Here is a 94,135-nt window from a genome sequence, read left to right on the forward strand (position 1 = left end):
CCGCTGCGCGCGATCGGTAAAGAACTGTGAAGCCGGGGCATGGCCTCCTCGGCGCCATGTTCACAGCGCCAGCCAGGTGGCGATCTCCTCCGCATGCTCCTGTTCGTCGTTCAGGATCTGCTCGACCAGGCGGCGCGTGGTCGGGTCCTTGTCCCCGATCAGGTCGACCATCTGGCTGTAGGCCTCGATGGCGACGCGCTCGGCGATCAGGTTGGCGCGCAGCATGTCCTTGAGTTCGCTCGAGGCGTCGTAGTCGGCGTGGCTGCGCTCCAGCAGCGTGGCCGGGTTGAAGTCAGGCTCGCCACCGAGTTGGACGATGCGCGCCGCGATGCTGTCGGCATGCGCCTGCTCTTCCTGCGCGTGCACCAGCAACTCGGCGGCGATCGCCGGCGACGCCAGCCCGTCGGCCATGTAGTGGTGCCGCTTGTAGCGCAGCACGCAGACCAGTTCGGTGGCCAGCGAATCGTTCAGCAACTGGATGATGTCCTGCACCCAGGGGCCGTTGTTGTGCGGCGTGACGGCGCCGTCGTCGAGGCTCGACCTGGCCGCCTTCAGCGCCTTCTTGTCGAGCATCAGACGGCCGGTGTCGGCGGCCGCGCCGCGCTCTTCTGTGCTTGCTTTCCTGTTCGCCATGCGTGGGCTCCTGCGTCGTTTGTTTGCCGGCAGCCCAGCCGCCACTACGGAGCGGCGGGGCTGATGGCATCCGACTCTAGGGGGCCCTGCTGGACCGGGCTGTCGGACAACTGCTCGTCCGGTCCGCCGACGCGGGCGCGCTTGTACGCGACCCTGGCGCTGGCCGCGGCGGCGGCCGGCTCAGCGCGTCATGTTGTTCTTCATGCGTGCCAGCGCAATCATCAGCGCGCCCGCACCCAGCGTCTTCACCAGTTCCGGGTGCTCGGCGTAGAAGTTGCTCATGCGCTCGAACACGCCCGGCTCGTCGGCGTTGCGGGCGGTGGTGACCACGTCCTGCACCTGCTCGGGCGTGATGCGTTCGGCCTTTTCCACCGGCACCAGCGGCGTGTCGTGGCCCTCGTGCCCGGCCAGCGCGCCGCCGGCGACACCGGCCAGCGCGCCCGGGCCGAGCTTCTCGACCAGCGTGTTGAGGATGTCGGCGCGCTCCTGCGGCGAGGCCTTCTCGAACAGGTCGGCGACGATGCGCGACAGCTGCGGCGTCTCCTTGGAGCGCAGCGCCTCCGACACACCGCTGCGCAGGGTGTCGCGCGGGGCTTCGCGGGAGATCTGGTCGATCTGGTGCGGCTCGGGCGTCGAGGCGCTGTTGATGATCTGCTGCAGTACGTCGATCAGGGCCATGTTCGGTTCTCCTTGCGGTTTCAGGTCGGCGGAACTGGACATGCTAGCCGCGCGGGGTGACAGAACCGCGCAGTGCGGCTGAAGAAGCGCTCTTGTCCGACACGAATGCTTCACAGGATCGGGGGCAAGCTGCCTGCGACGAGCCCGATCGACCGCCGTGGCGCGGTCTTGCCGCACGGCTATCGACGCGCTAGAAAGAATCAATTGGATAAGTTAAATGAGAACCATTATCATTTAAGTCAATCAGGAGAAAATGCATGCCCCGCTTTGTCCACAAACACTGGTTCACGCTGAAGAAGACCGCCAGCTACTACGTGATGCACATCACTGTGGCGGCGGCGGTCGCTTATGCCGTCACCGGCGACGCGCTGATGGCCTTGACGCTCAGCCTGCTGGAGCCGACCGTGCAGGCATTCGCCTTCTTCCTGCACGAGCAGCTCTGGTCGCGTGCCGCGCGGGCACAGGCGCGCACCGAGCTGCAGGCACAGGCCGAGCTGGTGGCGCGCAGCGGCTGAGCCAAGGGGCGGCTGTCTACAATCGTTCGACCGTTTCGACAGCCAAGCAACAAGCGCCGCCGCCGCGCCAGGAGACCCATCATGATCAGCCCTCTGCACGTATCCAGCGAGGAACAACGTGCCGAACTGCGCCGCGCCGCACTGCACTACCACGAGCACCCGGTGCCGGGCAAGATCGCGGTCGAGGCCACCAAGCAGCTGGTCAACCAGCACGAGCTGGCGCTGGCCTATTCGCCCGGGGTGGCGGCGCCGTGCGAGGAGATCGTCAAGGATCCGGCGGCCGCCTTCAAGTACACCGCGCGCGGCAACCTGGTGGGCGTGATCACCAACGGCACCGCCGTGCTCGGCCTGGGCGACATCGGCGCGCTGGCCGGGAAGCCGGTGATGGAAGGCAAGGCGGTGCTGTTCAAGAAGTTCTCGGGCATCGACGTGTTCGACATCGAGATCAACGAGAAGGACCCGGACAAGTTGGTCGAGATCATCGCCGCGCTGGAGCCGACCTTCGGCGGCATCAACCTGGAGGACATCAAGGCGCCGGAGTGCTTCATCGTCGAGCGCAAGCTGCGCGAGCGCATGAAGATCCCGGTGTTCCACGACGACCAGCACGGCACCGCGATCGTGGTGGCGGCGGCGGTGGTCAACGGCCTCAAGGTGGTCGGCAAGCAGATCGACCAAGTCAAGCTGGTGGTCTCCGGCGCCGGCGCCGCGGCGCTGGCCTGCACCGGGTTGCTCGTCAAGCTGGGCGTGCCGCGCGAGAACGTCTGGGTGACCGACATCGAGGGCCTGGTCTACCAGGGCCGCACCAAGCTGATGGACGCCGACAAGGCGCAGTACGCGCAGCCGACCGACAAGCGCACGCTGGGCGAGGTGATCGACGGCGCCGACATCTTCCTTGGCCTGTCGGCCGGCGGCGTGCTGAAACCCGACATGGTGACGCGCATGGCGCCGAAACCGCTGATCCTGGCGCTGGCCAATCCCAACCCCGAGATCCTGCCCGAGGACGTCAAGGCGGTGCGCCCCGACGCCCTGATCGCCACCGGCCGCACCGACTACCCGAACCAGGTCAACAACGTCCTGTGCTTTCCCTACATCTTTCGTGGCGCGCTGGACAGCGGCGCCACCAGCATCACCCATGAGATGCAGGTGGCCGCCGTGCACGCCATCGCCGAGCTGGCGCAGGCCGAGCAGAGCGAGGTGGTGGCGCGCGCCTACGTCGGACATTCGCTGTCGTTCGGGTCCGAATACCTGATCCCGAAGCCGTTCGACCCGCGCCTGATGATCAAGATCGCGCCGGCGGTGGCCGAGGCCGCCGCGGCCAGCGGCGTGGCGCAGCGCCCGATCGCCGACATGGACGCCTACCGCGACCAGTTGCAGAGCTTCGTCTACGCCTCCGGCACCATGATGAAGCCGATCATCGATGCTGCCCGCGCCGCCAGGCACAAACGCATCGCCTATTCCGAGGGCGAAGAGGAGCGCGTGCTGCGCGCGGCCCAGATCGTGGTCGACGAGGGCATCGCCCGGCCGACGCTGGTCGGCCGTCCGGCCATCATCGCCCGCCGCATCGAGCAGTTCGGCCTGCGCCTGCGGGAGAACGTCGACTACGACGTCGTCAACGTCGAGAGCGACGAGCGCTACCGGGGCTTCTGGCAGCAGTACTACGAGCTGACCAAGCGCAAGGGCATCACGGTGCCGATCGCCAAGATCGAGATGCGGCGGCGCCTGTCGCTGATCGCCTGCATGCTGCTGCGCGCAGGCGACGTCGACGGCATGATCTGCGGCACCTGGGGCAGCACCCAGCACCACCTGAACTACATCGACCAGGTGATCGGTAAGAAGCCCGGCGCACGCACCTACGCCGCCATGAACGGCCTGCTGTTGCCGGGCCGCCAGGTGTTCCTGGTCGACACCCACATCAACTACGACCCCAGCGCCGAGCAGCTGGCGGACATCACCATCATGGCGGCCGAGGAGATGAAGCGCTTCGGCTTCAAGCCCAAGGCGGCGCTGCTGTCGCACTCCAACTTCGGCTCCTCGAACGAACCCAGCGCGCTCAAGATGCGCGAGACGCTGGCGCTGGTGCAGGCGCAGGCGCCCTGGCTGGAGGTCGACGGCGAGATGCACGGCGACGTGGCGCTCGACGCCGCCCAGCGCCGCGCGCTGATGCCCGACAGCACCCTGATCGGCGATGCCACCTTGCTGGTGATGCCCGGCATCGACGCCGCCAACATCGCCTACAACCTGCTGAAAGTGGCCGCCGGCGGCAACATCGCCATCGGCCCGATCCTGCTGGGCGCGGCCAAGCCAGTGCACATCCTGACGCCCAGCACCACGGTGCGGCGCCTGGTCAACATGACGGCCCTGGCCGTGGCCGACGCCAACGTGCCCTGACGGGCGGTCGGGCGAAACGACGACACCGTGATCAATGTCCTGCTTGACAGCAGGGCGACTGCCTGTTTTTTGTGCAATCGCTTGCTTTTTCGGAGCACTTGCGTCACACTAGCGCCTTGAAATTTTCGGGTTAACCCGGAGGTTTCCGGAAGGTGTATTTCATGTTGCGAACAGCGGCATCGCATGCTGCCCGGTCGCTCTTGGCAGTAGCGTTGCTGGCAACAGCCGCGTCTGGCGTGGGCGTGGCTCATGCACGAGGACTGTCCTGGGGCACCAGCGAAGCCACCGTTGCGGTGACGGATCTGCCCCGGCAGGGTCGGCAAACCTATCAGCTGATCCTGGACGGCGGTCCATTTCCCTACGGCAAGGACGGCTCGGTGTTCGGCAACCGGGAACGCCTGTTGCCGCGTGAGCGGCGCGGCTACTACCGCGAATACACCGTGGAAACCCCCGGTGCGCGTGACCGCGGCGCCCGGCGCATCGTGTGTGGCGGCAAGCGTCCCACGACGCCCGATGCCTGCTGGTACACGAGCGACCACTATGCGAGTTTCAAGAGGATCGTTCAATGAAGGCATTTGAACAGTTTCAACCGGCCGCCTCGATGGCATCGACGCCGGACCAGCCACCGACTACCGAGAAAGCAGCGGAGATGGATCAAGCCCAACGCCCGCCCCAGGAAATACCGCTCAAAGGCGTGCGCACCAACATAGTGCAGTCCATCCGTGCGTTTCACGTGCACGAACTGCAGGAAGCCGCGGCGGAACTGGGCCACCACTTCCTGTACGCGAATCTGGCGCAGGCGCAGAGCAAGCAGGAACTGCTGGAGATGATTGCCCAGCAGTTCACGTTCCCGGCCCATTTCGGCAAGAACTTCGACGCCTTGTACGACTGCATGACCGACCCGCTGCACAAGTCGGGGCCGCAGCCGGGCTTCGTCGTGGTGCTGGAGCAGATCCCCGCCAACGCCAAGTTCGACAAGGAAGCGCGCGAGCAGCTGCTCGACATCTTCCGCGACGCCGCCGACTACTGGAGCGACCGCAAGATACCGTTCAGGTGTTTCTATTCTTTTCTGTAGCCCGTTCTGCACAAGCTGGCCAAGCAGAACGGGCGAACGAGGCCCAGGGCGAGGTTGCCCAGGTGAATGGCGATGCAGGCGAGAAGCTGCCGACCGACAAGCTGGTCGACATCTCGCCACTGGCGCTGCGCATGAGCAGCCCGTTCAACGCGGGGTACTGGCTGAGCGCGGCCTGAGCCGGCTTTCGGCACGTCACCAGGAAGAAAGCCCGCTGACCAGTCAGCGGGCTTTTTTGCGTCTGCCTTTCAGATCGGGCGACGGCCGCAGCGGGCGCCAGGCCGATCGATCAGTTCTCGCCCGCCGCCGGCAGGCGCGACGAGGCGGACTTGACCGTGCTCGTCACCTGATCGACCGCGGCCGCCGGCGCCACGGTCGGCGGTGGCGGGCGCTTCGGCAGTTCGTCCGAACGCATCGCCAGCGCCTGCCGCACGCAATCGCGCTGCGCCTGCTGGCGTGCGGCGCCGGCCTGGCCCGCCTGCCGGCGGCAGTCGCGCTCCACGATGCGCTCACCCTCCAGGCGCCGCGTCAGGCAGCGACGCATCAACTGCTTGCGATCGCCCTGCATGTGGCGGACTTCACGCTGGCACATGCCAAAACGCGTCGGCAAGGCCTCTCCCGGTTGCACCAGCGCGGGTGCCGGTACGGACGTCTGCGCCATGGCGGCGCAGCCCGCCAGGCTCCACAGCACAGCCAGCACGAAACGGTCACCGACAGCAAACAAAGCACGCATTCCTACCGCACGGCAACGGCGCCGATCCGATCGATCCGGCGCACCCACCGACTCCCTGCAATGACAGACATTCGATTTTCGCCAAGCTATCCGGCAACCGCGTGACAGCGTGGGCACCCGGTGCGAATGACCTATAGTGTCCGCACGCCGCCGCGCCACTGAAGCCCCATGTCCACCAGCACCATCGAATCAACGCCTGCCACTGTTTCTCAGCTATCACATCAGGAGCTGCAAGGCACGGTGGTGAAGGCCTTGCAGTCGGTCATGCCGGGCGAGAACCTGCTGTGGACGGCCGAGCAGACGACCCCCTACGAATGCGATGGCCTGACCGCCTACCGGCAGCGGCCGCTGGTGGTGGCGCTGCCGTCCAGTTACGAACAGATTCAGTCGGTGTTGCGAACCTGCCACCGTCTGGGTGTGCCGGTGGTGGCACGCGGCGCCGGCACCGGCCTGTCGGGCGGCGCCATGCCGCACGAGCGCGGCGTCACGCTGTCGCTCGCCCGCTTCAACCGGATCCTCGAGATCGACCCGCTGGCGCGCACCGCGCAGGTGCAGTGCGGCGTGCGCAACCTGGCGATCAGCGAGGCTGCCGCCGTGCACGGGCTGTACTACGCGCCCGATCCGTCGAGCCAGATCGCCTGCACCATCGGCGGCAACGTGGCGGAGAACTCGGGCGGCGTGCACTGCCTGAAGTACGGCCTGACGGTGCACAACGTGCTCAAGGTGAAGGGCTTCACCATCGAGGGCGATCCGGTCGAGTTCGGCAGCGAGGCGCTGGACGCGCCCGGCTACGACCTGCTGGCACTGATCAACGGCAGCGAGGGCATGCTGGCCGTCACCACCGAGGTCACCGTCAGGCTGCTGCCCAGGCCACGCCTTGCGCGCTGCATCATGGCCAGCTTCGCCGACGTGCGGCAGGCCGGCGACGCGGTGGCGGCGGTGATCGCGGCCGGCATCATCCCGGCCGGTCTGGAGATGATGGACAAGCCGATGACGGCGGCGGTGGAGGATTTCGTCCACGCCGGCTACGACCTGGATGCCGCGGCGATCCTGCTGTGCGAGAGCGACGGCACGCCGGAAGAGGTGGAAGAGGAGATCGGCCGCATGTCGGCGGTGCTGAGCGCCGCCGGCGCGACCCAGATCGCCGTCAGCCGCGACGAGGCCGAGCGCCTGAAGTTCTGGAGCGGGCGCAAGAACGCCTTTCCCGCCAGCGGGCGCATCAGCCCCGACTACATGTGCATGGATTCGACCATCCCGCGCAAGCGCCTGGCCGACATCCTGCTGGCGATCCAGGAAATGGAGAAGAAGTACCAGCTGCGCTGCTGCAACGTGTTCCACGCCGGCGATGGCAACCTACACCCGCTGATCCTGTTCGACGCCAACGACCCCGACCAGCTGCGCCGCTGCGAGCTGTTCGGCGCCGAGATCCTGGAAACCAGCGTCGCCATGGGCGGCACTATCACCGGCGAGCACGGCGTCGGCGTCGAGAAGCTCAACTCGATGTGCGCGCAGTTCTCGGCCGAGGAGAACGAGCAGATGTTCGGCCTCAAGCGCGCCTTCGATCCGCAGGGCCTGCTGAACCCCGGCAAGCTGATCCCGACACTGAACCGCTGCGCCGAGTACGGTCGGATGCTGGTGCGCGGCGGGCGGCTGCCGTTCCCCGAGCTCGAACGCTTCTAGGCGATGCAGCATCTCCAGGGCCTGGCCGTCCTGCTGGTCCTGCAATCGATCGGCGAGGTGCTGGCGCGCCTGCTCAAGCTGCCGTTTCCAGGGCCGGTGGTCGGGCTGGTGCTGCTGCTGGCCGCGCTGCGCGTCGACTGGGTGCGCGAGCGGGTCGGCGCGGTGGCACAGTTCCTGCTGACCCATCTGTCGTTGCTGTTCGTGCCGATCGGCGTCGGCGTAATGACGCACCTGAACGTGCTGTCGGAATACGGGCTGCGGCTGGCGGTGGTGGTGGTGCTGTCGACCTGGATCTGCCTGGCCGTGACGGCGCTGGTGCTGCGCGCGCTGATGCGCGGCCTGCCGCAGCGGGACAACGCCGATGGATGAGTTCGTCGAGCTGTGGATCTACCTGTCGTCGACGCCGCTGTTCGGCCTGACGGCGACGCTGGTGGTCTACGTCGGCACGCAGGCGATCTATGACCGGCTGAACCACAACCCGCTGGCCAACCCGGTGCTGTGGTCGATCATCGCCATCGCCGTGTTCCTGCTGGCCACCGGTACGCCGTACCCGGTGTATTTCTCCGGCGCCCAGTTCATCCACTTCCTGCTCGGGCCGGCGGTGGTGGCCATGGCCTGGCCGCTGTGGGAGCGGCGCGCGGCGCTGCGGCGCGGCTGGCTGCGTTTCGTGCTGGCCGCGCTGGCCGGCGGCGGCGCCGCCGCACTGTCGGCCGCCGGCCTGGCCTGGGCGTTCGGGATGCCGGTCGACGTGCTGCTGTCGCTGGTGCCGAAGTCGATCACGGCACCGGTGGCCATGGGCGTGGCCGACAAGATCGGCGGCGTGCCGGCGCTGGCGGCGGTGTTCGCGGTGCTGACCGGACTCGCCGGCGCGCTGTCGGGCAAGAGCCTGTTCGCGCTGCTGCGCATCGGCACCGACGAGATCGGCTGGATGGCGCGCGGCTTCGCGCTCGGCACCGCCGCCCACGGGCTCGGCGCCGCGCGCTCAACCCAGGTCAACGCGACGGCCGGCGCCTACGCGGGGCTGGCGCTCAGCCTGCAGGCGGTGCTGGCGTCGCTGATCATTCCGCTGCTGATCTAGGATTGGCGCTCGACGGCACCACCGCCTCGCATTCCTGCGCCACCCAGGCCGCGAACCCGGGTTCGGCCCCGGCGCACGCGAGGGCCACGATGGCCGGCAGCGTGTACGGGTGCTCGCGCCGCAGCGCCGCCTCAAGCGCGGGATAGGTGGCATCGGTGGTCTTCAACAGCAGGCGCAGTTCGGCCTCCTGCTGCAACTGGCCGTCCCAGCAGTAGACGCTGTCGATGGCCTCGATGTGCACGCAGGCGGCCAGCCGCTGCTCGACCATCGAGCGCGCCAGCCGGTCGGCGTCGGCCCGGTTGCCGACCGTGGTCAGCACCAGCAGCGGCGCCGGCGCGGTCGGCACAGACGTCAGGCGGTGGCGGGCTCTTGCGCCTTGACGCCGAGGCGGTCCAGCGCGGCGGCCAGGTGGCCGACGCTGCGGTCGACGTCGGCCCATTTATCGAGCCCGAACAGACCGACACGGAAGGTGCGGAAATCCGCCGGCTCGTCGCACATCAGCGGCACGCCGCTGGCGGTCTGCAGGCCTTCGTCGATGAACTTCTTGCCGCTCTGGATGCCCGGATCGGTGGTGTAGCTGACCACCACACCCGGCGCCTTGAAGCCCTCGGCGGCGACGCTGGGCAGACCGCGCGATTCGAACAGCTGGCGCACCTTGCGGCCAAGCTCGAGCTGCTGCTCGCGCACCTTGGCAAAACCGCGCGCGCGCGTTTCCTGCATGGTGTCGCGCAGCTTGAGCAGCGCCATGGTCGGCACGGTGGCGTGGTAGGCGTGGCTGCCGGTTTCGTAGGCCTGCATGATCTGATACCACTTCTTCAGGTCGCAGGCGAAGCTGCTGCTGGTCGTGCCTTCCATCACCTGCAGGGCGCGCGCCGACAGGCCAATCATGGCGCAGGCAGGCGATGAACTCCAGCCCTTCTGCGGCGCACTGACCAGCACGTCGACACCGATCGCCTTCATGTCGACCCACATGGCGCCGGAGGCGATGCAGTCGAGCACGAACAGGCCGCCAGCCGCGTGCGTGGCGGTGGCGAGCTGCTGCATGTAGTCGTCGGGCAGCATGATGCCGCTGGCGGTCTCGACATGCGGCACGAACACCACCGCCGGCCGCTCGCGCGCGATTGCTGCCGTCACCTCGTCGATCGGCGCCGGTGCCCAGGGCGCCTGCGGACCGTCGCCGGTGCGGCGCGCCTTCAGCACGCTGATGTTCCCGGGCGCGGTGATCCTGCCCATCTCCAGGATCTGGCTCCAGCGGTAGCTGAAGAAGCCATTGCGCAGGATCAGCACCTTCTGGTCATTGGCGAACTGGCGCGCCACCGACTCCATGCCGAAGGTGCCGCTGCCCGGCACCAGCGCGGTGGCATCGGCGTTGTAGACCTCCTTGAGCATGGCCGAGATGTCCTTGATCACGCCCTGGAAGCGCTTGGACATGTGGTTGAGCGCGCGGTCGGTGTAGACGACCGAGAATTCGAGCAGGCCGTCGGGATCGATGTGGGGCAGCAGTCCGGGCATGGAAATCTCCTGAAAACAAGGCCGCCGCAGCGTTCCTTGCGAAGCGCCGCGTGCGAATGCAAATCAGCTTAGCACGCGCCTGAGTACATTTGCAGTCCATGGACATTGCACCCCTCGCCGCCTCGTTCGGCAAAGCCTTCCTGTTCGTGCTGGCGGCGGTGCTGCCGATCCTCAATCCGCCCGCGTCGGCGCCGGTGTTCGTCGACCTGACGCGCGGCCTGGACCGTGGCTCGCGCGCCGGACTGGCGCGGCGCATCGGGCTGAACGTGGTCCTGATGCTGGCCGGTGCCATGCTGGTCGGCTCCTACGTGCTGGACTTCTTCGGCGTCTCGCTGCCGATCGTGCGCGTCAGCGGCGGCCTGATCGTCGCCACCACCGCCTGGGGCCTGCTGCACGCCCAGCATCTGACGAGCGAGAACAAGGCCCGGATGGCTCAGTCGCTCACCGCCGACAACGTGCGCATCCAGGGCTTCTACCCGATGACCTTCCCGCTCACCTGCGGGCCGGGCTCGATTGCCGCCGCCATCACGGTGGGCGCCAGCCTGCACGAGGGCAGCAATCTGCCGGTTTCGCTGGCGAGCTTCTCGGGCGGCCTGGCCGCCACCGCGCTGACCGGACTGCTGGTGACGCTGACCTACCGCTACGCCGGACGCCTGCTGCGCCCGCTGGGCGAGGTCGGGCTGGTGGTGTTCCTGCGCCTGTCGGCCTTCATCCTGCTGTGCGTGGGCGTGCAGATCATGTGGACCGGCGTCACCGAACTGGTGCGCGGGCTGGCAGCCTGAGGCCTGGTCGGGTCGACGCCACGCACCCGACGAAAAAGCCGCGGCCATTGGGCGCGCGGCTTGCCTGAACGGCGGATGCGGGCCGGTCGGCGGCATGCCGGCCGGCACCGCACCGCCTGCCTTACTGTTTCGGCGTCACCGGCTGGGCGCTAACACGATCGGAGGCGGCGTCGACTGGAGCAGGCTGGTTCGACGCGCCAGGGGGCAACGCCGGCTGGAGATCGGTCGGCAGGCGCTCATCCTTGGCAGCCGGCGTTGCCGCCGCTGCCTTGGCGCCGTCGCGGGCAGCGGGGACACCGGCGCCGGACGGCGCCTTTTGCGCCGGACCGGCGCTGACCGCCGGTGGTGGACTGGCGATTGCTTGCGCCGCGGCCGGCAGGTTCCAGGCCAGGGCCGTGGTCATCAGCACGGCCATGGGGACGGTGCGCAGAATGCGTTGACTCATGTGTGAATACCTTTCGGTGGTTGAACACGAGCCGCAGTCTGCCGCTGGATCCACGTTACATGCCGGCCGGAGATGTTGGTGTCGTAACGGTGTGAACGCACACTCACATTACAAATTGAGGGGCAACTTCCGCCCCGCGCTTGCACCCCGGTGCACCGGGGATTCACGCCATCGTCATCAGGCTGGCGTTGCCGCCGGTCGCCGCCGTGTTGACGCTGACCGAGCGCTCGGTCAGCAGGCGCTCCAGCGGTACCTCGGTGTCGCCGGGCCGCAGCGCCGTCAGGCCGACCAGCGGGCCCGGGCGCGCGGCCAGCACCTGCTGCACCGCCAGCGCTTCCTCGGCATCGCCATGCAGCAGCACGGCGCCGAAGTCGGCCTGCGGCGCGCGCCAGTCGGGCGCGATGGCGATGCGCGTCAGCAGCTCGACCGGCAGGCGCGCCCAGTCGGCCGCCGCCTCGGCCGGCCAGACGGCCAGCGCATCGACCGCCAGCACGGCGGCCAGTTGCAGCAGCCGATCCTCGCTGCGCCGCGCCAGGCACAGCACGCGACGGCGCGGCAGCAACTGGTAGCTGTTGCGCTCGCCAGTGGGGCCGGTGAGCACACAAGGCGCCAGCGAAGGGGCCGATGCAAACAGGCGATCGGCGGCGTCGGCCAGCTCCGGCCAGCCTTCGCGCCGCATGCATTGCTGCAGCTGCGCGCGCAGCGGCGACAGGTACGCGGACGGCGGCAGCGCCTCGGCCCCGCCCAGCGCCTGCACCGCCCGCTTCGCCGCATCCAGGGGCTTGCGCGCCAGCAGCCGCAGCAGGTAGAGCGGCCCGCCCGCCTTGGGCCCGGTACCCGACAAGCCGTCGCCGCCGAAGGGCTGCACCCCGACCACGGCGCCGACCATGTTGCGGTTGACGTAGAGGTTGCCGGCCTGCACGCGAGCGGCGACGCAGTCGATGGTCTCGTCGATGCGGCTGTGCACGCCGCCCGTCAGGCCGTATCCGGTGGCGTTGATCTGCGCCAACAGTGCATCGAGTTGCTCGCGCCGCCAGCGCAGCACGTGCAGCACCGGGCCGAACACCTCGCGGCCGATCTGGTCGATGCGCTCGATCTCGATCAGTGTCGGCGGCACGAAGCTGCCGCGCGCCAGCGCCACCGGATCGACCCGCGCCGCCTGGTGCACCGCATGGCCTGCGGCGCGCAGGCGCTCGATGTGGCGCTGGATGCCGGCCTGCGCCTCGGTGTCGATCACCGGGCCGACGTCGACGCTCAACGCACGCGGATCACCGAGCGCGCTTTCCGCCAGCGCGCCCTTGAGCATCGCCATCACCCGGTCCGCCACCTCATCCTGCAGGCACAGCGCGCGCAGCGCCGAGCAGCGCTGGCCGGCCGAGTCAAAGGCGGACTGCATCACGTCCTGCACCACCTGCTCGGGCAGGGCAGAGGAATCGACCACCATGGCGTTCTGGCCACCGGTCTCGGCGATCAGCGGCACCGGCCGGCCGTCGGGGTTCAGGCGCCGGGCCAGCTGCGCGTGGATCAGGCGCGCGACCTCGGTCGAGCCGGTGAACAGCACGCCGCGCACACGCGCATCGGCGACCAGGGCAGCGCCCACCGTCTCGCCGTCGCCAGCCAGCAGTTGCAGGACGGCGGGCGGCACGCCCGCATCGTGCAGCGCGCGCACCGCGTCGCGCGCGATCAGCGGCGTCTGCTCGGCCGGCTTGGCCAGCACTGCATTGCCGGCCGCCAGCGCGGTGGCGACCTGGCCGCTGAAGATGGCGAGCGGGAAATTCCACGGGCTGATGCAGGCCACCGGCCCCAGCGGCAGGTGGGTGGCGTTGTCGAACTGCACTCGCACCTGGGCGGCGTAGAAGCGCAGGAAGTCGACCGCCTCGCGCACTTCGGCGATGGCATTGGGCCAGCTCTTGCCTGCCTCGCGCACCAATAAACCCATGAGGCGCGGCATGTCGGCCTGCAGCGTGTCGGCCGCGCGCTCCAGGCAGGCGGCGCGATCGGCCGGCGGCGTGGCGGCCCAGGCCGGGGCGGCGGCTTCGGCGGCCGCCAGTGCACGGTCGACGTCGGCTGTGGTCGCTTCGCAAAGGCGGCCCACCACATCGCCGTGGTCTGCGGGGTTGCGGATGGCGGTTGCTCCCTCCCCCGCCAGCGGGAGAGGGGGTGAATGAGTCAATGGATCGACCGACAGGGAATGCGCCGCCCGCAATGCGTTCGACAGCGCCGCGAGCTGCGCTTCGTCCGCCAGGTCCATGCCGCCCGAGTTGCGCCGCGCCGCGCCGTACAGCTCGCCCGGCAACGGGATGCGCGGGTGCGGCGCGCCCACGGGTTGCTCGCGCTCGACCTGCGCGACCGGGTCCTCGACCAGCTCGTCGATCGGCAGCCCGGCATCGGCGATGCGGTTGACGAAGGAGGTGTTGGCGCCGTTCTCCAGCAGGCGCCGCACCAGGTAGGCCAACAGCGTCTCGTGCGTGCCGACCGGGGCGTAGATGCGGCAGGGCCGCTGCACGCCGGCCTCGCCGCTGACCAGCTGCTCGTATAGGGGCTCGCCCATGCCGTGCAGGCACTGGAACTCGTACTGCCCATCGGTGTAGCGCTGCGGCCCCGCCATCTGCACGATGGCGGCCACGCTGTGCGCATTGTGGGTGGCGAACTGCGGGTAGATGGCATCGGGCGCGGCCAGCAGCTTGCGCGCGCAGGCCAGGTAGCTGACGTCGGTATGCGCCTTGCGCGTGTAGACCGGGTAGTCGCTCTGTCCTTCCACCTGCGCGCGCTTGATCTCGCTGTCCCAGTAGGCGCCCTTGACCAGCCGCAGCATCAGGCGATGGCCGCTCGCGCGCGCCAGCTCGATCAGCCAGTCGATCACCGCCGGGCAGCGCTTCTGGTAGGCCTGGACGACGAAACCGATGCCGTCCCAGCCGGCCAGCGCGGGCTCGTGGCACAGTTTTTCCAGCAGGTCGAGCGACAGCTCCAGCCGGTCGGCCTCCTCGGCGTCGATGTTGAGGCCGATGTCGTGCTGGCACGCCAGCGTCGCCAGCTGCAACAGGCGCGGGTACAGCTCGGCCATCACGCGCCCACGCTGCGCGCGGGCGTAGCGCGGGTGCAGCGCCGACAGCTTGACCGAGATGCCCGGCCCGCCGATCACGCCGCGTCCGTCCGCCACGCCGCCGATGGCACGGATGGCGGCCTCGTAGCTGGCCAGGTAGCGCGCTGCATCATCGGCTGTCAGCGCCGCTTCGCCCAGCATGTCGTAGGAATAGCGGAAGCCCTCGGCCTCGCGCTGGCGGGCGCGCCGCAGCGCCTCGGCGATGGTTTCTCCCGTCACGAACTGCTCGCCCATCAGCCGCATGGCGCGATCCACCCCGGCGCGGATCAGCGGCTCGCCGCTCTTGCCGATGATGCGGGCGAGCGATGCGCCCAGGCCGGCCTCGCTGTGCGTGGCCACCAGCTTGCCGGTCAGCAGCAGGCCCCAGGCCGCCGCGTTGACGAACATCGATGGACTGCTGCCCAGGTGCGCGCGCCAGTCGCCATGCGCCACCTTGTCGCGGATCAGCGCGTCGCGCGTGGCGGCATCGGGAATGCGCAGCAGCGCCTCGGCCAGGCACATCAGCGCCACGCCTTCCTGCGACGACAGCGCGAACTCCTGCAGCAAGCCCTGCACGATGCCGGCGCGGCCACCCTGCGGCTTGCGCCGGCGCAGCGTGTCGGCCAGTCGATGCGCCAGTGCATGCGTGGCGCGCGCCTGCTCGGCCGATGGGCGCGCGGCGTCGAGCAGCGGCGCCAGCGCCTGGCCTTCAGGCCGGCGCGTGGCGGCGGTGATGGCGGCGCGCAGCGGTGGCTGTCCGGTCACTTCCGCGTGCAGCGCGGCGAACGGCAAGGACGCGGGTGCGTTGGTGACGGCAAGGTCGGGGTGGGTCATGGCGATCATCGTGCGATATCGAAGGACATTTCATTGTTCCGCTTTTGAATCCGAATGTTCTTCGGTTGTCGAATACGAACACCATGGAAAATACGGTCACGCCGCACGACAACCTCGACCGCATCGACCTGCGCCTGCTCCAGTTGCTGCAGCAGGATGGCCGCACCAGCAACCAGAAGCTGGCCGACACCGTGGGCCTGTCGCCCCCGGCTGTGCTGGCGCGCGTGCAGCGCCTGACGCGCGATGGCTTCATCCTGGGCACGCACGCGCGGCTGAACCCGGCCAGGCTCGGCCTGGGCCTGGTGGTGTTCATCGAGGTGCTGCTGGACCGCACGACGCAGAATGTGTTCGACGAGTTCAAGGCCGCCGTGCAGGTGTACGACGAGATCCTCGAATGCCATCTGGTCGCCGGCGGCTTCGACTACCTGCTCAAGACCCGCATGGCCGACATGGCCGCCTACCGCGCGTTTGCCGGCGAGGTGCTGTGGCGGCTGCCGGGCGTGCGCGAGACGCGCACCTATGCGGTGATGGAGGAGGTCAAGAGCACCAGCGCCTTGCCATTGCGCGCCGTCTGATCGCTTAGATGGTCTGGCGCATCAGCGTGCTCTTGCCGAACAGGCTTTCCACCAGATCCACCGCCAGTTCCGCCGTGCGGTTGCGGATGTCGCAAGCGGGGTTGAGTTCGACGATGTCGAGCGAGGCCAGCCGGCCGGTGTCGGCGATCATCTCCATGCACAGTTGCGCCTCGCGGTAAGTGGGGCCGCCGCGCACCGTGGTGGCGACGCCGGGAGCGATCTCGGGGTCGAGGAAATCGACGTCCAGGCTGACGTGCAGGTGCGTGTCCGCGTCGACGCCAGCCAGCGCACGCTCCATCGCGGCGCGCATGCCGTGCTCGTCGATGAAGCGCATGTCGAACACCTCGATGCCCGCCTGGTGCACGAGGCGCTTTTCACCGGCATCGACGCTGCGGATGCCGAGCTGGCGCAGCTCGCTGGCGCGCAGCGCCGGCCGCTCGGCCGAGAAGCCGCCGAGGCCGACCAGCTCCGGCGGGCCGTCGCCAAACAGGCTGGCCACCGGCATGCCGTGCAGATTGCCGCTGGGCGTGAGCGCGGCGGTGTTGAAGTCGGCGTGGGCATCGAGCCACAGCACGCGCAGGCGCCGAGCGCTGGCCTGACAGTGGCGCGCGACGGCGCTGATGGAACCCATCGCCAGGCTGTGGTCGCCGCCGAGCAGGATCGGCAGGCGGCCGATATCGAGCACGGCGAGCACCGCCTCGTGCACGGCACGGCACCAGGCTGTCACCTCGGGTAGGTGGCGAAAGCCGTCCCGTGGCGCTTGCCAGGGATTGGCCGGGCCGTTCAGGTTGCCGGCGTCGTGCACCGCCACGCCCTGGGCCTGCAAGGCCTCGGCAAGGCCGGCGACGCGCAGCGCCTCCGGCCCCATGCTGGCGCCGCGCGCGCCGGCGCCAACGTCGGTCGGTGCGCCGATCAGGGTGAGCTTGGTTGAAGTACGCATGGCCGGAAAAGACTGGGGTGGGCTTGACCGGAGCATGCCGCACATCCGGCGCTTGCGCACACATGACATGCTCATCCGCTAGGATGACGCCGCATTTCGGCAACAGGCATGCCAGCGAGGAGACCAGCATGAACCAGATGACCCGATCGCTACGCACCCTGTCCGCCAAGCCCAGCGACGAGCCGCTGGAGAGCCGCCTGAAGAAGTAGGCGCGCCGCGGCCCCACCCGAACCAATGGAAGCACCCTCATGACCCTGCTCATCCTCGGCCTGATCCTGTTTCTGGGCGTGCATTCCGTGCGCATCTTCGCCGACGACTGGCGCACGCGCCAGGTGGCGCGCCTGGGCCTGATGTCGTGGAAGGGCCTGTATTCGGTTGTTTCGCTGCTCGGCTTTGCCCTGATCGTCTGGGGCTATGGGCTGGCGCGCCAGCAGCCGGTCGTGCTGTGGACACCGCCGGTGTTCACCAGGCACCTGAACTCGCTGTTCACGCTGCTGGCCTTCATCCTGATCGTGGCCGCCTACGTGCCGCGCAACCATCTCAAGGCGGGGCTGCACCATCCGATGGTGCTGGGCGTCAAGCTGTGGGCCTTCGGTCACCTGCTGGCAACGGCCAAGCTGGCCGACCTGCTGCTGTTCGGCACCTTCCTGCTGTGGGCCATCCTGAGCTACCGCGCGGCGCGCCAGCGTGACCGCGTCCAGGGCACGGTCTACCCTACCGGCACGGCGCTCGGCACGCTGGTCACGCTGATCGTCGGCGTGCTGGTCTGGGCGGCCTTCGCATTCTGGCTGCACGCGGCCTGGATCGGGCTGGCGCCGTTCGGCCGGACGCTGTGAGCAGGGCCTTCAATCAGACCGTCGGCCGCTGCTCGAAGCCGTTCGGCGGCTCCGCCACGGCGGTCGTCACCTCGACCGACTCGACACGTGCCGTGCTCGGGCCGCGGTGCGCCCAGTCGATCAGTTGCGCCACCGCATCGGCCGGCCCGTGCAGCACGGCCTCGACGCTGCCGTCGCGCCGGTTGCGCACCCAGCCCGCCACATCCAGGCGCGCGGCCTGGGCGGCCATGCTGGCGCGGTAATACACGCCCTGCACCTGGCCACGAATCAGCAGGTGGCGCGTGATGGCGGGTTGCGTGGTGTTCATCGTTCTCAGGGCGGCCCTATAGTAGCGTCCTGATACGTCCCCGAGGAATCGACATGCTGCGTTGGCTGTGGCGCGCCGTGCTTGCGCTGGTGGTGCTGGGTCTGGTGGCCGCCGGCGTGGCCAGCTGGCGCTTTGCCGGTTACGCGGCGGCCGATCCGGCAGTCGCGCCCGACAGCCAGGCGCTGGCCTACTTCGTCGACGACTATGCCGGCGCCCGCGCCGCCTTCCTGGCGGACGGCGATACCCTGGCGCAGCGCTTCGCGAATGCCGAGCGCTTCGCGATCCCGGTCGGCAGCCGCCAGGGCACGCGCGAGTTGTTCGTCGACGGCCTGTACGTGCCGGCGCAGCAGAGCCCGAAACGCCTGCTGATCCTGTCCTCGGCGGTGCATGGCGTCGAGGGGCCGACCGGCAGCGCGGTCACGCGGCTGTTCATGCAGGAATTCATGAACGACGCCCTGCTGGCCGACACCGGCGTGCTGCTGCTGCATGCGCTCAATCCCTGGGGTTTCGCCGAGCAGCGGCGCTTCACCGAGAACAACGTCGACCTGAACCGCAACGCCGCCACCACCGAGGCGCTGTACCAGACCCAGAACGCCGGCTACCCGGTGGTCGATCCGCTGATCAATCCGGGTGGGCCGGCCGACCTGGGTGCCTGGCAGCACCGGCTGTTCCTGCTGCGCTCGGTGGCGCAGATCGCCCGCCACGGCATGCCGGTGCTGCGCCAGGCGGTGCTGCAGGGTCAGTACGAGGTGCCCCGGGGCATCTACTACGGCGGCAAGGCGCTGGAGCCGCAACTGGCCGCGCTGGCGCCGCGCCTGGCCACGATCCTGGAGCAGTACCCGCTGTCGATGGGCATCGACCTGCACACCGGCTACGGCGCTCGCGGCCAGCTGCACGTGTTCCTGAACCCGCCCGAGAACCCGCGCGTGCGCGAAGGCCTGGAAGCGGTGTTCGCGGGCCAAAACATCGACTGGGGCAGCGGCGCCGACTTCTACACCGTCACCGGCGACGTCGCCGGCTGGATCGGCGCGCTGCGCAAGAGCGGCGCGCACCTGCCGGCGGTGTTCGAGTACGGCACCATGGACAGCCAGGCCACGCTGGGCGCGGTCAAGTCGCTGCACATCACGGTGCTGGAGAATCAGGGCGCGCAGCACGGCTACGCCAGCGCCACCGACGAGGCGCGCATCAAGCACGACTACCGCGAGATGTTCAACCCCAGTTCGGCCGCGTGGCGCACCAAGGTGATCCACGACAGCCGCGCGATGCTGGGTCAGGTGCTGGCGCAGTTGCCGCAGGTCAGTGTCGGGCCCTGATATCGCCCTGATATCAATTTGATAGCTGCACCGCGCCGATAATCCGGCCATGCCCGACACCGCCAGCACCTCCACCCTCGACACCACCCGCATCGACGACACGCGCATCCGCGCGGTGCGGCCGCTGATCACGCCGGCGCTGCTGCAGGAATGGCTGCCGGCACCCGAGGCGACGCAGGACCTGGTCGAAGGCAGCCGCGCGGCGATCTCGCGCGTGCTGCATGGCCAGGATGACCGGCTGGTGGTGGTGGTCGGGCCGTGCTCGATCCACGACCACGATGAGGCGCTCGACTACGCGCGCCGACTCAAGACCGAGGCCGACCGGCACACCGACGAGCTGCTGCTGGTGATGCGCGTGTACTTCGAGAAGCCGCGCACCACGGTGGGCTGGAAGGGCTACATCAACGACCCGCGCCGCGACGGCAGCTACGCCATCAACGACGGCCTGCAGATGGCCCGGCGCCTGCTGCTTGAGGTACTGGCGCTCGGCCTGCCGGTAGGCTGCGAATTTCTCGACCTGCTCAGCCCGCAGTTCATCAGCGACCTGGTGAGCTGGGGCGCCATCGGCGCGCGCACCACCGAGAGCCAGAGTCATCGCCAGCTGGCCAGCGGCCTGAGCTGCCCGGTCGGCTTCAAGAACGGCACCGACGGCGGCGTCAGGGTGGCGCTTGATGCCATCGTCGCGGCGCAATCGCCGCATGCCTTCCTGGGTCTGACCAAGATGGGCCAGGCCGCCGTGTTCGAAACGCGCGGCAACCAGGATTGCCACATCATCCTGCGCGGCGGCAAGGCGCCGAACTACGCCAGGACCGACGTCGACGCCGCCTGCGCGCTGCTGGCGAGCGCCGGCCTGCGCGAGCAGCTGATGATCGACGTCTCGCACGCCAATTCGAGCAAGCAGCATGCGCGCCAGATCACGGTGGCGCAGGCAGTCGCCGAGCAGGTGGCGGCGGGCGACGCGCGCATCATGGGCGTGATGATCGAGAGCCACCTGGAGGAAGGCCGCCAGGACATCGTGCCGGGCCAGCCCTTGAAGCGGGGCGTGTCCGTGACCGACGCCTGCATCAGTTTCGAGCAGACGGTGCCGGTGCTGGCGGGATTGGCCGAGGCGGTGCGGGCGCGGCGGCAGTTGCGCCGCAACTGACGCGGGAGTTTCAGCGCAGCGGCACGAAGCGGTAGCCGCCGTGGCGCGTGATATCGGTCTGCTCGCCGCGCCGCACCACGCGCAACATCTCGCCGGCGACCGGGATCACCATGATGCCGCCGTCGCGCAACTGGTCGACCAGCGCCTGCGGCAGTTCGTCGGGTTCGGCCGACACCAGGATGCGGTCGAACAGGCCCTGCTCGGGCAGGCCCAGCACGCCGGGCCTCGCCTGCACGATGCTGGCCCAGGGTTGCCTGGTGGCGGCAAGGTTGTCGGCGCCCCATTGGGTCAGTTCGGGAATCAACTCGACGCCCAGCACCTGGCCGTCGGCGCCGACCAGGTGCGCCAGCAAGGCGGTGGTCCAGCCGGAGCCGGCGCCGACATCGAGCACGCGCATGCCCCAGCCGACATCAAGCAAGCGCAGCATGGCGGCGACCGTGCGCGGTTGTGAATTGGTCTGGTCGTGGCCGATCGGCAAGGGGCCGTCGTAGTCGGCTCGATGGCGCTGGTCCGGCGGCAGGAAGCCGACGCGCGGATGCGCTGTGAAGGCGGCAGCCACGGCGTCAGGCGTTTGGCTGCTCATGCCGTCTGGTTTCAATACTGGCTGGGCGTGTCGGGTGACAGGCCGACGGCGAGGCTCAGCGTCGGTGCTGCGGCCGCGCGCCGGTCGAAGGCATGCGCCGCTCGAGGTGGCGGAAGCTGATGCGGCCCTTGCTCAGGTCGTAGGGCGACAGTTCCAGCGACACGCGGTCACCCGCCAGGATGCGGATGCGGTGCTTCTTCATCTTGCCGGCCGAGTACGCCACCAGCTCGTGGCCGTTGTCCAGCGTGACGCGAAAACGCGTGTCGGGCAGCACCTCGTTGACGATGCCTTGCATCTCGATCAGTTCTTCCTTGGCCATGCGTTTTCTCCTTGTGTCAATGGGAACGAATGCGGAGCCTGGCCATCCGCCGGGACGGCGCGGCGCGCGGGATCGTTGACGACGGGCGGCGGCGGACGCGCGAGTGCTCTGAACTGGCCACACTCAGTGTGTGGCAGCGGCTGGCGGGGCACCGGCTATCGGGTGCGACGCCGCCGGCGAGCAAGGAAGCGATGGGAAAACGGCGTGTGCGGGATGCGGATCCGGCCAGCCATGCGCCTCGCGACCGATGGTCAGTCAATCGGCCATTTTAGCGCACATCCCATGATCGTGCTGCGCTGCAGCACGGAGGCGCTTCCAGGCACGGGTGCCGCCATGCCCGCACGCCTCAATCGCCCGCCTTCTCGTCCACCACCTTGCGCGCCGGCCGCTTGCCGGCGGCGGCCGGTTTGGCCGCAGCGGGCCTGGCCACCGGCGCACACTCGGCGGCCTGGCTTTGCGCGCGCAAGGTGTTCAGGCGGCTGGAGATGTGGTCGAGCACTGGCGGCGGCAAGGGTTGCCGGAACTCGAAATCCAGCCGTTCCAGTTCGGCTGCCAGATGGCGGCAGACAGCATCCAGGTGGCCCGGATCACTGCCGCTCGCCAGCGCCACCGGCCGCGCCACCACCGCGGGCACGCCGTCGCCGATGGAACCCGTGACACCGTTCGCATCCATGCCAGCTGCAGCCGCCGGCTGCGCGCTGCCTTCGGGGCAGGGCTCGTTGGTGTAGGTGACATGGCCGTCCCGCACGCATTTGTTGACTCCACCGGCCACCACGGCCGGCGCCTGCGGATCACGCGCTGGCGTGGGCGCCGGCGCAGGCCTGCTGACCGCCGGGACTGCGGCCAGATCGGGCTTCGCCGCCGGCTCGCCAGAAACAACCGGCTGCTCCGGCGCGGGTGCCCGGCCTTCCGCCACCGCCCGGCGCTGCGACACGTCGTTGACCAGCCATTCGTAGGCGTGGTAGGCGCCCACCATCAGCGTCAGCACGGCGGCCGCGGCGACCACCCAGCGCAGCATGCCGCCTTCCGATTCGGGCTCGGGCGGCGCCAGCGGCCGGTCCTTGTCGTCGGCGCTGCGCGGGTTCATGGTCATGCCGCCGGACGCCTGCGGGCGCTCAGGCTGCCGCCTTCTCCGGCAGCTCGATCTTGACTTCCAGCACTTCCAGGTCGTCCTGCCGTTCCAGGTTGACCTTGATGTCCTTCGGGTCGATCTTGACGTACTTGCTGATCACCGCGATCAGGTCGCGCTGCAGGTCGGGCAGGTAGTCGGGCTCGGCCGGGCTGCGGCCTGAGCGCTCGTGCGCCAGGATGATCTGCAGGCGCTCCTTGGCAACGCTGGCGGTCTTCTTCTTCTCGCCCAGGAAGAATGAGAGGAAGGACATGGCTCACCGACCTCCGAACAGGCGCTTGAAGAAACCCGGCTTCTCGGCCTCGACGTAGCGCATCGGCTTGTCGGCACCGAGGAAGCGCTCCACCACGTCGCTGTAGGCACCCGCCACGTCGGTGCCGGTCAAGTACACCGCCGGCAGGCCCTGGTTGGAGGCCTGCAGCACCGCCTCGCTTTCCGGGATCACGCCGATCAGCTTGATGCGCAGAATGTCCTGGATGTCCTCCAGGCTCAACATCTGGCCGTCGGCGACACGGTTCGGGTTGTAGCGCGTGATCAGCAGGTGTTCCTTGATCGGCTCCTTGCCGTCGATGGCGCGCTGCGTCTTGCTGCCCAGCATGCCCAGGATGCGGTCGGAGTCGCGCACGCTGGAGACCTCGGGGTTGGTCACGATCAGCGCCTCGTCGGCGTAGTACATGGCGTAGATGGCGCCGGTCTCGATGCCGGCCGGCGAATCGCAGACGATGTAGTCGAAATCCATCGCCACCAGGTCGTCGAGCACCTTCTTCACGCCTTCCTGCGTCAGTGCCTCCTTGTCGCGCGTCTGGCTGGCGGCCAGCACGTACAGCTTGTCGCACTGCTTGTCGCGGATCAGCGCCTGGGTCAGGTTGGCCTCGCCCTGGATCACGTTGACGAAGTCGTACACCACGCGGCGCTCGCAGCCCATGATGAGGTCCAGGTTGCGCAGGCCGACGTCGAAGTCGATCACCGCCGTCTTGTGGCCCTTGAGCGCCAGGCCGGATGCGAACGCCGCGCTGGTGGTGGTCTTGCCGACGCCGCCCTTGCCGGAAGTCACCACAACGATTCTTGCCATGTCAGTTCACCTTGCTTTAGCTGTAGCTTGATACGGGTTGCGCGCCACGCTCTCAATCACCCATGGGCTCGAACACCAGGCTGTCGCCGGCTTCGCCCGAAACCAGTTGCACGACCGCGGCGCGGCCCCAGATCTCGGGCCCGAGCGAGGCGTCGCTGGTGCGGTAGACGCCGGCGATCGACACCAGGTCGGGTTGCATGTCGAGCGCGAAGATGCGCGCCTGCGGCCAGCCCCGTGCGCCGGCGATGGCGCGCCCGCGCAGCGGCGCGTAGACGTGCACGTGGCCGTCGGCGATCACCTCGGCACCATGGTTGACCATGGCCAGCAGCACCAGGTCGCGGCCGCGCGCGTACACCTGCTGGCCCGAGCGCAGGGGCCGGTCGATCACCAGCGCGCCCGGCGCCACGGCCTCGACCGGCGGCGCCGGCGTTTCAGTGGTTCGCTCGCTGCGCTGCACCGGGACGTCGGGTGCCAGCAGCAGACCCAGCTGCGCCGCCGCCGCGCGCTGCTCCTCGCTGCCGCCGCGCACCGCCATGAAGCGCAGGCGGCGCGTGTGCAGCAACTCGCCCAGTTGCTCGAAATCGATGCTGGCCTCGGCATGCTCCGGCGCCAGCGCCGACAAATCGACCACCACCGGATCGTGCTCGAAGAAATCCGGCATCTCGCCGTACTGCGCTTCCAGTTCGTCCTGCAGCAGCGCCAGATCAGGCGACTTCAGACGCAATGCCAGCAATGGCAGCGTCGCGCTCTTGATCTCGAAAGTGCTGGGACTGCGGCCGGCCAGGGCAACGGACATGGAGGTGCGGATGTCGGACGAGGAAAGGCGGATCAGTGCGGATATCGACCGCTGATCTTACCAGTCGCCACCAGGGCATTTGCGGCCGGCGTTGGCCGGAATGTAACCAATGCCGGTGCCTCGACGCGACCCGGCCGGACTACGAAGCGGCAGCGGCGAAACGCTCTGCTGCTTGTCCTGTCTTGACTCTTGATAGTTATGAAAAAGAATAGTTGTCGTAGTAGAGCTCCTGCACTTTTGTGAGCAAGTCGGTTTTTACCAAACGCCATCGCCACTTAGGGTCTGGCCGGTGCTGTGGACAAGCAGCCGTGGCCGGGCGGCACTGGTGGGGACAAGATGAACGCCGGGCGACATGCTGTGGACAAGCCGCGACTTGCCAGCTGACTGTCCACAGGTTTTTCCGACCGCTATTTCTCGATCACCCACTGGATGATGGTCTTGGCGATGAAGCCCACCATGCCGAAGGCCAGCGCCAGGAACAGCACGAAGGTGCCGAACTTGCCGGCCTTGGATTCCCAGGCCAGTTGCCCGACGATGAACAGCATGTAGAGCATGAACGCGCTGACGCCGACGGTGAGGCCGAACCAGGCGATCTGTTCCTCGTTGAAGCCGAACATCAGGTGCTTCCCTCCGGCGGCAGGCGTTCCGGCAGCGCGGATTCGTCGACCAGCGCCCGGTAGGCGTGCCAGCTGGCGTGGCCGAGCCAGGGCAGGATGACGATCAGGCCGAGCAGCGCGGTGGCCATGCCCAGCAGCGTCAGGGCCATGATCAGGCCCGCCCACAGCGCCAGCGCGCCCGGGTTGCTCAGCACCGCCTGCCAGCTGGTCAGTACGGCTTTCAGCACGTCGACCCGGCGGTCGAGCAGCAAGGGCATCGACACCACGCTGGAGGCGAACAAGGGCGCCGCCATCAGCGCGCCCATGGTCAGCCACAGCTCGAACAGGTAGCCGCGCGGAGCCAGCACCACGTGGCGCACGAAATCCAGCGGTGCGTGGACTGGCGCCGGAGCCAGTGCGGTGATCAGCGCGGCGGAAGTCAGCACCCAGCCGGTGCCGGCCAGCGACAGCAGCAGGCCGAAGCGCACCAGGCTCCAGTAGCCGCCGTGCACGGCGTAGCGCGAGTACTGCCAGCGGGTCCAGGTCTTGGTCACCGTCTGCAGGTCGGCCGGTTCGCCGCGCTCGAGCGCACGGCTGAGCGCGTACAGGCTGGTGGCCAGCACCGGCGCCACCACCAGAAAACCGGAAAAGGCGCCAGCCAGCAGCCAGAAGCGGTCGCGCGCGATCAGCAGCAGCAATGCGCCGAACGCTGCCAGGACCAGCCCGTGCAGCAGACTCGGCAGGCCGATGCGCCACAGATCGCGCCAGCCCAGCGCCAGCCAGTCGAACGGGGCGGCTAGCGCGATGCGGCGGATCGGCGGCAGGCGCAGCGTGCCGGGCGGGCGCGCCGGCGGCAACGGCGGTGGTGGCGGAGCGGTATGGGGCACGGTGGGCGCAGCTTGGCGTGGGCGGATCGGCAGGATAACGCCATCAGTACCTGGTTGCCGGTGCCGGCGTTCAGGTGACGTCCGCAGTCGCCGCACACGCGTGGCGCGGCGGCGCGACCATCAGCGCCCCAGCGCCTGGATCGTGACGGAATCCAGGCGGCCGGTCGCCATCAGGCCCTGGTCGCGCTGGAACTGGCGCAGTGCACTGGCGGTTCGTGGACCGGCAACGCCGTCCACGGTGCCGGGGTCGTAGCCCTTGTCGAGCAGGCGCTGCTGGGCGTCGCGCACGCTCATGTTGAGCGGTGCCGGAGCGCGCGGCGCCGGGGCGGGTGCGGTGACGACCGCCGGTGGCGGTGCCGTAGGGGGTGCGGTGACCGGGGCCGGCGTAGGTGGCGCGGCAGCGGGTGTGGCTTGGGTGCTGGCGGGTTCGGTCGCGCAGGCGGCCAGCAAGGCCAGTGGCGCGGCCAGAACCAGCGCACGGGTCAGGCGTGAATGCATGGGTGGCTTCCTCTGAATCGATCGGTGCCCTGCAGCGCCAGCGGTGGCGGCAAGGCCCAGAGCGAAGTCCTACCTTAGCGCATGACGGGCCAGCGATCCAGCGCGGTCGCGTCGTGCGCCTGCCCGGGAACAAGAAAAGCCGGTGGCCATGCGAGTGGCCGCCGGCTTGTCGATGAGCGCCTGCGGATCAGCGCATGCCGCGGTGGCCAGGGCCGCCCATGCCGCCCATTCCACCCATGCCGCCGCCCTTGCCGCCGCGCATGGCGCGCTCGTCGTACACCTTCTGCTGCTCCGGCGTGAGTTGGGCGTAGAAGGCCTTGACCGCCTCGCCGCGTTGCTGCATGCGGGTCTGGCGTTCGGTTGCCAGCTGTTGCATGCGGTCGATGCGCTGCGGGGTGTTCAGCTGGCTCAGTTCGTCGCGGTTCATGCGCGGCCATGCGGCATCGGCGGGCGGCTGCATGGCGGCGGCATAGGCGGTCCAGGCGCCTTCCTGTGCCGGCGTGAGTTTCAGCTGCGCCTTCAGGTCGGCCATGCGCTGCGCATGCCATTCGGCCCGGCGCTGTTCACGCTGCGCCGAATCCATGCGCGCGCCGCGATCGCGCATCATGGGGCGGGCGGTTTGCTCGCCGGCGGCAGGGCCGGCCTGCGCCACGGTCAAGGGGCTTTGCGCGACGGCGATGGCACCGGTGGCGGCCAGCACGGTGGCGATGAAGAGGCGTTTCGGGTGGGTCATGACTGCTTCCTTTCAGGATCGGTATTCGTAACGGGATCAAGCACCTGGCCGGGGCGGCCGTGAAGGCTCGATGACCGGCTTGAAAGCAAGTCTGCGCCGCGCCGGTATCGGCGTCATCACTGGCGCATGTCGGTTTGTAAAGATTGGCAAACAGGGGAAGAATGCGCGGCCGCCGCACCAGGCTTCAGCGCGCCTTGTGGCGGCCGCTGAGGTCGTCGAGGATCGGGCATTCGGGCCGCTCGTCGCCATGGCAATGGCGCAGCAGATCCTGCAGCGTGCGCCGCATGTCCTGCAGGGCGGCGATGCGCTGCTCCAGCTCGCCGACATGCCGCTGGGCAATGCGCTTGACATCGGCGCTGGCGCGTTCGCGGTCGTGCCACAGGCCGACCAGCTCGGCGATCTCGGCCATCGAGAAACCCAGTTCGCGCGAGCGCTTGATGAAGCGCAGGGTGTGGATGTCGGCCGGCGTGTACTGGCGGTAGCCGCTGTCGGTGCGCGCCACCGCGCCGAGCAGGCCGAGCGCTTCGTAGTGACGCACCATCTTGGCCGACACGCCCGAGGCGCGCGCGGCGGCGCCGATGTTGACCGGGCCGATGCCCTGGCCGGGGTTCATTCGGTCACCGTGTAGCCTTCCTCGCGGATCGCGGCGGCGATCGCCTCGCGCGGCTGCGTGGTGTCGACCTCGACCAGGTTCTGGGCACGGTCGATCTTCACCTGGGCGCTGCCGTCGAGCTGCTTGATGGCGCGCGTGACGGCGGCCTCGCAGTGGCCGCAGGTCATGCCGGTGACGGTGAATTGCTGGTTCATGAGAATCTCCTGAAGAACGATGGAACGGCGATGGCACCCATCATGAAGCTTGACATGGTGGCAATGTCAAGCGGTTCAACAGGTTTCCCAGCCGGCTTGACATTCCCATCATGGGAAGCCTGATACTGCCGGCATGACCGATTCCACCACCACCCTGGATCTCGGCGTTGGCGGCATGACCTGCGCCTCCTGCGTGTCACGCGTCGAGCGCGCGCTGAAGAAAGTGCCGGGCGTGCAGTCCGCCGCCGTCAACCTGGCGACCGAGTCGGCGCGCGTCACCTTCAGCGGCGGCGAGGACATGAGCGCCGTGCTGCGGCGCGCGGTGCGCGATGCCGGCTACGAGCCGCGCGCTGCCGCGGCCGCCATCGACGCCGCTGACGTCTCGCCCTGGGCCGGCTTCGGCCCGGTGGCGCTGGGCCTGCTGCTGTCGGCGCCGATGGTGCTGCCGATGCTGGGCCTGCCCTTCGGCATCCACTGGATGCCGCCGGCCTGGCTGCAGTTCCTGCTGGCGACGCCGGTGCAGTTCTGGCTCGGCGCACGCTTCTACAGGGCCGGCTGGCACGCGCTCAAGGCCGGCAGCGGCAACATGGACCTGCTGGTCGCGGTCGGCACCACGGCGGCCTGGGCGCTGTCGGTGTGGATGTGGCTGTTTTCCGAACACGGCGGCCACGCGGCCCACCTGTACTTCGAGAGCTCGGCGGTGGTGGTGACCCTGGTGCTGCTGGGCAAGTGGCTGGAGTCGCGCGCCAAGCGCCAGACCACGGCGGCGATCCGCGCGCTGCACGCGCTGCGCCCCGAGATGGCGCACCTGATCGACTGGGACGGCAGCGAGAAGGACATCCCGATCGACGAGTTGCGCGTCGGCGACCAGCTCGCGGTGCGCCCCGGCGAGCGCGTGCCGGCCGACGGCGTGCTGCGCGAGGGCGCGACCCAGGTCGACGAATCGATGCTGACCGGCGAGCCGCTGCCGGTGGCCAAGGGCGTGGGCGACCAGCTCACCGGCGGCTCGATCAACGGCGACGGCCGCGTGCTGCTGCAGGTCACGGCGGCCGGCAGCGAGAGCGTGCTGGCCCACATCATCCGTCTGGTCGAGGACGCCCAGGCCGGCAAGGCGCCGGTGCAGCGACTGGTCGACAAGGTATCGGCGGTGTTCGTGCCGACGGTGATGCTGATCGGGCTGCTGACCTTTCTCGGCTGGTGGTTCAGCGGGCTCGACACCGAGCTGGCCATCATGCGCGCGGTGGCGGTGCTGGTGATCGCCTGCCCCTGCGCGCTCGGGCTGGCGACACCGACCGCGATCATGGCCGGCACCGGCGTGGCAGCCAAGTTCGGCATCCTGATCAAGGACGCCGAGGCGCTGGAGGTGGCGCACCGGGTCGACACCGTCGCCTTCGACAAGACCGGCACGCTGACACGGGGCCGGCCGCGCCTGCTGGCGCTGGCGACGGCGCCGGGTGTCGACGAGGCGGCGGCGCTGCGCAGCGCGGCCAGCCTGCAGAGCGGCAGCGAGCACCCGCTGGCGCGTGCCGTCACGGAGGCTGCCGAGGCGCGGGAGCTGGCCTGGGACGCACCACAGGACGTGCAGGCAGTGCCGGGCCGCGGCACCGTCGGCCAGGTGGCTGGGCACGAGGTGCTGATCGGCAGCCTGCGCTGGATGGACGAACTGGGCGTCGATCTGCAGGCGCTGGGCGAGCGTGCCGCCGCGCTGCAGGCCGAAGGCGCCACCGTTTCGGCGCTGGCCGTGCGCAGTGCGCCCGATGCCGTGCCGCGGGCCATGGCCTTGCTGGCCTTCGGCGACGAACCGAAGCCGGGCGCCGCGGCGGCGCTGGCCGAACTGCACGCGCGCGGCGTGCGTGCGGTGATGATCTCGGGCGACAACCGCGGCGCCGCCGAGGCCATGGCGCGCCGCCTCGGCCTCAAGCCCGAGGACGGCGAGGTGATGGCCGAGGTGCTGCCGGGCGACAAGGCCGAGGCCGTCATGCAATTGCGCGGGCAGGCCAATGCCACCCACCCGGCCGCCGGGCCGCTCCCGAGGCCGGGTGCGGCCCCCTCGGGGGGCAGCGCAACAGGCGCAGCCGTGGAGCGTGGGGGCCGTCATGTCGTCGCCATGGTCGGCGATGGCGTCAACGACGCGCCGGCGCTGGCGGCGGCCGACGTCGGCATGGCCATGGGCAGCGGCACCGACGTCGCCATGCACGCGGCCGGCATCACGCTGATGCGCGGCGACGTCGGCCTGGTGCCGGCGGCGCTGGACGTGTCGCGCCGTACCGTGGCCAAGATCCGCCAGAACCTGTTCTGGGCCTTCATCTACAACGTCGCCGGCATCCCGCTGGCGGCGATGGGCTACCTGAGTCCGGTGGTGGCCGGCGCGGCGATGGCGCTGTCCTCTGTCAGCGTGATGAGCAATGCGCTGCTGCTGCGGCGCTGGCAGCCGGCTGCACCGGCGGCGACAGTCAACGACAGCGGTGCGGTCAATGAACCGGCCGCAGCGGGTGAATACCAGGGCGCCAGATAATCGATCCAGCGCCGCAACGGGCGCGATTCGAACCCCTTTCAGGGACAGCAGATCGGGCCTCGCGGCACCGATCGACGACAGAACAGACTGAACACGATGAAACCACGGACCCTCGAAATCATCCGCGACGAACACTCTTCCATGGCCGCCATGCTGCAGTCCCTGCGGCTGATGGTGAAGCAAGGCCCCGGCGACGATCCGAAGGGCTTTTTCGAGGTGCTGCGGGCGATGCTGTTCTACATCGATGAGTTCCCCGAGCGCCTGCACCATCCCAAGGAGACCGAACTGCTGTTTCCGCGCGTGGTGAAGGCGGTGCCCGAGTTGGGCGTCGCGGTGGCGCGCCTCGACCGCGACCACGAGTACACCGAGCAGGCGGTGCGCGACGTGCACCAGATGCTGGTGGCCTGGGAGATGCTGGGCGACTCGCGGCGACAGGAGTTCCAGGAAACGCTGACGCGCTACATCAACGTGTACCTGGCGCACATGCAGCTGGAGGAGCAGGAGATCCTGCCCGCGGCGCAGAAGCATCTGACCGAGGCCGACTGGGAGGAACTCGATGCCGCATTCGAGGAAAACCGCGACCCGCTGACCGGCAAGTACCAACCCGATCCGGTGTTCGAGCAACTGTTCACCCGCATCGTGCGCGACGCACCGGCGCCGATCGGGCTTGGTGGCGGTTGAGCCGTCCCTCGTCTTGGCTACCAAAAGGGTCGCATCAGCGACCCTTTTTTTGACTTGTCCTTTCTTTTGGTATGGTTTATAAACTACCCCACAGTATTGGGAGGGTGCCGCCATGCCCCATTCGCCGCAAGACAGGAAACGCGCCATCACCCGTTTGCGCCGCATCCGTGGCCAGGCCGAGGCGCTCGAGCGCAGCATTGCCCAAGGTGCCTGCTGCGGTCCGGTGCTGCAGCAGCTGGCTGCCATGCGCGGCGCCGTCAACGGCCTGATGGCCGACGTGCTGGAAGGCCACATGCGCGAATCCCTCGGCCACGCCGATTGCGACCCGGACGGCTTGCAGGATCCGGCGCACGCACGCATCCACACGACCATCGACGAGCTGACGTCGCTGGTCCGTGCCTACCTCAAGTAAATCCGCATCAGGAGAACCGCCCATGAAATCCCGCGCCGCCGTCGCCTTCGAACCCGGCAAGCCGCTGCAGATCGTCGAGATCGACGTCGCCCCGCCGAAAAAGGGCGAGGTGCTGATCCGGATCACCCACACCGGCGTCTGCCACACCGACGCCTTCACCCTGAGCGGCGACGATCCGGAGGGCGTGTTCCCGGCGGTGTTGGGGCACGAGGGCGCCGGCACCGTGGTCGAGGTCGGCGAAGGCGTCAGCAGCGTGAAGCGGGGCGACCACGTGATTCCGCTCTACACCGCCGAGTGCGGCGAATGCCTGTTCTGCAAGAGCGGCAAGACCAACCTGTGCGTGGCCGTGCGCGCCACCCAGGGCAAGGGCCTGATGCCTGACGGCACCACGCGCTTTTCCTACCAGGGCAAGCCGATCTACCACTACATGGGCTGCTCCACCTTCAGCGAATACACCGTGGTGGCCGAGGTGTCGCTGGCCAAGGTCAACCCTGAGGCCAACCCCGAGCAGGTCTGCCTGCTGGGCTGCGGCGTCACCACCGGTCTGGGCGCGGTGAAGAACACCGCCAAGGTGCAGCCGGGCGACAGCGTCGCGGTGTTCGGCCTTGGCGGCATCGGCCTGGCGGTGATCCAGGGCGCCAAGCTGGCGGGTGCCGGCCGCATCATCGCCATCGACACCAACCCGGCCAAGTTCGAGCTGGCGAAGACCTTCGGCGCCACCGACTGCGTGAACCCCAAGGACCACGACAAGCCGATCCAGCAGGTCATCGTGGACATGACCACATGGGGCGTGGACCACAGCTTCGAGTGCATCGGCAACGTCCATGTCATGCGTGCAGCGCTCGAATGCGCGCACCGCGGCTGGGGCCAGAGCGTAATCATTGGTGTCGCCGGCGCCGGGCAGGAGATCTCGACGCGGCCGTTCCAGCTCGTCACCGGCCGGCGCTGGCTCGGCACGGCCTTCGGCGGCGTCAAGGGCCGCAGCGAGCTGCCCGGCATGGTCGAGGACGCGATGGCCGGCCGGATCCAGCTCGCGCCCTTCGTCACCCACACCATGCCGCTGACGGAGATCAACGAGGCCTTCGATCTGATGCACGCCGGCAAGTCGATCCGCAGCGTGGTGCATTACTGATCAGCCGTTGCCACCGACGACGCCCCCATGTTGTCCCGCTACCGCATGCAGCGCGGCCTGCCGGCTGCGCAGTTGCCGCAAGGCATCCGCCAGGACACCCGCAAGCACACGCGGCACATCCTGCGGCCCGAAGCGGAGTTCGTGCGCGAGTTCTTCGCCGACCCGAGCGATGCGGTCTGGCGCCAGTCGATGGACCGGTACCGCGCCGAGCTGGAACGCCGGTTCGCGCAGGATCGCGGGCCCTTCGACGCGCTGGCCGATCTGGCGCGGCGCGAGAACGTGTTCATCGGCTGCAGCTGCCCGACCCGGCTGGTTCCCGACGTGCGCAAGTGCCACACCTGGACCGCGCTGGAATTCATGCACGAGAAGTACCCCAACCTGGAGGTCCGGATGCCCGAAGTCGAGACGCCGGGTGACCCCGGCCGTCCTCGCCGGAACCCGATGGAGAAGTAAGACAGTGGAACGCATCGAACAGCACGCCAGCTTCGGCGGTCGCCAGGAAGTCTGGAAACACGCCAGCCGCAGCACCGGCACGCCGATGACGCTCGGCGTCTACCTGCCGCCGACGGCGCTGCAAGGCGAGCGCTGCCCGGTGCTGTATTGGCTGTCGGGCCTGACCTGCACCGAGCAGAACTTCATCACCAAGGCGGGCGCGCAGCAGTTCGCGGCCGAACACGGCCTGATCGTGGTGGCGCCCGACACCAGCCCGCGTGGTGAAGGGGTGGCCAACGACGAGGCCTACGACCTCGGTCAGGGCGCGGGCTTCTACCTGAACGCCACGCAGCCGCCGTGGGCGCCGCATTTCCGCATGGAGGACTATGTGGTGGATGAGTTGCCGGCGCTGATCGAGCAGCACTTCCCGGCCACCGGTGCGCGCGGCATCAGCGGCCACAGCATGGGCGGGCATGGCGCGCTGACACTGGCGCTGCGGCATCCTGGGCGATACCGGAGCGTGAGCGCGTTCTCGCCCATCGTCGCGCCGACCCGGGTGCCTTGGGGTCGGAAGGCGTTCAAGGCCTACCTGGGTGAAGACGAAGCCGCGTGGAAGCAGCACGACGCGGTCGAACTCATCGCCAGCGCGACCGAACGTCTGCCGCTGCTGGTGGATCAGGGCGACGCGGACGACTTCCTGACCGGCCAGCTCCGGCCCGACCTGCTGCAAGCCGCCTGCGAGCAGGCCGGCCACCCCTTGACGCTGCGCCTGCAGCCAGGCTACGACCACAGCTACTACTTCATCGCCAGCTTCATCGGCGAGCACCTGGCGCACCACGCGCGCGCCTTGCGCTGACCGGCCCTAATCGCGCCCGGATCGCTCCGTGCGCGCCGTTGCCAGCACGCGCAGCACGCTGCAGACGCCCGAGGCCAGCGCGAACAGCGCGCTCAGCGCCAGCGCCAGATCGGTGCCGAACTGGCTCTCGTGCGGCGTCCAGAGGCTGAACAGCAGCGCGGCCAGCACCGCGCCCAGCGTCTGGCCGGTGAGACGCGCAGTGCCCAGCATGCCGCTGGCGGCGCCGCTGCGCTGCGGCGGTGGCGTGGTCAGGATGGTGTGGTTGTTGGGTGACTGGAACAGGCCGAAGCCGAGTCCGCACAGCGCCAGCCGCCAGGCCAGCTCGATGTCGGCGGGCCGCTCCGGCAGCGCCGCCAGCAGGGCCAGGCCGGCGGCCAGCAGCAGCATGCCGAGGCCACCCAGCAGGCCGGCCGGCACGCGGTCGATCAAGCGTCCAGCCAGCGGCGCCACCACCATGATGGCCAGCGGCCAGGCGGCGATCAGCAGCCCGGCCTTCAGCGGTGTCAGGCCCAGGGCTTCCAGCAGCAGGAAGGGCAGCGCCACGTAGGCCAGCATCTGGGCGCAGAAGGCGCCGACCGAGGCGCCCATCGACAGCGCGAACACCGGCAGCTGCAGCAGATCGACCGGGAACAGCGGCGCCACCCGGGTGCGCTGCCGACGGATGTAGAAGAAGCCGACGGCCAGCCCGGCCAGCAGCATCAGCACGGCGTCCGGTGGCAGTTCGCCACCACCGCCGCGCACGCCCAGGCGGTCGGCGCCGATGAACACCAGCGAAAACGTCAGCACGTTCAGCAGCACGTCCATCGGCGCGATGCGGGTGCCGGCGGTTGCCGCGGCGGTGTTGGCCGGCAGTGCGCGCCAGCCCAGCCAGAACACCAGCGCGCCCAGCAGCAGGTTGAGCGTGAACAGCCAGCGCCAGGACGCCACCGACAGCACCACGGCCGCCAGCGCCGGCCCGGCCACGGCGGCGGTGGCCACTACCATCGAATTCAGTGCGATGCCGCGGCCCAGCAGCGCGCGCGGATAGACGCGCCGCACCAGCGCCGCATTGACGCTCATGATGCCGGCCGCGCCCAGGCCCTGCAACGCGCGCGCACCGGTCAGCGTGCCCAGGTTGGGCGCCAGCATGGCCACCGCCGACGCCAGCACGAACAGCGCCATGCCGCCCAGGTACACGCGCCGGTAGCCGAGCAGGTCGCCCAGGCTGGCCAGCGGCAGCAGCAGCGCCAGGATCGCGATCTGGTAGGCGTTGACCACCCACACCGATTGCGCGGCACTGGCCTGCAGGTCGCGCGCGATGCTGGGCAGGGCCAGGTTCATGATGGTGCCGTCGAGCACCGACACCGCAATGCCGAGCAGGATCACCAGCACCGCGCGCCGGCGCTGCGGCGCGGGCAGGCCGTCGTCGCTCATGCGGCTCCCGCTACCGCAGATCGGTCGCTGCGGCGCGACGCTCCGGTCGCCGGTGCCGGCCGGTCGTGGAGCGGATCAGGACGCCAGCGCCGGGTAATCCGTGTACCCCTTGGCGCCGCCGCCGTACATGGTGCTCTTGTCGAGCTCGGCCCAGGGCCCGCCGCGCCGGATGCGCTCGGCCAGGTCGGGCATGCAGATGAAGGACTTGCCGAAGGCCACCAGGTCGGCGCGGCCGCTGGCGATGGCGTCTTCGGCCAGCGCCGCGTCGTAGCCGTTGTTGACCATCCAGGCGCCGTGCCCGCCGGCGCTGCGGTAGGCGGCTTTCATGGCGGCGTAGTCGAATGGCCGGCCCTCGACTTCGCGTGGGCCGCCGGTGGCGCCCTCGATGACGTGCACGTAGGCCAGGCCGAGCGGCGCCAGTTGGCGCATCAGGTATTCGAACAGCGGCTGCGGATCGGCGTCCACGATGTCGTTGGCCGGCGTCACCGGCGACAGGCGGATGCCGACGCGGTCGTGGCCGACGGCGTCGGCCACCGCGCGCGCCACTTCCAGCGTCAGCCGGGCGCGGTTCTCGATGCTGCCGCCGTAGTCGTCGCCGCGTTGGTTGGCGCCGGTCTTGAGGAACTGGTCGAGCAGGTAGCCGTTGGCGCCGTGCAACTCGACGCCATCGAAGCCGGCCGACTGCACCGCGTTGCGCGCCGCCACGGCGTAGTCGTGCACGATGCCCGGGATCTCATCGCGCTCCAGCGCGCGTGGCTCGCTGGTGGGGGTGAAATGGCCCTCGCCCTGTTCGTTGAAGACGTAGGTCTTGGCGTTGGCGCGGACCGCCGACGGCGCCACCGGCGCGGCTTTGCCCGGCAGCAGCACCTGGTGCGACACCCGGCCCACGTGCCACAGCTGGCACACGATCTTGCCGCCGGCCGCATGCACCGCCTGCGTGACCTGCTTCCAGCCGTCAAGCTGCTCGGTGCCGTACAGGCCCGGCACGTCGGCGTAGCCCTGGGCCTGTGGGCTGATGGCGGTGCCTTCGCTGACGATCAGGCCGGCGCCGGTGCGTGGATCGGCGCGCTGGGCGTAGTAGGTCGCCATCAGCGGCGTTGGTACGGCGCCGGGCGCGCGGTTGCGTGTCAGCGGCGCCATGACGAGGCGGCTGGCGACCTCGATGGCGCCGACGCGGGTGGGTGAGAATAGGTGCTGGGACATGTCTCGGATTCGGGGCTGGGGCGGCGCGGCATGCGCGCCAGCTGGGCATTTTGCGCCAGTTCCGCGCGTCGCGACGGCGGCCAGCCGAGCATGCCGCATCCGGCTGCGCGGGCTTGTCCCGCAGGTGCCAGGGTGGTGCCGCGCCCGGTCCCGGCTCGCGCACAATGCGCGCATGTCGACGCCCGAGCCGCCCAGCCTGCGCCAGCTGATCCTGATTGCGCTGGCGCTGTCGCTGGGTGCCGCGGTGTCGCTCGGCATCACGCGCTTCGCCTACGGGTTGCTGCTGCCGGTGATGCGCGACGACCTCGACTGGAGCTACACCCTGGCCGGCGCCATGAACACCGCCAACGCCGGCGGCTACCTGCTGGGCGCGCTGGCGACGCCGTGGCTGATGCGGCGCTTCGGTGCCGTGCCGGTGTTCCTGGTCGGCAGCGTGCTGGCGAGCGTGTTCATGGCCGCCTCGGGCTTCTTCATCGACGCCTGGCCGCTGCTGCTGCAGCGCCTGCTGGCGGGCGTCGCCAGTGCCTTCGTGTTCGTTGCCGGCGGGCTGCTGGCGGCACGCATGGGCGCCCACGCGCCGGCGCATGCGGGCCTGCTGCTGGGCCTGTACTACGGCGGCACCGGCTGGGGCATCACGGCCTCGGCGCTGGGCGTGCCGGCCCTGCTGCACGCCGCGCGAGACGTGCAGCACGGCTGGGCCTGGGCCTGGTGGGGCATGGCGCTGCTGTGCCTGCTGGCCACCGTGGTGCTGGTCTGGCCGGCCCGGGCGCTGCGCCAGAGCGAACGGGCCGCGCCGACGAGCGCGACATCCGCCGCGGAGGCACCGCGCATCGGGCCGACCATCCGGCGCATGCTGCCGGCACTGATCGGCTACACGCTGTTCGGCGTCGGCTACATCGGCTACATGACCTTCGTGATCGCCCTGCTGCGCGAGCAGGGCGTGAGTGCCGGCGCCATCACCTGGTTCTATGCGCTGCTGGGTCTGGCGGTGGTCGCTTCGGCGCGCATCTGGGCCGGCCTGCTGAACCGCGCCAGGGGTGGCGGCGCGCTGGCGTTCCTCAACGCGCTGCTGGGCGTGGCCACCATTCTGCCGGCGCTGACCGGCGCCTGGCCGGTGGTGCTGGCCTCGGGCCTGCTGTTCGGCGCGGTGTTCCTGTCGCTGGTGGCATCGACCACCGCCTTCGTGCGCCACAACCTGCCGCAGTCCCTGTGGCCGGCGGGCATCAGCGCCTTCACCATCCTGTTCGCGTTCGGCCAGATCGCCGGGCCCACGGTGGTCGGCTGGATCGCCGACGGCCCGGGGGGGTTGGCGCGCGGGCTGGTCTATTCAGCGGCGGCGCTGTGGCTGGGCGCGCTGTTCGCGTGGCGGCAGCGGCCGCTTGCCGCGCCGGCGTGAACGCTCAGATCAGGCCTTCGGCCTTCATCGCGGCCTGCACCGCCGGGCGCGCGGCAACCCGCTCGCGGTAGGCAACTAGGTTCTTGAAGCCCGACAGGTCGATCTGCATCGGCTGGGCCCAGTTGGTAACGGTGAACAGGTAGCCGTCGGCGACCGTGAAGTCGTCGCCCATCAGGTACTGCTTGCCGGCCAGCTCGCCATCCACCCATTGCAGGCGCTCGCGCAGCTTGTCCTTGTTGAGCTGCTTGGCCTCTTCCGGCATGGCCGGGTTGAACAGCGGCGAGAAGGTCTTGTGGATCTCGGTGCCGATGAAGTTCAGCCAGCTCTGCAACTGGTAGCGCGCCAGCGTGCCGTTGGCGGGCGCCAGCTTCCGGTCCGGCGCCTGGTCGGCGATGTACTGCACGATGGCCGGGCCTTCGCGCAGGCCGGTGCCGTCATCCAGCACTAGGTACGGCACGTAACCGAGTGGATTGATCCTGCGGTAGTCGCTGCCGTCGGGCAACCGCTTGGTCTTGGTCGGTGCGGGGACGGCCTCGTACGGCAGGCCGGATTCTTCCAGCGCGATGTGCGGCGACAGCGAGCAGGCGCCGGCGGAGTAATAGAGTTTCATGGAAGTATTGAAAAATAACGGAAAAACGAATCGTGTTGAGAGACGATGACGGTTGATGGTGACACAATGATTTGTATCGCCCGCAGCGGAACTAGCCTGACGGAACGCTGCTGACGCAGCGTAGCAAAAGGCGGGCACGGCTGCACGCCAGTCGATCGTCACCGTCCTGACTCTTGCGCATGATCCGGTGCCGTGGCGCGCTCGAGCTGCGTCAGGTGGTGCATGGCGTGGCGTCCGCCGTCATCGACCGGTCCGCACATCTCGATCGAAGGCATGAGTTGCCGACACACGGCGGGCCGCTCGGGGCGACCGAACAGCTTGCAGCGGCCGTGCTGATCCAGTTGTACGCAGCGCACGCCTGCAGGCTTGCCGTCGAGTAGGTAATGGAACTGGGCACGAGCCCAGTTTTCAGTACGGGGTTCCATGGGCTCCCGCAAGGCTACGGCATTGGGGGAGCCAATGGCTAAAACTGGTGCGGTTACTGGGTTCCACAACTTCGGAGCCCAACATGCGCAACGCCGTCAGCGAGGTGGCACGTACCGACCGGCTCGCCGCCCTGCGGGACCAGCTTGACACCAAGGAGGCGGAGCACCGGGAGGCCACAGCGGCGGCCGAGCGCATCCTCACGCTGCTGCAGAGCAAGTCGAGCCCCCTGCTGGGGCGCCGCTTCCGAGAGCTGGACGGCAAGGCCACCGCTGCGGCTGCCGAGGCGACAGCCATCCGCGCCGAGCTGTACTCCAGCGAGGGGCCGCTTTGCGATGAGGACGTGGCGTTGGCGATGGACGCCGCCATGGCTGCGGTGCTGGACGTTACCGACCGCCTGGCGACCGAGCGCGCAGCGCTGCGCGACCGGCTGGCACGCGCCTACTCGGCCGTCTGGGTCTGGCCCGACAAGAAGCTGGCCGCAACCCTGGCCCAGGGGCGTCCGGAGGTCTTGTGGTTGCCCCTGGCACCCGAGGCGTCCATCATCGAGGCGCTGACCGGCCAGCTCGCGCTGCCGCCCTTGCCCAAGCACCTGCAGTCCAGCCAGGCCGGCGCCTGACCGATGACGTGGAACATCACCGTCGGGTGCGACCGTCTTGCAGACCGTCGCCAGGAGGCAGACGGTAGAAGCAGACGCTTCAACCGCAAGTCCACGGGGCGCGGCAGCTCTGCGGTCGCTAGGGCGACACGCTGCCTCTCGGGCTGGACGCCCTCGTCCCCTCCTAATACCGCGCCCCCAGCCCCCTTACACCGCACAGCGGTTCCAACGGGCGGGCAACCCGCGCAGTGCTTGCCGTTGTTGCCGCTGTTCGCGTCCCCTGCCTGCTCCGGCTGGACGCCGGACACCGCCCAGGTTGCCCGCCCGCTTTCAGCGTGCTGGGGGCGGGGCTTTGCCCCCGCTGCGCCACCGGGCCGTGGGCGGCCCTTTTTTCGCTGGGGCGAAAAATGACTTGCGGCTCCCCCGGCAGCACATCGACCCAGTGGGCTGGGTGCGCTTTGCTGGGCGGCGGCTGGACGCCTTGCCCCACTCCAGCGGCGTGGCCCCCAATCCGGGCTGCCGCCCGGTCATACCCGCGCCCTATGATTGAGCGCATGGATACACAAACAACAGCAGCGCAGGCATTCATTGCCAGGTGGCAGGGAGTCACGGCCAGTGAGCTGGCGACCGCTCAAACCTTCGTCATGGACCTGTGCGAGCTGTTGGATGTGCACAAACCGCAGGCGGATAGCGCGCTCGTCCTTGCCGGTCAGCTTGGCGAGGTAGGGGCCGGCGTAGGTCGTGTTGCCCTCGTAGTGGCGGGATGCCAACGCCACGTAGACGTACATGGTGGCGTTGTCGATGCAGTCCACGACGGTGAACAGCAGCTTGCGCGGCAAGCAGAGTAAGCGTGGCCTCACCACCCTCTTGAACTGAGCGCGAGGCTGGGCGAGCAGTGTTTGACCGCGAGCTGAACCATGCTCGCCGCATCGCCCTGGCCGCCGCGTCGCTGTGGGGCAACCGTTCGCAAGCGGAACGCGTTGCCCTTGAGAAGAGGGTCAAGCTGGTGGCGGTGGAGTTGCGGGACCCTCTCGTCTGGGTCAGTTCCAGCACCGTCACGCTGCACGAATGGCGACATCGCGGGATTTAAAACAGGTGCCTATACCTGGCAGACCCGCATAAGTTTGGCCAGGTCATCGGGGAATTTCTTGATTAGGTGCGCACCCCGCGCGCCCGTTCGCGGGTAACGCCGCGTTCGGAAAATGCACTGCAGCCCCGCGAGGGGGAGAGAGGCGCCTTCGGGTGCCTCTCTTTTTGGCATGACCGGCTCAACCCCCTGGGCTTGTCAGTTGCTCAAGCTGCTGGAGCCACAGCATTGCGTGCTCGCGCGAGTTGCCGCACATCTCTGAGCTCGGCTGCAACCCGCCGCACACCGCTGGCCGTTCCGGTCGGCCGAACAACTCGCAGGCCAGGTCTGGTGTGAGGTGCGCGCACCGCTCCCCGGCCCGCTTGCCTTGGGGCATTTTCGGCATGGGCGTGGAGATGGATGGTGCGATGCAGCAGGCGCCGCAACGCGCCCGGCATTCGGGCTCTTGGTAGGATGTCAATTCCGGTTCCATTGATTCCCGAAAGGCTTGCCTTGTGGCATGCCGGGAATCGGCGAGCTGATCGAGGGGGCGATGCAGCAGGCGGCGCAGTGGGGGCGGCATTCCATGGGCTGTATCCCGATGCCGGCGTGCCCGGCGCGTATCGGCGCATTCATGGTCGTGTCACCACCGGCAGCGCCGCTGGCAGGCAGCAGACCTCGAGCCAGCGCGCCTGGCCGATGAAGTTGCCGTCGGCGCCGAGCGGCAAGGGTTTGTCGCAATGCATGGTGAGTCGGGTGAAGCGGTGCTGTCGCACCTCGGGTTCGCCCAGGTGGCGCCCGCGCAGCATCTTGTGCAGCAGCCGGAGCAGGCGTGGCCGCGTGGTCTGACACAGGCGCAGGAGCTGCAGCTGCCCGTCGTCGATGCGCGCGGTGGGCGCGACCGGCATGCCGCCGCCGTAGCTGGCGGTGTTGAGCACCGACGCCAGGTGCAGCGCTTGCGGTGCGGCTGCATCCTGATCCGGCAGCGCCGGCGTGGTCGTCAACCGGATCGGCCAGGCATTCAGCACGCGCAGTTCGGCCAGGGTTGCCCAGAGGTAGTGCAGTTGGCCCGGCAGGCGATGGCGGCTGGTTTCGGCGCGGTAGGCGACGACCGAGTCGAAGCCCACCGTCAGGCTGGAGGCGAACAGGACGGTCTGGGGTGCGGGGTCGGTTGGCGCAGGCTTGTCGATTGGCACGAACTCGTCGGGCGGCGCAGCCGTCAGCGACCAGCGCACCTGGCCGAGGTCGATCGGGCGCGCCGGTCCACGCACCGCATGTTGCAGCGCCGACTCCAGGCCTTGCCCCAGCAGGCCCAGCGCGCGCGCGAAATCGTTGCCGGTGCCGGCGGGTATCAGGCCCAGCGTGTGGCCGCCGGCCAGCAGCGTCGGCAGCAAGGGGCCGACACTGCCGTCGCCGCCGACCAGCACCACGCGGCGACCCGGCCGCGCGGCCAGCCAATGGCAACTGTCGTCGACGGAAGCGCTGACGTGCACTTCCGCGACAGCGCCCAGCGCGAGCAGGGCCGCCTCGATGCGCGGACGCCAGCGCAGCGCCACCCCGCCCGACGCCAGGGGGTTGAGCAGCACCAGGATCGGGCCGCCGCCGCCGCGCGAGGTCACGTCACGGATACAGTCCGCGCAGATCACGCGCCGCCAGGATGCGCGTGCAGGCGACGATGTAGGCGGCGGTGCGCAGGCTGACCTGGTGCTGCTGCGCGGTGTGCCAGACGCCGGAGAAGGCGTCCTTCATGATCTTGATCAGGCGCTGGTTGATCTCCTCCTCGCTCCAGAAGAAGCTGGAGAAGTCCTGCACCCATTCGAAGTAGCTCACCGTCACGCCGCCGGCGTTGGCGACCACGTCGGGCACCACCAGCACGCCCTTGTCGTGCAGGATGTCGTCGGCCTCGGGTGTGGTCGGGCCGTTGGCGCCCTCGATGAGCATCTTGGCCTTGATTTTGCCGGCGTTCTGCCTGGTGACCTGCCCTTCCAGCGCGGCCGGAATCATGATGTCGCACTTGGCGGCCCAGAACTCGTTGGCGCTGGTCGCCTCGCCGCCCTTGAAGCCGAGCACGCCGCCGGTGCTGGCCACGTGTTCCAGCAGCTTCGGCACGTTCAGCCCCTTGTCGTTGGCGATGCTGCCGGTGTGGTCCTGCACCGCCACCACCAGCGCGCCAGCCTCGGCGAACAGCTTGCCGGCGGTGCCGCCGACGTTGCCGAAGCCCTGGATGGCGACGCGTGCGCCTTCGATGTCCAGGCCGATGTGGAACGCCGCCTCGCAGGCGATGGTGAAGACGCCGCGTCCGGTCGCTTCGCGTCGGCCGAGCGAGCCGCCGACGGCGATCGGCTTGCCCGTGACGACGCCGGTTGCGGTCTCGCCCACGTTCATCGAGTAGGTGTCCATCATCCAGGCCATCACCTTCTCGTTGGTGTTGACGTCGGGCGCCGGGATGTCCTTGGATGGCCCGATGATGATGCCGATCTCGGAGGTGTAGCGCCGGGTCAGCCGCTCGAGTTCCTTCAGCGACAGCGTGCGCGGATCGACCCGGACCCCGCCCTTGGCGCCGCCGTAGGGCACGTTGACGGCGGCGTTCTTGATCGACATCCAGGCCGACAGCGCCATCACCTCGGACAGGGTCACGTCCTGGTGGAAGCGCACGCCGCCCTTGCCGGGGCCGCGGCTGGTGTTGTGCTGCACGCGGTAGCCCTCGAAGTGGGCAATGGTGCCGTTGTCGAGTTCGATCGGCACATCGACGATCAGCGCGCGCTTGGGGCGCTTGAGTGTCTCGACCCAGCGCGCCAGCGAACCCAGGTAGGGCGTGACGCGGTCGATCTGCTGCAGGTAGATGCTCCAGGGACCGAGGTGCTTCTGGTCCAGATAGGAAGGCAGGGAATGGGTGATGGGCGCCGTGGCGGCCGTGCCGGGCTTGGTGTTGGTGCTTGCCATGGAGTTGTTCGCGTTGGTGTTCTGTGGGATGCGGCGACTGAGGGCAGGCGCCGCCAGGGCGCAGCATAGCACCGGCAATTGGTCCCTGCTGGCGTGGCAACAAGCCTGAATGCTATTTGATTGATAGCATCAACTCCAGTGCAGGCGCTGACAAAAAGATGAATCGATCGTAAAATTTCAGGTTTTCCTGAATCTCCCGTCCGTGCCCTCACCGATCTACACCCATCCCCAGCACTTCGATGTCATCGTCGTCGGCGGCGGTCATGCCGGCACCGAGGCTGCGCTGGCCGCCGCGCGCATGGGTGCGCAGACGCTGCTGTTGACGCACAACCTGGAAACGCTGGGTGCGATGAGCTGCAACCCCAGCATCGGCGGCATCGGCAAGGGGCACCTGGTCAAGGAAGTCGATGCGCTGGGCGGCGTCATGGCGCTGGCGACCGACAAGGCCGGCATCCAGTTCCGCATCCTCAACTCGAGCAAGGGACCGGCCGTACGCGCGACGCGCGCGCAGGCCGATCGCGTGCTGTACAAGGCCGCGATCCGGCACCGGCTGGAGAACCAGCCGAACCTGTGGCTGTTCCAGCAGGCGGTCGACGACCTGATGCTGGCAGGCGGGCGCGTGGTCGGCGCCGTGACCCAGCTCGGGGTCGCCTTCCGTGGTCGTACCGTGGTGCTGACGGCCGGCACCTTCCTGGACGGGCGCATCCACGTCGGGCTGCAGAACTACCAGGCCGGTCGCGCGGGCGATCCGCCGGCGCTGTCACTCTCAAGCAGGCTGAAGGAGCTGAAGCTGCCGCAAGGCCGCCTGAAGACCGGCACGCCGCCACGTCTGGATGGCCGCACGATCGACTTCAGCGCCTGCGAGGAGCAACCTGGTGATGGCATGGCCGGTGGTCAGAATGCAGCCTTGCCGGTGTTCAGCTTCATGGGCCGGGCGGAGATGCACCCGCGCCAGCTGCCCTGCTGGATCACGCACACCAATGCGCGCACGCATGAGATCATCCGCAGCGGCTTCGACCGCAGCCCCATGTTCACCGGCCAGATCGAAGGCGTGGGGCCGCGCTACTGCCCGAGCGTGGAGGACAAGATCAACCGCTTCGCCGGCAAGGAAAGCCATCAGATCTTCCTGGAGCCGGAAGGGCTGGATACCCACGAGATCTACCCCAATGGCATTTCCACCAGCCTGCCGTTCGACATCCAGCTGGAGCTGGTGCGCTCGATGCGCGGACTGGAGCAGGCCCACATCCTGCGGCCGGGCTACGCCATCGAGTACGACTATTTCGACCCGCGTGCGCTGAAGAGCAGCTTCGAGACCCGCGATGTCCAGGGCTTGTTCTTCGCCGGCCAGATCAACGGGACGACTGGCTACGAGGAAGCGGCGGCGCAGGGCCTGTTCGCCGGCGTCAACGCGGCGCTGCAGTGTCGCCAGCTGGACGGGCGCGCCGACGACTTCGGTGGCGCCTGGCTTCCCCGCCGCGACGAAGCCTACCTGGGTGTGCTGGTGGATGACCTGATCACCAAGGGCGTCACCGAACCGTACCGCATGTTCACCAGCCGCGCCGAGTTCCGTTTGCAGCTGCGGGAGGACAACGCCGACATGCGGTTGACCGAGTTAGGGCGCCGGCTTGGCCTGGTCGACGATGCGCGCTGGGATGCATTCAGCCGCAAGCGTGACGCTGTTTCACGTGAAACAGAGCGCCTGAAGTCCACCTGGGTGAATCCGCGCAATCTGGCGGCGTCCGAATCCGAGCGGGTGCTGGGCAAGGCCATCGAACACGAGCGCAACCTGTTTGACCTGCTGCGCCGGCCCGAAGTCAGCTACGCCGGCTTGATGAGTCTGGATGGCGGGCGCTACGCGGCAACCGCGTCTGATGTTCCACGTGAAACAACGGATGAGCTGACGCCAGCGGCGATCGAGCAGGTCGAGATCGGTGCCAAGTACAGCGGCTACATCGGCCGTCAGCGAGAAGAGGTCGAGCGTGCCCTGCATTACGAGGGTCTGCGGCTGCCGCCGGAACTCGACTACATGCAGATCGGCGCCTTGTCGATCGAGGTCCGGCAGAAGCTGCAGGCGCAGCGCCCCGAGACCCTGGGTCAGGCCAGCCGAATCAGCGGCGTGACGCCTGCGGCGGTCTCCCTGCTGCTGGTGCACCTGAAGAAGAGCGGCTTCAAGGGCTTCGCAGCCAATTCGCGCGCGCAGGCGGCATGAGCACCGACCGTGCTGATGTGCTGCGGCAAGCGGCGGCCTCCATGGGTTTGGACCTGGATGGCGGCGCCCAGGGGAGGTTGCTGGCCTACCTGGACTTGCTGGCCAAGTGGAACAAGGTCTACAACCTGACGGCCGTGCGTGATCCGGCCGAGATGCTCACGCACCACGTCCTCGACAGCCTCGCGGTCGTGACGCCGTTGCGCCGGCATACGGGCGGTCGATCTATCCGCCTGCTGGATGTCGGCTCCGGCGGCGGCCTGCCGGGTGCGGTCGTCGCCATCTGCTGCCCCGAGGCCCGCGTGGACTGCGTGGACACGGTCGGCAAGAAGGCCGCCTTTGTCCAGCAGGTCGCAGGTGCCCTGGGGTTGCCAAACCTGCGTGGCGTGCATGCGCGGGTCGAGAGTCTGACCGAGGCCTATGACGTCATCAGTTCGCGCGCCTTTGCCTCGCTGGTCGATTTCACCGCGTGGTCGCGCCAAGCGCTTGCCAGGCAGGGCGTCTGGATGGCCATGAAGGGCAGGCATCCCGCCGAGGAGATTGGCGCACTGCCGGCGGACATCGAGGTGTTTCACGTGGAACATCTTCAGGTGCCAAGTCTTGCAGCCGAGCGCTGCCTGGTGTGGATGCGGCCTGCGCCCTGAAAGGATGATTTCCGCCATGTTCGGTATCCAGGACTACTGGGCTTTCGTGCTCGCCGTGATCGTGTTTCTGGCGATTCCGGGGCCCGGCAACTTCGCCGTCATCGCCTCCACCGGCAAGGGGCGCATTCGGGGTGGGCTGGCTGCCACCCTGGGCATCATTGCTGGCGACCAGGTGTTGATGTGGCTGGCGGTTGCCGGGGTTGCGGCGCTGCTCAAGGCCAATCCATCGGTGTTCACCGCCGTGCAGTACGCGGGCGCCGCCTACCTGGCCTGGCTTGGTGTGCAGATGCTGCGCGCCAAGGCGGGCGATGCGCCAGTCATCCAGATCCGGCCGCGCCAGTTCTTCCGGCAGGGCGTCTGGATCACCTTGCTCAACCCGAAGGCCATCGTGTTCTACATGGCGTTCTTTCCGCTGTTCGTGGATCCTGCCCGACACCGTGGCCTGCTCACCTTCGCCATCATGGCGGCGACGATTGCGTTGCTGACCCTGCTGTATTGCGTCGCCTTGACACTGATCGCGCATTTCGCCGCTGAAAGGCTGCGCTCCAGCCCCCGCACCACCGTGTGGTTGAATAGAATGGCCGGGTCCATCCTGTTCGCCTTCGGTTTGAAGCTGGCGATTCAAAATCCATGAAGATCTTTTGCGTCGCCAACCAGAAGGGCGGGGTCGGCAAGACCACCACCACCGTCAACCTGGCCGCCGGACTGGCCAAGGTCGGGCAGCGGGTGCTGCTGGTCGATCTGGATCCGCAGGGCAATGCGACCATGGGCTCCGGTGTCGACAAGCGCGCGCTGCAGCCGTCCGTCTACGATGTCCTGCTCGAGTCCGCCAGCATCACCGATGCGGTGGTGGTGCCCGAACGGCTGAAGGAAGCCCATGCCAGCTACGCCGTGGTGGGCGCCAACCGCGACCTGGCGGGCGCCGAGATCGAGCTGGTCGGCGAGGAGCGGCGCGAGCGCCGCCTGCGCGAGGCGCTGGCCCAGGTGCAGGGTGACTACGACTTCGTCCTGATCGACTGCCCGCCCAGCCTGGGGCTGCTGACGCTCAACGGCCTGTGCGCGGCGCAGGGCGTGATCGTGCCGATGCAGTGCGAGTACTTCGCGCTCGAAGGCCTGGCCGACCTCGTCAACACCATCAAGCAGGTGCATGCCAACCTGAACCGCGACCTGCAGCTCATCGGCCTGCTGCGCGTCATGTTCGACCCGCGCATCACCTTGCAGCAGCAGGTCAGCGAACAACTGAAGGCGCATTACGGCGCCAAGGTGTTCGACACCATCATCCCGCGCAACGTGCGGCTGGCCGAGGCGCCGAGCTTCGGGCTGCCGGGGGTGGTGTTCGACCCGGCCGCCAAGGGCAGCAAGGCCTTCATCGAGTTCGCACGGGAGATTGTGGAGCGCGGTTTGCGCCGCTGAGCATGGCGTGGCGCATCCATGGAATCCACCGCTAATGCCCAATCCAAAACGATTGTTCGCTATTGATATGTGAGTAAATCGGCGGTGGCCGATTTGACTGGCCCCGACCGCGTGCCAGTACGCCGGAGCCAAGGCCCCATGAATATCGTCCTCACCCTTCCCGGTTGGCAGGGCAGCGGCCCCGAGCACTGGCAAAGCCGCTGGGAAGCGCTGCACGGCTTCATCCGCGTCGAGCAGCACGACTGGATGCGGCCGCTGCGCGGCGACTGGACGGCGCGCCTGCAGGACGTGGTGCTGGCGCAGCCAGCACCGGTGCTGCTGGCGGCGCACAGCCTGGGCTGCCTGCTGGCGGCCTGGTGGGCCACGCATTCCGGTACCGTGGATCGCGTGATCGGCGCCCTGCTGGTGGCGCCACCCGAGATCGAGCGTGCCGACAACCGCGTGCAGATCCCCGGCTGGGCGCCACCGGCGCGCCGGCGGCTGCCGTTTCGCAGCATTGTCGTGGCCAGCAGCGCGGATCCCTTCGGCAGCCTCGAATCCGCCAGCCGGCTCGCCGCCGACTGGGGTAGCGATTTCGTCAACCTGGGTGCCAGGGGCCACCTCAATGCCGAATCCGGCCTGGGCGATTGGCCCGAAGGCCTGGCGCTGCTGCGCTCGCTGACGGGCTGAGCCGGAGCGGCCCGGCTTAATGCTCGCGCACCTGCGGCACCATCGGGCACCACAGCGCCGCCAGACACATGGCCAGGGCGGCGGCCCACAGCGTGGTGCTGAAGCTGCCGGCCTGCACCAGCGCGCCGCCGAGCCAGAAACCCAGCCCCAGCCCGGCCATGAACACCGTCATGTTCCAGGTGAAGGCCTCGGTGATGTACTCGCGCGGGCTCAAAGCGCCCAGTTGCAGCGACAGCGCCGTGATCATGGGCCCGAAGGCCATGCCGGTGCCGACGCAGGCCAGCGTGAACCAGCCGGTCGACGGCGCCAGCGCCATGGCGATGCTGCCGATGGCCAGCCAGCCCAGCGTGAGCAGGATCTGGTGGTTCAGCGGCCAGCGCCAGCGCCGCGTGCCGTAGTACAGCCCGGCGGCCGCCGAGGGCACGCTCATGGCGGCATAGAACCAGCCGACGCTGCTGGCGATGCCGTGCTCGGTGGCGAAGGCCGGAATCGCCATCTCGTTGAGCCCGATGCCGACGGCCATGATCAGGCCGAGCAACAAGCTGCGCCGCACGCCGTCGACCCGCAGCGGCCCCAGCCAGTGGCGCTGTGCCTCGCGTTCGACCTGGCCCCAGCGCTGCAGCACGCCCGAGCGCGCGAACAGCGGCACGCCGACCGCCGCGCAGGCCGCCGCCAGCAGCACCGCATAGGCCGACGAGCCCGCCAGCAGCGCCAGGCTGACCAGCAGCGGGCCGAGGATGAAGCAGGTCTCGGTCACCACCGAATCAACCGCAAACGCCGACTGCACCATTGCCGCCGACAGGCCGGCCTTGCGGTAGGTAGCGCGCAGCACCATGGCCACGGGCGGGAACGACAGGCCGGACGCGAACGCCGCCAGCAACACCCAGGGCAGCGCCAACTGCGCCGCCACGGCGCCGACCAGGGCCAGCATGGCCAGCACGTGCAGTGCCGTCAGCGGCCCCAGCATGCCGTGTGGGCCGCGCTGGTCCACCAGCCGGCCCAGCAGCGGTGCCTGCACCGCCAGGGCCGCGATGTAGGCGCCCGAAACCCAGCCGGCGCGCGCGAACGAGCCGCTGCTGGCCTGCACGAACAGGGTCAGCCCGAGCGCGTTCATGCCGATCGGCAGGCGGGGCACGATCGAGCTCAGCACGATGCGGCGCAGTTGCCGGTCGGCGAACAGCAGGCGGTAGGGCGTCAGGTCGAACAAGGATGGGGTGCGGCGGGGCCAAGGGGCGAGCGCGCATTCTAGAGAGCGGCGACGTCGCTACACTGTCCGCCATCCGGCGCCGGCGATGGTCCGATCGCGCCGGACCATCCACGGGGAACAATCACAGCCATGGTCACCAGGAAACCCAAGGGCCTCGGGCGCGGCCTCGATGCGCTGCTCGGCCCCAGCCTGTCGGCCGCCGATGAGGCGGCCGCTACCACGCCGGCCGGCACGCCGATGATGCTGGCGCTGGACGCGCTGGCGCCCGGCCAGTACCAGCCGCGCACGCGCATGGACGAAGGCGCGCTGTACGAGCTGGCCGAGAGCATCAAAGCGCAGGGCATCATGCAGCCGATCCTGGTGCGGCGCGTCGGCGCCGGCACCGGTTACGAGATCATCGCCGGCGAGCGCCGTTTCCGCGCCGCCCGTCTGGCCGGCCTGAGCGAGGTGCCGGTGCTGCTGCGCGACGTGCCGGACGAGGCCGCCGCCGCCATGGCGCTGATCGAGAACATCCAGCGCGAGGACCTGAATCCGCTGGAGGAGGCGCAGGGCCTGAAGCGCCTGCTGGACGAGTTCGGCCTGACGCACGAGCAGGCCGCGCAGGCGGTCGGCCGCAGCCGCTCGGCGGCCAGCAACCTGTTGCGCCTGCTGCAGCTGACGCCGGTGGTGCAGACCATGCTGATGGCCGGCGACATCGACATGGGCCATGCGCGCGCGCTGTTGGCGCTCGATGGCGCGGCGCAGATCACCGCCGCCAGCCAGGTGGCTGCGCGCAAGCTGTCGGTGCGCGAGGCCGAGTCGCTGGTGAAGCGGCTCAACGCCGAGTTCAACCTGACCTCGCCGCGCAAGCCGCCGGGCCAGCCGGAGAAGTCGGGCGACGTGCGGCGCGTCGAAGAGGAGCTGTCGGATCTGCTGCTGGCGCAGGTCGAGGTGCGGGTCAAGCGCAGGGCCAAGCGCGGCGGCCGGCTGGAGCAGACGGGTGAGTTGGCGATCCAGTTCGGCTCGCTCGACGAACTCAACGGCCTGATCGAGCGCCTGCGTGCCCAGTGAGCCAACTTGTTCCTGGATCGCCGGCGGCGTTACAAATTTGTCGGCACCCGGGTGCGAAGCCGTGGCCTGAGGGTGTAAGCTGCGGCCCCTGAGTTTCCAGCCCAGTCATCGGCGATCCGATGCGATTCAAGCACCATCTTCCCCCACGTCTTCCTGGCGTGCGCGTCATGCGCAACGTCGGCCTGGATGCCGGACCGCGGCTGGCGGTGCGGGCGGCGCGGGCCAGCGTGGCGCGCATGCGCCGCGCCGTCGACCGGGCCGTGGCGCAATCGCCGCAGTCGCTGTTCCTGCGCGAACTGGTGACGCAGCCCGGCACCGTGGGCGCGATCTGCGCTAGCTCGCCCCGCCTGGCCACCCGCATGGCCGAGCAGGTCGATCCGGCGACGCCCGGCCTGGTGGTCGAGCTCGGCGGCGGCACCGGCGTGGTGTCGGCAGCCCTGCTCGCGCGCGGCGTGACGCCCGGGCGGCTGGTGATCATCGAGCAGTCGGAAGCGCTGGCCGCCCTGCTCAAGCGCCGTTTTCCGCTGGTGCGCGTGATCCACGGCGATGCCGCCGAACTGGCGCAGGCGCATGAGCAAGGCCTGTTGCCGCTGGGCCCGGATGGCGCCTGGCTGCCGATCGACTTCATCGTCTCCGGCCTGCCCCTGCTGTCGATCCCGCTGCCGGCGCGCCAGCGCATCGTGCAGGCCGGCGCGCTGGCGCTGGCGCCGCAAGGGCGGCTGGTGCAGTTCACCTACGCCATGCGCGGTCCCTCGCCGTGGCAGGCCAGCGGGCTGGTGCGCGTGCACAGCGAGCGGGTGATCGCCAACCTGCCGCCGGCGCGCATCGACGTGCTGGGTCACGCTGCAGCCTGACGCGGCGATTCCGCGATTCAGGCCGCCCGGCGCCAGCGTTCCAGCAACGAAGCGGCCGCTGATCCAGCGGGCCGCCGGCGGATCAATCCTGCGCGCTGAACACCTTGCCCGGGTTCATGATGTCGTCTGGATCCAGTGCCTGCTTGATGGTGCGCATCATCGCCACCGCGTCGGCGCCGGCCTCGTCGACCAGGAAGCCGATCTTGTGCAGGCCGACGCCGTGCTCGCCGGTGCAGGTGCCGCCCAGCGCCAGCGCGCGCGCCACCACCTGGTGATTCAGCTGCTCGGCGCGGGCGCGCTCGTCGGGGTCGTCCGGGTCGATCAGGTAGCCCATGTGGAAGTTGCCGTCACCCACGTGGCCGACCAGGAAGTAGGGGATGCCACTCTCGTCGGCCTCGCGCACGGTGTCGAGCAGCGCGTCGGCCAGGCGCGAGATCGGCACGCAGGTGTCGGTGGTGATGCAGCGGCAGCCCGGGCGGCTCTGCACGGCGGCGAAGTAGGCGTTGTGCCGGGCCGTCCACAGGCGCGTGCGCTCCTCGGGCGTGTCGGCCCATTCGAAGTCGGCGCCGTGGTGGTCGCGCGCGATCTCCTGCACGGTTTCGGCCTGCTCCTTGACGCTGGCCGGCGAGCCGTGGAACTCCATCAGCAGCATCGGCTCCTCGCGCAGGCTGAGCTTGCTGTGCGCGTTGACCGCGCGCACGCTGTTGGCATCGATCAGCTCAACACGCGCGATCGGCACGCCGATCTGGATGGTCTGGATTACCGTGTCCACCGCGTCGGCGATGCTCGGGAAGCTGCAGATCGCCGCCGACACCGCTTCCGGCAACGGGTACAGGCGCAGGGTGATCTCGGTGATCACGCCCAGCGTGCCCTCGCTGCCGACGAACAGGCGCGTTAGGTCATAGCCGGCGCTCGACTTGCGCGCGCGCGTGCCGGTGCGGATCGCCTCGCCGCGTGCCGTCACCACTTGCAGCGCCAGCACGTTCTCGCGCATGGTGCCGTAGCGCACCGCGTTGGTGCCGCTGGCGCGCGTGGCCGCCATGCCGCCCAGGCTGGCATCGGCGCCGGGGTCGATCGGGAAGAACAGGCCGGTGCTCTTGATTTCGTCATTGAGCTGCTTGCGCGTCACACCCGGCTGCACGGTCACGGTCAGGTCCTCGGCGTTCACGCTCAGCACCTGGTTCATGCGCGACACGTCCAGGCTGATGCCGCCCTGCACGGCCAGCAGGTGGCCCTCCAGCGAGGAGCCGACGCCGTAGGGAATCACCGGCGTCTTGTGCGCGGCGCACAGCCTGACCGCGTCCTGCACGTCCTGCGTGCTTTCGGCGAACACCACGCCCGCCGGCGGCGGCACGGTGGTGAAGGCCGATTCGTCGCGGCCGTGCTGTTCGCGCACCGCCATCGCTTCCGAGAACTGCGTGTCGAAGCGGTTTTTCAGGGCGTCGATCAGCGCGGCAGGCGCCGGGCGCTGCTTGATCTCGGGCGTGAGGTGGGCGAGTTGGGTCGGGGCGTTCATGGTCTTGGCTCCAGCCGGGGCGTGTTGTGTCTTGAACGGGCAGTGTATGTCGATCGCCGCGCCGCTGCAGTGCGCGGCCAGGCCTGCGCTACAGTGGGCGCCAACCTCACCGCTTCAGCCCGCCCGCGCCATGCCCGACCGCTACGCCGTCATCGGCCACCCCATCGCCCACAGCAAGTCGCCGCTGATCCACGGCCTGTTCGCCGAGGCGACCGGGCAGGATATGACTTACGAGACCATCGACGGCGGCGCCGAGGACGGCGGCTTCGCGCGCGCGCTGGCAGCCTTCCGCGCCGCCGGCGGCAAGGGCTTGAACGTGACCCTGCCGTTCAAGCTGCAGGCGCTGGCCGCTGCAGACGACGCCAGCGAGGACGCACGCCTGGCCGGTGCCGCCAACGCGCTGCGCTTCGACCGCGGCCGTATCGAGGCGCAGAATTTCGACGGCATCGGCCTGGTGCGCGACATCGAGGTGAACCTGGGTGTGCCCCTGCAAGGCCGGCGCGTGCTGCTGCTCGGCGCCGGCGGCGCCACGCGCGGTGCGCTGCTGCCGATCGCCCGTGCCGGCGCGGCGCGCATCGTCATCGCCAACCGCACGCCGTCGAAAGCGGCTGAACTGGCGCGTGAACTGGCGCCGCACCTGTCCGGCTGCGCGGTCGAGGGCGGCGGTTACGACGCACTGGCGTCGGGTGCGGCGTTCGACGTCGTCATCAACGCCACCTCCGCGTCCCTCAGCGGCGCGGCGCCCGCCGTGCCCGTCAGCGCGTTCGCGACCTGCGCGCTGGCCTACGACATGGTCTACGGCAAGGGCCTGACGCCGTTCCTGAAGCTGGCGCAGACGGCCGGCGCCGCCCGCGTCGCCGATGGCGTCGGCATGCTGGTCGAACAGGCGGCAGAAGCCTTCGCATGGTGGCGCGGCGTGCGTCCCGACACGGGCGCCGCGCTGGCGCGCTTGACCGTGCCGCTGGTGTGAGCTTTCGCCTGTGATTCAATAGACCGCCATGAAGCTCCTCGTCCTGCACGGCATCAATCTCAACATGTTCGGCCAGCGCGACCCGGGCCAGTACGGCACGGCGACGCTGGCGGACATCGACGCGGCCCTGCAGGCGCTGGCCGGCGAACTGGGTGTGGAACTGGAATGCTTCCAGACCAACCACGAAGGCGCGATGTGCGAGCGCATCCACCAGGCGCACCGCGAGGCGGCGGCCGGCGTGGTCATTAACGCCGGCGCCTGGACGCACACCAGCGTGGCGATCCGCGATGCGCTGGCGATCCTGAAATGCCCGATCGTCGAAGTCCACATGAGCAACATCCATGCGCGCGAGCCGTTCCGCCACCGCTCGTACATCGCCGACATCGCGCGCGGGCAGGTCTGCGGCTTCGGTGTCGATTCCTACCTGCTTGGCCTGCGCGCCGCCGTTGGCGCAGCGCAGTCAGCTATCAAGAAGTGAGTTAACACGATGGGCAAGCGCCTGACGCAGATCGCCACCCGCACCGGCGACGACGGCACCACCGGCCTGGGCGACAACACGCGCGTCTCCAAGGCCAGCGCGCGGCCCATGGCCATGGGCGACGTGGACGAGCTGAACTCGCACATCGGCCTGCTGCTGTGCGAGGACATGCCGGCCGACGTGCGCGAGCTGCTCATCGACATCCAGCACCAGCTGTTCAATCTGGGTGGCGAGCTGTCCATCCCCGGCTTCGAGCTGCTGCAGGACGACGCGCTGGCCCAGCTCGACGCCGCGCTGGAGCGCTACAACGCCAACCTGCCGCGCCTGCAGGAATTCATCCTGCCGGCCGGCACCCGCGCCGCCGCGCAAGCCCACATCTGCCGCACCGTCGCCCGCCGCGCCGAGCGCGCCGTGGTGGCGCTGGGCGAGCACGAGACCGTGCGCGATGCGCCGCGCCGCTACCTCAACCGCCTGTCCGACCTGATGTTCGTGCTGTCGCGGGTGCTGAACCGGCACCGGCCCGACGGCAGCGTAGGGGACGATGTGTATTGGAAGAGTGAGCGGTTGAAGCGGGCGGGAGAATAAGCTGACAGTGCGCGCGCGTTAACCTGTTGATAGAAGCAGTTTCGTAGGCTGGGTTGAGGAACGAAACCCAGCGGTTTCTGAAGGCAATTGCTGGGTTACGCTGCGCTAACCCAGCCTACGGTGCTGTCGCGGGTGCTGAACCGGCACCGGCCCGATGGCAGCGTAGGGGACGATGTGTATTGGAAGAGTGAGCGGTTGAAGCGGGCGGAAAAATGAGCTGACCGTGCGCGCGCGTTAACCTGTCAATGGAAGCAGTTGAACCCAAGATTCCGAGCCAGAACAACGGGTTGCAATGGTCTATCGTGTCATGACCCCGTGTCGTGTTATCTGTTATCGCGCGGGTCTGCCAAATAAATCAAGTTAGGGCAAAGATGAAGTCACGCGCACTCCTAAACAAGCAAAGAAAAGAGCTGCACGACATCCTTGTTAAGCGCGGCATCGATCCGGCCGTAACAAGATGGACATCTGACGGGAAAAAGTGGACTAGTGATGAAGCGGACACCCTTGAGGCGGGGTTGTGTCATTTTCTTTTTAACCCTGGCTACGACGGAACCTACAGCATCCACTTCAAGCCTGGACCCGATGGTGGCGCTCCGGTCGGCGAGGTCAACCAATCCTGGCAGGAGGCTATTGGTCTCTTCAATTACTGGGCTTCGTTTGTAAAGGAAGAGCTGGAGCAGGAGGACCCTTGGCAACAGTATTCTGCGTACCTGCCGCCTGAGCGACGTGGCGACTCAACTGACAACTCACCTTTTACTCATCGAGAAGCGGAACATATCGCTAAGTCGTTGGCGACGTTCCAGGATCATGTAAAAAGTTTCTTGCCGAACTACCAAGATGTGGCCGCGCAGTTTGATCCGCAGTTCGAGAGGTTATCCACCCAAGCCAAGGCCGGCGCAGGCCGGATTGATTGGTCTAACCAGTTTGTCGGAATGCTCATAAGCCTCTGCATGGCACTGTCGCTTGCCCCAGATTCGGCGTCGGCCCTGTGGCAGTTCTGGGTGCAGGTGGTAGATGGCTTGCTTTTGCCCTAACAATTCATTCAAGCCGATGCCGCTTCGCGGCACGGCTTAATTCTGGCGTTAGGCAGAAAATGCAGCCCTCGCAGGGCAATACCCCGCAGGGATTCCGCTGCATGAGGCGCTGGCGACCATGTGAAACGCTGGAATCGCTGCGCGGCTCCAGCCTACGACTTGCCGGGTTGCGTTGCGCTAATCCAGCCCACAAGACTTCAAGCAAAAAAAGCCGTAGCGCTTGCCCACCAAGCGCCAGCAGCTATCAATCCCGCAGCATCACCCCTTCATGCTGCCCGTGCGCAGATACCGCTCATGCCAGCCCAGCGCCTCGGTCAGCAGGTGCGGGGTGTGCTGGCCGTTGGCCGTCGCCCTGGCGCGTTCCACGTAGTCGTGCAGCGCCTCGCGGAAGTCGGGGTGGGCGCAGGTGTCGATGACTTTGCGGGCGCGTTGCTGCGGGGCCAGACCGCGCAGGTCGGCCAGGCCTTGCTCGGTCACGATGACCTGCACGTCGTGCTCGGTGTGGTCGGTGTGCGAGGCCATGGGCACGATGCAGCTGATCTTGCCGTCCTTGGCGGTGGAGGGGCTCATGAAGATCGACAGGTAGGCGTTGCGCGCAAAGTCGCCCGAGCCGCCAATGCCGTTCATGATGGCGCTGCCCATCAGGTGCGTGGAGTTGACGTTGCCGTAGATGTCGGCCTCGATCATGGCGTTCATGGCGATCAGGCCCATTCGGCGGATCAGCTCGGGGTGGTTGCTGATCTCCTGCGGGCGGATGACGATGCGGCCCTTGAACTCGTCGATGTGCTCGTTGAAGTAGGCCGCCGCGTCGGGGCTGAGCGACAGCGCGGTGCACGAGGCGGTGGCCAGCTTGCCGCTTTTCAGCATGTCGAGCATGCCGTCCTGCAGCACCTCGGTGTAGGCGGTGAGGTGGTCGAACGGGCCGGTGTTCAGCCCCGCCAGCACGGCGTTGGCGATGTTGCCCACGCCGGATTGCAGCGGCAGCAGTTCCTTGGGCAGACGGCCTTTCTTCACCTCATGCTGCAGGAAGTCGATGATGTGCGTGGCAATGGCCTGCGAGTTGGCGTCGGGCTGGGCGAACTTGCTGTTGCGGTCTGGGGCGTTGGTCTCGACCACGGCGATGACCTTGGCCGGGTCGCAGCGCAGGTAGGGCTCGCCGATGTGCTGGCCGGGCTCGGTCATCATGATGGGCTGGCGGTGCGGCGGCAGCGCGGTGCCGTAGTAGATGTCGTGCATGCCCTCCAGCGCGGCGTTCTGCCAGTGGTTCACTTCCAGGATTACGTGGTCGGCCTGGTCGATCCAGGTCTTGTTGTTGCCGACCGAGGTGCTGGGCACCAGGCGGCCGTCGGGCAGGATGCCGGCCACCTCGATCACGGCCACGTTCAGGTGGCCGAGGAAGCCGAACCACACGAACTGCGCCACGTGCGAGAGATGGATGTCGACGTACTGCATGTGGCCGCTGTTGATCTGCGCGCGCACCGTGGGGTCGCTCTGGTAGGGCAGGCGCATGTCGATGCCGTCGACCTTGGCCAGCGCGCCGTCCAGTTGGGGCGCGGTGGAGGCGCCCGTCCACAGGCCGATGCGGAACTGCTCGCCCCGCGCGTGTGCGGCCTCGATGTGCTGCGCCAGCGCAAGCGGCACCGCCTTGGGGTAGCCGGCACCGGTGAAGCCACTCATGCCGACGTTCCAGCCCGGCTGGATGAGGGCGGCGGCCTGCTCGGCGCTCATCAGCTTGGCGCGCAGGCCGTCGTGCTGGATGCGGTCAGCGGCGGTGGCGGGGTGCGGGGCGTTCATGCGGATCTCCTGTGCAGGCCGCGGCGCGCACGCACGGGCAGCCGAACAATCTAGGGTTTACCCTGAGTTTAGCGAACGCAGCTGACGCGTCCTGCCCCGCGTTGGCAGCAAAAGGCGCCCGAGAAGGGCGCCCTTACTCTGGGGACGGGTGGTAAGCGCGGCTTCAGCCGCCTGGCTGCAGTGCGATCACGCCGCAGGCCAGGCGCGGTCCGGCGTTGCCCACCGGCTGGTGATTCACGTCGTCCGGGTCGCGGTGCACGATGACCGCCTTGCCGATGATGGTGTTGGGCCCGCGCAGCGTCAGCGTCTGGCTGTTGAACGACACTTTGGCGGTACCGGTGGCATCGGCCATGAGCTGCGGCATGTCGCCCAGGTGGTGCAGGCCGCTGCCGTGCGCGCCGTGCGGCTGCTTGGTCGGGTTGAAGTGCCCGCCCGCGCTGCTGAAGTCGGGCGCGGTGCAGTCGCCCTTCTCATGCACGTGGAAGGCGTGCGCCGCGTTGGGCTTGAGGCCGGTGACGGTGCCGGTCACGCTGACGATGCCGCGCAGCTCCGAGAACGTGAACGTGCCCTGCACCGGCGATTGCGGGTTGGGCTGCGGCGTGCCGCCGGCAGCGGACTGCACGCGCACGGTGGCCACGGTGCGCGGGTTGGCCTCGTCGGGGCTCTTGGTCACGCCGCACGCGGTGAGCGCGGTCGCCGCGGCGACCAGGGTCAGGCCGGCGGCGCGGCGCGGGTTGAGGTGGGGCATGGGTTCTCTCCTGATGCAGAAAAACATTCCGGAGAGCCCATGCTAAGTGTGGCGCCGCAGCAGCGCGTGTAGGAGAACCGCGCCAAAGGTTGCGGTGCCGATGCCACCGAGAGCGAAGCTGCCGAAGTGCAGGGTGAAGTCGCCGGTGCCCAGGATCAGCGTGATGGCGGCCGTCAGCAGGTTGGCCGGGTTGCCGAAGTCGACCTTGTTGTCGACCCAGATCTTGGCGCCGGCGATGGTGATGAGGCCGAACACCACGATGCTGACGCCGCCCATCACCGGCAGCGGAATGGCCTGGATCAGGGCGCCGAACTTGGGTGAGAAGCCCAGTACCAGCGCCATCAGGCCGGCCACCACGAACACCGCGGTCGAATAGATGCGCGTGGCCGCCATCACGCCGATGTTCTCGGCGTAGGTGGTGACGCCGGTGCCGCCGCCGGCGCCCGACAGCATGGTGGCCAGGCCGTCGGCACCGAAGGCGCGGCCGATGTAGGGGTCGAGATTGCGCCCGGTCATGGCCGCCACGGCCTTGATGTGGCCCAGGTTCTCGGCCACCAGGATCAGCGCCACCGGCGCGATCAGCATGATGGCGCCGACCTCGAACACCGGCGCGGTGAACTTGGGCAGGCCGATCCAGGGCGCAGCGGCGATGCCGGAGAAGTCCATCGGCTTGCCCAGGCCCATGCCGTTGGCCAGCAGCAGGTAGATCAGCGTCGCCAGCGCCAGGCCGACCAGGATCAAGAGGCGCTGCACCATGCCGCGCGTGAACACCGCGACCAGCGCCACGCACAGGAAGGTCACCAGCTGCATCCAGCTGTCGAAGTTGCCGGCCGCCATGTTCTTGACCGGGATGTGCGCCAGGTTGAGGCCGATCACCGCCACCACCGCGCCGGTCACCACGGGCGGCATCAGGCGCTCGATCCAGCCGGTGCCGAGCGACTGCACCAGCGCGCCGATCAGCGCGTACAGCAGACCGCAGGCGATGATGCCGCCCAGCGCCACGCCGATGTTGGGGTTGAGACCCTGCCCGGCGTAGCCGGTGGCGGCGATCACCACGCCGATGAAGGCGAACGACGAGCCCAGGTAGCTGGGGATCCTGCCGCCGGTGACGAAGTAGAACAGCAGCGTGCCGACGCCGCTCATGAAGATCGCCAGGTTGGGGTCGAAGCCCATCAGGATCGGCGCCAGCACGGTGGCGCCGAACATGGCGATGACGTGCTGCACGCCCATGGCCGCCGTCTCGGGCCAGGGCAGCCGCTCGTCGGGGCCGATCACGCCGCCATCCTGCAGCACCGCCACAGGTCGTTCCTGCCAATCGAACAAGGCCATGCCCGCGCTCCTCCGGTTTGAGATGCGCGATGTTAGATCAGCGGCGCGGTTTTTTTTCGGGCCTCAGAAGCCGGTTTCAAGCGGGTCGCCCATGGGTGCCCTGGACGTGGCTGCTGCGCACCGGAGCTGGCTGCGTTGCCTGCTCCACCATGCCGGCCAGGATGCCGCAATGCGCGGTGTTGCTGGCCTGCCGGCACTGGGCCCGCAGGTCCTTCAACTGCCTTTCCAGCGCGCGCAGCTCGCGGATGCGGGTGGCGATGTGGCCGATGTGCTCGTCCAGCAGGTCGTTGACGGCACCGCAGTCGGCCTCGGGCCGGTCGCGCCAGGCCAGCAGGGTGCGGATCTCGTCCAGCGACATGTCGAGCCCGCGGCCCTGGCGGATGAAGGCCAGGCGCTCGGCATGCTCCGGCCCATAGACGCGGTAGTTGTTGTCGCCGCGCGCCGGTGCGGGCAGCAGGCCCTCACGCTCGTAGTAGCGGATGGTGTCCGGCGGCGTGCCGGTGGCCTGGGCGAGTTCGCTGATCTTCATGGCTGCATGCTAGCCGGTTGACATTGGAGTTGCTTCAGGGTTTCCAATAGGACCATGGACACTGCGAGGACATTCGACAGCGCCACCTGGCGCATCCCCAACATGGACTGCGCGGCGGAGGAAAGCGAGATCCGCCACGCCCTGCGCAACGTGGCCGGCGTGCAGAGGCTGGCGTTCCGCCTCGGCGCGCGTGAGCTGGCGGTGGATGCACTGCCCGGCACGCTGCCGGGCATCGAGGCGGCGCTGCGGGCGGCGGGTTTTGCGCCCGCGGGTGCGGCGCCCGCGCCGGCGCCTGCCACTGACTTCCCGCACGGCGGCTGCGGTTCTGCATGCGGTGTCACCGCAGGGCCGGCAGTACTGGGGGTGGCGGAAGATGTCGGCGGTTGGCGCATGTTGACGCTGGCGCCGGGCCTGGTGCGCACCGTCACCGCACTGGTGCTGGCGCTGGCGGCCGAGCTGCTGGCGGTGTTCGCGCCGGCGTCATGGGGCGTGGCAGGCATGGCGCTGGCCTTGGTGGCGGTCGTGCTGTCGGGGCTGTCGACCTACCTCAAGGGCGTTCATGCGCTGCGGCGCGGGCGCCTGAACATCAGCGCATTGATGGCGGTGGCGGTGACCGGTGCCTTCCTGATCGGTGAATGGCCCGAGGCTGCGATGGTGATGGCGCTGTACGCGCTGGCCGAATGGCTTGAGGAACGCGCCGTGGATCGCGCGCGCGGCGCCATCGGCGGCCTGCTGCAGATGGCGCCCGATACGGTGGAGCTGCGCAGTGCCGATGGCCACTGGCAGCAGGTGAAGGCTGCCGAGGTGCCGCTGCACGCCGTCATCCGCGTCAAGCCCGGCACGCGGCTGGCGTTGGACGGCGTGGTCACTGCCGGGCGCAGCGCGATCGACCAGGCGCCGGTCACCGGCGAGAGCCTGCCGGTGGACAAGGCCGAGGGCGACACCGTGTACGCTGGCACGCTGAACCAGACCGGCGTGCTGGAAGTGCGCGTAACGGCGGGTGCGCGTGACACGCAGCTGGCACGCATCATCCATGCGGTCGAGCAGGCGCAGGGCGAGCGTGCGCCGACGCAGGCCTTCATCGACCGCTTTGCCGCCGTCTACACGCCGGCGGTGTTTGCGCTGGCGCTGGCCGTGGCCACACTGGGGCCGTGGCTGGCCGGCTGGTCCTGGCTGGATGCAATCTACAAGTCGCTGGTGCTGCTGGTGATCGCCTGCCCTTGTGCGCTGGTGATCGCCACGCCGGTGACCATCGTCAGCGGCTTGGCCAACGCGGCGCGGCGTGGCGTGCTGGTCAAGGGCGGCGTGTACCTGGAACAGGCGCGTCGCCTGAAGGCGGTGGCGCTGGACAAGACCGGCACGCTGACGCTGGGCCGGCCGGTGCTGGTGGCGCATGCGCTGCTGGCGGATGGGGAGCCGCCCGCGTCCGTGCTGGCGGCGGCAGCGGCCCTGGCTTCCCACAGCGACCACCCGGTGTCGCAGGCGATTGCGCAGGGGTTGGCGGCGCAGGGCGTGCGGGCGGCCGTGGTGACGCATTTCGTCGATCGGCCCGGCCACGGTGTCGAGGGCATGGTCGATGGCCGGCGGGTGCAGCTCGCGAGCGCGCGCACGATCGAGGCGCTGGGCCTGGGCGGCGCGGCGCTGACCGAGCGGCTGGCGGCGCACCAGGCGCAGGGCCGCAGCGTCTCGCTGCTGGCATCCGACACGGCGGTGCTGGCGCTGTTCGCCGTCGCCGATCCGGTGAAGGATCACGCACCCGAGGCGGTGCGCGCCCTGCACGCGCTGAGGGTGCAGACCGTGATGCTGTCAGGCGATCACCCGGTGGCGGCGCAGGCCGTGGCGGTGGCCGCAGGCGTCGACGAGGCGCATGGCGAGTTGCTGCCGGATGACAAGCTGGTGCGCATCGCCGAACTGCGCGCGCGTCTGGGCACGACCGCGATGGTGGGTGACGGCATCAACGACGCGCCGGCGCTGGCGGCGGCCGACATCGGCATCGCCATGGGCTCGGCCGGCACCGACATCGCCATGGAAGCGGCCGACGTGGTGGTGATGAACGACGACCTGCGCCGCCTGCCGACGCTGATCCGCCTGTCGCGCCGCACCCACGCCGTGCTGTGGCAGAACATCGTGCTGGCGCTGGGCATCAAGGCGGTGTTCCTGGTGCTGGCGCTGGCGGGCGTCGCCACCATGTGGATGGCGGTGTTCGCCGACATGGGTGCCAGCCTGATCGTGGTGGCCAACGGGTTGCGGTTGCTGCGCGGGCCAGGGCAGTCGATCCAGCGCGCCGGCTGACGACCCGATGGCGGTCGCCGAAGCGGGCGGAGGCGCTTCGTGCCGTCATTTTTTCGTCATCAGTCGGTCACCAAGACGACGCAGACTGCATCGTTTCGATTTCCGGTTGTTGTTCCATGGAAAAAAGCGATGCCGTGGCTTCGCTCGGCGCCGAGGCGCCGGCACTGTCCTCGCTGCTGCGCCCGGCCCAGGTGCGCGCCGCGCTCAAGGCGAATGACCGCCTGAAGCTCTACCTGAGCGTGCTGCAGGCGGCCAGCGCGCACGCGCACCATCCGCGCGAGGCGGCGCTGGATCTGTCGCGCGAGATCGCCGCCGCCGACATCAGCGCCCGCGCCGAGGCCGACTGGCTGCACGACCTGCCGGCCACCGCCGTGCGCGAGGGCGCGGACGCATTGCGCGTGCCCGACCTGCCGCGCCTGGGCCTGCGCCTGCACGACGACCTCGGCGTGATGGCGCGCCCCTTGATCGAGGGCGCCGGCGCCAATGCCGCGCTGGCTGCGCGCGTGGCCCGGTGGCAGGGCAGCCTGCAGGCGCTGGCCGGGCCGGTGCTCACGGCGGCGCAGATCGAGTCGCTGACGCACGGCCAGCGCGAGCGCGGCGACAGCCTGCACATCACGGTGATGGACCTGCACAAGGCGCTCAACCGCCTGGCGGCCGAGCTGTCGACCGACCGCATCGACGGCGCCCACTGCTGGCAACTGGCCGAAGACGGCAGCGACCGGCCGCGCGTCGAGGCCTTCATGCGCGGCCTGAACCGCACCGCGCCGCTCAAGTTCGACCATCCCGGCCTCGACACCGCGGCCACGCGCGACGGCGGCAAGCTGCTGATCCAGAACGACATCGGCACCAACGACGCCCACGTGCTGGTGATCCAGGTGGATACCGCGAGCGCGCCGCGCGTCATCACGCTGACCTATTCCGACCTGCACCGGCGCCGCTTCGCCTTCTTCCAGCGCCTGCTGGCCGAGGTCGGCGCGCACTGGGGCGACGCCGAGCAGCGCACCACCCAGGGCCTGAACCAGGGCGACGCCTACCACGTCGGCACCGCGCGCTTCGAGGCCGAGGACGAGGCCGCGCTGGCGCGCCAGCTGGAGGGCATCGGCGAGCGCATCGTGTTCCTGATCGACTGGAACCGCGCGCGCAAGCGGCTCGTGCACTTCGTCAGCCGCGACGGCGCGGTGGCGGTGCTGGAGGCCACAGCGCGCGCCCGCGCCGGCCACATGGCGTGGCTGAACGCCGGCGCCGAGCGCCTGATCTGGGACGCCATGGCGGCGCAGGGCGCGAGCCAGTTCCGGCTCGGCGACCGGCTCGACGAGGTGCTGGGCGAGGCCGAGGCGCGCGACTACCTGGTCGACGTGATGACCAGCGCGGCGCGGCACCCGCAGGCCTCGGCGCTGCTGCTGGACCAGGCCCAGGCGCAGCTGGCGCGCCGCCTGCGCGGCCGCCGCGGCGACGACGAATTGCTGCAGGAGCACGCCGCCTACTGCCACGCGCTGGCGCAAGGCCTGCGCGACGCGCTGGCGCACGGCATGGAGCACGACGCGCCCGCGGCCGAGCGCCTGGCCGCGCGCGCCAAGGCCTGGGAGCGGCACGCCGACCAGCTGGTGGTGCATGCGCGCGAGCTGGCGGACCACCAGCCGCAATGGCGCCCGCTGATGCTGCTGATGGGGCGCGGCGACGACGTCGCCGACGCGCTGGAGGAAGCCTGCTTCGTGCTCAGCGTGCTGGCCGGGCATTTCGAGGCCGCCGGCAACACCACCGGCTGGAACCCGGCGGTGCGGCAGGTGATGAACGAGCTGGCCGACGCAGTGCTGAACGCGGTGCAGGACCACGTCAAGGCGCTAGCGGTGGCGCGTACGCTGGGCGAGGCCAGCCAGGGCGAGGACCAGGCCGAATACCTGTCGTCGGCCTGGCGCGTGCAGCAGGCCGAACGCCTGTGCGACGAGCTGCTGCGCCGCGCGCGGCGCGAACTGGCGCACCAGGCGCGCGAGCAGGGCGACGCCGTGGCGCTGACGCTGGGCAACGAGCTGGCCGCCGCCATCGAGGACGCCAGCGACGCCCTGCTGGCGCTCGGCTGGGGCCTGCGCGAACGCACGATGCAACGCATGGGAGTGGCGAGTACATGAACGCCCGCGACAAGAGCTTTCTTCCCGCCGCCGACCGCGCGGTCGCCCTGATCGGCTGCGGCCCGCGCGTGCAGCAGCCCGAGGTGCCGGCGCCGGATGCGATCGGCTTCAAGGCCCACAACCTGGCGCGCATGGCGGCGCTGGGGCTGCCGGTGCCGCCGGCCTTCGTGCTCGACACCGGCTGGTGCGCGCGCCTGCCGGCGCTGCAGCCCGACGCCTGGCAGGCGGCGCTGGCGGCGCTGGAGCAGGCCAGCGGCGCGCGCTTCGGCGATGCGCGCCGGCCGCTGCTGCTGTCGGTGCGCTCGGGCGCGCCGGTGTCGATGCCGGGCATGATGGAGACGCTGCTCAACATCGGCCTCGCCGACGCCACCGTGGCCGGCCTGGTGCGCCAGACCGGCAACCCGCGCCTGGTCTGGGACGCCTACCGGCGCCTGGTGGCGGGCTTCGGCGAGGTGGTGATGGGCGTCGGCCCCGAGGTGTTCGAGGCCGACCTGGCGCAGGTGGCCGCCGGCCGCGACGAGCGTGAGCTCGACTTCGCCGAGCTGCGCGCGCTGACCCGCGCCCACCTGGCCAGCGTGCAGCGGGTCGCCGGGCGACCGTTCCCGCAGTCGCCGGCAGCGCAGCTGGAGCAGGCGATCCGCGCCGTGTTCGCCAGCTGGGACGCGCCCAAGGCGCGCGAGTACCGGCGCCTGAACCAGCTCTCGGACGAGATGGGCACGGCGGCGACGGTGCAGCGCATGGTGTTCGGCAATGCCGGCGGCAGCTCGGGCGCCGGCGTCGGCTTCACGCGCCATCCGTCCACCGGCGAGGCGGCGCCCTGGGTCGACTTCCTGTTCAACGCCCAGGGCGAGGACGTGGTCTCGGGCCGGCGCAGCGCCCAGGGGCACGACCAGCTGGCGGCCGCCGCGCCGGCGGTGTGGCAGGAACTGCTGGCCGCCACCGGGCAGCTCGAGCAGGCCTTCGGCGACATGCAGGACTTCGAGTTCACGGTCGAGAACGGCCGGCTGTGGCTGCTGCAGACCCGGGCCGGCAAGCGCACCGCGCAGGCGCGCGCGCGCATCGCGCTGGACCTGGCCGACGAGGGCATCATCAGCGCCGCCGAGGCGCGCCGGCGCACCGAGGGGCTGGACGCCGATGCGCTGGCGCTGCAGCGCGTGCTGACCGAGGACGGCGACGCGACGCCGCTGGCGCAGGCGGTAAGCGCGGCGCACGGCGTCGCGATCGGCGAGATCGTGCTGGACGAGGAACGCGCGCGGGCGCGCCAGGCCGCCGGTGCGCAGGTCGTGCTGCTGCGCCAGGACGCCGAGACGCGCGACCTGGCGGCGCTCGACATCGCCGCCGGCCTGCTGACCGTGCGCGGCGCCCGCACCTCGCACGCCGCCGTGGTGGCACGCCAGCTCGGCAAGGTGTGCCTGGTCGGCTGCGAGCAGCTGGCCATCGACCTGCCGCGCCGCCAGGTGCGCCTGGGCGGCGTCGAGCTGCCGGAAGGCGAGCTGCTGACGCTCGACGGCGGCAGCGGCGCCATCTACCGCGGCTGGCGGCGCTGCGCGGCGCCGGCTGACGCCAGTGCAGCCGGGTTGATGCTGGTCGGATGCGCCGGTGACCAGCGGTGCCATCGCCCGCTGCCATCCGGCGGCGCCCTATGGGGTGAATTCCGGATGGTGGGCCGGCCGCCGTGGTGTTAGGCTGCCCCGCTTTGAACCGCATCACCCGAAAGGATCGACCATGCAGTGGACGAAGAAGTTGACCCTGGGCCTGGGCGCCGGCCTGGCAGCCGGCCTGCTGGCCATGGGCGGCAGCGCGCTGGCGCAGAAGACCCAGTTCATCAACATCCTCACCGGCGGCCAGAGCGGCGTGTACTACCCGGTGGGCGTGGCGCTGTCGCAGCTGTTCGGCAAGGAGATTCCCGATGTGCGCTCGACCGCGCAGGTGACCCGGGCCTCGGCCGAGAACCTGAACCTGCTGCAGGCCGGCCGCGGCGAGCTGGCGCTGTCGCTGGGCGATGCGGTGGCCGACGCCTGGGCCGGCGACGCCGAGGCCGGCTTCAAGGAGCCGCTGAAGAACCTGCGCGGCTTTTCAGCCACCTACAACAATTACATCCAGATCGTCGCCAGCGAGGAATCGGGCATCAAGACCCTGGCCGACCTGAAGGGCAAGCGGGTCTCGGTCGGCGCCGCCAAGTCCGGCACCGAGCTGAACGCGCGCGCCATCTTCAAGGCCGCGGGCCTGTCGTACAAGGACTTGTCGAAGACCGAATATCTGCCGTTCGGCGAGTCGGTCGAGCTGATCAAGAACCGCCAGCTCGATGCCACGCTGCAGTCGGCCGGCCTGGGCGTGGCCTCGATCCGTGACCTGGCCAGCGCGGTGAAGATCCGCATCGTGCCGGTGCCCAAGAGCGTGGTCGAGAAGGTCGGCAGCGCCGCCTACGTGCCGGCGATCATCCCGGCCAACACCTATGGCGGCCAGGGCGAGGACGTGGAAACCGCCGCCATCCCCAACTTCCTCATCACCCATTCCAAGGTACCCGACGAGCTGGTCTACCAGATGGCCAAGGCCATGTACGGCAACCTCGACACCCTGTACGCGGCGCACAACGCGGTCCGGACGATCAAGCTGGAACGGGCGGCGACCGGCATGCCGGTGCCGCTGCACCCTGGTGCCGAGCGCTTCTACCGCGAAGCCGGCGTGCTCAAGTGATGCATGGCTGACATGCGCTGAATGAGAAGACCGGCGCCAGACGCCGGTCTTTTTGTGTCCAAGCACGCTGCCTGTGCGCCAGGGAACCAAGCCCATGAGCCAAACCACCGAAGGGGCCACGCCCACGAGCGCGACGCCCGGCATTGCCGACGCCCTGCCGCTGCCCAAGCACGACCAGCTGCAATGGCGCACCGCGGTGTTCTGGGTGGCGCTGGCGTTTTCCAGCTTCCAGGTCATCACCGCGGCCTTCAGCCCGCTGCCGAGCCAGGTCGTGCGCGCCATGCACGTGGGCTTCGTGCTGCTGATGATCTTTCTGATGCACCCCGGCTTCAGCAAGCAGGGCGCCGACGCGCGCTGGAAAGTCGCCGGCTGGGTGCTCGGCCTGGCGGGTTTCGCTACCGGCATCTACCAGTGGGTGTTCGAGGCCGACCTGACGCACCGCGCCGGCGAGCTGACGCAGGCCGACTGGGTGGTCGGCTTCGTGCTGCTCGCGCTGGTGTTCGAGGCTGCGCGCCGCGTCATGGGCTGGGCGCTGTTCATCGTCTGCGCGCTGTTCCTGGCGTATGGCATCTGGGGCCAGTACCTGCCGGGGCAGCTGCAGCACCGTGGCTACGGCCTGGACCAGATCATCGGCACGCTCTCGTTCGGCACCGAGGGCATCTACGGCACGCCGACCTACGTGTCGTCGAGCTACATCTTCCTGTTCATCCTGTTCGGCGCCTTCCTCGAGCAGGCCGGCATGATCCGCCTGTTCACCGATTTCGCCATGGGCACGGTGGGCCACACGCGCGGCGGCCCGGCCAAGGTGGCGGTGATCTCGTCGGGCCTGATGGGCACGATCAACGGCTCCGGCGTCGCCAACGTGGTGACCACCGGCCAGTTCACCATCCCGATGATGAAGCGCTTCGGCTATTCGCCGGCGTTCGCCGGCGGCGTCGAGGCGACCTCGAGCATGGGCGGGCAGATCATGCCGCCGGTGATGGGGGCGGTGGCCTTCATCATGGCCGAGACGCTCAACATCCCTTACGTCGAGGTCTGCAAGGCCGCGGCGATCCCGGCCATCCTGTATTTCGCCACCGCCTTCTGGGTGGTGCACCTGGAAGCCGGGCGCCGCAACCTGCTCGGCCTGCCGAAGGAGGAATGCCCCAATCCCTGGACGGCCGTGAAGCGCCAGTGGTTCCTGCTGATCCCGCTGATCGGCCTGGTGGTGCTGCTGTTCTCGGGCTACACGCCGCTGTTCTCCGGCACCGTGGGCCTGGGCCTGACGGCGATCCTGATCTTCGCCGCCGCCTGCATGACCGGTGTGCGCGGCACCGCGCTGCGCATCGTGTTCTGGGTGCTGCTCGGCATCGCCACGGCCGGTTTCTTCCAGCTCGGCGTGGTGGTGTTCTTCGTGCTGGTGGCCCTGCTGGTCGCGCTCACCTACGTGCTGCGTACCGGGCAGGACGCGCGCCGGCTGGCGGTGCAGTCGATGGTCGACGGCGCCCAGCTGTCGCTGTCGGTAGCGATTGCCTGCGCACTGGTGGGGGTGATCATCGGCGTCATCAACCTGACCGGCGTGGCCGCCGAGCTGGGCGGCCAGATCATCGCGCTGGGCCAGAACAACCTGCTGGTGGCGCTGATGCTGACCATGCTGATCTGCCTGGTGCTGGGCATGGGCATCCCGACCATCCCCAACTACATCATCACCAGCTCGCTGGCGGCGCCGATCCTGCTGCAGCTCGACGTGCCGCTGCTGGTGTCGCACATGTTCGTGTTCTATTTCGGCATCATGGCCGACCTGACGCCGCCGGTGGCGCTGGCGGCCTTCGCGGCGGCGCCGATCGCGCGTGAATCGCCGATGAAGATCGGCGTCAACGCGGTGCGGGTGGCCATCGCCGGCTTCATCCTGCCCTACATGGCGGTCTACGCGCCGGCGCTGATGCTGCTGGGCGACAGCTGGAGCGCCACCGCCTACGTGGTGGCCAAGGCGCTGCTGGCGATCGGCCTGTGGGGCGCGGCGACCATCGGCTACCTGCTGTCGCCGCTCAACTGGGCCGAGCGCGTCTATGCCTTCGTTGCGGCCAGCTTCCTGGTGGTGGCGACGCCGTGGACCGATGACGTCGGCTTCGCCGCCACCGCGCTGCTGGTGCTGTGGCACGTCTGGCGCACGCGCCGGCGGCGGCAGCGCGCGGTGCTGGCCTGAGGGCCGTGCATGGGCGCGGCGGTGCTGGGTGTCTGCCTGGCCCTGGCGGCCAGCCTGCCGCCCGGCGCCGAGTTCGCCGATCCGCCGGCCGCGGCTGGCACGGTGACGGTGCGCTTCGTGCCGCAGGCGCGCTTCACGCTCGCCTGGACGCACTCGATCGAGAAGACGCGCTGGGAGGAGGACTACCGCATCGAGCAGCCGGCGAGCGGGCCGCCCGCGCTGGTGCTGGAGCGCGCCCGCATCCGCGGCAGCGGCGCCGGCATGGAGCCGCCCGCCGGTGCCGTGCTGCGCCAGGGCTGGTACGAGTATGTGCCGCGCACACAGCCGCGCGGCGCCTTGCGGCTCAGCCGCGCGCCCTATGTCGCCGACTACGAATGGTGCGACAGCGGGGATTGCCGCCCGCTGGGCGACTGGCTGGCCTCCGATGGTGGCGTGACGCTGTTGTGGGCGTGCCAGGGCCGGGCCGGCACCTGAGCGCTGGCGTCAGACGCGCCCGAATGCCCAGCCGCTGGCCGCCTCGGTGCCCTCGACCTGGTCGATCAGCCGCAGCAGCGGCGCCAGTTCGCGGTAGCGCCCGGCCGTGTGCCGGATGTAGCCAATGAAGCGCGGCGCATCCGCCAGGTACTTCGGCTTGCCGTCGCGCAGCGTCAGGCGGGCGAAGATGCCGGCCACCTTCAGGTGGCGCTGCAGGCCCATCCATTCGACCGCGCGCCAGAAGCTGCCGAAATCCTGGTGCCAGTCCTCGTAGTCGAGCAGGCCCAGCTTGCGCGCGCGTTCCCAGTAGCGCACTGTGATGTCGAGCACGAACGCCTCGTCCCAGCTCAGGAAGGCGTCGCGCATCAGGCTGGCGATGTCGTAGCTGACGGGGCCGTACACCGCGTCCTGGAAGTCGAGCACGCCGAGAATTGGTGCCCCCACGCTCCGCACTGGCGTGTCTGTGCTGCCCCCCGAGGGGGCGCTCGCCGCCTTGGGGCGGCCCGACGGCGGTTCGGGCCGGCCCGGTGGCACCATCAGGTTCCGCGGCATGAAGTCACGGTGCACGTACACCATCGGCGCGGCCAGGTTGCGTGCGACGATCAGATCGAACGTCTGCTCCAGGATCCCGCGTAGCGTGCCCTCGACTGCGACGCCGCGGTGCCGCGCCAGGTACCAGTCGGGGAACAGCGCCAGTTCGCGCCGCAGCAGCGCCTCGTCGTAGGGCGGCAGCTGGCCGGGCTTCGAGGCCTGCTGCCAGGCCAGCAGCACGTCCAGCGCGGCCTCGTACAGCGGGCGGTTGGCCTCGGGCCGGTCGCGGTCGATCACCTCCATCATGGTCTGCCGGCCCAGGTCGGTCAGCAGCATGAAGCCCTGCGGTTCATCCCAGTCGAGCACCTCGGGCGCGTGCAGGCCGGCATCCCGCATCAGGCCGGCGACGTGCACGAAGGGCGCGCAGCTTTCCAGCGCCGGCGGTGCGTCCATGATGATGCGCGTGACACCGCCCAGCGTGTCGATGCGCAGGTAGCGCCGGAAGCTGGCATCGGCCGAGGCCACGCGCAGGCTGGCGGGCTCGAGTTGCTGCGCTGCGGCGATGCGCGCCAGCCACTCGTCAAAGGCGGCGTGGCGCGCCGGGTTGGCCCAGCGGACTGCGGTGGCGCCAGGTTCGGACGCGGAAACAGGGGAACTGGCGGCGCTCATGGATAATCGATTCTAGAGCGTGCCAGGCATCGGCTGTGCGCGTTGATCCGACCTTTTCCGCCGTGCACGTCCCGTCGTCTCCACCCCTGCGGTCCCGCGCGCGCCCATCTCGATGGCCGCTGGCGCGGCGCCCGCTTGCGGTGGCCGTGCTGGTGCTGCTGGCGGGCGGCGCCAGCGCGCAGACGCCGGCGCCGCTGCAGCTGCGCGCCACGCCGATGCTGGCCGAGCAGCTGCCGCAGGGCGCGTCGCTGCCCTCGTTCATCAGCGGCGAGCGCATCACCGGCCGCACCGAACTGGAGACCGTCATCGAAGGCGATGCCGAGTTGCGCCGGCCCGGCCTGAGCCTGCGCGCCGATGAACTGCGCCACGACCAGTCGACCGACATTGCCACCGTGCACGGCGAGGTGCGCGTGAATGCGCGCGGCGACCGCTACACCGCCACCGAGGGCCAGCTGCAGATCGATGCCTTCGAGGGCTTCTTCCTGCAGCCGAGCTACCGGTTCCTGGCGACCGGCGCGCACGGCAGCGCGGAGCGCGTCGAGCTGCACGACGCCGACCGCGCCACCGTGCTGCAGGGCACCTACACCACCTGCCGGATCGACCAGCCCGACGCGCTGCCGGACTGGATCCTGCGCGCCGAGCGGCTGGAACTCGACCAGGAAAGCGACGAAGGCTATGCCGAGGGCGCGGTGCTGGAATTCAAGGGCGTGCCGATCCTGCCGGTGCCGGCGATCAGCTTCCCCTTGAGCGACCGGCGCAAGTCGGGCTGGCTGCCGCCCACCATCGGGCTCGACAACAAGAGCGGGCTGGATCTGTCGGTGCCCTACTACTGGAACATCGCGCCGAATCGCGACGCCACCTTCACGCCCGGCCTGATGCTGCGCCGCGGCGCCGACCTGTCGAGCGAGTTCCGCTACCTGGAGAACAACTACCACGGCCAGGTGCTGGCCCATGTGATGCCGAACGACCGGCTGCGCGACCGCGAGCGCTGGGGCCTGTTCGCGCGCCACAGCGGGCATTACGACATCCAGGCCGGCGGCATCGGCGGCGTCGGCCTGGGGCTCAACCTGAACCGGGTCAGCGACAACGACTACTGGCGCGACTTCAGCCGCAAGGGTCTGTCGCTGACCACGCGCCTGCTGGCCAGCGACGGCTCGCTGACCTGGTCGCGCGGCGACTTCGCGCTGGCGGCGCGCGCACTCAAGTGGCAGACGCTGCAGGACGTCAACGCCCCCATCGTCCCGCCCTACGACCGGCTGCCGCAGCTCACGGGCCGCTGGAGCAAGATCAACGACCGGGGCTTCGACTATTCGATCGATGCCGACTACACGCGCTTCCGCGCCGACCGCTTCTGGACCCGCCAGCCGAACGCCGACCGTGGCGTGCTGCACGCGCAGCTGTCGCACCCGTTCACCCGGCCCTGGGGCTTCCTGGTGCCCAAGGCGCAGCTGCACGCCACCGGCTACCGTTTCGACGGGCCGCTGTCGAACGGCGCCAGCTCGGCCAGCCGCGTGCTGCCGACGCTGAGCCTGGACAGCGGCCTGGTGTTCGAACGCCCGGCCAGCTACTTCGGCCGCGCCTTCACGCAGACGCTGGAGCCGCGCCTGATGTACGTCTACACGCCGTACCGCGACCAGAGCCGGCTGCCCAACTACGACTCGGGCCTGTACGACTTCAACTTCGCCACCATCTGGTCCGAGAACGCGTTTGCCGGCCACGACCGCATCGTCGACAACAACCTCGTCACCGCCGGCCTGACCACCCGCCTGCTCGACCCCGACAGCGGCGCCGAGGCGGTGCGGCTGGGCATCGCGCAGCGCTACCGCTTCTCGGGCCAGCAGGTGGTGCTGCCCGGCGGCACGCCGACCGCGGCCGGCTGGTCGGACATCATGCTGGGCGCCTCGATCGGCTGGGACCCGCGCTGGTCCTTCGACACCGTGGTGCAGTACAACCCCGACACCAAGCGCTCGACCCGCACCACCATCCAGGCGCGCTGGATGCCGGGACCATTCCGCACCCTGAGCGCGGCCTACCGCCACCAGCGCGACCTGAAAAGCGAACACCTCGACGTCGGCTGGCAGTGGCCGCTGGGCGATCTCGCCGCAGGCCGCTCCGAACTCGGCACCACGCGCTCGGCCAGCGGTGGCGGCAGCTGCAGCGGCCGCTGGTACAGCGTCGGCCGGCTCAACTACAGTCTGCGCGACAGCAAGGTGGTCGACGCCATCCTGGGTCTCGAATACGATGCCGGCTGCTGGATCGGGCGTGTCGTGTTCGAGCAACTGCACAGCTCGACCAGCTCGGCCACCCGGCGCATCATGTTCCAGCTGGAACTGGTCGGCCTGTCGCGCCTGGGCAGCAACCCGCTTAGTACGCTGCGCAACCACATTCCGCGTTATCAATATCTGCGGCAGGAAGTCACGCCGCCGAGCCGCTTCACGACGTATGACTAAATCCTCTGAGTTGCTGCGCGCCCGCCCCGCTGACCGGGCGACGCCACGGGTGGCCGGCGCCGATGCGGCCACCGCGGTCGCTAGTCCGGTGTCCCCGGCACCCGGAGCGGCCGCCGGACGATTGAGGAGAAACACGATGCCCGGCCTTCTTTTCCGCGTCGTCGCCGCACGCTGGCTGTTCCTGCCGCTGGCGTGTGTGGCGCTGGCCCTGCCGGCGCAGGCGCAGACCACCACCAAGCAGACCCAGCCCGCCACCAAGCGTGCCAGGCCGGCCGCCAAGAAGCCGCCGGCCAAGGCGCCGGCACGCAAGCCCGCGCCGGAGGCGGCACCCGCGGCCGCACCGGCCGCCACCGCATCGGCAGCGGCACCCGTGTCGGCCCCGGCGCCGAAGCCGGTCAGCAGCGCGCCGCGCGAGGCCGACTTCATCGTCGCCGTGGTCAACACCGAACCGCTGACCAACCACGAGGTGCGTGCCCGCATGGCGCGCGCGCAGCGCCAGCTGGCCGAGCGCAGCATGAGCGCGCCGCCCAGCGATCAGCTGCGCAAGGAAATGCTCGAGCGCCTGATCGCCGAGCGCGCGCAACTGCAGTACGCGCGCGAGATCGGCCTGAAGGTCGACGAGGCTGCGCTGGCGCAGGCCGAACTGGCGATCGCGCGCCAGAACCAGCTCGACTCGATCGAGGAGTTGCACCGCCGCGTGCAGCAGGAAGGCCTGACGGTGGCCGAGTTCCGCGCCGACGTGCGCAACCAGGTGCTGCTGGCGCGGCTGCGCGAGCGCGAGATCGAGCCCAAGCTGAAGGTGACCGATGCCGAGGTCGAGGCCTATATCCGCGAGCAGACCGGCGCCCGCACCGGCACCGTGGACCTGAACCTGGCGATGATCCTGGTCGCCGTGCCGGAGGACAGCAGCGCCGCCGACACCGCCCGCCTGCAGGCGCGCGCCGCCGAGGTGGTGCGCCGTGCCCGCGCCGGCGAGGACTTCGCCCAGCTGGCGCTGGAGTTCTCCGACGCCAACAACCGCGGCCGTGACGGCGGCGTGCTCGGCCTGCGCGCGGCCGACCGCTATCCCGAGCTGTTCGTGCAGAGCACCGAGCGGGCGCGCGTCGGCGAGATCGTCGGGCCGGTCAGGTCGGCAGCCGGATTCCACGTGCTGAAGGTGCTCGAGCGCAAGCAGAACAAGGAGCTGCCGGAGGTGCGGATCCCGCAGACGCGGGCGCGCCACATCCTGCTGCGGGTTGGGCCGACACAGGGCGAACAGGTCGCGCGCGATCGGGCGGCTGACTTCAAGCGCCGCATCCAGGCTGGCCAGGCCAGCTTCGAGGAACTGGCGCGGCAGTACTCGCAGGACGACAGCGCCCAGGACGGCGGTGACCTGGGCTGGGCCAACCCGGGCCAGTTCACGCCGGAGTTCGAGCGCGCCATGAACAGCCTCGACGTGCGCCAGGTCAGCGATCCGGTGGTGACCCGCTTCGGTGTCCATCTGATCCGCGTGGACGACCGGCGTGAGCAAGTGCTCACTGATGCCGAGCAGCGCCTGCTGGCGCGCAACATGTTGCGCGAGCGCAAGGCGCAGGAAGCCTTCGAGACCTGGGCGCAGGAAGTGCGCGGGCGCGCCTACGTCGAGTACCGGGATCCTCCGAGATGACGTTCACCCCCAGGCTCCACTGGCTTCGCCATGTTGCGCCTCCCCCCTCACCGGGGGCGCTCCCAGCGGCCGGGCAAAGCCCGCTCCGCGGGAGCACTGGCATGGCCTGCTCCGCGGCCTTCGGATTCGGTGGTGCCGCTGCCCGGCGCGCATGAAGCACATCCCGCGCAAGCGCTTCGGTCAGCATTTCCTGGCCGATCCGGCGATCGTCGACGCCATCGTGCGCGCCATCGACCCCAGGCCGGGGCAGGCGATGGTGGAGATCGGCCCCGGCCTGGCGGCGCTGACGCAACCGCTGGTCGAGCGGCTGGGCCGGCTGACGGTGATCGAACTCGACCGCGACCTGGCGGCGCGGCTGCGCGCGCATCCGCAGCTCGAGGTGATCGAGGCCGACGTGCTGAAGGTGGATTTCGGCGAGCTCGCCATGAGCACCAGAGAAGCAGCCGCAGCGCGAAGTCATCTCAGGCAAGGCGCGATCCCCATGGTGGGGGGCGAATCACGTGCAGCCGGGAGCACGGGTGCGCTGCGGGTCGTCGGCAACCTGCCCTACAACATCTCGACGCCGATCCTGTTCCACCTGCTGCCGTTCGCGGCGCAGGTCGCGGACCAGCACTTCATGCTGCAGAAGGAAGTGATCGACCGCATGGTGGCGGCGCCGTCCACCGCTGACTACGGGCGCCTGTCGGTGATGCTGCAGTGGCGCTACGCGATGGAAAGCGTGCTGTTCGTGCCGCCCGAGGCTTTCGAGCCGCCGCCCCGCGTCGATTCCGCCGTGGTGCGCATGGTCCCGCGCGCCGGCTTCGCGCCGCTCGACGTCGCCGCGTTCTCCGAACTGGTGCAGGTGGCCTTCAGCCAGCGCCGCAAGCTGCTGCGCCACACGCTCGGCAAGTGGCTGGCTGCGCGCGGCTTCGAGGGCGACTTCGATGTGCAGCGCCGCGCCGAGGAGGTGCCGGTGGACGAATACATCGCGCTGGCGCAATCGATCTGAGCGCCACTCCAACGCCGAGAAAGGACTGCGCAGCAAGCCCGCGAGAGGCCACGGAGCAGGCCAGTCCAGCGACGGCCGTGGAGCGGGCTGGGCCCGGCCCACTGGCGGCGTCCCCCTCGGGGCTGAGGCTCGCGGCTCCAAGCCTGCCTGCGCAGGCTTGGACGTGCCGAAGAGCCGCCGCCTCTGGCGGCGAGCCCGTGGCGCGTCAGCGCCTCAGGGGGATCAGTTGAGGGCCATCGACAGCTTGCGCCGGTAGCTCGACAGCATTTCCAGCAGCGGATCCTGCGCCGCGCTCGCGGCCTTGCCGGTCAGTTCGATGCCGCCGCTGCTCTTGCCGCCGGCGCCGGCGCTCGGCTTGGGCGGCGGTGGCGTCAGCAGCTCCAGGATGGCGACGTAGGTCTTGCGCGCGGCCTCGTCGTTCCACTTCTTGTCGCGCATGATGATTTCCAGCAGTTCGTCCATGCTGGCGGTCCACTGGCCTTCGGCCATCAGCGCGCGCGCCTTGGCGAAGCGCAGCTCGAAGTCGCGCCTGTTCTCGGCGATGGCGGCGTCGAACTGCTCCACCGGCCAGTTGCCGCGCTCGTCCTGGTGCACGAACTCGATCGCCTGCAGCCAGCGGTGCAGGGCGTCGAAGCGCAGCGGCAGCGGCTCGCGCCGCATCGGTTCTTCCAGCGTGGCGGCGGCTTCCTCCAGCGCGCCGGTGGCGATCAGCAGGCGCGCATAGTCGGCGCGCGCGTCGTCGTTGCCGGGGTCCTGCGCCAGCGCCTCGGCCAGCTTGGCCAGCGCGGCGTCGGTGTCGCCGGATTCGAGCAGGGCGCTGGCCTGGTCCAGCTCGGCTTCGGCCGCCAGCTCGCCTTCGCTCGGCACGTGCTTGTCGAGAAACTGGCGGATCGTGCCGGCTGGCTGCGCGCCGACGAAGGCATCGACCGGCTGGCCCTTCACGAACATCACGCACAGCGGAATGCTGCGCGTGCCCAGCATCTGCGACAGCTGGCCCGAGATCTCGGGCACCTTGTCGGCGTCGAGCTTGGCCAGCACGAAGCGCCCTTCGTACTCGGTCTCGAGTTGCTCCAGCACCGGGCCGAGCTGCTTGCACGGGCCGCACCATTCGGCCCACACGTCCAGCAGCACGGGCGTTTGCATGGAGGTCTTGAGCACCTCGGCTTCGAAGTTTTGCAGGGTGATGTCGATCATGGGCGTTATCTGCGGGCAAAATCAGGGAAAACCAACACCATTGTGCAGGATATGAAATTTCCCCTGAGTTGCATCGCGCCTTCGCACCCAAGGGGGAATGCAGTCAACGGCCGTGCCAGGCTCACGACCCGGTTTTTCGAGGAGATCTCCCAATGACATCGTCGCCCGTGATCGGCGTCGTCATGGGTTCCAGCAGCGACTGGGACACCATGCAGCACGCGGTCCAGCTGCTCGAGCAGTTCGGCGTGCCGCACGAGGCGCGCGTGGTGTCGGCGCACCGCATGCCGGACGACATGTTCGCCTACGCCGAAGGCGCGGCCGGGCGCGGCCTGAAGGCCATCATCGCAGGTGCCGGCGGCGCCGCCCACCTGCCCGGCATGCTGGCGGCCAAGACCACGGTGCCGGTGCTGGGCGTGCCGGTGGCCTCGCGCCACCTGCAGGGCGTCGATTCGCTGCACAGCATCGTGCAGATGCCGCGCGGCGTGCCGGTGGCGACCTTCGCCATCGGCGCCGCCGGCGCCGCCAATGCGGCGCTGTTCGCCGTCGCGCTGCTGGCCAATGAGGATGCCGCGCTGCGCCGGCAGCTGGAGCAGTTCCGCGCCGAGCAGACCGCGGCCGCGCGTGCCATGACGCTGCCCCCGGCCTGAATGCTTGATTGAACGCCGGCACCAGGACTTCGCTGCCGGCGCAGACTGTTTCGCCATTGCACCACTGAGCCACCATCGCATGCCCACTTCCCTGCCCCTGCTGCCCGGCAGCGTGATCGACGATCGGCCGGCCATGCTCGGCGTGCTCGGTGGCGGCCAGCTCGGCCGCATGTTCGTGCATGCGGCGCAGTCGCTGGGCTACGAGACGGTGGTGCTCGACCCGGACCGCCACAGCCCGGCCGGGCGCATCAGCCACCACTTCATCGAGGCCGACTACCGTGATGCCGACGCGCTGCGCGAACTGGCGGCGCGCGCGCTGGCGGTGACCACCGAGTTCGAGAACGTGCCGGCCGAGTCGCTGGCCGAGCTGGCGCTCAAGCGCCCGGTGGCGCCGGCGGCCGAGGCGGTGGCGATCGCGCAGGACCGCATTCGCGAGAAGGCGCACTTCACCCGCTGCGCCGAACGCAGCGGCGTGGCGCCGGCGCCGTATGCGGCGATCGAGCGCGAGGCCGACCTGGCGGCGGTGCCCGACGCGCTACTGCCGGGCATTCTGAAGGCCGCGCGCCTGGGCTACGACGGCAAGGGCCAGGCGCGCGTGACCACGCGGGGCGAGCTGGCGGCGGCCTGGCAGGGTATGGGCAGCGTCGCCTGCGTGCTCGAGCAGTTGCTGCCGCTGGCCTGTGAATGCTCGGTGATCGTGGCGCGCGGACGCGACGGCCAGATCGTGCACCTGCCGGTGCAACGCAACCTGCACCGCAACGGCATCCTGGCCGCCACCGAGGTCTACGACGGCAACCTGCCCGCGGCCACCGCCGAGCAGGCGCGCGCGGCCACCATCCGCATCGCGCAGGAGCTGGACTACGTCGGCGTGCTGTGCGTCGAGTACTTCGTGCTGCAGGACGGCCGGCTGGTGGTCAACGAGATGGCGCCGCGCCCCCACAACAGCGGCCACTACACGGTGGATGCCTGCGATGCCTCGCAGTTCGACCTGCAGGTGCGCGCGCTGGCCGGCCTGCCGCTGGTGCAGCCGCGCCAGCACAGCGCCGCCATCATGCTCAACCTGCTGGGCGACCTGTGGCTCGACGGCGCGGGCGGCCTGCGCAGCCTGCCCTGGTCACAGGTGCTGGCGCTGCCCGGTGCGCACCTGCACCTGTACGGCAAGACCGAGGCGAGGGCGGGGCGCAAGATGGGCCACCTGACCTTCACCGCGCCGGACGCCGCCAGCGTGCGCGAGCGGTCGCTGGCGGCTGCGGCGCTGCTGGGGATCGAGGCGTTCTAGATGGCGTTCCCGTTGAGGGGCTTTGCGCCCCGGCTCCAAGAGGACCAGGCCAGTGCCTGGCGCCGGTCCGGCAGCGACGCGCGCCGGCTGGGCTTGATTCGAGGCCTTTCCGGGACTGCTTCACGTCTTGAGAAAGGTTTCGAAATGGCCCACCGCCCGGGTCGATCGGTGCCATGATCGTCGACGGCACGCTGCCGGACAGCATCGAGCGCGCCGCCGCCGCGCTGGCGGCGGGGCAACTGGTCGGGCTGCCGACCGAAACCGTCTACGGTCTGGCCGCCGATGCCGGCAATGATGCGGCGGTGCGCGCCATCTTCGCCGCCAAGGGCCGGCCGGCCGACCATCCGCTGATCGTGCACGTCGGCGGTCCGGCCCAGGTGGCGCGCTTTGCCGCCACCGTACCCGACTTCGCGCAGGCGCTGATCGATGCCTTCTGGCCCGGCCCGCTGACGCTGATCCTGCCGCGCCGCGCCGGCGTGGCCGGGCTTGCCGCCGGCGGGCAGGGCACGATCGGCCTGCGCTGCCCCTCGCATCCGGTCGCGCAGGCGCTGCTGGCGGCCTGCGCATCGCGTGGCGTCGACGGCCTGGCGGCGCCCAGCGCGAACCGCTTCGGCCGCGTCAGCCCGACCACGGCGGTGCACGTGGCGGCCGAGTTCGGTGACGGACTGCTGGTGCTCGACGGCGGTCCGTGCCAGGTCGGCATCGAGTCCAGCATCGTCGACTGCACGCGCGGCGCGCCAGTGCTGCTGCGGCCGGGCCAGCTCGGGCGCGCCGAGATCGAGCGCGTCGCCGGCCAGCGCCTGCGCTCCAACGACGAGCTGGCCACGCCCGATCCACGCGCCTCCGGCACGCTGGCTTCGCATTACGCGCCGCGCGCCCGGCTGCGCCTGATGGATGCGGCCGAACTGCGCGCGGCGCTGCAGGTGATCGGCACCGACGCCGCGCCGCTGGCGGTGTGGGCGCGCACGCCCCTGCGGCCCACGCCGGGCGTGCTGCTGCAGCGGTCCATGCCACAAGATGCCGAGGCGGCGGCGCGCGAGCTGTTTGCCGTACTGCGCCAATTCGACGCTGCTGGAGCCGAGCTGATCTGGGTCGAGACGCCGCCCGACACACCGGCCTGGGAGGGCGTGCGCGACCGCCTGCGGCGCGCCGCCGCCGCGGATTGACGCGGCGGCGGTCGTTAAACTACGGCACCAATCCTTGGAGATGTGCTCATGATTGCTTCCTGGTCCCGCCGCGCCGCGCTGGCGCTGGCCTGTGCCGGCGCCGCCGCCCTGCTTGCCGCCTGCGGCTCCGGCTCGGTGGTGTCCGACCTGACGCCCAAGCGCTTCATCTCGGTCGGCGACGGTTTTGCCGACGTCGGGCAGAACGGGCACCGCTACACCGTCAACGACGGCTCGCTGAACTGGCTGCAGCAGCTGGCCGCGCATTACAAGTTGACGCTGGAGCCGGCGTCGGCCGGCGGTTTCGGCTACGCCCAGGGCCATGCCCGCATCGACAGCCCGGATAGCCGCAGCGGCACCAACGCGCCCAGCGTCCGGCAGCAGATCGACACCTTGCTGGCGCGCACCAGCTTCGTCGACGGCGACGTGATGGTGCTCGGTGGCGGCATCGCCGACGTCGTGGCAGCGGTCGAGGCGACCGGCATCTCGGACGCCAGCACCCAGGCGGTGCAGGATGCCGGCAGGGCGCTGGCCGCCCAGGTGCGGCGGGTGGTGCAGGCTGGCGCGCGGCACGTGGTGGTGACCGGCGTCTACAACCTCGGCAGCACGCCCTGGGCGCGCGGCATGGACCGGGAGGGTGACATCGAGCGCCTGTCCATCGCGTTCAACGACGCACTGCTGGTCGGCATCGTGGACCTGTGGGACAACGTGCTCTACCTCGATTCGGCGCTGTTCTTCAACCTGATCTACAACAAGCCCGACAACTATCCGATCGACAACGCCAAGGATCCCGTCTGCACCACGCCGGATGCCAACACCTGCACGCCGGCGACGCTGCGCGCCGGGGCCGACTACAACCGCTGGATGTTCGCCGATGCGCTGTACCTGACGCCGGCGGTGCAGCGCCTGTTCATGAACGACGACTACGTCGAGAGCGGATACCGGCGCTTCAAGGACCGCTGGTAAGGCCGCGTCGGTCGGCGCATACGAGAAAAGCCGGGTCGATGCCCGGCTTTTTCCTTGTTCGCCCGGGAAGGTGCGGCCGGTCAGGCCGGGGCCGGATAGCCGACCGCCGCCAGCACCTGCAGCGGGCCGGCCGCGCGCACCCGTTCGGCCTGCTCGCGGTGCCGGGTGTAGAGCGTGCCGCCGAAGCTGATCGCGCTGAGCGAGATGTCCTCGTAGTGCTCCCGGCTGCGCGGGATCAGCAGCATCCAGCCGTCACCGGCCAGCATGTTGTAGGGCGGCAGCAGGCCGTCGGCCCCCGGCGCCAGCCCAAGCGTGTCGCAGCCGTGCTGCCAGGCCAGGTGCAGTTGCTCGGCGGCCCGCTCCAGCGGCATGCCGATGCCGACGTCGGTACGCACGAAGCAGTGCCGCAGCGGCAGCAGCGGGTGCGTGGCCACCGTCAGCGGCGGCGCGCCGGCCGGCAGGCCGGGCAGGAACAGCGCCAGGCTGGCGTTGCCGGGCATGGCCGGTACCCACTGGGTGTGCTTGTGGCGCTGGCTGGCGCCGGCCGCGGTGCCGCCGTTGAACAGCCCCAGGCCACCGGCCTCGGTCATCAGTCGCGCCAAGGCCTCGAAGTCGGTGCGGTCGAGCGGCTGCAACTGCTCGGCGAAGCTGCGCACCGCCAGCACCAGGTGCCGCGGGCTGAGCGGAAACTTGTTCAGGATCGCCACGTGGGCATCGCCCAGCGGCCCTACCGTCAACTCGGGATCGGGGTTGAGGAAAGGGTTGAAGTTGGGGTCGCGCGGGCCGCCCGGCACCGCCACGCCCTGGCTGGCATCCTTGGCCGCCAGCGACGACACCCAGCGCACCACGAACGGCAGCCCGGCGTGCTCGAACTCGAACTGCTCAGACTGCACCGGCTGCAAGGCGCCCGAGGCCAGCGCGCTGGCGCTGCGAGCATCCACGGCCTTCATCCAAGGGCCCGACATGGCATCCTCCTGTTGGTCCTGCATGCAGCCGAGTGTAGGCCGCGTGGCAAGACCGGGCGCGCCTGCCGGCTTCGCCGCCGGACCGGGGCGCCAGGGGCTTACAGCCAGTCGATGTCTTCCAGCACGTCGATCACCTGGTCGGCGAACAGCTGGTGCCCGTACGGCGTCGGGTGGAAGCCGTCCGAGAACAGGTAGTGCTGCCACCAGCTGGCGCCGGACGGTGCGCCCGGCGGCGGTGTGGTGGCCGACAGCGCGGCGGCGGTGCATTCGGCGAAGTCGCGTTGCGGCACCACGCTGGCGGGGATCCAGTCGGCGCCGCAAACCGGCAGCGTGGCGTTGCTGAGCCCATACCTGACCGGATTGACGACCCAGTCGGCAAAGCGGCTTGCCACGTCGACCACGCGCACGCGCGACTCGCCGTTGAAGTTGCCGGCCAGCTTCCGGTTGAAGGCGTCGACCCAGCCCTTGAACAGACCCTCGGCCTGGGCGCGGGCGGCGGCGCCGGCGGCGTTCTCGATCTGCGCCAGCACGGCCTGGAAGCGCGGCGTGTAGGTGATGGTCGGGATGTTGGCGACCACCACTTGTCTGGCGCCCTTGTCCAGTGCCTGTGTCCGGATGCTGCGGCTGAAATCGTCGGCCAGCGCCTGCATGTAGACGCCGCCGGCGTTCTCGGGCCCGTTGGGACCGTCCAGCACCTGTTGCAGCACGTTGGCGGGCACCAGCGTGCCGAGCAGTGCCATGTACTTGGCCCCGTGGTCGGCCGAGGCGCCCAGGTAGGCGCCGACCAGGTCGGCGGCGTCGTTGCCGCCGCCATCGACCAGCAGCAGATCCCTGGCGCGCCAGCCCGCGCCGGCAGCGTGCGCCAGCTGGTAGCCGATGGCCAGCGGCGCCTGTGCGCCGCCGCTGTCAGCGGGGTTGTTGATGCGTGCGCCGCCGATGGCGTAGTTGGTGCAGTTCGGCTGGCTGTTGGGCGCGAAGGCCTGGCCGTTGAACTTGTAGACCGGGCACAGCGGCGCGGTATCGAAGGCCTTGGCGACGCGCTCGACCCACAGCACGCTGGGCTCCTCCGCCGTGCCCTGCACGGTGAAGGTGCGCGTGACGCCCGGCAGGCCGGCGAAGGTGCCGCTGTCGCTGAGCGAGTCGCCGAACACCTTGACGCTGTCGATGCCCAGCGGGTTGCGGTCGTCACCGCCGCCGCAGGCCGACAGCGCGGCAATCGCTGCCAGCACAATGGGCAGCTTCCAGTTGGTGAAAATCTTCTTGGCAGGCACGGCTTCTCCTCGGTTGCGTCAGCGCAAGATGGTAGGCGCGTCGGGCTGCGGTTTGCCTAGGGGAAACCCAAGCAGCGCTATGCTCGCGGCTGCAAGGATAGGACCATGAACGACACGCGCTCCCGTACCCACCGCATCGCCGTCATTCCCGGCGACGGCATCGGCCAGGAAGTCATGCCCGAGGCGCTGCGCGCGCTGCAGGCGGCACAGGCCAGGTTCGGCTTCGAACTGGCGCTGATGCCGATCGACTGGGCCAGCTGCGATCACTACCAGCGGCACGGCCAGATGATGCCTGACGACTGGAAGCAGCAGCTCGAAGGCATGGACGCCATCCTGTTCGGCGCCGTCGGCTGGCCGGCCACGGTGCCCGACCACGTCTCGCTGTGGGGCTCGCTACTGAAGTTCCGGCGCGAGTTCGACCAGTACATCAACCTGCGCCCGGTGCGCCTGTTCGAGGGCGTGCCCTGTCCGTTGGCGGGCCGCAGGCCGGGCGAGATCGACTTCCTGGTGGTGCGCGAGAACACCGAGGGCGAGTACACCAACCTCGGCGGCGTGATGTACGCCGGCACCGAGCGCGAGATCGTGATCCAGGAAACCGTGATGAGCCGCTTCGGCGCCGACCGGGTGCTGAAGTTCGCCTTCGAGCAGGCCGCCGCGCGCCCGCGCAGGAAACTCGACGTCGCCACCAAGAGCAACGGCATCGCGATCAGCATGCCCTGGTGGGACGGCCGGGCCGATGCGATGCACGCCAGCTATCCGCACGTGGCGGTCGAGAAGCACCACATCGACATCCTCACCGCGCGCTTCGTGCTGCAGCCGCAGCGCTTCGACGTGGTGGTGGCCAGCAACCTGTTCGGCGACATCCTGAGCGACCTGGGCCCGGCCTGCACTGGCACCATCGGCCTGGCGCCGTCGGCCAACCTGAACCCGGAGCGCCGGTTTCCGAGCCTGTTCGAGCCGGTGCACGGCTCGGCGCCCGACATCTTCGGCAAGAACATCGCCAACCCGGTGGCGATGATCTGGTCGGCGGCGATGATGCTGCAATTCCTGGGCGAGCAGGCGGCACACGACGCCATCCTGAAAGCCATCGAGGCCGTGCTGGCGCAGGGCCCGCGCACGCCCGATCTGGGCGGCCAGGCGTCGACGATCGAGATGGGCGAGGCGATCGCGGCACGGATCTGACGTCGCTGTCACCGCTGGCCTGCGCAGGACGCGCACGCATGAAACGCGGCCGTACCGCAAGCCGCTCCAGACGGTCGCGGAGCAGGCCATGGCAGAACGCCGTGGCCGGACCTGTGCCGGCCACCAGCGTTGTCCCCCTCAGGGGGAAGGCGTCGTCGGCGACTCGAGGGGAGCGTCCTTCACCGTCCACTCCACCAGCCGATCCAGCGCCGGCCGCGCCGCGCCGGCGTTGGGGTGGTTGATGATGCCGACCACCGCATAGGGCTGGCCGCTGCGGCCCCAGGCGTAGCCGGCGACCGCCGCCACGTCGCGCAGGGTGCCGGTCTTCAGGCGCGCGTTGCCGATCGCCTCCGAGCCCGGGTTGCGGGCTGCCATGCGGCGAGCGGTGCCGTCGACGCCGGCGATCGACAGCGATTGCATGAAGGCCCCGGCATGCGGGCTGGCGGCCGCGTGCTGCAGCAGCGCGGTGAGCGAGGCGGCGCTGGCGCGTTCGTTGCGCGACAGGCCGGAGCCGTTCTCGAGCAGCGGCGTGGCGCGCAGGCCGAAGCGCTCGCGCCACCAGCGCTTGAAGCGGCTTCTCGACTCGCCGAAGCTGCCGCGCCCGTCGCCGGCCGCCGACAGTGTCAGGAACAGCTGCTGCGCCATCACGTTGTTGGAGAACTTGTTGATGTCGGCAATGATCTCCGGCAGCGACAGCGAGATGCCCGTCACCAGCGGCCGCCCGGTGGCGGGCTTGTCCAGCCACCTGACCTGGCCACTGAGCTGGCCGCCAGCGGCGCGCCACATGGCCTCGATCACGCGCGGCGCATAGCTGGCCGGGTCGACGTAGGCCACGCCCCACTGCTGCTCGCCGCAGCTCGAGGGGTAGCGGCCGGCGAAGCTGATCCGGTTCGGGTTGCTGAAATCGGCCGCCAGGCGCGTGCGCCAGTTGCCGCAGGCGCCCTTGGCCGTCGGCAGTTCGGCCGGGATCTCGACGCCGGCGATCGGCGGCTCGCTCTGCACCAGCACGCGCCGGCCGGCCGGATCGGGGGTGAACCTGAGGATCAGCGCCTTGAAGTTCAGCAGCAGCCCGTCGGGCCCGGCGTTGTAGGGCCGCAGCGGGTCGTCGTCGAAGGCCGCGGGGTCGTGCGGCGGCAGCTTGAAGACGCTGTTGTCGAGCAGGATGTTGCCGTCGATGGCGCGGATGCCCTTGTCCTGGATCGCACGCATCAGGTCCTGGATGCGCTCCAGCACCAGCTTGGGGTCGCCGCTGCCCTTGATCAGCAGGTCGCCGTGCAGCACGCCGCCCTGGACGTAGCCCTGGGTGTAGACGCGGGTCTTCCACAGGTGGCTGGGCCCCAGCAGATCCAGCCCGGCGTAGGTAGTCACCAGCTTCATCACCGAAGCCGGGTTCATCGGCAGTTCGGCCTGCCAGTTCAGGCGCGGCGCCGGCAGCGTCGTGGGTGCCGGCGCCGGATTGCCTTCCCCCGAAGGGTTGACCGGCTCCGGTGCGCAACTGACGGCGCCGGGTGTCGGCGACAGCGGCGCCACCACCATCGCCACGCTGCTCGCGGGTACGCCGGCGCTAGCCAGCGCCTGCTCGACCTCGGGCGGCAGGTTCTGGGCGTGTGCGCCGCTGGCCAGCAGCAGGCCGCTGCACAGCAGCGCCAGTGCGGCCGAGCGCAGCGGAGTGAATCGCGGTCTCACGCCCCGCAGTCTATCGGTGCGCCGCCACGATAATCCAGCCATGCTCCGATCACACCGTGCCACCGGCATCGCGGCGGCCCTGGTCACGGTGGCCATCTGGACCGGCTTCATCATCATCGGCCGCGCCTCGGCGGCGCACACCCTGCTGCCGTTCGACATCGCCTTGCTGCGCATCGTCGGCGCCGGCGCGGTGCTGCTGCCTTGGGGCTGGTGGCTGGTGCGGCGCACGCGTGCCGCCGGGGCGTCGAGTTCGCTGCTGGGTTTGTCGCCGCTGGCGCTGCGGCCGACGCTGCTGACCGGCCTGTTCGGCGGCTTCGTCTACGCGGGGCTGTGCTATGCCGGCTTCTTCTACGCGCCGGCGGCGCACGCCTCGGTGCTGATGCCGGGCAGCCTGCCGCTGTGGACCACGCTGCTGGCCGTGCTGCTGCTGGGCGAGCGCATCGCGCTGGCGCGCGTGCTGGGGCTCGCCTGCATCCTGGCCGGGGGCCTGCTGGTCGGCGGTGAGGGACTGCTGTCGGCGTTCGACGGCGGCGAGGTCTGGAAAGGCGACCTGATCTTCATGGCGGCGGCGTTCTGCTGGTCGATCTACACCGTGCTGGCGCGCCAGTTCGCGCTCGACGCGGTGCGCGCCACCATCGCCATCACGGTGTTCGCCTGCTTCAGTTACGTGCCGCTGTTCGCCCTGCTGACCGCCAGCGGCCTGCTGTCGACCCGGCTGGGCGCGGCGCCCTGGGGCGAGATCATGCTGCAGGCGCTGTTCCAGGGCGTCGGCTCGGTGGTGGTGGCCGGCATCACCTTCGTGCACATGGTGCGCGCCTTCGGGCCGGTGCGCTCCACCATGATCACGGCGCTGGTGCCTGGGCTGTCGGCGCTTGGCGCCGTGCTGCTGCTGGGCGAGCCGCTGGGCTGGAACCTGCTGGCGGGGCTGGCGCTGGTGACCGCCGGCATCCTGCTCGGCGTGCGGGCGGCGCGGCAAAGTGGTGGCGCCGGCCGTGCGGCCGACGCGCTGCCGGTAAAGATCGAATAATCGGAACCCATGAACCTGCTTGCCTTCGATACCAGCACCGAGCAGCTGTCCGTCGCCGTGCAGCGCGTCGATGGCCAGCGCTTCGCGCGCCAGGGCGCCGGCGGCGCGCAGGCCTCGGCGGCGCTGATCCCTGCCGTGCTGGCGCTGCTGGCGCAGGCCGGATTGGCGCTGGCGGACCTGCGCGCGATCGTGTTCGGGCGCGGGCCAGGCTCGTTCACCGGGCTGCGCACCGCCTGCTCGGTGGCGCAGGGCCTGGCCTTTGGCGCCGGCGTGCCGGTGCTGCCGGTGGACACGCTGCTGGCGGTGGCCGAGGCGGCGCGCCGATCCGGCCAGCTGCCGCCGGGCGCCGCGCGCGTGCTGGCGCTGCTGGACGCGCGCATGAGCGAGGTCTACAGCGCCGCCTATCTGCACGATGGCACGGCCTGGATGGCCCAGGGTGCGATCACGGTGGGTCCGCCGGAAGCGCTGATCGTGCCGGCCGGTGATGGCTGGGTGCTGGCCGGCAACGCCTTCACCGAGTACGGCGAGCGCCTGCCCGCCGCGCTGGCCAAGCTGCCGCGCATCGAGGCGCTGCCGACGGCCGACGCCCTGCTCGGGCTGGCGCCGGCCTTGCTGGCGGCCGGCCAGGCGGTGCCGGCGGCGCAGGCGCTGCCGCTCTACATCCGCGACAAGGTCGCGCAAACCACGGCCGAGCGCGCCGCCGCGCGCTGAGCGCTTGCTGCCATGAATGCCGTGCTGCCCGCCACCCTGCCAGCCATCCCGGTGCCCGGATCCGGTGCGGTCGAGGCACGTTTCGAGCCGATGACGGCCGAGCGGCTGGACGCGGTGCTGGCTGTCGAGCAGCGTGCCTACAGCCATCCCTGGACGCGCGGCAATCTGCGTGACAGCCTGGCCGCCGGCCACATGGCGCAGTGCCTGCTGGCCGGGGACGAACTGCTGGGCTACCTGATCGCCATGCCCGGCTACCGCGAGGTGCATCTGCTGAACATCACGGTGGCGCCGCCGCACCAGCGCCAGGGCTGGGGTCGGCTGATGCTGGATGCGCTGGTGCTGTGGTCGCGCGGCCTGCGTGCCGACACGCTGTGGCTGGAAGTGCGCGCCAGCAACGTGCGTGCGCAGCAGGTCTATCTGCGGCGCGGGTTTTCACGTGTCGGCCTGCGCAAGGGCTATTACCCGCTGCGCCACGGCGAGCGCGAGGACGCGGTGGTGATGAGCCTGCCGCTGGAGTACGCATGACGCAACACCTGGACGAGCGCCAGCGCGCCATGCTGGCCGAGATGGGCGTCAGGATCTGGGCGCCGCGTGCGGACAGGGCGCCGCAGCAGCCGGCGACGGCGGCACCGGAAACGCCGGTCGCCTGGTCCGCGCCGCCAGCACCGGTGCGTGAGCGCGCGGCGGCGCCAGCCGCTGGCATGCAGCGGCCTTCCGTCTCTCCGACGCCAGCGGCTGGCCCGGTCACGGCGCCGCGAAGGGCAGCACCGGCAGCCGGGACGGCGCCGGTGTCAGCGGCCGAACTGGCCCCGCGCCCGACCGGCATCGCGACCATGGACTGGCCGCAGCTCGAGGCCGCGGTCGCCGGCTGCCGTGCCTGCGCACTGTGGACGGGACGCACGCAGATGGTGTTCGGCGTCGGCAGCCGGCGCGCCGACTGGATGGTGATCGGCGAGGCGCCGGGTGAGAATGAGGATCGCCAGGGCCAGCCCTTCGTCGGCCAGGCCGGCAAGCTGCTGGACAACATGCTGGCGGCGATCGGCTTGTCGCGCCATGCCGGCCTGGCGGATGACCAGGCAGCGTCAGAGGCGCAGGCAGGCGCCACGCCGGCGCTGCGCGGCGTCTACATCGCCAACGTGCTCAAGTGCCGGCCGCCGCGCAACCGCAACCCGCAGCCTGACGAAATTGCCCAGTGCGAGCCCTATCTGGCGCGCCAGGTGGCGCTGGTGCGGCCGAGGATCATCCTGGCCATGGGGCGCTTCGCCGTGCAGTCGCTGCTGAGTACCAGCGAGCCGATCGGCCGCCTGCGCGGGCGCGTGCACCAGTACCAGGGCGTGCCGGTGATCGTCACCTACCACCCGGCCTACCTGCTGCGTGCGCTGCCCGAGAAGGCCAAGGCCTGGCAGGACCTGTGCCTGGCGCTGGAGGTGGCGGCCGGCAAGCAGCCAGCCTGAAAGGCCGTTCGGGAGTCCTGGCGTTGGTTCACCCAGCCCCGCGGCACACCCGCAGCACCTCGTCGCCATAGCGTTCCAGCTTGGTCGCCCCGATGCCGCTGATGCCTTCCAGGTCGGCTGGCGCCTGCGGCGCCCGGGCGGCGATCGCGGCCAGCGTGGCGTCGTGGAAGATCACGTAGGCGGGCAGGTTGTTCTCGCGCGCGACCTCGGTGCGCCAGCTCTTGAGCGCGGCAAAGCGCGCCTGCGCGGCGGTGTCCAGGTCGGCCGCCGCAGGTGGCGTGCCGCCACGGCTCGGGCGTTTGCGGGCGCGCTTCGGCTCTGCCTGAGCCGCGCGCAGTCGCACCGGCTGCTCGCCCTTGAGGATCGGCCGCGCCGGCTCCAGCAGCTTCAGGGTGTTGAAGGCCTGGGCATCGACCTGCAGCGCGCCGACGGCGATCAGCTGGCGCAGCACGCCTCGCAACTGCGCCTCGCTGAACTCGGCACCGAGGCCGAATGTCGACAGGCGCTCGTGGCCGTGCTGCGCCACCTTGTCGGTGGCCTTGCCGCGCAGGATGTCCATCACGTGGCCGGCGCCGAAGCCGATGCCGGCCTGCTGCTGCACCCGGTAGATGGTCGACAGCAGCTTGCGCGCGCAGTCGGTGGCGTCCCAGACCTCGGGCGGCTGCAGGCAGTTGTCGCAGTTGCCGCAGGGCTGGCTGGCCTCGCCGAAGTAGCCCAGCAGGCGCACGCGCCGGCAGTCGGTGGCCTCGGCCAGTGCCAGCAGCGCGTCGAGCTTGCCGCGCTGGACCTGCTTGAACTCGTCCTCGGCCGGGCTGTCGTCGATCATGCGGCGCTGGTTCACCACGTCCTGCAGCCCGTACATCATCCAGGCGTCGGCCGACTCGCCGTCGCGGCCGGCGCGGCCGGTCTCCTGGTAGTAGCCCTCGATGTTCTTGGGCATGTCGACGTGGGCCACGAAGCGCACGTCGGGCTTGTCGATGCCCATGCCGAAGGCGATGGTGGCCACCATCACCACGCCGTCCTCGCGCAGGAAGCGGTCCTGGTTCTGCTGGCGCGTGGCGGCGTCCAGCCCCGCGTGGTAGGGCAGCGCATCCAGGCCGTGCTCGCACAACGTGGTGGCCAGGTCCTCCACCCGCTTGCGCGACTGGCAGTAGACGATGCCGGCCTCGCCCTCGTGCTCGCGTTCGATGAAGGCCAGCAGCTGGCGCGTGGGGTCCTTCTTCTCGACGATCGTGTAGCGGATGTTGGGCCGGTCGAAGCTGCTGACGAACTGCGCGGCCGCATCGAGCTGCAGGCGCTCGACGATGTCGGCGCGCGTGATGGCGTCGGCGGTTGCGGTCAGCGCGATGCGCGGCACGCTGGGCCAGCGTTCGTGCAGCACGGTGAGCTGGCGGTACTCGGGCCGGAAGTCGTGTCCCCACTGGCTGACGCAGTGCGCCTCGTCGATGGCGAACAGGCTCAGTTGCCCGTGCGCGTGCAGCGTGTCCAGCAGGCCCAGGAAGCGCGGCGTGCCGACGCGCTCGGGCGCGGCGTACAGCAGCGTCAGCTGGCCGGCCAAGAGGCGCCGCTCGATGTCCTCGGCCTGCTCCCAGTCGAGTGTCGAGTTGAGGAAGGCAGCCGCCACGCCGGCCTCGTGCAGCGCGCCGACCTGGTCGTGCATCAGCGCGATCAGCGGCGAGATCACCAGCGTCACGCCGCAGCCCTGCTGCTGGCGCGCGATGGCGGGAATCTGGTAGCACAGGCTCTTGCCGCCGCCGGTCGGCATCAGCACCAGTGCGTCGCCGCCGTGCGTGACGTGCTCGACGATGGCCTGCTGCTGGCCGCGGAAATCGGCGTAGCCGAACACCTCGCGCAGAATGGATTCGGGGTCGGTGGCAGCGGAAGAAAGGGGCACGGAACCAAGTGGGGACAAAGCCGCCCATTGTCCCGGAAACCACGGCGAACAGGCCGAACGCCTAGAATTTCGACATGAAAACGATTGCCTACACGCGTGCGGCGCAGTTGCCGGACATTCTCAAGCAGCGCCTGGTCATCCTCGACGGTGCCATGGGTACCATGGTGCAGCAGTTGAAGCTGAGCGAAGCGCAGTTCCGGGGCGAGCGGTTCAAGGACTTCCACAAGGACGTCAAGGGCAACAACGAGTTGCTCAGCCTGACGCAGCCCGGCCTGATCCGCGACATCCACGAGAAGTACCTGGCCGCCGGCGCCGACCTGATCGAGACCAACACCTTCGGCGCCACCTCGATCGCGCAGGCCGACTACGACATGGCCGATCTGGCGCGCGAGATGAACGTCGAATCGGCGCGCCTGGCGCGTGCCGCCTGCGACAAGTTCTCGACGCCCGAGCACCCGCGCTTCGTCGCCGGCGCGCTGGGGCCCACGCCCAAGACCGCCAGCATCAGCCCCGACGTCAACGACCCGAGCGCGCGCAACGTCACGTTCGAGCAGCTGCGCGCGGCCTACTACGAGCAGGTCGAGGGCCTGGTGGAAGGCGGCGCCGACGTGCTGCTGGTCGAGACCATCTTCGACACCCTGAATGCCAAGGCGGCGCTGTTCGCCATCGACGAATTCTTCGAGAACAGCGGCGAGCGGCTGCCGATCATGATCAGCGGCACCGTCACCGACGCCTCCGGCCGCGTGCTGAGCGGCCAGACCGTGACCGCGTTCTGGTACAGCGTGCGCCATGCGCAGCCGCTGTCGGTGGGTCTGAACTGCGCGCTCGGCGCGGCGCTGATGCGGCCCTACATCCAGGAGCTGAACCGCGCTGCGCCCGACACCTTCATCAGCTGCTACCCGAACGCCGGTCTGCCGAATCCGATGAGCGACACCGGCTTCGACGAGACGCCGGAGGTCACCAGCCGCCTGCTGCACGAGTTCGCCGCCGAGGGGCTGGTGAACATCGTCGGCGGCTGCTGCGGCACCACGCCCGAGCACATCGGCGCCATCGTGCAGGCGGTGGCGCCGCTCAAGCCGCGCGGCGTGCAGCCGGCGGGCTTCTACCGCGAGGCAGCCTAAGCGTCTGCGTCAGGCGATCGGCCCGGCGCCGAACAGCCGGCCGATCAGCGCCGAGGCGCCCATCGCCAGAGCGCCCCAGAACAGCACCCGCAGCGCGCCCTTGCCCATGGGCGCGCCGCCCAGCCGCGCTGCCAGCGCGCCCAGCACGGCCAGCATCGCCAGCGTGCTGCCGATCAGCAGCGAGGTCAGGCCGGGGCCGCGCCACAGCAGCACGACCAGGATCGGCAGCAGCGCGCCGACGATGAAGGCGGCGGCCGACGCCAGCGCGGCCTGCACCGGGCGCGCCTCGTTCTGGTCGGTGATGCCGAGCTCGTCGCGCAGGTGGGCGCCGAGCGCGTTGTGCGCGGTCAACTCGTGCGCCACTTCGGCGGCCAGTTCGGGCGACAGCCCGCGCTCGATGTAGATGTTGGTCAGTTCCTGCAGCTCGAACTCGGGCTGCTCGGCCAGTTCGCGCGCCTCGGTGGCGCGGTCGGCCTGCTCGACGTCGGCCTGCGAGCTGACCGAGACATACTCGCCGGCCGCCATCGAGAACGCGCCCGCGGTCAATCCGGCGGCGGCCGTCAGCAGCAAGGTGCGCAGTTCGGCGCCGGCTGCCGCCATGCCGACCACCAGGCCACTGGTCGAGATCAGGCCGTCATTGGCGCCCAGCACGGCGGCGCGCAGCCAGCCGGCGTGGTGCAGCTTGTGGCTTTCGGTGTGGGGAGCGGGTCGGTGCAGGCGCGTCATGGTGCTGCGGGCAGTGAGGCCGAGCACCATTGTGGTCGATCGGCAGGCCCTTGTCTGAGCCCGTGCTTACTCATAAGTCAGTAATATAGGCGACACTTGGATGCTTGAAGAACGAGCGA

94 protein-coding genes and 1 pseudogene are annotated in these 94,135 nt (G+C 69.6%); 53 read left to right on the forward strand and 42 right to left on the reverse strand.

Annotation, left to right across the window (positions count from 1 at the left end; translation table 11 throughout):
- Positions 1–60 precede the first annotated feature (60 nt).
- Together PK606_RS05820 and PK606_RS05825 are read right to left on the reverse strand one after the other, a co-directional pair.
- Positions 61–633 (reverse strand): ferritin-like domain-containing protein, encoded by a 573-nt coding sequence (locus PK606_RS05820; RefSeq protein ID WP_502920790.1) that lies wholly within the window; start codon positions 631–633, stop codon positions 61–63.
- A 180-nt stretch (positions 634–813) separates the two neighbouring features.
- A complete protein-coding gene (locus PK606_RS05825) occupies positions 814–1,311 on the reverse strand; it encodes a hypothetical protein (protein ID WP_324561655.1) in 498 nt (165 codons plus the stop codon).
- 257 nt (positions 1,312–1,568) lie between these two features.
- Here PK606_RS05825 and PK606_RS05830 point away from each other — a divergent pair, with 257 nt between their 5' ends.
- The 4 genes from PK606_RS05830 (at position 1,569) to PK606_RS05845 (ending at position 5,289) form a co-directional block, all read left to right on the forward strand.
- Positions 1,569–1,826, forward strand: a complete 258-nt coding sequence (locus PK606_RS05830; RefSeq protein ID WP_324561657.1) for a DUF2061 domain-containing protein — start codon at positions 1,569–1,571, stop codon at positions 1,824–1,826.
- Between the two features lie 81 nt (positions 1,827–1,907).
- Complete coding sequence (locus PK606_RS05835; protein WP_324561658.1) at positions 1,908–4,214, forward strand: NADP-dependent malic enzyme; 2,307 nt, start codon at positions 1,908–1,910, stop codon at positions 4,212–4,214.
- 161 nt (positions 4,215–4,375) lie between these two features.
- A complete protein-coding gene (locus tag PK606_RS05840) occupies positions 4,376–4,783 on the forward strand; it encodes a guanyl-specific ribonuclease (RefSeq protein WP_324561661.1) in 408 nt (135 codons plus the stop codon).
- Between the two features lie 80 nt (positions 4,784–4,863).
- On the forward strand, positions 4,864–5,289 hold the full coding sequence (locus PK606_RS05845) for a barstar family protein (protein ID WP_324561663.1): 426 nt from the start codon (positions 4,864–4,866) through the stop codon (positions 5,287–5,289).
- A gap of 286 nt (positions 5,290–5,575) precedes the next feature.
- Here PK606_RS05845 and PK606_RS05850 read toward each other — a convergent pair whose 3' ends face one another.
- Positions 5,576–6,010: a hypothetical protein gene (locus PK606_RS05850; RefSeq protein ID WP_324561665.1), complete on the reverse strand. Its 435-nt coding sequence runs from the start codon at positions 6,008–6,010 to the stop codon at positions 5,576–5,578.
- 273 nt (positions 6,011–6,283) lie between these two features.
- Here PK606_RS05850 and PK606_RS05855 point away from each other — a divergent pair, with 273 nt between their 5' ends.
- The 3 genes from PK606_RS05855 to PK606_RS05865 are packed head-to-tail and all read left to right on the forward strand — an operon-like array spanning position 6,284 to position 8,777.
- Positions 6,284–7,699, forward strand: coding sequence for an FAD-linked oxidase C-terminal domain-containing protein (locus tag PK606_RS05855; protein WP_502920792.1), 1,416 nt, complete (start codon positions 6,284–6,286; stop codon positions 7,697–7,699).
- A 3-nt stretch (positions 7,700–7,702) separates the two neighbouring features.
- Positions 7,703–8,068, forward strand: a complete 366-nt coding sequence (locus PK606_RS05860) for a CidA/LrgA family protein (protein WP_324561669.1) — start codon at positions 7,703–7,705, stop codon at positions 8,066–8,068.
- Positions 8,061–8,777, forward strand: coding sequence for an LrgB family protein (locus PK606_RS05865; protein ID WP_324561671.1), 717 nt, complete (start codon positions 8,061–8,063; stop codon positions 8,775–8,777). Before PK606_RS05860 ends, PK606_RS05865 begins: the two co-directional genes overlap by 8 nt.
- On the opposite strand, the gene cutA is transcribed toward PK606_RS05865, so the two are convergent.
- Both cutA and PK606_RS05875 read right to left on the reverse strand, forming a co-directional pair.
- On the reverse strand, positions 8,758–9,123 hold the full coding sequence (cutA, locus tag PK606_RS05870; RefSeq protein ID WP_324561673.1) for a divalent-cation tolerance protein CutA: 366 nt from the start codon (positions 9,121–9,123) through the stop codon (positions 8,758–8,760). The genes PK606_RS05865 and cutA overlap by 20 nt on opposite strands.
- A 5-nt stretch (positions 9,124–9,128) precedes the next feature.
- A complete protein-coding gene (locus tag PK606_RS05875; RefSeq protein WP_324561675.1) occupies positions 9,129–10,289 on the reverse strand; it encodes an aminotransferase class V-fold PLP-dependent enzyme in 1,161 nt (386 codons plus the stop codon).
- Positions 10,290–10,387: 98 nt separating this feature from the next.
- Between PK606_RS05875 and PK606_RS05880 the strand changes: the two genes are divergently transcribed.
- Positions 10,388–11,071: a MarC family protein gene (locus PK606_RS05880; protein WP_324561677.1), complete on the forward strand. Its 684-nt coding sequence runs from the start codon at positions 10,388–10,390 to the stop codon at positions 11,069–11,071.
- A gap of 121 nt (positions 11,072–11,192) precedes the next feature.
- On the opposite strand, the gene PK606_RS05885 is transcribed toward PK606_RS05880, so the two are convergent.
- Both PK606_RS05885 and putA read right to left on the reverse strand, forming a co-directional pair.
- Positions 11,193–11,516 carry a hypothetical protein gene (locus tag PK606_RS05885; RefSeq protein ID WP_324561679.1) on the reverse strand — a complete coding sequence of 108 codons (324 nt, stop codon included), beginning with the start codon at positions 11,514–11,516 and terminating at the stop codon, positions 11,193–11,195.
- A gap of 163 nt (positions 11,517–11,679) precedes the next feature.
- Positions 11,680–15,432: a trifunctional transcriptional regulator/proline dehydrogenase/L-glutamate gamma-semialdehyde dehydrogenase gene (gene putA / locus PK606_RS05890; protein WP_324561681.1), complete on the reverse strand. Its 3,753-nt coding sequence runs from the start codon at positions 15,430–15,432 to the stop codon at positions 11,680–11,682.
- An 83-nt stretch (positions 15,433–15,515) separates the two neighbouring features.
- On the opposite strand from putA, the gene PK606_RS05895 reads away from it, so the two are divergent.
- The gene (locus PK606_RS05895; protein ID WP_324561683.1) at positions 15,516–16,007 is read left to right on the forward strand and encodes an Lrp/AsnC ligand binding domain-containing protein; all 492 of its coding nucleotides are present in this window, start codon (positions 15,516–15,518) and stop codon (positions 16,005–16,007) included.
- 4 nt (positions 16,008–16,011) lie between these two features.
- On the opposite strand, the gene rocF is transcribed toward PK606_RS05895, so the two are convergent.
- Positions 16,012–16,947: an arginase gene (gene rocF / locus PK606_RS05900; protein ID WP_324561685.1), complete on the reverse strand. Its 936-nt coding sequence runs from the start codon at positions 16,945–16,947 to the stop codon at positions 16,012–16,014.
- A gap of 83 nt (positions 16,948–17,030) precedes the next feature.
- Here rocF and PK606_RS05905 point away from each other — a divergent pair, with 83 nt between their 5' ends.
- On the forward strand, positions 17,031–17,156 hold the full coding sequence (locus PK606_RS05905) for a hypothetical protein (protein WP_324561687.1): 126 nt from the start codon (positions 17,031–17,033) through the stop codon (positions 17,154–17,156).
- A 39-nt stretch (positions 17,157–17,195) separates the two neighbouring features.
- A complete protein-coding gene (locus PK606_RS05910; protein WP_324561689.1) occupies positions 17,196–17,783 on the forward strand; it encodes an NnrU family protein in 588 nt (195 codons plus the stop codon).
- Positions 17,784–17,796: 13 nt separating this feature from the next.
- Here the strand turns inward: PK606_RS05910 and PK606_RS05915 are convergent, their stop codons facing one another.
- Positions 17,797–18,090, reverse strand: coding sequence for an acylphosphatase (locus PK606_RS05915; protein WP_324561691.1), 294 nt, complete (start codon positions 18,088–18,090; stop codon positions 17,797–17,799).
- 53 nt (positions 18,091–18,143) lie between these two features.
- On the opposite strand from PK606_RS05915, the gene PK606_RS05920 reads away from it, so the two are divergent.
- Positions 18,144–19,403 carry a M14 family metallopeptidase gene (locus PK606_RS05920; protein WP_324561693.1) on the forward strand — a complete coding sequence of 420 codons (1,260 nt, stop codon included), beginning with the start codon at positions 18,144–18,146 and terminating at the stop codon, positions 19,401–19,403.
- Between the two features lie 49 nt (positions 19,404–19,452).
- Entirely contained in the window at positions 19,453–20,547 is a 1,095-nt protein-coding gene (locus PK606_RS05925; protein WP_324561695.1) for a 3-deoxy-7-phosphoheptulonate synthase, read from the forward strand.
- Between the two features lie 10 nt (positions 20,548–20,557).
- Here the strand turns inward: PK606_RS05925 and PK606_RS05930 are convergent, their stop codons facing one another.
- From PK606_RS05930 to PK606_RS05985, 12 genes are all read right to left on the reverse strand, one after another.
- The gene (locus PK606_RS05930; protein ID WP_324561697.1) at positions 20,558–21,130 is read right to left on the reverse strand and encodes a protein-L-isoaspartate O-methyltransferase family protein; all 573 of its coding nucleotides are present in this window, start codon (positions 21,128–21,130) and stop codon (positions 20,558–20,560) included.
- A 55-nt stretch (positions 21,131–21,185) separates the two neighbouring features.
- Complete coding sequence (infA, locus tag PK606_RS05935; RefSeq protein ID WP_324561699.1) at positions 21,186–21,449, reverse strand: translation initiation factor IF-1; 264 nt, start codon at positions 21,447–21,449, stop codon at positions 21,186–21,188.
- Between the two features lie 346 nt (positions 21,450–21,795).
- Positions 21,796–22,542 carry a hypothetical protein gene (locus tag PK606_RS05940; protein WP_324561701.1) on the reverse strand — a complete coding sequence of 249 codons (747 nt, stop codon included), beginning with the start codon at positions 22,540–22,542 and terminating at the stop codon, positions 21,796–21,798.
- A gap of 22 nt (positions 22,543–22,564) precedes the next feature.
- Positions 22,565–22,831, reverse strand: coding sequence for a cell division topological specificity factor MinE (gene minE, locus PK606_RS05945; RefSeq protein WP_324561703.1), 267 nt, complete (start codon positions 22,829–22,831; stop codon positions 22,565–22,567).
- Positions 22,832–22,834: 3 nt separating this feature from the next.
- Positions 22,835–23,650, reverse strand: coding sequence for a septum site-determining protein MinD (gene minD, locus PK606_RS05950; protein WP_324561705.1), 816 nt, complete (start codon positions 23,648–23,650; stop codon positions 22,835–22,837).
- 52 nt (positions 23,651–23,702) lie between these two features.
- Complete coding sequence (minC, locus tag PK606_RS05955; RefSeq protein ID WP_324561707.1) at positions 23,703–24,446, reverse strand: septum site-determining protein MinC; 744 nt, start codon at positions 24,444–24,446, stop codon at positions 23,703–23,705.
- A 407-nt stretch (positions 24,447–24,853) separates the two neighbouring features.
- On the reverse strand, positions 24,854–25,063 hold the full coding sequence (locus PK606_RS05960; RefSeq protein ID WP_324561709.1) for a DUF2788 domain-containing protein: 210 nt from the start codon (positions 25,061–25,063) through the stop codon (positions 24,854–24,856).
- A complete protein-coding gene (locus PK606_RS05965; RefSeq protein ID WP_502920791.1) occupies positions 25,063–25,929 on the reverse strand; it encodes a DUF2189 domain-containing protein in 867 nt (288 codons plus the stop codon). The genes PK606_RS05960 and PK606_RS05965 overlap by 1 nt, the downstream gene beginning before the upstream one ends.
- Before the next feature lie 120 nt (positions 25,930–26,049).
- Positions 26,050–26,427: a peptidoglycan-binding domain-containing protein gene (locus PK606_RS05970; RefSeq protein ID WP_324561711.1), complete on the reverse strand. Its 378-nt coding sequence runs from the start codon at positions 26,425–26,427 to the stop codon at positions 26,050–26,052.
- 187 nt (positions 26,428–26,614) lie between these two features.
- Positions 26,615–27,160: a Spy/CpxP family protein refolding chaperone gene (locus PK606_RS05975; protein ID WP_324561713.1), complete on the reverse strand. Its 546-nt coding sequence runs from the start codon at positions 27,158–27,160 to the stop codon at positions 26,615–26,617.
- 184 nt (positions 27,161–27,344) lie between these two features.
- Positions 27,345–27,773, reverse strand: a complete 429-nt coding sequence (gene cueR, locus PK606_RS05980) for a Cu(I)-responsive transcriptional regulator (protein WP_324561715.1) — start codon at positions 27,771–27,773, stop codon at positions 27,345–27,347.
- Positions 27,770–27,967: a heavy-metal-associated domain-containing protein gene (locus tag PK606_RS05985; RefSeq protein WP_324561717.1), complete on the reverse strand. Its 198-nt coding sequence runs from the start codon at positions 27,965–27,967 to the stop codon at positions 27,770–27,772. The genes cueR and PK606_RS05985 overlap by 4 nt, the downstream gene beginning before the upstream one ends.
- 133 nt (positions 27,968–28,100) lie before the next feature.
- Between PK606_RS05985 and PK606_RS05990 the strand changes: the two genes are divergently transcribed.
- The 6 genes from PK606_RS05990 (at position 28,101) to fghA (ending at position 33,995) form a co-directional block, all read left to right on the forward strand.
- Positions 28,101–30,482 carry a heavy metal translocating P-type ATPase gene (locus tag PK606_RS05990; protein WP_324561719.1) on the forward strand — a complete coding sequence of 794 codons (2,382 nt, stop codon included), beginning with the start codon at positions 28,101–28,103 and terminating at the stop codon, positions 30,480–30,482.
- Positions 30,483–30,578: 96 nt separating this feature from the next.
- Positions 30,579–31,163 carry a hemerythrin domain-containing protein gene (locus PK606_RS05995; protein ID WP_324561720.1) on the forward strand — a complete coding sequence of 195 codons (585 nt, stop codon included), beginning with the start codon at positions 30,579–30,581 and terminating at the stop codon, positions 31,161–31,163.
- Between the two features lie 112 nt (positions 31,164–31,275).
- Complete coding sequence (locus PK606_RS06000) at positions 31,276–31,575, forward strand: metal-sensing transcriptional repressor (RefSeq protein ID WP_324561722.1); 300 nt, start codon at positions 31,276–31,278, stop codon at positions 31,573–31,575.
- 22 nt (positions 31,576–31,597) lie between these two features.
- Complete coding sequence (locus PK606_RS06005) at positions 31,598–32,707, forward strand: S-(hydroxymethyl)glutathione dehydrogenase/class III alcohol dehydrogenase (protein WP_324561724.1); 1,110 nt, start codon at positions 31,598–31,600, stop codon at positions 32,705–32,707.
- A 27-nt stretch (positions 32,708–32,734) separates the two neighbouring features.
- On the forward strand, positions 32,735–33,160 hold the full coding sequence (locus tag PK606_RS06010) for a DUF488 family protein, N3 subclade (RefSeq protein ID WP_324561726.1): 426 nt from the start codon (positions 32,735–32,737) through the stop codon (positions 33,158–33,160).
- 4 nt (positions 33,161–33,164) lie between these two features.
- On the forward strand, positions 33,165–33,995 hold the full coding sequence (gene fghA / locus PK606_RS06015) for an S-formylglutathione hydrolase (protein WP_324561728.1): 831 nt from the start codon (positions 33,165–33,167) through the stop codon (positions 33,993–33,995).
- A gap of 6 nt (positions 33,996–34,001) precedes the next feature.
- Here the strand turns inward: fghA and PK606_RS06020 are convergent, their stop codons facing one another.
- The gene (locus PK606_RS06020; protein ID WP_324561730.1) at positions 34,002–35,408 is read right to left on the reverse strand and encodes an MFS transporter; all 1,407 of its coding nucleotides are present in this window, start codon (positions 35,406–35,408) and stop codon (positions 34,002–34,004) included.
- 75 nt (positions 35,409–35,483) lie between these two features.
- A complete protein-coding gene (locus PK606_RS06025) occupies positions 35,484–36,611 on the reverse strand; it encodes an alkene reductase (RefSeq protein WP_324561732.1) in 1,128 nt (375 codons plus the stop codon).
- Positions 36,612–36,783: 172 nt separating this feature from the next.
- Between PK606_RS06025 and PK606_RS06030 the strand changes: the two genes are divergently transcribed.
- Positions 36,784–38,007: a YbfB/YjiJ family MFS transporter gene (locus tag PK606_RS06030; protein WP_324561734.1), complete on the forward strand. Its 1,224-nt coding sequence runs from the start codon at positions 36,784–36,786 to the stop codon at positions 38,005–38,007.
- A gap of 4 nt (positions 38,008–38,011) precedes the next feature.
- On the opposite strand, the gene gstA is transcribed toward PK606_RS06030, so the two are convergent.
- Together gstA and PK606_RS06040 are read right to left on the reverse strand one after the other, a co-directional pair.
- The gene (gstA, locus tag PK606_RS06035; protein WP_324561736.1) at positions 38,012–38,617 is read right to left on the reverse strand and encodes a glutathione transferase GstA; all 606 of its coding nucleotides are present in this window, start codon (positions 38,615–38,617) and stop codon (positions 38,012–38,014) included.
- A 158-nt stretch (positions 38,618–38,775) separates the two neighbouring features.
- Positions 38,776–39,042: a proteinase inhibitor gene (locus PK606_RS06040; protein ID WP_324561737.1), complete on the reverse strand. Its 267-nt coding sequence runs from the start codon at positions 39,040–39,042 to the stop codon at positions 38,776–38,778.
- A gap of 83 nt (positions 39,043–39,125) precedes the next feature.
- Between PK606_RS06040 and PK606_RS06045 the strand changes: the two genes are divergently transcribed.
- Positions 39,126–39,659: a hypothetical protein gene (locus PK606_RS06045; protein WP_324561739.1), complete on the forward strand. Its 534-nt coding sequence runs from the start codon at positions 39,126–39,128 to the stop codon at positions 39,657–39,659.
- A gap of 506 nt (positions 39,660–40,165) precedes the next feature.
- Here the strand turns inward: PK606_RS06045 and PK606_RS06050 are convergent.
- Positions 40,166–40,477, reverse strand: a complete 312-nt coding sequence (locus PK606_RS06050; protein ID WP_324561741.1) for a hypothetical protein — start codon at positions 40,475–40,477, stop codon at positions 40,166–40,168.
- A 56-nt stretch (positions 40,478–40,533) separates the two neighbouring features.
- Between PK606_RS06050 and PK606_RS06055 the strand changes: the two genes are divergently transcribed.
- Positions 40,534–40,728 (forward strand): hypothetical protein, encoded by a 195-nt coding sequence (locus PK606_RS06055; RefSeq protein WP_324561743.1) that lies wholly within the window; start codon positions 40,534–40,536, stop codon positions 40,726–40,728.
- A 178-nt stretch (positions 40,729–40,906) separates the two neighbouring features.
- Here the strand turns inward: PK606_RS06055 and PK606_RS06060 are convergent, their stop codons facing one another.
- From PK606_RS06060 to PK606_RS06075, 3 genes are all read right to left on the reverse strand, one after another.
- Positions 40,907–41,197, reverse strand: a complete 291-nt coding sequence (locus PK606_RS06060) for a YkgJ family cysteine cluster protein (RefSeq protein ID WP_324561745.1) — start codon at positions 41,195–41,197, stop codon at positions 40,907–40,909.
- Positions 41,198–41,336: 139 nt separating this feature from the next.
- A complete protein-coding gene (locus PK606_RS06070; RefSeq protein ID WP_324561747.1) occupies positions 41,337–42,323 on the reverse strand; it encodes a diacylglycerol/lipid kinase family protein in 987 nt (328 codons plus the stop codon).
- 1 nt (position 42,324) lies between these two features.
- Positions 42,325–43,647, reverse strand: a complete 1,323-nt coding sequence (locus PK606_RS06075) for a Glu/Leu/Phe/Val family dehydrogenase (RefSeq protein ID WP_324561749.1) — start codon at positions 43,645–43,647, stop codon at positions 42,325–42,327.
- Between the two features lie 202 nt (positions 43,648–43,849).
- Between PK606_RS06075 and mnmG the strand changes: the two genes are divergently transcribed.
- The 5 genes from mnmG to PK606_RS06100 all read left to right on the forward strand — a co-directional run bounded on the left by mnmG (position 43,850) and on the right by PK606_RS06100 (position 48,579).
- Positions 43,850–45,856 carry a tRNA uridine-5-carboxymethylaminomethyl(34) synthesis enzyme MnmG gene (gene mnmG, locus PK606_RS06080; RefSeq protein ID WP_324561751.1) on the forward strand — a complete coding sequence of 669 codons (2,007 nt, stop codon included), beginning with the start codon at positions 43,850–43,852 and terminating at the stop codon, positions 45,854–45,856.
- Positions 45,853–46,497 carry a 16S rRNA (guanine(527)-N(7))-methyltransferase RsmG gene (gene rsmG / locus PK606_RS06085; protein ID WP_324561753.1) on the forward strand — a complete coding sequence of 215 codons (645 nt, stop codon included), beginning with the start codon at positions 45,853–45,855 and terminating at the stop codon, positions 46,495–46,497. Before mnmG ends, rsmG begins: the two co-directional genes overlap by 4 nt.
- Positions 46,498–46,513: 16 nt before the next feature.
- Positions 46,514–47,131 carry a LysE family transporter gene (locus PK606_RS06090; RefSeq protein ID WP_324561755.1) on the forward strand — a complete coding sequence of 206 codons (618 nt, stop codon included), beginning with the start codon at positions 46,514–46,516 and terminating at the stop codon, positions 47,129–47,131.
- Positions 47,128–47,910: a ParA family protein gene (locus PK606_RS06095; RefSeq protein ID WP_324561757.1), complete on the forward strand. Its 783-nt coding sequence runs from the start codon at positions 47,128–47,130 to the stop codon at positions 47,908–47,910. Before PK606_RS06090 ends, PK606_RS06095 begins: the two co-directional genes overlap by 4 nt.
- Positions 47,911–48,048: 138 nt before the next feature.
- Positions 48,049–48,579, forward strand: coding sequence for an RBBP9/YdeN family alpha/beta hydrolase (locus tag PK606_RS06100; RefSeq protein WP_324561759.1), 531 nt, complete (start codon positions 48,049–48,051; stop codon positions 48,577–48,579).
- A 16-nt stretch (positions 48,580–48,595) separates the two neighbouring features.
- On the opposite strand, the gene PK606_RS06105 is transcribed toward PK606_RS06100, so the two are convergent.
- On the reverse strand, positions 48,596–49,786 hold the full coding sequence (locus PK606_RS06105; protein WP_324561761.1) for an MFS transporter: 1,191 nt from the start codon (positions 49,784–49,786) through the stop codon (positions 48,596–48,598).
- A gap of 129 nt (positions 49,787–49,915) precedes the next feature.
- On the opposite strand from PK606_RS06105, the gene PK606_RS06110 reads away from it, so the two are divergent.
- Together PK606_RS06110 and PK606_RS06115 are read left to right on the forward strand one after the other, a co-directional pair.
- Entirely contained in the window at positions 49,916–50,836 is a 921-nt protein-coding gene (locus PK606_RS06110) for a ParB/RepB/Spo0J family partition protein (protein ID WP_324561762.1), read from the forward strand.
- Positions 50,837–51,003: 167 nt separating this feature from the next.
- Positions 51,004–51,690: a class I SAM-dependent methyltransferase gene (locus PK606_RS06115; RefSeq protein WP_324561764.1), complete on the forward strand. Its 687-nt coding sequence runs from the start codon at positions 51,004–51,006 to the stop codon at positions 51,688–51,690.
- An 82-nt stretch (positions 51,691–51,772) separates the two neighbouring features.
- On the opposite strand, the gene PK606_RS06120 is transcribed toward PK606_RS06115, so the two are convergent.
- Positions 51,773–53,206, reverse strand: coding sequence for an FAD-binding oxidoreductase (locus PK606_RS06120; RefSeq protein WP_324561766.1), 1,434 nt, complete (start codon positions 53,204–53,206; stop codon positions 51,773–51,775).
- 130 nt (positions 53,207–53,336) lie between these two features.
- On the opposite strand from PK606_RS06120, the gene aroE reads away from it, so the two are divergent.
- From aroE to PK606_RS06145, 5 genes and pseudogenes are all read left to right on the forward strand, one after another.
- Positions 53,337–54,176 carry a shikimate dehydrogenase gene (gene aroE / locus PK606_RS06125; RefSeq protein ID WP_324561768.1) on the forward strand — a complete coding sequence of 280 codons (840 nt, stop codon included), beginning with the start codon at positions 53,337–53,339 and terminating at the stop codon, positions 54,174–54,176.
- A 28-nt stretch (positions 54,177–54,204) separates the two neighbouring features.
- Complete coding sequence (aroQ, locus tag PK606_RS06130) at positions 54,205–54,654, forward strand: type II 3-dehydroquinate dehydratase (RefSeq protein WP_324561770.1); 450 nt, start codon at positions 54,205–54,207, stop codon at positions 54,652–54,654.
- A 9-nt stretch (positions 54,655–54,663) separates the two neighbouring features.
- Positions 54,664–55,239, forward strand: coding sequence for a cob(I)yrinic acid a,c-diamide adenosyltransferase (locus tag PK606_RS06135; RefSeq protein ID WP_324561772.1), 576 nt, complete (start codon positions 54,664–54,666; stop codon positions 55,237–55,239).
- Positions 55,240–55,359: 120 nt separating this feature from the next.
- Positions 55,360–55,455: pseudogene (locus tag PK606_RS06140) on the forward strand (cob(I)yrinic acid a,c-diamide adenosyltransferase); the annotation flags it as partial.
- Positions 55,456–55,610: 155 nt separating this feature from the next.
- The gene (locus PK606_RS06145; RefSeq protein ID WP_324561773.1) at positions 55,611–56,273 is read left to right on the forward strand and encodes a hypothetical protein; all 663 of its coding nucleotides are present in this window, start codon (positions 55,611–55,613) and stop codon (positions 56,271–56,273) included.
- Between the two features lie 258 nt (positions 56,274–56,531).
- Here PK606_RS06145 and scpC read toward each other — a convergent pair whose 3' ends face one another.
- From scpC to cadR, 4 genes are all read right to left on the reverse strand, one after another.
- Positions 56,532–58,067, reverse strand: a complete 1,536-nt coding sequence (scpC, locus tag PK606_RS06150) for a succinyl-CoA:acetate CoA-transferase ScpC (RefSeq protein ID WP_324561775.1) — start codon at positions 58,065–58,067, stop codon at positions 56,532–56,534.
- Positions 58,068–58,230: 163 nt separating this feature from the next.
- Complete coding sequence (locus tag PK606_RS06155; protein WP_324561777.1) at positions 58,231–58,815, reverse strand: superoxide dismutase family protein; 585 nt, start codon at positions 58,813–58,815, stop codon at positions 58,231–58,233.
- Positions 58,816–58,857: 42 nt separating this feature from the next.
- Complete coding sequence (locus PK606_RS06160; protein WP_324561779.1) at positions 58,858–60,144, reverse strand: solute carrier family 23 protein; 1,287 nt, start codon at positions 60,142–60,144, stop codon at positions 58,858–58,860.
- Positions 60,145–60,220: 76 nt separating this feature from the next.
- Positions 60,221–60,673 (reverse strand): Cd(II)/Pb(II)-responsive transcriptional regulator, encoded by a 453-nt coding sequence (gene cadR / locus PK606_RS06165; protein ID WP_324561781.1) that lies wholly within the window; start codon positions 60,671–60,673, stop codon positions 60,221–60,223.
- A 54-nt stretch (positions 60,674–60,727) separates the two neighbouring features.
- Here cadR and PK606_RS06170 point away from each other — a divergent pair, with 54 nt between their 5' ends.
- The 6 genes from PK606_RS06170 (at position 60,728) to PK606_RS06195 (ending at position 70,447) form a co-directional block, all read left to right on the forward strand.
- Positions 60,728–62,965, forward strand: coding sequence for a heavy metal translocating P-type ATPase (locus PK606_RS06170; RefSeq protein WP_324561783.1), 2,238 nt, complete (start codon positions 60,728–60,730; stop codon positions 62,963–62,965).
- A gap of 116 nt (positions 62,966–63,081) precedes the next feature.
- The gene (locus tag PK606_RS06175) at positions 63,082–65,091 is read left to right on the forward strand and encodes a phosphate transport regulator (protein WP_324561785.1); all 2,010 of its coding nucleotides are present in this window, start codon (positions 63,082–63,084) and stop codon (positions 65,089–65,091) included.
- Complete coding sequence (locus PK606_RS06180) at positions 65,088–66,776, forward strand: PEP/pyruvate-binding domain-containing protein (RefSeq protein ID WP_324561787.1); 1,689 nt, start codon at positions 65,088–65,090, stop codon at positions 66,774–66,776. Before PK606_RS06175 ends, PK606_RS06180 begins: the two co-directional genes overlap by 4 nt.
- 40 nt (positions 66,777–66,816) lie before the next feature.
- Entirely contained in the window at positions 66,817–67,788 is a 972-nt protein-coding gene (locus tag PK606_RS06185) for a TAXI family TRAP transporter solute-binding subunit (RefSeq protein WP_324561789.1), read from the forward strand.
- A gap of 94 nt (positions 67,789–67,882) precedes the next feature.
- Positions 67,883–69,973, forward strand: coding sequence for a TRAP transporter permease (locus tag PK606_RS06190; protein ID WP_324561791.1), 2,091 nt, complete (start codon positions 67,883–67,885; stop codon positions 69,971–69,973).
- Positions 69,974–69,982: 9 nt separating this feature from the next.
- Positions 69,983–70,447 carry a DUF1850 domain-containing protein gene (locus PK606_RS06195; RefSeq protein WP_324561793.1) on the forward strand — a complete coding sequence of 155 codons (465 nt, stop codon included), beginning with the start codon at positions 69,983–69,985 and terminating at the stop codon, positions 70,445–70,447.
- A gap of 9 nt (positions 70,448–70,456) precedes the next feature.
- On the opposite strand, the gene PK606_RS06200 is transcribed toward PK606_RS06195, so the two are convergent.
- Positions 70,457–71,647 (reverse strand): aminoglycoside phosphotransferase family protein, encoded by a 1,191-nt coding sequence (locus PK606_RS06200; protein ID WP_324561795.1) that lies wholly within the window; start codon positions 71,645–71,647, stop codon positions 70,457–70,459.
- Between the two features lie 146 nt (positions 71,648–71,793).
- Here PK606_RS06200 and PK606_RS06205 point away from each other — a divergent pair, with 146 nt between their 5' ends.
- The 3 genes from PK606_RS06205 to rsmA all read left to right on the forward strand — a co-directional run bounded on the left by PK606_RS06205 (position 71,794) and on the right by rsmA (position 76,730).
- The gene (locus PK606_RS06205; protein WP_324561797.1) at positions 71,794–74,097 is read left to right on the forward strand and encodes an LPS-assembly protein LptD; all 2,304 of its coding nucleotides are present in this window, start codon (positions 71,794–71,796) and stop codon (positions 74,095–74,097) included.
- A gap of 136 nt (positions 74,098–74,233) precedes the next feature.
- Positions 74,234–75,742 carry a peptidylprolyl isomerase gene (locus PK606_RS06210; protein WP_324561799.1) on the forward strand — a complete coding sequence of 503 codons (1,509 nt, stop codon included), beginning with the start codon at positions 74,234–74,236 and terminating at the stop codon, positions 75,740–75,742.
- A gap of 151 nt (positions 75,743–75,893) precedes the next feature.
- Positions 75,894–76,730, forward strand: coding sequence for a 16S rRNA (adenine(1518)-N(6)/adenine(1519)-N(6))-dimethyltransferase RsmA (gene rsmA / locus PK606_RS06215; protein ID WP_324561801.1), 837 nt, complete (start codon positions 75,894–75,896; stop codon positions 76,728–76,730).
- 222 nt (positions 76,731–76,952) lie between these two features.
- On the opposite strand, the gene PK606_RS06220 is transcribed toward rsmA, so the two are convergent.
- Positions 76,953–77,924, reverse strand: a complete 972-nt coding sequence (locus tag PK606_RS06220; protein ID WP_324561803.1) for a tetratricopeptide repeat protein — start codon at positions 77,922–77,924, stop codon at positions 76,953–76,955.
- 152 nt (positions 77,925–78,076) lie between these two features.
- Here PK606_RS06220 and purE point away from each other — a divergent pair, with 152 nt between their 5' ends.
- From purE to PK606_RS06240, 4 genes are all read left to right on the forward strand, one after another.
- Positions 78,077–78,571 carry a 5-(carboxyamino)imidazole ribonucleotide mutase gene (gene purE, locus PK606_RS06225; protein ID WP_324561805.1) on the forward strand — a complete coding sequence of 165 codons (495 nt, stop codon included), beginning with the start codon at positions 78,077–78,079 and terminating at the stop codon, positions 78,569–78,571.
- A gap of 79 nt (positions 78,572–78,650) precedes the next feature.
- A complete protein-coding gene (locus PK606_RS06230) occupies positions 78,651–79,850 on the forward strand; it encodes a 5-(carboxyamino)imidazole ribonucleotide synthase (RefSeq protein WP_324561807.1) in 1,200 nt (399 codons plus the stop codon).
- Between the two features lie 173 nt (positions 79,851–80,023).
- A complete protein-coding gene (locus PK606_RS06235) occupies positions 80,024–81,016 on the forward strand; it encodes an L-threonylcarbamoyladenylate synthase (protein ID WP_324561809.1) in 993 nt (330 codons plus the stop codon).
- A gap of 48 nt (positions 81,017–81,064) precedes the next feature.
- Positions 81,065–81,979, forward strand: a complete 915-nt coding sequence (locus PK606_RS06240; RefSeq protein ID WP_324561811.1) for an SGNH/GDSL hydrolase family protein — start codon at positions 81,065–81,067, stop codon at positions 81,977–81,979.
- 80 nt (positions 81,980–82,059) lie between these two features.
- On the opposite strand, the gene PK606_RS06245 is transcribed toward PK606_RS06240, so the two are convergent.
- The gene (locus PK606_RS06245) at positions 82,060–82,968 is read right to left on the reverse strand and encodes an ATP adenylyltransferase family protein (RefSeq protein WP_324561813.1); all 909 of its coding nucleotides are present in this window, start codon (positions 82,966–82,968) and stop codon (positions 82,060–82,062) included.
- 74 nt (positions 82,969–83,042) lie between these two features.
- On the reverse strand, positions 83,043–84,215 hold the full coding sequence (locus PK606_RS06250) for an SGNH/GDSL hydrolase family protein (protein ID WP_324561815.1): 1,173 nt from the start codon (positions 84,213–84,215) through the stop codon (positions 83,043–83,045).
- Between the two features lie 105 nt (positions 84,216–84,320).
- On the opposite strand from PK606_RS06250, the gene PK606_RS06255 reads away from it, so the two are divergent.
- On the forward strand, positions 84,321–85,397 hold the full coding sequence (locus PK606_RS06255; RefSeq protein ID WP_324561817.1) for a tartrate dehydrogenase: 1,077 nt from the start codon (positions 84,321–84,323) through the stop codon (positions 85,395–85,397).
- A gap of 138 nt (positions 85,398–85,535) precedes the next feature.
- Here the strand turns inward: PK606_RS06255 and dacB are convergent, their stop codons facing one another.
- Positions 85,536–87,083: a D-alanyl-D-alanine carboxypeptidase/D-alanyl-D-alanine endopeptidase gene (gene dacB / locus PK606_RS06260; RefSeq protein ID WP_324561818.1), complete on the reverse strand. Its 1,548-nt coding sequence runs from the start codon at positions 87,081–87,083 to the stop codon at positions 85,536–85,538.
- A 40-nt stretch (positions 87,084–87,123) separates the two neighbouring features.
- Between dacB and PK606_RS06265 the strand changes: the two genes are divergently transcribed.
- From PK606_RS06265 to PK606_RS06280, 4 genes are read left to right on the forward strand one after another with little or no spacing between them, the layout of a single operon-like run.
- The gene (locus tag PK606_RS06265; protein WP_324561820.1) at positions 87,124–88,110 is read left to right on the forward strand and encodes a DMT family transporter; all 987 of its coding nucleotides are present in this window, start codon (positions 87,124–87,126) and stop codon (positions 88,108–88,110) included.
- 9 nt (positions 88,111–88,119) lie between these two features.
- Entirely contained in the window at positions 88,120–88,821 is a 702-nt protein-coding gene (tsaB, locus tag PK606_RS06270) for a tRNA (adenosine(37)-N6)-threonylcarbamoyltransferase complex dimerization subunit type 1 TsaB (RefSeq protein WP_324561822.1), read from the forward strand.
- Positions 88,822–88,833: 12 nt separating this feature from the next.
- Positions 88,834–89,346 (forward strand): ribosomal protein S18-alanine N-acetyltransferase, encoded by a 513-nt coding sequence (gene rimI, locus PK606_RS06275; protein WP_324561824.1) that lies wholly within the window; start codon positions 88,834–88,836, stop codon positions 89,344–89,346.
- On the forward strand, positions 89,343–90,275 hold the full coding sequence (locus tag PK606_RS06280) for a uracil-DNA glycosylase (protein ID WP_324561826.1): 933 nt from the start codon (positions 89,343–89,345) through the stop codon (positions 90,273–90,275). Before rimI ends, PK606_RS06280 begins: the two co-directional genes overlap by 4 nt.
- A gap of 28 nt (positions 90,276–90,303) precedes the next feature.
- Here PK606_RS06280 and recQ read toward each other — a convergent pair whose 3' ends face one another.
- Positions 90,304–92,169, reverse strand: a complete 1,866-nt coding sequence (gene recQ / locus PK606_RS06285; protein ID WP_324561828.1) for a DNA helicase RecQ — start codon at positions 92,167–92,169, stop codon at positions 90,304–90,306.
- A gap of 74 nt (positions 92,170–92,243) precedes the next feature.
- Here recQ and PK606_RS06290 point away from each other — a divergent pair, with 74 nt between their 5' ends.
- A complete protein-coding gene (locus PK606_RS06290) occupies positions 92,244–93,290 on the forward strand; it encodes a homocysteine S-methyltransferase family protein (protein WP_324561829.1) in 1,047 nt (348 codons plus the stop codon).
- Between the two features lie 9 nt (positions 93,291–93,299).
- On the opposite strand, the gene PK606_RS06295 is transcribed toward PK606_RS06290, so the two are convergent.
- Positions 93,300–94,016, reverse strand: a complete 717-nt coding sequence (locus PK606_RS06295) for a VIT1/CCC1 transporter family protein (protein WP_324561831.1) — start codon at positions 94,014–94,016, stop codon at positions 93,300–93,302.
- Positions 94,017–94,135 lie beyond the last annotated feature (119 nt).

It is taken from the genome of Ottowia sp., assembly GCF_035444425.1.
In the GTDB taxonomy this organism is placed as follows: domain Bacteria; phylum Pseudomonadota; class Gammaproteobacteria; order Burkholderiales; family Burkholderiaceae_C; genus Ottowia.

Coding starts and splice junctions, on each gene's coding strand:
- PK606_RS05820 (WP_502920790.1), bottom strand. CDS start 633: ATGGCGAACAGGAAAGCAAGCACAGAAGAGCGCGGCGCGGCCGCCGAC.
- PK606_RS05825 (WP_324561655.1), bottom strand. CDS start 1,311: ATGGCCCTGATCGACGTACTGCAGCAGATCATCAACAGCGCCTCGACG.
- PK606_RS05830 (WP_324561657.1), top strand. CDS start 1,569: ATGCCCCGCTTTGTCCACAAACACTGGTTCACGCTGAAGAAGACCGCC.
- PK606_RS05835 (WP_324561658.1), top strand. CDS start 1,908: ATGATCAGCCCTCTGCACGTATCCAGCGAGGAACAACGTGCCGAACTG.
- PK606_RS05840 (WP_324561661.1), top strand. CDS start 4,376: ATGTTGCGAACAGCGGCATCGCATGCTGCCCGGTCGCTCTTGGCAGTA.
- PK606_RS05845 (WP_324561663.1), top strand. CDS start 4,864: ATGGATCAAGCCCAACGCCCGCCCCAGGAAATACCGCTCAAAGGCGTG.
- PK606_RS05855 (WP_502920792.1), top strand. CDS start 6,284: ATGCCGGGCGAGAACCTGCTGTGGACGGCCGAGCAGACGACCCCCTAC.
- PK606_RS05860 (WP_324561669.1), top strand. CDS start 7,703: ATGCAGCATCTCCAGGGCCTGGCCGTCCTGCTGGTCCTGCAATCGATC.
- PK606_RS05865 (WP_324561671.1), top strand. CDS start 8,061: ATGGATGAGTTCGTCGAGCTGTGGATCTACCTGTCGTCGACGCCGCTG.
- PK606_RS05875 (WP_324561675.1), bottom strand. CDS start 10,289: ATGCCCGGACTGCTGCCCCACATCGATCCCGACGGCCTGCTCGAATTC.
- PK606_RS05880 (WP_324561677.1), top strand. CDS start 10,388: ATGGACATTGCACCCCTCGCCGCCTCGTTCGGCAAAGCCTTCCTGTTC.
- PK606_RS05885 (WP_324561679.1), bottom strand. CDS start 11,516: ATGAGTCAACGCATTCTGCGCACCGTCCCCATGGCCGTGCTGATGACC.
- putA (WP_324561681.1), bottom strand. CDS start 15,432: ATGACCCACCCCGACCTTGCCGTCACCAACGCACCCGCGTCCTTGCCG.
- PK606_RS05895 (WP_324561683.1), top strand. CDS start 15,516: ATGGAAAATACGGTCACGCCGCACGACAACCTCGACCGCATCGACCTG.
- rocF (WP_324561685.1), bottom strand. CDS start 16,947: ATGCGTACTTCAACCAAGCTCACCCTGATCGGCGCACCGACCGACGTT.
- PK606_RS05905 (WP_324561687.1), top strand. CDS start 17,031: ATGACGCCGCATTTCGGCAACAGGCATGCCAGCGAGGAGACCAGCATG.
- PK606_RS05910 (WP_324561689.1), top strand. CDS start 17,196: ATGACCCTGCTCATCCTCGGCCTGATCCTGTTTCTGGGCGTGCATTCC.
- PK606_RS05915 (WP_324561691.1), bottom strand. CDS start 18,090: ATGAACACCACGCAACCCGCCATCACGCGCCACCTGCTGATTCGTGGC.
- PK606_RS05920 (WP_324561693.1), top strand. CDS start 18,144: ATGCTGCGTTGGCTGTGGCGCGCCGTGCTTGCGCTGGTGGTGCTGGGT.
- PK606_RS05925 (WP_324561695.1), top strand. CDS start 19,453: ATGCCCGACACCGCCAGCACCTCCACCCTCGACACCACCCGCATCGAC.
- PK606_RS05930 (WP_324561697.1), bottom strand. CDS start 21,130: ATGAGCAGCCAAACGCCTGACGCCGTGGCTGCCGCCTTCACAGCGCAT.
- infA (WP_324561699.1), bottom strand. CDS start 21,449: ATGGCCAAGGAAGAACTGATCGAGATGCAAGGCATCGTCAACGAGGTG.
- PK606_RS05940 (WP_324561701.1), bottom strand. CDS start 22,542: ATGACCATGAACCCGCGCAGCGCCGACGACAAGGACCGGCCGCTGGCG.
- minE (WP_324561703.1), bottom strand. CDS start 22,831: ATGTCCTTCCTCTCATTCTTCCTGGGCGAGAAGAAGAAGACCGCCAGC.
- minD (WP_324561705.1), bottom strand. CDS start 23,650: ATGGCAAGAATCGTTGTGGTGACTTCCGGCAAGGGCGGCGTCGGCAAG.
- minC (WP_324561707.1), bottom strand. CDS start 24,446: ATGTCCGTTGCCCTGGCCGGCCGCAGTCCCAGCACTTTCGAGATCAAG.
- PK606_RS05960 (WP_324561709.1), bottom strand. CDS start 25,063: ATGTTCGGCTTCAACGAGGAACAGATCGCCTGGTTCGGCCTCACCGTC.
- PK606_RS05970 (WP_324561711.1), bottom strand. CDS start 26,427: ATGCATTCACGCCTGACCCGTGCGCTGGTTCTGGCCGCGCCACTGGCC.
- PK606_RS05975 (WP_324561713.1), bottom strand. CDS start 27,160: ATGACCCACCCGAAACGCCTCTTCATCGCCACCGTGCTGGCCGCCACC.
- cueR (WP_324561715.1), bottom strand. CDS start 27,773: ATGAACCCCGGCCAGGGCATCGGCCCGGTCAACATCGGCGCCGCCGCG.
- PK606_RS05985 (WP_324561717.1), bottom strand. CDS start 27,967: ATGAACCAGCAATTCACCGTCACCGGCATGACCTGCGGCCACTGCGAG.
- PK606_RS05990 (WP_324561719.1), top strand. CDS start 28,101: ATGACCGATTCCACCACCACCCTGGATCTCGGCGTTGGCGGCATGACC.
- PK606_RS05995 (WP_324561720.1), top strand. CDS start 30,579: ATGAAACCACGGACCCTCGAAATCATCCGCGACGAACACTCTTCCATG.
- PK606_RS06000 (WP_324561722.1), top strand. CDS start 31,276: ATGCCCCATTCGCCGCAAGACAGGAAACGCGCCATCACCCGTTTGCGC.
- PK606_RS06005 (WP_324561724.1), top strand. CDS start 31,598: ATGAAATCCCGCGCCGCCGTCGCCTTCGAACCCGGCAAGCCGCTGCAG.
- PK606_RS06010 (WP_324561726.1), top strand. CDS start 32,735: ATGTTGTCCCGCTACCGCATGCAGCGCGGCCTGCCGGCTGCGCAGTTG.
- PK606_RS06020 (WP_324561730.1), bottom strand. CDS start 35,408: ATGAGCGACGACGGCCTGCCCGCGCCGCAGCGCCGGCGCGCGGTGCTG.
- PK606_RS06025 (WP_324561732.1), bottom strand. CDS start 36,611: ATGTCCCAGCACCTATTCTCACCCACCCGCGTCGGCGCCATCGAGGTC.
- PK606_RS06030 (WP_324561734.1), top strand. CDS start 36,784: ATGTCGACGCCCGAGCCGCCCAGCCTGCGCCAGCTGATCCTGATTGCG.
- gstA (WP_324561736.1), bottom strand. CDS start 38,617: ATGAAACTCTATTACTCCGCCGGCGCCTGCTCGCTGTCGCCGCACATC.
- PK606_RS06040 (WP_324561737.1), bottom strand. CDS start 39,042: ATGGAACCCCGTACTGAAAACTGGGCTCGTGCCCAGTTCCATTACCTA.
- PK606_RS06045 (WP_324561739.1), top strand. CDS start 39,126: ATGCGCAACGCCGTCAGCGAGGTGGCACGTACCGACCGGCTCGCCGCC.
- PK606_RS06060 (WP_324561745.1), bottom strand. CDS start 41,197: ATGGAACCGGAATTGACATCCTACCAAGAGCCCGAATGCCGGGCGCGT.
- PK606_RS06075 (WP_324561749.1), bottom strand. CDS start 43,647: ATGGCAAGCACCAACACCAAGCCCGGCACGGCCGCCACGGCGCCCATC.
- rsmG (WP_324561753.1), top strand. CDS start 45,853: ATGAGCACCGACCGTGCTGATGTGCTGCGGCAAGCGGCGGCCTCCATG.
- PK606_RS06090 (WP_324561755.1), top strand. CDS start 46,514: ATGTTCGGTATCCAGGACTACTGGGCTTTCGTGCTCGCCGTGATCGTG.
- PK606_RS06095 (WP_324561757.1), top strand. CDS start 47,128: ATGAAGATCTTTTGCGTCGCCAACCAGAAGGGCGGGGTCGGCAAGACC.
- PK606_RS06100 (WP_324561759.1), top strand. CDS start 48,049: ATGAATATCGTCCTCACCCTTCCCGGTTGGCAGGGCAGCGGCCCCGAG.
- PK606_RS06110 (WP_324561762.1), top strand. CDS start 49,916: ATGGTCACCAGGAAACCCAAGGGCCTCGGGCGCGGCCTCGATGCGCTG.
- PK606_RS06115 (WP_324561764.1), top strand. CDS start 51,004: ATGCGCAACGTCGGCCTGGATGCCGGACCGCGGCTGGCGGTGCGGGCG.
- PK606_RS06120 (WP_324561766.1), bottom strand. CDS start 53,206: ATGAACGCCCCGACCCAACTCGCCCACCTCACGCCCGAGATCAAGCAG.
- aroE (WP_324561768.1), top strand. CDS start 53,337: ATGCCCGACCGCTACGCCGTCATCGGCCACCCCATCGCCCACAGCAAG.
- aroQ (WP_324561770.1), top strand. CDS start 54,205: ATGAAGCTCCTCGTCCTGCACGGCATCAATCTCAACATGTTCGGCCAG.
- PK606_RS06135 (WP_324561772.1), top strand. CDS start 54,664: ATGGGCAAGCGCCTGACGCAGATCGCCACCCGCACCGGCGACGACGGC.
- PK606_RS06145 (WP_324561773.1), top strand. CDS start 55,611: ATGAAGTCACGCGCACTCCTAAACAAGCAAAGAAAAGAGCTGCACGAC.
- scpC (WP_324561775.1), bottom strand. CDS start 58,067: ATGAACGCCCCGCACCCCGCCACCGCCGCTGACCGCATCCAGCACGAC.
- PK606_RS06155 (WP_324561777.1), bottom strand. CDS start 58,815: ATGCCCCACCTCAACCCGCGCCGCGCCGCCGGCCTGACCCTGGTCGCC.
- PK606_RS06160 (WP_324561779.1), bottom strand. CDS start 60,144: ATGGCCTTGTTCGATTGGCAGGAACGACCTGTGGCGGTGCTGCAGGAT.
- cadR (WP_324561781.1), bottom strand. CDS start 60,673: ATGAAGATCAGCGAACTCGCCCAGGCCACCGGCACGCCGCCGGACACC.
- PK606_RS06170 (WP_324561783.1), top strand. CDS start 60,728: ATGGACACTGCGAGGACATTCGACAGCGCCACCTGGCGCATCCCCAAC.
- PK606_RS06175 (WP_324561785.1), top strand. CDS start 63,082: ATGGAAAAAAGCGATGCCGTGGCTTCGCTCGGCGCCGAGGCGCCGGCA.
- PK606_RS06180 (WP_324561787.1), top strand. CDS start 65,088: ATGAACGCCCGCGACAAGAGCTTTCTTCCCGCCGCCGACCGCGCGGTC.
- PK606_RS06185 (WP_324561789.1), top strand. CDS start 66,817: ATGCAGTGGACGAAGAAGTTGACCCTGGGCCTGGGCGCCGGCCTGGCA.
- PK606_RS06190 (WP_324561791.1), top strand. CDS start 67,883: ATGAGCCAAACCACCGAAGGGGCCACGCCCACGAGCGCGACGCCCGGC.
- PK606_RS06195 (WP_324561793.1), top strand. CDS start 69,983: ATGGGCGCGGCGGTGCTGGGTGTCTGCCTGGCCCTGGCGGCCAGCCTG.
- PK606_RS06200 (WP_324561795.1), bottom strand. CDS start 71,647: ATGAGCGCCGCCAGTTCCCCTGTTTCCGCGTCCGAACCTGGCGCCACC.
- PK606_RS06210 (WP_324561799.1), top strand. CDS start 74,234: ATGCCCGGCCTTCTTTTCCGCGTCGTCGCCGCACGCTGGCTGTTCCTG.
- rsmA (WP_324561801.1), top strand. CDS start 75,894: ATGAAGCACATCCCGCGCAAGCGCTTCGGTCAGCATTTCCTGGCCGAT.
- PK606_RS06220 (WP_324561803.1), bottom strand. CDS start 77,924: ATGATCGACATCACCCTGCAAAACTTCGAAGCCGAGGTGCTCAAGACC.
- purE (WP_324561805.1), top strand. CDS start 78,077: ATGACATCGTCGCCCGTGATCGGCGTCGTCATGGGTTCCAGCAGCGAC.
- PK606_RS06230 (WP_324561807.1), top strand. CDS start 78,651: ATGCCCACTTCCCTGCCCCTGCTGCCCGGCAGCGTGATCGACGATCGG.
- PK606_RS06235 (WP_324561809.1), top strand. CDS start 80,024: ATGATCGTCGACGGCACGCTGCCGGACAGCATCGAGCGCGCCGCCGCC.
- PK606_RS06240 (WP_324561811.1), top strand. CDS start 81,065: ATGATTGCTTCCTGGTCCCGCCGCGCCGCGCTGGCGCTGGCCTGTGCC.
- PK606_RS06245 (WP_324561813.1), bottom strand. CDS start 82,968: ATGCAGGACCAACAGGAGGATGCCATGTCGGGCCCTTGGATGAAGGCC.
- PK606_RS06255 (WP_324561817.1), top strand. CDS start 84,321: ATGAACGACACGCGCTCCCGTACCCACCGCATCGCCGTCATTCCCGGC.
- PK606_RS06265 (WP_324561820.1), top strand. CDS start 87,124: ATGCTCCGATCACACCGTGCCACCGGCATCGCGGCGGCCCTGGTCACG.
- tsaB (WP_324561822.1), top strand. CDS start 88,120: ATGAACCTGCTTGCCTTCGATACCAGCACCGAGCAGCTGTCCGTCGCC.
- rimI (WP_324561824.1), top strand. CDS start 88,834: ATGAATGCCGTGCTGCCCGCCACCCTGCCAGCCATCCCGGTGCCCGGA.
- PK606_RS06280 (WP_324561826.1), top strand. CDS start 89,343: ATGACGCAACACCTGGACGAGCGCCAGCGCGCCATGCTGGCCGAGATG.
- PK606_RS06290 (WP_324561829.1), top strand. CDS start 92,244: ATGAAAACGATTGCCTACACGCGTGCGGCGCAGTTGCCGGACATTCTC.
- PK606_RS06295 (WP_324561831.1), bottom strand. CDS start 94,016: ATGACGCGCCTGCACCGACCCGCTCCCCACACCGAAAGCCACAAGCTG.